This is a genomic window from Pseudomonas sp. PDM02, from assembly GCF_014852285.1.
GTDB classification, from domain to species: domain Bacteria; phylum Pseudomonadota; class Gammaproteobacteria; order Pseudomonadales; family Pseudomonadaceae; genus Aquipseudomonas; species Aquipseudomonas migulae.
In genome coordinates this window covers 1-114,835 of record NZ_JACVBL010000011.1, presented here as the reverse complement: position 1 = coordinate 114,835, position 114,835 = coordinate 1, and the positions used below count along the sequence as shown (strand labels likewise).

Below are 114,835 nucleotides of genomic sequence, written 5' to 3'. Positions count from 1 at the left end.
GCAATTGCAGTTCGGCCGAATCTTCGATGGTGACAATCCGCTCGTTTTGCGGAATGAAGCTGGACAGCACGTTGAGCATGGTGGTCTTGCCGCTGCCGGTACCGCCGGAAATCAGCACGTTCAAGCGCCCACGGACAATCGCCTTGAGCAGCAGGGCAATGGCCGGGGTCAACGTTCCCACCTGGATCAGACTGTCGGTATTGAGCAGGTCCACCGCAAAGCGCCGAATCGACATGCTCGGGCCATCGATGGCCAGCGGCGGGATAATCGCGTTGACCCGCGAACCGTCCTTGAGCCGGGCATCCACCAACGGCGAGGACTCGTCGATACGCCGCCCCAGGCTGGAGACGATGCGGTCGATGATGTTCAACAAATGCTGATCATCGCGAAAACGCACATCGGTCCGTTGCAGTTTGCCGAAGCGCTCGACATAGACCGAGGCAGAGCCGTTGACCAGAATGTCGGACACGCTGTGATCGGCCAGCAACGGTTCCAGAGGCCCCAGGCCGAGCACCTCGTCGGTGATCTGCTTGATGATCAACTGACGGCTGACGGTACTCACCGGTGCCGAATGCTCATCGAGCAGGCGCTGGCAAATATCGCGAATCTGCCGAGCAGCCTCGGCCTGTTCAAGGGAGTCCAGCAAGGACAGGTCCATGACCTTGAGCAACTGCTGGTAGATCTTTTCCCGCCACTCCGCCTCCACCGGGGTGACCTGGCTTTTGGTTTCGTAAAGAACGTCTGGTGCCACACGTTCCCACGCCATTATTTCCTCTGGCGGATCCAGCAGATCGTCACCCGGTTGGGCAGCGGCGGGTTTACCGGACTGTTTGCGCAAGCGGTTACGAAAGTCGCTGATCATGGTTCATCCCCCGAAAACACGGTTGAAGGCGCGTTTGAACAAGCCTTTGTTGCCAGCTACTTGTTGACCGACCAGGTCCTCGGTCATGTCGCGCAGTGCAGTAGTAATCGCTGCCCTCGGCGCATGCAGCCCCAACGGCACACCAGTGTTCTGACTCTGGCTGACCAGATTGAAGTCGTTGGGTAATTTCGACAGATTGGTGCAGCGCAGCGCCTCGCCGATATCTTTAAGGCTGATCGCTGCGGCCTTGTCATAACGGTTGACCACGATCTGCAATTGATCCCCGCGCACACCCAGGTCATCGCGAAGAATCCGCACCAGAGAGCTGGCATCGCGCAGATGGCTGACGCTCTGTTGCACCACCACGTACACCCGATCCACCTGCTCCAGCACAGAACCGGTGAGGTGATCGATTTGCCGCGGCAGGTCGACCACCACCCAGCCATAGCTGGCGCGGGCCAACTGCAACAGGGTGTCAAGTTGCTCGGGTTGGGCATCCTGCGGCAAACACAGCTCACCGGCCCGACCGCCCAGCACATGCAAGGTCGGGCTGAAGTGACTGCAAAAACCGCGTAACGCGACGCTGTCCATGCCGTTGACCTGATGCAACACCTCCAGATGGCTGTGCGTCTGCGCCACATCCAGATAATGCGTCACGCTGCCAAATTGCAGGTCCATATCCAGCAACAGGGTACTGCCGCCTTTCATGCTGAGCTGTTGTGCCAGGTTGCAGGCCACCAGGGTTCCGCCGGAACCGCCCTTTGCGCTCATCACGGCGATCAATTTCCCGTCAGCCCCACTGCCGCTCCGAACCTCCGTGACCAGCCGATTCATGGCGGCGACCAGTTCGGTCTCGGCGATTGGCTCCGGCAGCACGTCCCGGGCACCGGCCTGCATCGCCAGGCGCATGGCTTCCTGTTCGCTCAGCAGTCCGCACACCAACATCGGCGGACGCTCATGGGCCGGGTGTTGCAACAGCGCCGACAATTCCTCGCGCCACAGGTGGCTGACGCGCAACAGCAACAGATCGGGCATACGGTCCAGACTGTAGAGCGGGTCAACATGTCCATTGCTCACCAGGCGAGTGCTGACCTCCAGGCCAGGCATGCGCTGACAGACACTCTGCAGATCGCGTAAAGAGTTGGCATCACGGCTGCTGATCAGCAACCGCAACCCGGTTTTGCCAGTCGAACTGGCAATCGGCGTTTCCTTCATATTCAGCATGGTGTGATCTCCCCGGAATCAGAGTGACGCCCGAGACTTTCGCGTGGCAACGTTGCCCTGAATGCAGGCAAGGTAATGGGCACGCCGAACCCGGGAATAAACAGATTGAAAACGAAGTTTTGCAGACTCAACTGGACATAGCGGATGGCACGAAAGCCATTTGCGCTGACCAGGTCAGCTGGGTTGGCCACCAGGGCGCCATTTGCGTCCAGGTAGGTCAACGTCAGATTAGAGGTGGCCAGATTGCTGATCAGCTGGCTCGTACCTGCGTCGGTCGCGGCATTGAAGATTGCCCGCCGCAACACCACCGGATCGCTGATATTGCAGACGGCTGCCAGGCGCGCACCACGGCGCGCGGCCTCATCCAGTGCATTGACCGTGAAGTACAGGCGGCCCATTTCCAACACGCCGAACAACAGCGTGAACACCAGCAGACCAACGAACGCGAACTCCACCGTATAGATTCCGCGCATGTGTTTTCTATTCATCACAGTGCCCTCATCACGGTAGTGGCAACCAGGGGAATGTTCAGCGCAATCTGATTGCCAAAAAAACCCGGAATCGAGCCGGCACAATTGCCACTGCCAATCACCGGGCAGAACGTATAGGTGATGGTGACTCGCACATGGTCGGTGCCCACCGCAGCGACGACCACGTTGTCAGGCGTCAACCCGGACAACACAGCGGTGCCGGTGTTGGCAGGCACGCCATACACCGCAACGTTTTTCGTCTGGGTCTGCAGCGCATTGCTCAGAGAGACCGCCCCCAGCGTCGAGTCCCAGGCGTGGTTTGCGACAAAACGGTCGGCATCACGGCTGGCCTGCAGCAACACGTTGTACTGATAGAGCATGCGGCCGATCTCACCGAGGCTCAGTAACAGCAGCAACAACACCGGCAGGACGAGGGTGAATTCCACCATGGCCAGGCCTTGCTGGCGCTTCGGATGTTTAAACGCGTGAAGTCTCATGACGCCTCCTATGAGTCAGTGCTCGGAGTACCGCTGCCGTTGAGATAGGTTTTGTAGAGCTGGATGATCTGAGGGCCGGAATCGGTTGACGGCGTAGGGCCGGCCACGTTGTCGCCTTCGCACTCCTTCACGAACTGCCCGAAGATCTGAGCGTCCCCGCCACCGCCATCCATTGGTTGCACCACGTAATAGCAGCCAAAACCGAGGACAGGGATCGAGGTTGAACCGCCTTGTTTGCCAGTGCAGTTGCCCACCACAATTTTCATCATCCGGCGCTCGAACACGCCATGGCTCTCACAACCACTGCCAGACCCTGCCACACACCCGGCAACGCTCGTGCGCCAGTCGTTGTAGTCAAATATCGCGTCGCTGCCCGCCGTGAGATTGCCGTTGCTCGAGGTGACGGTTTTCCCTTTGTACTTCGCCTGTGCCGGTGTGACCGAGTCGTCGTAAGTGATCGCGGGGTTGCTGGACGCGGTCACCATGTCCGGCGGATAGTCCGAGGCACTGACCGGGCCGTTGTAGATGCCGAAGCGTGTGTTCAAGCCTTGGGAGGTAGGGCCGACCTTATTGCCAGGTGCGGTCTGGACGTTGTCCCCCACAGTGCGGCAGACCTTGCCACCTCCGGCCAGGTCCTCCCTGACCGTACTGCCGCCCGAACCAAAATCGAGCAACTGAAAATTGCCTGGACCAATGGGCGACGAATTGCCGGCAGCCGTCTTCAATACCTGCAAATCACCAAACTGGAAGCCCCAGAACATGCCAGCGCCAGGGTTGTATTGAGTCGGGTCGCCACAGACCATCAAAGGTGCGAGATCACAAGGACTGGTAGGGCTGGGTCCGGCAGTGGCGATTGCCGCCACCGCTTTGGCCCCCAGACCGCCAGAACCGAATACCTGGGCGAAGTTCCAGAAAAATCCGGTCAGGTTATAGCTCGGTACCGATACCCGAACGTATTTGGCATTCGCTGGCCCGGGATAGGAGAACGGCCCATAGACACTGCTTGCCAATTCCACCACCGCGAATGTGGCTGCGTTGCCACCAACCGCCGTTGCCAATTCTGTGTTGCCCGTGGCATTCGCATTTTGCGTCAGCGTATTGAGTGCGGCAGTGCGCGTCGTACTGGCAATATTGACTCCACCTTCCACCTGACTCAGGGTTTTGGCACCACTCAGGGCCGCGGCGTCCACCGCATTCTGCAAGCGCGTTTTGTTCAGCATCATGTGCCCGCCGTCCAAAGCCAGTGCGGCCACCATGCCAATCGCCGCCAACGCGATCACCATCAATACACTCACCGATCCTTTCTGGCGCCTTGGCGTCGCAGTGAACGGCTGCTGAATACGACGATTCATCATCAAGCCCTCATTTGCCAATACTGATGCGGATCGGCTCCGCCAAGACCTGGTGTCCAGGACCTGTTACGCCCTGTCAGCGAATGTTGACTACTTTGGTTTCGACCCCGCGGATGACGGTGACAGCCCCACCACTTTCGCCGCCGCTGCGTTGCACCACGCGTTTTGGCACCGTGGCGGTGGCCACCGTCATGACCGGTGGGACAGGCGCAACAGGTGCAACGGCCGCGATTTTTTTCTCGGAGTTCAGCGGATTGCGCAAGGTCAATTGCAGTTTCCCTTCCGTTTGCGCCGTGACCAGGGTTTCAGCCTCTGCGGTCGTCATTTCCAGCGTCACTGCACGCACCACCACCGGTTGGGTCTTGTCGGTACCTGCCGTCTGGTCCACCGCCAATACCCGCAAGTTCTCGAGGATGGTCCTGGACACGGCGCTGTTGCTGCCGGCACTGGTGGTTTTGGTCGCGAGTACATCGACCCGGTTACCCGGCAACAGGAACCCGCCCACACCGACCACATCGTCCACCCGTACCGAGATGGCACGCTTGTCTGTCGCAATCAGCGAAGCCAGAGTGCTGCCACCCAAGTGCTCGCTCAGACGCGCACCGCGCACAATGTCGCCCTTCAGAATGTCGAACGTTGCGATCTTGCCCACAGCCTTTTCGCTCAAGTCGAAGGCGTCTTCCGGGATCGTATCCATGGGCATGCGTACGGTCGTGACCTGCTGAGCCTCGACCATCTGCCCGAATGGAATCTCTACTGTGGCGACCACTACGCTTCGAAGGTGATCATCCGGGCTGGCATTGAGCCGGGCGCTCAGCCAGGAGTCGGCCATCCATGCAGCACCAAGGCCCATGACCAGGGAAACGCCTATCAGGGAAAGAGTACGAGAGCTCATGTCAGTATCTCCGTATCAAAGAAAGTCGAGCTGGACGAAGTAGTTGTGCCAGGCCCATTCCAACTCTTGCGGTGACAGTGGTCCGGAACCGCCCATGTAACGTTGACGATCGAGCGCCATGCTCAGGAGATCGCGGGGATGGCAAGGCACCAGGGGCATGCCTTCACTTGCATAAAGCCTTTGCAGCACATAACGCACCAGCAACTGGTCATAAGGCACGCCCAGACGCTCGCTTTCCTGACGCCAGATCTTTTCGTACTCCTCAGGCTTCAGATAACCGAATTGCAGCTTGTAGCCAATCCGGCGAAGAAAGGCCTCATCGGCCAACTCCAGGGGATTGAGGTTGGTGGAAAACACCAGAATCAGATCGAACGGCAGCTCGCAATGCCGACCGCCGCCCAGGTTGAGGAAATCGCACTTCTCTTCCATCGGGACGATCCAGCGATTCAACAGCTCGGCGGGTGCCATGCGCTGACGCCCCATGTCATCGATGATGAACAGGCCATTGCTGGCCTTGAGCTGCAAAGAAGCCTGGTATTGACGGGTGTTAGTGTCATAGCGAACGTCCAGTTGCTCCATGCTCAACTCACCGCCAGTGACGACGATCGGGCGTTTGCAGCGCAGCAGTCGACGGTCGATCCCTTCGTTGAGCATCAGATTGTTCTGTTGAACGTTATCTTCGAACCGCTGATGCACTTGCGGGTCATAGATCTCGATCACGGACTCGTTGATAACGATGGCATGAGGTACCCAGATGGCCTCGGTGAACAGACGGATCAACCGACGGCTGATGTAGGTCTTGCCAGTACCCGCGGGGCCATAAATCATAATGGCGCGCCCGGAGTTCATCGCCACACCTAACTGATCGAGCATGCTGTCGGTAAGCACTACGCCAGCAAAGGCATTGCGCATATCGTTGGCGTTGATGCGACCATGGTGAATGGTTTGCAGTTTGATCAGGGACCGGTAGGTGTCCACCGGGAAGGGTGCCGCACCGATATAGCCACTGCGCGACAAGGCATCGCGGGCGGCGCTGCGACCGCGTTCGGTCAGGCCATAACGCAGCATTTGCCCACTTGTCGATTGCGACCCCAACTGGCCAAGCACTTCGACACGACCGTCCTTGCGCAGAAACGCCAGGACTTCATCAAGTACGGCGCCGGTCAGCGCCAGGCGCTCCACCAGCCGCGGCATGTCCAGCACGCCAGCGTCATACAAGTGCTTGCATACCAACTCGCCGAGGAAACTGTCTGTCAGTCCAGTTTCGCGGATTGTGCACGGCTGGGGAGCCAGTCGTTGCACCGCGCCCCGAGCGCTGGGGTAGGCATCACTATCGACAATGATGTGCATGACTAGCCTCCGAATCCACCGGCAACCAGTTGCCAGTAGACGCTGATTAAAGTGCCTATCAATATTGCAATCGAATAAGGGAAAGGCTTGCTGGCTACTTCATCTGAAGTTGGCGCCAGATAGGCCTGCGCCTTCAGAATCAACCAATAACGTCCCAGGGTCTGAAGCAGCTGGCCGCGATACAGCACAATCAAAAAACCGCACACGCCACCGGCTATCAGGCTGAACAAGGCAGCCCACAATGCAAAATGGAAGGGTAAAAAGCTGCCGACCATGGCCATTAACTTGACGTCGCCGGCGGCCATGCCACCCAAGGCGTACATCGGCAGAAACAGTGCAAAACAGACCAGGATGCCCAACAGGCTGTCACCCAATCCGCTGACGCCACCTAAATACATTTGACCGCCCAGTCCCAGGGCAAGGCCCAACAGGACCAGCATGTTGGGAATGCGGTGGCGACGCAGATCGCTCACCACCGCCACGCCCAATAGTCCTAGCAGTAAAACAGTCATTACCAACAATTCCATGGACATGGCGCGTCCCCCCCTAACCGGGATTATCGTTAGCAGCCAGCACCTTTGACCGCTGCGCAAAGTGCTGTAATCCTGGTGTTCACCTCGGCCCCCAAAAGAATAAACATTGCGGCAACCGCTACCGTCACTAATCCACCGGCCACGGCGTATTCCACAATTGTCAGGCCATCTTCATCTTTGGCGAACTTGGTGATTGAAGTTCTGATTGTTAGCAGATTCATTTTTGTATACCTCGCTTCAGCCGTGATATGGATCAGAAAGTACGTTGGCGGGGACAGCGTGAAGTCTATTGAGTTGCCCGGTCTATCAGAGAAACTGTAAAACTGGTTGCTCTATGGATATCACCGCGCCCCCACCGCAACGGGTGGCTGTCATCAGCAGGCGGCACCTTTGACCGCAGCGCACAGTGCTGTGATCCTGGTGTTCACGGCGCCACCCAAAAGAATAAACATTGCGGCAACCGCTACCGTAATTAAGCCACCGGCTACCGCGTACTCCACAATGGTCAGGCCATCTTCATCTTTGGCGAACTTGGTAATTGAAGTTCTGATTGTTTGCAGATTCATTTTTTAGTACCTCGTTTCAGCGGTCATACGACTCAGAAAATACATTGGCGGGGTCTGCGCGAAGTTCATTGAGTTGCCGGTCGATCAGAGAAACTGTAAAACCGGCTGCTCCGTGGATATCACCGCGCCCCACCACAGTGGGTTACTGTCATCAGCAGGCAGCGCCTTTGACCGCAGCGCACAGCGCTGTGATTCTGGTGTTCACCGCGCCGCCCAAAAGAGTGAACATTGCGGCAACAGCTACCGTGATTAATCCGCCGGCCACCGCGTATTCCACAATGGTCAGACCGTCTTCGTCTTTGGCGAACTTCACTACCGAAGCCTTGATTGTTTGCATGATCATTTTGGCCACCTCACTCAAATGTTGTGTTTCTGAGGCAGAACTTTCTGTGCTGCCTGATGCAACCCTAGTCAGTAAGCAGGCATAGGCGTTAGGAGGATTTTGCACATCGTTAGGACTTTTTTGCGCAGCGGCCGGATACGGTTCATTGGCCTTTGCAGAAGTCGCGAGAGGGGTAAACAAGGCATTGAAACGCAACGGCAATTGCCATTGATTCAGAAGCGACAAGTGGTTAAACCCGGGTTCGTCGACAACACACCCGCAAACACTCGGCCCGGGCAGCCTTCCAGGAAACACATAGATCGAACAGATCTGAAATTCGTCGTTTTTATAAGGATTCAATCTGCAAAGTGATGGCGTATTGGCAATACTAGCGAGTAGAGAGTCAATCAGACCTGCCGAGTAGAGACATGACGTCCAATTTGACCAAAAGGCCATCGCTCCTATGGTTCGATCTGACTCATGATCGATCCACGAAAGAACTCATCGCACAGTTCGAGGGTACCTGCGACTGCAAACTGGCGAAAAACTCCGCGCTGCCCATCGGGGAACAGGCGGACATGATCTGCATGCATTTCGATCGCCCCGACACACCAGGCTTGAGGCTGTTGCTGGAGATCAAGCGCAGCACACCGGGCATCCCGATCACCATGTTCACCGTGCAGCACTCAGAGGAACTGGCCGTCTGGGCCATGCGTTCCAGCGTCTGGGAATACATGGTGCTCCCGCTCTCGCTCACAGAGAAGAGTCGTTACCTGACTGCTGTAGTTCAGCTCTGCGAGCTGCGCCGAAATGTGACCGACCTGCGCAAGACGATGCTGATCGACCACTCCCCAACCCTGCCGGACAGTATCCGGCTGACCTCAGGGCACCAAAAACACCAGGCGCTGAGCAATGTCATGCTGTACATCGAACAGCACTTTCGAGACAGCATCGATCAAAGGGATTTGGCGCAGCGCTGCGGCATGACGACATTTCGCTTCAGCCGCCTGTTCAAGGAAGCCAATGGACTTGGCTTCACGGATTACATCTTGAACAAGCGCATGAACTTCGCCAAAGAGCTGCTCGACAACAGCCAGATGCCTATTACCAGCATCGGCTATGAGGCCGGCTTCAAGGATCCGTCCTACTTCGCTCGTGCCTTCAAGCAGTTCGCAAACTGCACGCCCAGTGAATACCGCTTGGCACGTCAAGTCAGAGCGACTGCAGCAGCGCAACTGGCGCAGGATGAAAATATCACTGAAGCGCTCGAAAGCCTGATCGAAAGCCTCAGCGGTTGATCGGCACCCGCAAGATTGCGCCCATGCAGGGCGCACATGAAAAAGGGGCAGACTTCACAGTCCGCCCCTCGGTTTCTTACTCAAAACCGCGAAACACTGCGCATCGCATCCACCAGATACCGCATCGCAATCCGGTCGTTCTCCGACAACTCGCGATACCGCTCCACCAGTTTCAACTCCTCGGAATTAAGCCGGCGCCTTCGCCGCCCCATACCCAGGCACGGAAAGATCCCCAACATTTCAGTGATGCCTTGTACTTTCGACATGGACGATGTCCCTCTCTACGTCAAAAAGAAAACTGCAAAAACCGCATCGCCCTACCCTTTTTCAGCGGTCACCTCGTGCCAACTGAATCCCACCGGCCTGAGGGCAGAAACCGGTCATGCCCATAGAATAGGAAGTAAATTGGCGCTGAAAAGCGGTTTTTAGAGTAATTAGTCAAAAAAAGCAGAAATGCCGCATAAATCAGAAATCTCTGTGAGAAACGTTTACCGGAAATGTCTTGTTTCATAGCGGTGCCACTGCCACGCCATCAATCATTTTTGCTCTGCCACCGAACGGTTTAAGCTATTTGGCATCTGTTTAAAGTCCGTTGCGTTTGGCCGAAGGCATGTCCGAACCTCCATTTCTGATCCAGCACGTGCCAGGAACGGCGCGGGATTGTTCACGACAGGTTGTACTTATGCACCGCAGGAATTTGCTCAAAGCGTCCATGGCCATCGCTGCCTACACCGGTTTGTCTGCCTCCGGCCTGTTGGCTGCGCGGGCCTGGGCCGGTAATGGCACGGCTGACGGCGAGGCACAGGCGTTCGATTTCGAAGCCCTGAAAATCCAGGCCAAGCAGCTTGCCGGCAACCGCTATCAGGACACCAAGCAGGTGCTGCCGCCGACCCTGGCGACCATGACCCCACAAAATTTCAACGCGATCCGCTACGACGGTAATCATTCGCTGTGGAAGGATTTGAAAGGCCAGCTGGACGTGCAGTTTTTCCACGTCGGCATGGGTTTCAAGCAGCCGGTGCGCATGTACAGCGTCGACCCCAAGACGCGTCAGGCGCGGGAGGTGCATTTCCGCCCTTCGCTGTTCAACTATGAAAACACCACGGTCGATACCAAGCAGCTCACGGGCGATCTGGGCTTCTCCGGGTTCAAGCTGTTCAAGGCCCCGGAACTGGACCGGCACGACGTGCTGTCTTTCCTCGGCGCCAGTTATTTCCGTGCGGTAGACGCCACTGGCCAATACGGCCTGTCGGCGCGCGGTCTGGCGGTCGATACCTACGCCAAGAAGCGCGAAGAATTCCCCGACTTCACCAAGTTCTGGTTCGAAACCCCGGACAAGGACAGCACCCGTTTCGTGGTCTACGCCCTGCTGGACTCGCCAAGTGCCACCGGTGCCTACCGTTTCGATATCGATTGCCAGGCCAGTCAGGTCGTCATGGCCGTCGACGCCCATATCAATGCGCGTACCGCCATCGAACAACTGGGCATCGCACCGATGACCAGCATGTTCAGCTGCGGCACCCACGAGCGGCGCATGTGCGACACCATCCACCCGCAGATCCACGATTCGGATCGCCTGGCGATGTGGCGTGGCAACGGCGAGTGGATCTGCCGTCCGCTGAACAACCCGGCGACCCTGCAATTCAATGCCTTCGCCGACACCGACCCGAAAGGTTTCGGCCTGGTGCAGACCGACCACGAGTTCGCCAGTTATCAGGACACCGTCGACTGGTACAGCAAGCGGCCAAGCCTGTGGGTAGAACCTACAACCGCGTGGGGCGAAGGCTCTATCGATCTGTTGGAAATTCCTACAACCGGCGAAACCCTGGATAACATCGTCGCGTTCTGGACCCCGAAGAAACCGGTCGCGGCCGGTGATTCCCTGAACTACGGCTACAAGCTGTACTGGAGCGCTTTGCCGCCGGTCGGCACGCCGCTGGCGCGGGTCAACGCGACCCGTTCGGGCATGGGCGGCTTCACTGAAGGTTGGGCGCCGGGCGAGCATTACCCGCCAGTCTGGGCGCGCCGGTTTGCGGTGGACTTCACCGGCGGCGGGCTGGATCGCTTGCCGCAAGGTACGGGCATCGAACCGGTGGTGACGTGCTCCAACGGCCAGGTCAAGGATTTCAACGTGCTGGTGCTGGATGACATCAAGGGCTACCGGATTACCTTTGACTGGTTCCCGACCAATGACAGTGTGGCCCCGGTGGAGCTGCGGTTGTTTATTCGCACCAATGACCGGACGTTGAGCGAGACCTGGTTGTATCAGTATTTCCCGCCGGCGCCGGAGAAGCGTAAGTACACCTGAGGGCAATTTAGTGTCTGAGCAGGCCTCTTCGCGAGCAAGCTCGGCTCCTACAGGTTTGTGTCGAACGAGGATGATGAGCTCGACATAAATTTGTAGGAGCGAGGCTTGCCCGCGAAGATGGCCTGACAGCCAACAAACATCCCTGCACAAAAACACAAAAGCCCCGATCACATCGATCGGGGCTTTTTGTTTTCACAACGCTACTCAGTCACGCAAATCCGACTCATGAATCGGCTGATCCCGATGCGTCGCGCGTTGATACTGCGCTGGCCAGATGGCCTTGTGTCCACCCAAATCATCATCCGCATGCAATGGCCAGTACGGGTCGCGCAGTAGCTCACGGGCGAGGAAGATAATGTCCGCCTGACAGGTGCGCAGAATGTGCTCGGCCTGGGCCGGCTCGGTGATCATTCCTACGGTGCCGGTGGCGATGCCTGACTCCTTGCGCACTCGTTCGGCGAAGCGGGTTTGATAACCGGGGCCTGTAGGAATTTCCGCGTTGACCGCCGTGCCGCCCGACGACACATCGATCAGGTCCACACCCAAATCTTTGAGGCGACGCGCCAGTTCAACGGTTTCATCCGGATTCCAGCCGTCTTCCACCCAATCGGTGGCCGAGACCCGTACGAACACCGGCAACTCCTCAGGCCACACCGCACGCACCGCTTCGGTGACTTGCAGCACCAGCCTAATTCGATTCTCGAACGAACTACCGTATTGATCGCGCCGCTGATTGCTCAAGGGCGATAGGAATTGATGCAACAGGTAACCATGAGCCGCGTGAACTTCGACGACTTTGAAACCGGCGATCAGCGCCCGTTTCGCTGAATCAACGAACGCCTGGATGACCTCGGCAATTTCACTCTCATTCAGCTGCTTCGGTGGTGTGTGCTGTGGGTCGAACGCAATGGGCGAAGGACCGACCGGCGTCCAGCCGCCATCTTCAGGTTTGACGCTACCGTGCTTGCCGATCCACGGCCGATGGGTGCTGGCCTTGCGCCCGGCGTGGGCCAACTGAATACCGGCGACAGCGCCTTGGGCGGCGATGAAACGCGTGATGCGTTGCAGGGGTTCGATCTGTTCGTCATTCCACAGGCCGAGGTCTTCGGCGGTGATGCGTCCATCGGCCGTCACTGCCGTGGCTTCAGTAAAAACCAGACCGGCCCCACCGACAGCACGGCTGCCGAGATGAACCAGGTGCCAGTCATTGGCCAGGCCATCGACACTCGAATACTGGCACATCGGTGACACCGCGATGCGGTTGAGCAGGGTCAATTGGCGAAGGGTATAGGGTTCAAGCAGCAGACTCATGGGGCACCTCTCGAATCAGTGGGCAGGCTCCAGGGTTCTGTTTGAAAGTCGACGAGTGACAGGAAAAAGGTGCAGCACCCGCCCCCGCGGGCAAAAAATTCGACAAGACGTCACAAGGAAAATCAAGCAGTGCTTAGAGCCTAGTCGACATTGGGGGATGGTGGAGGGTTCCGAGAGATTCGTCGCGAGGGACATCGCCTTCGCGGGCAAGCCTCGCTCCTACAGCGATAGCGTCAACGCGGTTCTATGTGAGCAATCATCAGTTGAACCGTCTCATTCCCGCGAAACTCGTTGAGGTCGAGTTTGTAGGCCAGTTCCACCCATTTGATGGTCGGGTTCGGCCAGATATCGCGGTCGATTCCGAACGCGATGCCGTCCAGTTTCACCGAACCGCATTCACTTCTCAGCACCACTTTGAGGTGCCGTTCACCAACAACCCGCTGTTCGACCAACTGGAACACACCATGGAACAACGGCTCCGGGAAGTGTTGCCCCCAAGGACCGGCATGCCGCAGCGCACGCGCCAGTTCGAGGTGAAATTCTTCGACCGCTAAAGTCCCGTCCGACAGCAGTCGCCCGGTCAGGTCTTCTTCGCGCAATTGCCTACGCACTTCAGCGTCAAAGGCTTCGGCGAACAGCGGAAAATTCGCTTCCGGCAAGGTCAAGCCTGCCGCCATGGCGTGGCCACCGTACTTGCTGATCAAATTTGGGTGCTGAGCCGCCACTACGCTCAAGGCGTCGCGAATATGGAAGCCCTGCACCGAACGCCCCGAGCCCTTGAGCATGCCATCGCCTGCATCGGCAAAGGCGATGGTCGGACGGAAATAGCGCTCTTTCATACGCGAGGCGAGGATTCCGATGACGCCCTGGTGCCACTCGGGATCGAACAGGCACAGGCCGAACGGCATCGATTCCACCGGCAAATCCTTGAGCTGGGCCAGCGCCTCGCGCTGCATGCCCTGCTCGATGGATTTGCGGTCCTGGTTCATGCCGTCCAGCTGGATAGCCATTTCCCGAGCGAGCCCGGCGTCTTCGGTGAGCAGGCATTCGATGCCCAGGCTCATGTCATCCAGGCGCCCCGCCGCGTTCAGGCGCGGGCCAACAATGAACCCCAGATCCGTAGACGTGATGCGCGCATGATCACGCTTCGCCACTTCGAGGATCGCCTTGATCCCCGGCCGCGCACGTCCGGCACGGATTCGCTCGAGGCCTTGGTGGACGAGAATCCGGTTGTTGGCGTCCAGCGGCACCACGTCGGCGACGCTGCCGAGGGCCACCAGGTCCAGCAACTCGCCGATGTTCGGCTGCGGCCTGCTCTCGTACCAGCCGAGGCTGCGCAGGCGCGCGCGCAGGGCCATCAGCACGTAGAAGATCACCCCGACGCCGGCGAGTGCCTTGCTCGGAAAACCACAGCCTGGCTGGTTGGGATTGACGATGGCATCGGCCAGCGGCAATTCATCGCCCGGCAAGTGGTGGTCGGTGACCAGCACGTTGAGGCCAGCCTTTTTCGCCGCCGCCACGCCTTCAACGCTGGAGATGCCGTTGTCCACGGTGATCAGCAGCTGCGGCGTGCGGGTCAGCGCCACCTCAACGATTTCGGGCGTAAGGCCGTAGCCATACTCGAATCGGTTCGGCACCAGATAATCAACGTGAGCCGCGCCCAGCAGGCGCAAGCCCAACATGCCCACGGTACTGGCCGTCGCGCCGTCGGCGTCGAAGTCGCCGACGATCAGAATCCGCTGACGCTGCTCCAGCGCGGTCACCAGCAAATCCACCGCTGCATCGATGCCCTTGAGCTGCTGGAACGGAATCAGCCGCGCCAGGCTCTTGTCCAGTTCAGCCTCTGAAACCACGCCCCGCGCCGCGTACAGACGGGTCAGCAGCGGCGGCAGGTCACCGAGGAATGGCAGGGTGTCGGGCAACAGGCGAGGTTCGATGCGCATGGGGTGACAGGTACTTCTCTTGAATACGTAGGATAAAACCGGATGACGTGGCGAAAAATCAGCCGCGTTCGCCGCTCAGCCACTGCAACTGGACTTCGTGCTGACCACGGTCGTCGGTGACGAAAATCGTCCCTTCGCTGATCATCACGTCCCACTTGATAACACGCGGCATGTCTTTGGCCAGGGTTTCCAGGACTTCCTGCGGCACAGCAGCGATGTGCACGTTTTTCAGGTTCTTGATCGCCGGGATCACTTTGGTTTCCCAGACGCGCAAGCTGCCGTAGGCCAGCAGGCTGGTGCGCTCAGTGCGACGCGAGCACCACGTTAGGCGGTCAGCGTCTGGCTGACCGACTTCGATCCAGTGCAGTACGCGATCATCCAGGCTCTTTTCCCACAGGGCGGGTTCATCCACGTCTGACAGACCACGGCCAAACGACAGCTGCTCGTTGTACCAGAAGGCGTAGGCCAGCAGCCGCACGGTCATGCGCTCTTCGGTTTCCGAAGGGTGACGGGCGATGGTCTGCTTCACCGTCTCGTAAACGCTGCGGTCGAGGTCGGTAAGGTTCAGTTCAAACTTGTAGGTCGTGGACGGCTGGGCCATGAACGGGCTTCTTGATACGTGGAAAGGCGGCAAGTCTAACCGATGCGGCAGGCTTCGCGGCCATCAACCTTGAGCGACTGACGGCGGGCTGTGCTAAAACGCTCTATCAGCCAAGCCTTTGTCCTACAGGATCCAGCATGCCGTTCACCGCCAAACCCCTCTCAGGTCTGAAAGTCATCGAATTGGGCACGTTGATCGCCGGGCCGTTTGCCTCGCGCATTTGCGGCGAATTCGGTGCCGAGGTCATCAAGGTCGAATCCCCCGACGGTGGTGATCCGTTGCGCAAATGGCGCAAGTTGTATGAAGGCACGTCACTGTGGTGGTTCGTTCAGGCACGCAACAAGAAGTCCCTGACCTTGAACCTGAAACACCCGGACGGCCTGGCAATCCTGAAAAAGCTGCTCGGTGAAGCGGACATCCTCATCGAGAATTTTCGCCCCGGCGTGTTGGAAAAACTCGGTCTGGGCTGGGACGTCTTGCACGCACTGAACCCGAAACTGGTGATGGTGCGCCTTTCGGGTTTCGGCCAGACCGGGCCGATGAAGGATCAACCAGGTTTTGGTGCGGTCGGTGAATCCATGGGCGGCCTGCGCTACATCACCGGGTTTGAGGACCGACCGCCGGTACGCACCGGGATTTCCATCGGCGACTCGATTGCGGCGCTCTGGGGCGTGATCGGTGCGCTGATGGCTTTGCGTCATCGCGAGGTCAATGGCGGCCAGGGTCAAGTGGTGGATGTGGCGCTGTACGAAGCGATCTTTGCCATGATGGAAAGCATGGTCCCGGAGTTCGACGTGTTCGGTTTCATTCGCGAACGCACCGGCAACATCATGCCCGGCATCACGCCCTCCTCGATCCACACCAGCGCCGACGGCAAACATGTGCAGATCGGCGCCAATGGCGATGCGATTTTCAAACGATTCATGCTGATCATCGGCCGTGAAGACCTGGCCAACGACCCGGCGCTGGCCAGCAATGACGGGCGTGACAGCCGTCGCGACGAGATTTATGGGGTGATTGATCGCTGGGTCAATGCACTGCCGCTGGACACCGTCATCGAGCAGTTGAATCAGGCCGACGTCCCCGCCAGCCGGATATTCAGCGCCGAAGATATGTTCAGTGATCCGCAGTACCTGGCTCGGGAAATGTTCCTGAAGGCAAAGCTGCCGGACGGCAAAGATTTCAAGATGCCGGGAATTGTGCCGAAACTCTCAGAGACACCCGGCAGTTCGCAATGGGTCGGGCCGCAGTTGGGCGAACACAATGCGCAGGTACTCAACGATCTTGGCTACGACAAGGAACAGATCGCAAAGCTGCGTGAAGACGGGGCCATCTAAGCTGAAACGCCTGCTTTCGCTGCTCATCACAGACTGCCTGTCGCACGGCAGGAGGGTGATGTGTGCGCTCGCGGCGACAGCCTTGCTCATCGGTCCGACCTCGTCGGCGATGGCGCAGCCCAAGGAAACCATGATCTGGCTGTTGCGGGATCTGCCACCGCTGACGATTTTCGAAGGACCGAAAAAGGGCCTGGGCGTCATCGACCAACTGTTGCCGCTGTTGATCGCCGGCATGCCGCAATACGAACACACCTTGATGCGAGTCAACCGTGCTCGCGCCTTGCAAATGCTCCACGAGCCGTCCCTTACCTGCGATGCGGCGCTGAACCGGAGCAAGGAACGCGAACGCTGGATCGCGTTTTCCATTCCGGTGTTTCGGGCCATGAGTAACGGCGTGGCCGTGCGGCGCGTTGACCGTGAGACGCTTGCCCCCTTCATCCAGGACGGTGAACTGGACCTGGCGGCCTTCCTGGCGAGCGGCGGCGAGAAGCTGGGCATTATCGCCGAGCGTAACTACGGTGATTACCTCGACGCGCTGCTCAAACAGGCACCACCTGACTCGCTGACCCCGCACTACGGCAACGACGCCTTGGGCAGCCTGTTGCAGATGCAACGCCTGGGGCGCTTGCGGCTGCTGTTGGGATACCGCCCGGAAATCCGCTATCAGGCCCAACAGCAAGGGATCGCCGAGGATGAATTGCAGTTCTACCCGATTCGCGGCGCCGAGAAATTCTTGTCCGGTTACATCGGCTGCACCGACACGCCCAAAGGCCGGCAGGCGATTGTCGAGATCAATCAATTGCTGCGCAAAATGCCCCACGATCGCTTGAGCGAGGCGTACGCCGCGTGGCTCGACCCGGAAAGTCGCGACGCCTATCTGGAAGAATCCAGGAAGTATTTCGAGCAACAGGCGCTGGAATGACAAATCGCGGGCAAAAAGAAACCCCGAGAAGTGGGGAGACATCTCGGGGTTAAACGTGGTCTACAAAGAGACCAGTGGCAGCACGACTGCAAGCACCGGAGCACAATGCTTGATCCTGCTGTTACATGCTCTGACTGACCTTGGCCCGGGAAGGTTCCCACAAAAGACAATTCAATTACGGCTGGCCACGACCTTGTCCTGTGCAGCATTGCGCAATGCCGCGATAACGCAGGGTTCCAGGCGTCCTTCGGCAATCATCAGATCGCGATGCAAGCCGTCGACCACATCCGTGAGCAGACGTTTGTCGGTCAACTGGGCCTGATTGAACTCCCGCTCGACCACGATGGCGCCGGTCGTGCCCTTCAGTGTCACCAGGCATTCGCCGTGAGCGCCCGAGGGGGTCAACGTTACCTGGTACGGGCTCAGAGCCTCACCGAGCAATAGATTGATACTTTCCATCTCGATCACCACTCAATAGTCCGAAAACAAAGTGCCTGGGGCGTGTTCACATTAAGTGACCATTGGCCCGAGAAGAAAGTTCTGGATTCCAGGTGCAGGCGCGTCGGCGTCTCTGGTGGGTAGAGCATGCATGGGGTAGATGACAGGTTTGTGTATGGCTTGGGTTTTGGTGGTTGGTTGGGATTGGGATTGGGATTGGGATTGGGATTGGGATTGGGTGAATATCCGTTTCTTCGGTGAGGGCGGCTATTGGTTTCGCCCCTACGGCGAGTCACTTGGAAGAGCCCCAAGTAACCAAGGGCTCTTGCCCCTTTCGTTCGGTGCCTCGTCTAGGCTCGGCATGCCCTCGCTCCGGCCCTGCTCCGTGGGCCCGCCGCCATCGGCCATCCATGGCCGGGGGCGGCTAACCCGGCATCCATGCCGGGTTGCCCACTGCGCAGAACCTCCACTCGGCCTCTCGAGGGGGCGCTCAGATCAAAAGCGGAAGGCGAGCTAACGCTCGGCCTAATGAGTGGTGGAAATCAAAAGCAAACGCGATTCCCTGTAGGAGCGAGGCTTGCCCGCGAAAAACGACCGGACAACACGCTCATTCAGACAGCTCGCGTTATCGTTGACGCCCATCGCCAGCAAGCTGGCTCCTACAGGGGAAATGCATAGGTTTCTGAATGTACACGATCAACTGTAGGAGCCGGCTTGCTGGCGATAGCGGTGGATCCGTCACCTGTTGATTGACTGGATGGACGCTATCGCCAGCAAGCCGGCTCCTACAGGGGGGCGGTGTACAGATTCGGAGTGGTGAGCGCAGCCGGGAAGAACAACGCGTTCGAACAGAGAGCCAGGTCGGCTTTCAGGCCGCCTCGGCGGCTGTGGCGGTAGTCGCCCCCTCGAGAGGCCGAGTGGAGGTTCTGCGCAGTGGGCAACCCGGCATGGATGCCGGGTTAGCCGCCCCCGGCCATGGATGGCCGATGGCGGCGGGCCCACGGAGCAGGACCGGAGCGAGGGCATGCCGAGCCTAGGCGAGGCACCGAACGAAAGGGGCAAAAGCGCTTTGGTTACTTTCGCGCTTTTCGAAAGTGACTCGCTGTAAAAGCGAAACCAATAGCCGCCATTACCGCAGCAACGGATATGCCCCCAACCGATTACAACGGCTTGCCACGATTCCCATGCTGACTGACAAAAGCCTGTACAGCCTTAAGGTCATTCGGCAACACCGTGCAACGCTCATCCCGCTCAAACAAATCGGCAAGGTGAACAGGCAACTCCAGCGCTTTACCCACACCCGCCTTCTCAACCGCATCCGGGAATTTAACCGGATGGGCAGTCCCGAGAATAACCATCGGAATATCCAGACTACGACGGCATTCACGCGCAGCCTTCACACCGATAGCCGTGTGCGGATCCAGCAACTCACCCGTCTGCTCGTAAACCTCAGCAATCGTTTCGCAAGTTTGCGCATCATCCACAGCCAGCGAATCAAACAGCTTGCGCGCTTCGGTCCAACGCTCCTGTTCAACGCTGAAACCGCCGCCCTGCTTGAACGAATCCATCAACCCGGCAATCGCCGCGCCGTTGCGACCGTGCAGGTCGAACAGCAGACGCTCGAAGTTCGACGACACCATGATGTCCATCGACGGCGACAACGTGGCGTGCAGGGTTTCCTTGACGTACTGATTGCCACTCATGAAGCGGTGCAGGATGTCGTTGCGGTTGGTGGCGACGATCAACTGATTGATCGGCAGGCCCATGTTACGCGCCAGGTAACCGGCGAAGATGTCGCCGAAGTTGCCGGTCGGCACCGAGAACGACACCGAACGCGCCGGGCCACCCAACTGTAGGGCTGCGTGGAAGTAGTAGACGATCTGGGCCATGATCCGCGCCCAGTTGATCGAGTTCACCGCCACCAGACGCGTGCCCTTGAGGAAGCTTTGGTCGGCAAAGCTCGCCTTGACCATTTCCTGGCAGTCATCGAAGTTGCCTTCGATGGCAATGTTGTGGATGTTCTCGCCGAAGATCGTGGTCATCTGCCGACGCTGCACTTCAGATACACGGTTGTGCGGGTGCAGGATGAAGATGTCGACGTTTTCGCAGTGCTTGCAGCCTTCGATGGCGGCCGAACCGGTATCACCGGATGTGGCGCCGACGATCACCACGCGCTCACCGCGTTTTTCCAGCACGTAATCAAGCAGGCGACCGAGCAGTTGCAGGGCGAAGTCCTTGAACGCCAGGGTCGGGCCGTGGAACAGCTCCAGCACCCACTCATTGCCGTTCAGTTGACGCAACGGTGCCACGGCGTTGTGCGAGAACACGCCATAGGTTTCTTCAAGAATTTTTTTGAAATCGGCATCAGGAATACTGCCGGTGACGAACGGGCGCATCACCCGGAAGGCCAGCTCGTGATACGGCAGGCCGGCCCAGGAAGCGATTTCTTCCTGGGTGAAACGTGGCAGGTTTTCCGGGACGTACAGACCGCCGTCAGTGGCCAGACCGGCCAGCAGGACGTCTTCGAAATTCAGGGCCGGTGCCTGGCCGCGGGTGCTGATATAACGCATGACTGACTCCAATGGACAGTGTTCGCAAACCCGGGCCCGCACGCAGGCCCGGTGAACGATAACGGCTTAGTTCAGGTGCTCGACGCGGATCCGTACAACCGGACCGACCACACCCGTGAGGGCTTCGAGAGCGGCAATCGCGTCGTTCATGTGCTGTTCCAGCACACGGTGGGTCAGCAGGATCATCGGCACCAGGCCGTCATGCTCTTCGACTTCTTTCTGCATGATCGATTCGATGTTGATGCCGCGCTCCGACAGGATGCTCGCAACCTGAGCCAGCACGCCCGGATGGTCCTTGGCCTGAATGCGCAGGTAGTAGGCGCTTTCGCAGGCTTCGATCGGCAGGATCGGATGCGCCGACAGCGAATCCGGCTGGAAGGCCAGGTGCGGCACGCGGTTTTCCGGATCGGAAGTCATGGCGCGAACCACGTCCACCAGGTCGGCGATCACCGACGAAGCGGTCGGCTCCATGCCGGCACCGGCACCGTAGAACAGGGTCGAACCGGCTGCGTCACCGTTGACCATCACTGCGTTCATCACGCCGTTGACGTTGGCGATCAGGCGATCGGCCGGGATCAGCGTCGGGTGCACGCGCAACTCGATGCCAGCCGCCGTGCTGCGAGCGACGCCCAGGTGCTTGATGCGATAGCCCAGCGCTTCGGCGTAGTTCACGTCAGCCGTGGTCAGCTTGGTGATGCCTTCGGTGTAGGCCTTGTCGAATTGCAGCGGAATGCCGAACGCGATGGAGGCCAGGATCGTCAGCTTGTGGGCCGCGTCGATGCCTTCAACGTCGAAGGTCGGATCGGCTTCGGCGTAACCCAGGGCCTGCGCCTCGGCGAGAACGTCTTCGAAGGTGCGACCCTTCTCGCGCATCTCGGTGAGGATGAAGTTGCCGGTGCCGTTGATGATGCCGGCGACCCAGTTGATCCGGTTGGCGGACAGGCCTTCACGGATCGCCTTGATCACCGGAATGCCACCGGCCACGGCCGCTTCGAACGCAACGATCACGCCCTTCTCGCGAGCCTTGGCGAAAATTTCATTACCGTGAACGGCGATAAGCGCCTTGTTCGCGGTGACCACATGCTTGCCATTCTCGATGGCCTTGAGTACCAGCTCGCGGGCAACGGTGTAGCCGCCCATCAGCTCTATAACGATGTCGATCTCAGGGTTCGTGGCCACTTCGAAGACATCGTTGGTAATCGCAATACCGGTCGTTTGGAACTGAGGCTTTGGCGTGCGAATGGCAATTTGTGCCACTTCGATTCCACGCCCGGCACGACGAGCAATTTCCTCGGCGTTGCGCTGAAGTACGTTGAAGGTACCGCCACCGACGGTCCCTAACCCACAGATGCCTACTTTGACCGGTTTCACTGTGAACTCCCCATAAAACGGCCGACTCAAGGCCGGCCGTGAAAACAGCCGCATGCTCGCGGCTCTCTATTAATGGCCCGGCAAATGTTGCCGCCGGACCATGATCGTCAAAGGCTGGCCGTGACGATGCGAATTTACTTCGCGCCCAGCGCCAGTTTGGCGACTTGTGGCGCAGGCTGGTAGCCCGGAATGACCTGACCGTCGGCCAAAACGATGGCCGGTGTGCCGTTCACGCCAATCGACTGACCGAGGGCGAACTGTTTGGAAACCGGGTTATCGCACTTGGCGGCCTTGATTTCCTTGCCGTCGACCATTTTGTCCATGGCCGCTTTCTTGTCTTTCGAGCACCAGACCGCTTGCAGCTGTTCGTCACCCGGCGAGCCCAGGCCCTGGCGCGGGAAAGCGACGTAGCGCACTTCGATGCCGCGCTTGTTCAGCTCAGGCACTTCGGCATGCAGCTTGTGGCAGTACGGGCAGGTGGTGTCGGTAAACACGGTGATGTGCGATTTGGTTTCGCCGATGGCCGGGTAGACCACGGTTTCCGCAACAGGAATGGCGTTGACCAGCTTGGAAATGCCCAGGCGTTCGGCTTTTTCGGTCAGGTTGACCGGCTTGCCGTCCTTGAGCTGAAACATGTAGCCCTGAACCACGTATTGGCCGTCGGCACTGGCGTACAGCACGCGGCTGCCCTGCAGTTTGACTTCATACAGGCCCGGCAGCGGACTGGCGGAAATGCTTTCTACCGGCACTTCGAGCTGGAGGGTTTCCAGGCTTTTACGAATGGCTTTGTCGGCCGCGTCATCGGCGACGGCAAGGGTGCTGACCAACGCAATGGCTGCGGCGGCGAAAATCTGGGTCAGACGCATGAGAACTCCTGAAGGCGGACAAATGGGACGACCAGAACGCCCGTGCCGAAACACCGGGTCATAACCGCCCATCGTACAAACCGACAAAGCCTACCACATAAGGGCTGTGTGGCCGAATGTGGGGTGACAAGACAACACCGCGATCCCTGTAGGAGCGAAGCTTGCTCGCGAAGGAGGTCAACGATAACGCATGCTGTCTGGATGAACGTGTTGTCCGGACCTCTTTCGCGAGCAAGCTTCGCTCCTACAGGGATCGCGCAGCAGGGAATGTGATCATCCGCGCGGGTGGTGTTTGGCATGCAGGTCCTGCAGGCGTGCCCGGGCGACGTGGGTGTAGATCTGAGTGGTCGACAGATCGCTATGGCCGAGCAGCATCTGTACCACTCGCAAATCCGCGCCGTGGTTGAGCAGGTGCGTGGCGAAGGCATGGCGCAAGGTGTGCGGCGACAGCGACTTGCCGATCCCGGCGACCTTGGCCTGATGCTTGATCCGGTGCCAGAAGGTCTGGCGCGTCATCTGCTCGCCACGCTGACTGGGGAACAGCACATCACTGGGACGCCCGCCGAGCAGCTCGCCACGGGCGTCGCGCATGTAACGCTCGACCCAAACAATCGCCTCCTCGCCCATCGGCACCAGCCGCTCCTTGCTGCCCTTGCCCATCACCCGCAGCACGCCCTGGCGCAGGTTGACCTGCTCCAGCGTCAGGCTGATCAGTTCCGTCACCCGCAAACCGCAGGCGTACAGCACTTCGAGCATGGCGCGGTCACGCTGGCCTATCGCTTCACTCAGGTCCGGCGCTTTCAGCAGTGCTTCCACATCGGCTTCCGACAAGGACTTCGGCAACGGCCTACCGAGTTGAGGCATATCGACGCGTAACGTCGGATCGACCGCGATCAACTTTTCCCGCAACAGATAGCGATAAAAGCCACGCACACCCGAGAGAAATCGCGCAGTGGAACGGGGTTTGTAGTTCTGTTCCAGGCGCCAGGCCAGGTGATCGAGGATCAACTCGCGACCGGCGTTGATCAACTCCAGCCCCTTCTCCTGCAGCCAGCCATTGAACAAGGCCAGGTCACTGCGATAGGCATCGCGAGTGTTGTCGGAAAGGCCTTTCTCCAGCCATAACGCGTCGAGGAATTGGTCTATCAGTGGATGATCGATGGCAGGCATGGGCACTCGAAACATGCAGTCTTGAGACTGCGCGCGAAAAAAAGGTGAACAGTAAAAACCACCGCTAGTCTTTCATAGCCCGCTACTTCAAGGAACAGGAAGACTCAATGAACGAGCAACAGATTCTGTTGGCTTTTGGCGGTATTGGTGCGGCGGCACTGGGGTGTCAGTGGCTGGCGTGGCGACTGAAATTGCCGGCGATCCTGTTTCTGTTGCTGAGCGGCATTCTGGTCGGCCCGATCCTGGGCTGGCTCGACCCACAGGAAATGTTCGGCCCATTGCTAATGCCACTGGTGTCGCTGGCGGTGGCGCTGATTCTGTTTGAAGGCAGCCTGACGCTGCACCTGTCGGAATGGCGCGAAATCGGCAGCGTCGTACGCCGGCTGGTGACGATTGGCGCGATCTCGACCTGGGTCGTGATTGCTGTCGCCACGCATTGGCTGTTGGGTTTCGACTGGTTGCTCGCGATACTTTTCGGCAGCCTGACGCTGGTCACCGGGCCCACGGTCATCGTACCGATGCTGCGCGTGGTACGCCCCAAAGCCTCGATTGCCAACATCCTGCGCTGGGAAGGCATCGTCATCGACCCGATCGGCGCCCTCCTCGCCGTGGTGGTCTACAGCTTCATCATCGCCCGTACGTCAGATGACGGCTTGAGCCAAAGCCTGCTGACCTTCGGCGGAGTGATTCTGTGCGGCACCGCATTCGGGATTGCCGGCGGCTGGGTGCTTGGCACGATCATTCGGCGCCAATGGCTGCCGGAATACCTGCACAACCTGGCGGCGCTGGCAGCGGTCTTGGGGATTTTCATTACTGCCAATCAAGTCATGCACGAATCCGGTTTGCTGGCCGTGACCTTGATGGGGATCTGGCTGGCCAACATGAAGGACGTGGATGTGCGGGACATCTTGCACTTCAAGGAGAACCTCAGCGTGCTGCTGATCTCCGGGCTGTTCATTTTGCTGGCGGCGCGACTCGATTTGAACGCCTTGATCGGCCTCGGGCCGCTGGTGCTGATTCTGTTGCTGATCATTCAGTTCATTGCACGACCATTAAACGTGATGCTCTCCACGGCAGGCTCGAGTTTGAGCTGGCGCGAGCGGGCACTGCTGTCATGGATCGCACCTCGCGGAATCGTGGCGGCGGCGGTTTCGGCGATTTTCGCCGTTCGCCTGAATGAGGCCGGACTCGAAGGCGCGTTGCTGCTGGTGCCTCTGACGTTTGCGGTGATCATCGGCACGGTGGTGCTGCAAAGTGCCACGGCCCGGCCATTGGCGCGCTTGCTGAAAGTCGCCGAACCGGCGCCCAGCGGCTTTCTGATCGTCGGCGCCAACGCCCCGGCACGTACCTTGGGCAAAGCCCTGCAACAAGTGGGCTGTCGAGTGCTGCTGACGGATTCGAGCTGGGAGAATATTCGCGCGGCGCGCATGGACGGTTTGCCGACGTACTTTGGTAACCCGGCGTCGCAGCATGCCGATGCTCATCTGGATCTGGTCGGGCTTGGGCATTTGCTGACATTGTCGCCGTCCGGCGAATTGAATGCGTTGGCGTCGATGCGTTTTCGACACGATTTCGGCCATCAGCGACTTTTTGGTCTCGCCAGTGGCCAGGAAAGCCACCGCACTGACAAGCACCGCGCCAGCCATGAACATCGCGGGCGTTTGCTGGGCAATGAGGAACTGACCTACAACAAACTGGCTAATCTGCTGCACCAGGGTGCCGAGCTGTACAGCACAACTCTGACGGAGGGTTTTGGCTGGGAGGATTACCGGGCGCTGCATGGGGAACGTGCGACATTGCTGTTCGCTCGCGATGACAGCGGATGGGTGCATGTGGCGACGCCGGACAGTCCGTTGAAGCCTTCGGCGGGGTGGACGTTGTTGGCGTTGATTCAACCGCAGGCCAGCGGCGCTTGATAGATCGATTCGCGGGCAAGCCTCGCTCCTACAGGTATGTAAGGAACCCTTGTAGGAGCGAGGCTTGCCCGCGAAGGCCGCACCTCGGTCCCGCGTCAGGCGGCAAACCCAGGCAACACCGGCACCGGCCGCTTGTCTTCATCAATCGCCACAAAGCTGAACTGCCCATGAATCGCCTTCTCGCGACCATCACAGCTCATGCTTTCGACAAACACTTCAACCTCAACCTTGAGGCTGGTGTTGCCGACCTTGATCACCCGCCCGACCAGTTCAACGATGGAGCCGGCAGGGATTGCATGATTGAAGTCGATGCGGTCCGTGGAAACGGTCACCAGCGGTAGCCGGCAAAAGCGGGTGGCGGTGATGAATGACACTTCATCCATCCAGGCCAGCGCAGTGCCGCCGAACAGGGTGTTGTGGTGGTTGGTGGTCGACGGGAAAACCGCCTTGGTCACGCGGCTCACCGAGAGTTCGGTGCGGCGTTCGATTTCTTGCTCACGAGCGGTCATGGGTCTACAGCCTGAAACGAAATTCCGGGTTAAATGGCGGGCAACAAAAAAGCAGCCCGTAGGCTGCTTTTTTCTGCATCGGAAGCTGGACTTAAGCCAGTTTTTCCTTGATGCGAGCTGCTTTACCGGACAGGTCACGCAGGTAGTACAGCTTGGCTTTACGTACGTCACCGCGACGTTTAACGGCCATGCTGTCGATTTGCGGGCTGTAGGTCTGGAAAGTACGCTCTACGCCAACACCGTTGGAGATTTTACGAACGGTGAAAGCACTGTTTACGCCGCGGTTACGCTTGGCGATAACAACACCTTCGAACGCTTGCAGACGCGAACGGTCGCCTTCCTTCACTTTCACCTGAACGACAATGGTGTCGCCCGGGGCAAAGGTAGGGATCTCTTTGGTCATCTGCTCTGCTTCGAGTGCAAGGATGATTTTGTTAGTCATGCTGTGCTCCTAAGGTAAATCAACGGACTTACCATCGATACGTTGTTAACTATCGTCCCGCTCGCGGATGTATTCCTCGAGCAGCTTCTTCTCTTCTCCAGAAAGCGAGCGGCTTTCCAGAAGATCGGCGCGTCGTTCAAAGGTCCTACCAAGGGACTGCTGTAAACGCCAACGCCGGATGTGCGCGTGATTGCCACTTAGCAATACGTCGGGAACACGCTGATCCGCATACACCTCCGGTCGGGTGTAGTGCGGGCAATCCAGCAAACCATCCGTAAAGGAATCTTCCTCGGCGGAGTCCGCATGCCCTAAAGCTCCAGGCAGCAGTCGTGTAACCGCATCGATCAGGACCATCGCCGGCAGCTCGCCGCCAGACAGTACATAGTCGCCAATCGACCACTCTTCATCGACATGAGCATCAATAAAACGCTCGTCAATGCCTTCATAGCGGCCGGCAATCAGGATCAATGCATCCAGATTCGCCAACTCGCGTACCGCCGACTGAGTCAGTTGACGGCCTTGGGGGGACAGGTAAATCACCTTCGCCGCCTCCCCGGCTGCTGCCTTGGCCTGAACCAGAGCATCTTCCAGGGGCTTGATCTTCATCACCATGCCCGGGCCACCGCCAAATGGGCGATCGTCCACAGTGTGATGTCGATCCGTCGTGTAGTCTCGCGGATTCCAACAGGTGAGCTGCAAGAGCCCCTGTTTCACCGCCCGACTGGTGATGCCGTACTCGCTGATGGCGGAGAACATCTCGGGAAACAAACTGATCACTTCTACGCGCAAGTTAGCCACGCTTAGAAGTCCGCGTCCCAATCCACCTTCATCTCGCCTGCGGCAAGGTCGACAGCCAACACGCATTGCTCCGTATAGGGCAACAGGCGTTCGCGATCATCCAGGCTGCCAGCGCAAGGCTTGACCACCATTACATCATTGGCGCCGGTTTCCAGAAGATGATCGATTTTCCCGAGCAATTGCCCAAGGTGATCAATAACCTTCAGACCTTCCAGCTGGTACCAGTAGTACTCGCCGTCGGTCAATTCAGGGAACAGGTTGCGCGGCACGCAGATCTCATAACCGGCCAGAAGACGAGCTTCTTCACGATCATCAAGACCCTTGAGCTTTGCGACCAGGAACTTGTCGCTCCCGCGTCCGCTGACCAGCTCGACCTGTTTCACATTGCCTTCGCGCTTGAGCGTCCAGGTTTTGTACTGCAACAGGTTTTCAGTCGGATCAGTAAAGGAATACACCTTCACTTCGCCGCGAACGCCATGAACAGAATAAATCTTGCCGATAACGATCAAATCATCAGCAATGGCTGGCGTCGCGTTCATATTGCTCAGGCCGCAGCCTTAGCAGCGTCCTTCAACAACTGAGCAACACGCTCAGAAGGTTGTGCACCAACGCTCAGCCAGTAGGCTACGCGCTCTTGGTTCACGGACAGACGGACTTCTTGACCACGAGCAACAGGGTTGAAGAAACCAACCTGTTCCTTGTGCGAACCGTCGCGCGGGTTGCGGCTGTCGGTTACGGTCAAGTGGTAAAACGGGCGCTTTTTGGAGCCGCCAAGGGCAAGACGGATTGTTAGCATGTGAACATCGTTCCTGTAGTCGGTGCTGCAAATCTAAAGGCACAGCGGGCATAGGTGCCCGAAAGGCCGCATATTCTAAGGAATATCCGGACTTTTGCAAATGTCTTTTTCCGGCGGCCTATCGGACGCCATCCAGATTTGCTATAGAGCCGTCGTTGAAAACGGCCAGTCAGCTCCCGCCAAGTGCGGGTTTGCTGTGTATCCCACGTCCGTGTGGGTTAGCGCCGACATGAATGCCGGCGCGAATTCTTTACATTTTCGGCATGCCGCCGCCGGGCAACATACCGCCCATGCCGCGCATCATTTTGGCCATTCCGCCTTTCGCGGAGAATTTCTTCATCATCTTCTGCATCTGCTTGTGCTGCTTGATCAAGCGACCGATGTCCTGCACCTGGGTGCCGGAACCCATGGCGATCCGGCGTTTGCGCGAACCGCTGATCAGCTCAGGGTCGCGGCGCTCGGCCGGGGTCATGGAATTGATGATGGCTTCCATCTGCTTGAATTGCTTCTCAGCCGCGCCCTGGGCATTGCCCATTTGCGCCAGGTTCACACCGCCGATGTTCGGCAGTTTGTCCATGAGGCCACCGAGGCCGCCCATGTTCTTCATCTGTTGAAGCTGATCGCGGAAGTCTTCGAGGTCGAAGCCCTTGCCCTTCTTCAGCTTTTTGGCCAGCTTGTCGGCCTTGTCTTTGTCGAGCGTCGCTTCAGCCTGTTCGATCAGGCTGAGCACGTCGCCCATGCCGAGGATCCGCGAAGCGATACGCTCCGGGTGGAACGGCTCAAGGGCTTCGGTCTTCTCGCCCATACCGATGAACTTGATCGGCTTGCCGGTGATGGCACGAACGGACAGTGCGGCACCGCCACGGGCGTCGCCGTCGACCTTGGTCAGGATCACACCGGTCAGCGGCAGTGCATCGCCAAAGGCCTTGGCCGTGTTGGCGGCATCCTGGCCGGTCATGGCGTCGACCACGAACAGCGTTTCGACCGGGTTGATCGCGGCGTGCAACGCCTTGATCTCGCCCATCATCTCTTCGTCGATGTGCAGACGACCGGCGGTATCGACGATGACCACGTCGATGAATTTCAGTTTTGCTTCTTTAATAGCCGCTTGCGCGATGTCGACCGGCTTCTGGCTCAGGTCGGACGGGAAGAACGTCACGCCGATGTCGTTGGCCAGGGTTTCCAGCTGCTTGATCGCCGCAGGACGGTAAACGTCCGCGGACACGACCATTACCGACTTCTTCTTGCGCTCTTTAAGGAAGCGCGCAAGTTTACCGGCGGTGGTGGTTTTACCGGCACCCTGCAAACCGGCCATCAATACGACGGCGGGCGGAACGGCGCTCAGGTTCAGGTCTTCGTTGGCCGCACCCATCAGGCTTTCGAGTTCGGCCTGGACGATCTTCACGAAGGCCTGGCCCGGCGTCAGGCTACGCGACACCTCGGTGCCGACGGCGCGTTCCTTGACCGAATTGACGAAATCCTTCACCACCGGCAAGGCGACGTCGGCTTCGAGCAACGCCATGCGCACTTCGCGCAGGGTGTCTTTGATGTTGTCCTCGGTCAGTTTGGCCTTGCCGGTGACATGGCGCAGCGTCTGCGAGAGACGGTCGGTTAAGTTTTCAAACATTGCGCGATCCTTTCAGGCCCTGTGTAGACCGGGATAATGGCGGCCCAGACCGGAATCAACATGTGCTCGGCGAGCCTGCGGCGTGGGCAGGTCGCGGATTATAGCGAAGACTGCGACTGGCGGACACCTCGCACTTTCGTGGTGTGTGGGTTCTATGCCAAACTCAGCGCCTTTCGGGCTTGCCTAACAGGATTTATGCTCCCCTTGTCACCCAGTTTGCTTACCACCCTCGCCGCCGCCTGCTTATATGCCGCTGCGACCATTTATCAGGGCTCTCGCCTGGCCACCGGCGCCAAGGCGAACAAACGCCTGCTGGTCACGCTCGGCGTGCTCGCCGTGCTGGCTCACAGCGCCAGCCTGTTCACCCATCTGCTGACACCGATTGGCCTGGGCCTGGACTTTTTCAGCGCCGCCAGCCTGATCGCCGCGGCGGTCATTGCCCTGACGCTGCTGGCCTGCTCGCGGATCCCGGTGGAAAACCTGCTGATATTGTTGTTGCCGCTGGGCGCCGCCACCGTGCTGCTGGCACAGTTCGCCCCGGCCGGCACGGTGCAGATCATCGACGAAGAGCCGGGCATCCTCGCGCATATCCTGTTGTCGATCCTGGCCTACGGCATGTTCACCATCGCGGTGTTCCAGGCCTTGCTGCTGCTGGTTCAGGACCATCAGCTCAAGCACAAGCACCCGTCCGGACTGATCAAGAACTTCCCGCCGCTGCAAACCATGGAAAGCCTGCTGTTCAGTTTCCTGTGGGCCGGCTGGACCTTGCTGTCACTGTCGCTGATCTCTGGCTGGCTGTTCGTCGACAATCTGTTCGCCCAGCACCTGGTGCACAAAACCTTGCTGGCGTGCCTGGCCTGGATCGTCTTCAGCGTGCTGCTCTGGGGCCGCAACCGCCTCGGCTGGCGCGGACACAAGGCCATTCGCTGGACCCTAGCCGGTTTCTGCCTGTTGATGCTCGCGTATTTCGGCAGCAAGCTGGTCCGTGAATACATCCTGCACATCTGACGGGCGGCATAAATGGACGACTTGCCCATAGGGCCGATGCTCGCCGTAGTGGCCCTGCTGATTTTATGGTCGGGGCTGTTCACCGCCATTGAAGCGGCACACCAGCACTTGCTGGCCCAGCGCACCGCCTCGCGTGCAAGCGACAAACCGGTGGCAAAGCTGAGTTTTCCGCTCAACAGCCTGATTCTCTGCAACACCCTGTGCCGCGCGCTGGTAGTGGTCATCAGCACCTTGCTGGCGATTTTCACCTGGGCTGAAAACGGTCCATGGGCCGCGTGCCTGGGGGCCGGCGCGATTCTGCTGGTGTTTGCCGACTACCTGCCGCGCACCCTCGCCGCCCGCTATCCCGACGCGGTCCTGGCGCTGGGCAACACCCTGCTCCGCGCGCCGCTGAAAATCATCTACCCGGCCGCCTGGCTGCTCAATGGCATCAGCCAGTTGCTGATGCGGCCGTTTGCCCGCAAGGCCAAAGTGGTGCAGCAGAGCGAGGACGAGACGCCGAAGGATCGTCACGACGACCAACAACCGGTTTGCCGTCCGCACGCGGTGTCCGGCATCCACGCGCTGGACAACATCACGGTCAACGACATTCTGGTGCCGCGCAGCGATGTCGACGGGATCAACCTCGACGACTCCATCGAAGAAATCCTCGAACAGCTTCGGGCCAACCGGCGCACGCGCCTGCCGGTGTTCCACAGTGACATCAACCAGGTCGAGGCGGTGCTCAACACCCGGCAGATTCGCCATCTGCTGCCCGACGGAAACCTCACTCGCGAAGCGCTGCTGGCCGCGTGTCACGACCCGTATTTCGTACCGGAAAGCACACCGTTGCAGCTGCAACTGCTGAACTTCCACAAACAGCAGCGGCGCCTGGGCATGGTGGTCGACGAGTATGGCGAAGTGCTCGGCATCGTCACGCTGGAAGACATACTCGAAGAAATCGTCGGCGAATTCGAAAGTCAGCACAGCCTGGACAACCCGCACATCCATCCGCAGGCTGATGGACGCCTGGTGATCGACGGTGCGGCGTCGATTCGCGACCTGAACAAAAGCCTCGGCTGGCATTTGCCCAGCGATGGCCCGAAAACCCTTAACGGGCTGGTGACCGAAGCGCTGGAGACCATTCCGGACAGTGCGGTGTGCCTGAAGATCGGGCGTTATCGGCTGGAGATTCTGGAGACCGAAGACAACCGCGTGACCCGCGTGTTGATCTGGCACACGGCTGCGACACCCACAACTGTCTGACACAACTCATTCTTTGTAGGAGCCAGGCTTGCCGGCGAAGACGCTCTCAAGTACGCCTTCGCCGGCAAGCCTGGCTCCTACAGTACTGTGTCGTCAGACCGTGGCATAATCGAGCCCGCTTACCCAAGCCCCGCCCCACCCCCGTGCTACCCGCACCCCCGCATCAAACCCACATCCCTGGGTGTTCGACCATAATAATTCGCTCCACTGGGGCACATGACTGTCAGGGATTACCGCATGACTACCAGCACGACCTATACCGAAACCACGCCTGCGCAACCGACGAACTCCGCCACCCGCGTGGCGACCGCGAGTTTCATCGGCACCGCCATCGAGTTCTACGACTTCTACGTGTACGCCACTGCCGCCGCGCTGGTGATCGGTCCGGTGTTTTTTCCGCAGACCTCCGGCACGGCCCAGATGCTCTCGGCGTTTCTCACGTTCGGCATCGCGTTCCTCGCCAGGCCACTGGGCTCGGCACTGTTCGGCCACTTCGGTGACCGCATCGGGCGCAAATCGACCCTGGTCGCCTCCTTGCTGCTGATGGGCGTGTGCACCACGCTGATCGGCGTGCTGCCGGGTTACGACAGCATCGGGGCCTGGGCGCCGATCCTGCTCTGCGTGCTGCGCTTCGGCCAGGGTTTGGGCCTGGGTGGCGAATGGGGCGGCGCGGCATTGCTGGCGACGGAAAACGCGCCCAAGGGCAAGCGCGCCTGGTTCGGCATGTTCCCGCAGCTTGGCCCGTCGATTGGCTTTCTCGCGGCCAACGGGCTGTTTTTGACGCTGGCAATGACACTGAACGACGAACAGTTCCGTTCGTGGGGCTGGCGGATCCCGTTCCTGCTCAGCGCCGCACTGGTGATGGTCGGCCTGTACGTGCGCCTCAAGCTGCACGAAACCCCGGTGTTCGCCAATGCCATGGCCCGTCAGGAGCGAGTGAAGATCCCGCTGGTCGAGCTGTTCAGCCAGTATTGGGCGCCGATGCTGCTGGGCGCCGGCTCGATGGTGGTGTGCTACGCACTGTTCTACATCTCGACGGTGTTTTCACTGAGTTATGGCGTGTCGACGCTGGGCTACACCCGCGAAACCTTCCTCGCGCTGCTGTGTTTTGCGGTGCTGTTCATGGCCGCCGCGACACCATTGTCGGCCTGGGCCAGTGACCGTTACGGGCGCAAACCGGTGCTGATCATCGGCGGCGTGCTGGCGATTCTGTCCGGGTTCTTGATGGAGCCGCTGCTGACCCAGGGTTCGACCTGGGGCGTGGCGCTGTTCCTGTGCATCGAGCTGTTTTTGATGGGCGTGACGTTTGCACCAATGGGTGCGCTGCTGCCGGAGCTGTTTCCGACACACGTGCGTTATACCGGCGCGTCAGCGGCCTACAACCTGGGCGGCATTGTCGGAGCCTCGGCGGCGCCGTTCTTTGCGCAGAAGCTGGTGGCGATGGGTGGTTTGAGTTATGTCGGCGGGTATGTGTCGGGGGCGGCGGTGCTGAGTTTGATTGCAGTGCTGTGCCTGAAAGAGACGCGTCACAACGATTTGAATCGGGTGGCCTGATAGAAAAAGCTTCGCGGGCAAGCCTCGCTCCTACAGGTCCGCGTCGAACGACAATGGTTCGCTCGACAAATAACCTGTAGGAGCGAGGCTTGCCCGCGAAGGCCGCGCCTCGGTTACAGCTCGACTACGACCGCCTGAGAAGCGCGGGTCGCTTTAGCCCGGGCAGCCTCGATCGACTCATCCCGCGCCAGCGCCACACCCATCCGGCGCTGACCATTCACTTCAGGCTTGCCGAACAGACGCAACGCCGTGTCTGGCTCGCTCAATGCCGCGCCGAGATTGGCGAAAGCCGTCTGGGTCGACTGCCCTTCCACCAGAATTACCGCCGAAGCCGAAGGCGCGAACTGACGGATCAACGGAATCGGCAGCCCCAGAATGGCCCGTGCGTGCAGTGCGAACTGCGACAGGTCCTGAGAAATCAGGGTCACCAGGCCGGTGTCGTGCGGGCGCGGCGAGACTTCGCTGAACCACACCTGATCGCCTTTGATGAACAGTTCGACGCCAAACAGACCACGACCGCCCAAGGCTTCGGTGACTGCTTTGGCCACACGCTCGGATTCCGCCAGGGCAACCGGGCTCATGGCTTGTGGCTGCCAGGACTCCTGATAGTCGCCCTTCTCCTGACGGTGACCGACCGGCGCGCAGAACGTGGTGCCGCCGACGTGACGCACGGTCAGCAAGGTGATTTCGTAATCGAAGTCGATGAAGCCCTCGACGATCACCCGACCTTTACCGGCACGGCCGCCTTCTTGCGCGTAATCCCACGCGGTTTTCACGTCATCGACGCTGCGCAGCAGGCTCTGGCCCTTGCCCGACGAACTCATCACCGGCTTGACCACGCACGGGAAGCCCAGGTCCTGAACGGCTTTGCTGTAATCCTCGAAGGTGTCGGCAAAGTGGTACGGCGAGGTCGGCAGGTCCAGCTCTTCAGCGGCCAGGCGACGGATGCCTTCACGGTTCATGGTCAGTTGCGCAGCGCGTGCAGTCGGGATCACGGTGAAGCCTTCGGCTTCCAGTTCAACCAGGGTCGCGGTGGCGATGGCTTCGATTTCCGGCACGATGAAGTGCGGCTTCTCGGCTTCGATCACGGCACGCAGGGCAGCGCCGTCGAGCATGTTGATCACATGGCTGCGGTGAGCGACTTGCATGGCCGGCGCGTTGGCGTAACGGTCAACGGCAATCACTTCAACGCCCAGGCGTTGCAGCTCGATCACCACTTCCTTGCCCAACTCACCACAGCCACACATCAATACGCGGGTCGCGGTTGGCGACAATGGAGTTCCGATACGGGTCATCTCAGGTCCTCAAAGGAGCGGATCATCGAGGGTCGCTGTGCCTGGCACGCTTCCCATGGGGAGAAAGCGCGGCATTTTACATGAACCTGAGGGTTTGGCTTCAGCCGGCGATGGCCAGTTTGCGCAAGCGCCACGCCATGATCAGCCACACGGCGGTCACGCCGGCGAACTTCGAGCCCATGGCGGTGAGGATCACGGCCGGGGTGAACGCGTCGATCATGCCGAAGAAGATGAAGGTATCGAGGGGAATGCTCAGGGCCGAACTTATCCACAGGCGGTCATGCAGTGGGCGTTTGGTGATGCTGAACACCAGCCAGTCGATGCATTCGGAGACCGCGAACGCGGTGGCGCTGGCCAGGGCGATGGACGGATCGGAGGTGACATAGGACAGCACCAGCGCTGCCAGCATTGCCGCGATTGCACCGTGGCCGAAGCGGGTTTGCACCATGTCGCGCAGGACGAAGACCAAACCGCCCCAAGCGGACCAGATGATGTCCAGGTGCGGCGCGGTGGAAAAGGCGTAGTTGATCAGCACGACGCTGCTGATGTAGGCGATCAGGAAGAGCATGGGGCGCGAGAGTACCTGTCAATTTGGCGCACAGAGTACTGCAGAGAAGGTTGTGGTGTCAGCGCTGATGCCTTCGCGGGCAAGCCTCGCTCCTACGGATCTGCGTCGAACACGTAATTGTGGTTCAACCCTCACCCTGTAGGAGCGAGGCTTGCCCGCGAAGGGCGCACCTCAATTATCCGATTTAGCTCCGAACATCCAGATCAACCCGCTGGATTTCGCCCGCTCATGGCACAACCCCAACACCTTGCGCCGCTCTTCGTTGTCCATCCGGCTCCAGCCCGTGATTTCCGCCACGGTGCGCTGGCACCCGGTGCAGATGTCATCGTCGTCCAGCGCACAGATATTCACGCAGGGCGATAGCACCGGACGTTCGGGCGTGTTCATTCTTCCTGCTCTGCCAGATCGCGGGCATAACGCTGGGAGTTATGCACATAGTGCGCAGCGCTGGCCTCGAGCATTTTTTTCTGCGGCTCGGTCAGTTCGCGCACGACCTTGCCGGGCGAGCCCATGACCAGCGAACCGTCCGGAATCTCCTTGCCTTCGCCGATCAGCGAGTTGGCGCCGATGATGCAGTTCTTGCCGATTTTTGCGCCGTTGAGGATCACTGCATTAATACCGATCAGGCTGTAGTCACCGACGGTGCAGCCGTGGAGCATGGCGTTGTGGCCGATGGTCACGCCAGTGCCGATGGTCAGCGGGTAGCCCATGTCGGTGTGCATCACGGTGCCGTCCTGGACGTTGCTGTTCTTGCCGATCAGGATCAGTTCGTTATCGCCACGCAGCACGGCGTTGAACCAGACGTTGGCGCCCTCTTCCAGTTTGACCTTGCCCACCAGCACGGCGTTGGGGGCAACCCAGCTTTGCGGATGGGTGTCGACGCGGGCGTCGCCCAGGCGGTATTTCATCGTGTTGTCCTCAGGCTCAGGCAGCCGCGGCTTCACGCCATACGAGCGATGGCTTCAGGTGTTGATAAAACTCTTGGGCGGCTGGTGCAGGCTGATTTTGGCGTCATAGAGCAAGTTGATCAACTCGACGATCATGATCGCGGTCAAACCCCAGATCTTGTATTCGCCATAACGATAACTCGGCACGTACCAGCTGCGGCCCTGGTAATCGATGCGATGGGTATGTTCACGCGGGTCCTTGCGGAAGAATTCCAGGGGAACGCTGAACACCGCAGCGATCTCGGCGTCGTTGGCCAGGTACTCGACAAAATCCGGGATCACGCCGACATAAGGCGTGACCTTGATGCCGTGCAGGGAAATCAGCGGGCTCAACGGCCCGATCACTTCGACCAGCCCCGGCGGCAGGCCGATTTCTTCTTCGGCCTCGCGTAGCGCGGTGAAAATCAGGTCCGGGTCTTCCGGGTCGCGGCGTCCGCCGGGGAAGGCCACTTCGCCGCCATGGGTCGAGAGCCCGCTGGCGCGCAGGGTCAGAACCAGTTCCGGTTCATCACTGCGAGTGATGGGCACCAGAACCGCGGCCTCCGGGAAACGCTTGTCGGTTTCCAGTGTGCGTGGGGTGTGGTTGCTTACTCGATGCAGTAGCTCGTCCAGCATGAGTCTTCTCGATTTATTCGCTACTTCGCATCATGCACCAATCACACCGACCGCCCAACCCCCCGAACTGCGGAGTGTCGCTAAACGACAACTTGCCGACAGACACCGCCGCACGCCAAGATAGGCGCAGCATTCAGGAACCCAAGCATGAAATTTTGCAGTCAGTGCGGCAACCCGGTCACCCAGCGCATTCCCGAAGGCGATTCGCGTCTGCGTTTTGTCTGTGACAGCTGTCAGGCGATTCACTACCAGAACCCCAATATCGTCGCCGGCTGCGTGGCGACCTGGGGCTCGAAAGTGTTGCTGTGCCGGCGCGCCATCGAGCCACGGCTCGGTTACTGGACCCTGCCCGCCGGTTTCATGGAGAACGGTGAAACCATCGAGCAGGCGGCCATTCGCGAGACCGCCGAAGAAGCCTGCGCGCGGGTGCGCAACTTGAGCATCTATACATTGATCGATGTGCCGCACATCAGTCAGGTGCATGTGTTCTTTCGCGCAGAGCTGGTGGACCTGGATTTTTCCGCCGGTCCCGAGAGCCTGGAAGTGGCACTTTTCGACGAAGCCGACATCCCGTGGTCCGACCTGGCTTTCCGCACGGTGGGCCGTACCTTAGAATGCTTCTTCGCTGACCGGCGGACCGAGGTCTACCCCGTGCGATCCGAGTCGATCCCGCCGCTTGCTCAGCCTGCCATCACTTAAAAAACATCTATAAATAAAATAGCCGCGACACCTCTTAGGGATATCGTTTCAATGCGCTGGTTGCTTGCCCTGTTTTGCTTGTCGTTCGTCGCTATCTCCCAGGCTTCCGTAGCGGAAACGCTGGACGGCAAAGTCATCGACAAAGTCCTGGTTCTCAAGTCCGCCCACCAATTGCAATTGATCAACGACGGCAAGCCGCTGAAGACCTATCGCATCTCCCTGGGCAAACGCCCCAAGGGGCCGAAACTGATGGAAGGTGACAAACGCACGCCTGAAGGTTTCTATTGGCTGGATTGGCGCAAGGTCAGCGATAAATTCAACCTGGCGATGCACATCTCCTACCCGAACATCAGCGACTCCGCGCGCGCCCGGCGCGAAGGCGTCGAGCCCGGCGGCATGATCATGATCCACGGCACGCCGGACACCGAAGAAAACCCTGAAAACCTGTTCCACACCCTGGACTGGACCGACGGCTGCATCGCCATGCGCAACATGGACATGCGCGAGGTATGGGGCCTGGTGCCGGACGGCACGATGATCGAGATCCGCCCGTAACGCCCATGTTTCTCAAAAAGCCCGCTGACCATTACCGGTCCAGCGGGCTTTTTCATTGGCGCACCCTTTGCGGCGCCGAAGGATCCAGCACTTAGCGATGCGTAGCTGTCGGAAAACTGAACGCACATCACGAAACACCCCCGACCATTGAAACCACCCCCCACCTGCCCCATCTAAGACCCATACCCCATTGCGCAGGTGCCCCATGAGCGACCAGCAAGAATTCCCCGAAGACCCGAGCGACTACGCCGACCCCGAAAACGCCCCGCACCACTCCACCGGCAAAGGCCTCGCCCTGCCCGGCCAGAACCTGCCGGACAAGGTCTACATCATCCCGATCCACAACCGCCCGTTCTTCCCGGCCCAAGTGCTGCCGGTGATCGTCAATGAAGAACCGTGGGCTGAAACGCTGGATCTGGTGAGCAAATCCGATCATCACTCCCTGGCCCTGTTCTACATGGACACGCCCCAGGAAGACCCGCGCCATTTCGACACCTCGGCCCTGCCGCTCTACGGCACGCTGGTCAAGGTGCACCACGCCAGTCGTGAAAACGGCAAACTGCAATTCGTCGCCCAGGGCCTGACCCGCGTACGCCTCAAGACCTGGCTCAAGCACCATCGCCCGCCGTACCTGGTGGAAGTCGAGTACCCGCACCAGCCGACCGAGCCGACCGACGAGGTCAAGGCCTACGGCATGGCGCTGATCAACGCGATCAAGGAACTGCTGCCGCTCAACCCGCTGTACAGCGAAGAGCTGAAGAACTACCTCAACCGCTTCAGCCCCAACGATCCGTCGCCGCTGACCGACTTCGCCGCCGCCCTGACTTCGGCGACCGGCAGCGAGCTGCAAGAAGTGCTCGACTGCGTGCCGATGCTCAAGCGCATGGAAAAAGTCCTGCCGATGCTGCGCAAGGAAGTTGAGGTTGCGCGGCTGCAAAAAGAAATTTCCGCCGAAGTTAACCGCAAGATCGGCGAGCATCAGCGCGAGTTTTTCCTCAAAGAACAGTTAAAAGTCATCCAGCAAGAGCTGGGTCTGACCAAGGATGACCGCAGCGCCGACATCGAGCAGTTCGAACAGCGCCTGGTCGGCAAGGTGTTGTCGACGCAGGCGCAGAAACGCATCGAAGAGGAAATGAACAAGCTGTCGATCCTCGAGACCGGCTCGCCGGAGTACGCGGTCACCCGCAACTACCTCGACTGGGCGACCTCGGTGCCGTGGGGCGTGTATGGCGAGGACAAACTCGACCTCAAGCACGCCCGCAAGGTGCTGGACAAGCACCACGCCGGTCTTGACGACATCAAGGACCGCATCCTCGAATTCCTCGCCGTGGGTGCCTACAAAGGTGAGATCAGCGGCTCCATTGTGCTGCTGGTCGGCCCGCCAGGCGTGGGTAAAACCAGCGTCGGCAAATCCATCGCCGAATCCTTGGGCCGGCCGTTCTACCGCTTCAGCCTCGGCGGCATGCGCGACGAAGCCGAGATCAAGGGTCACCGTCGCACCTACATTGGTGCGATGCCGGGCAAACTCGTGCAAGCGTTGAAAGACGTCGAAGTGATGAACCCGGTGATCATGCTCGACGAAATCGACAAGATGGGCCAGAGCTACCAGGGCGATCCGGCCTCGGCGCTGCTGGAAACCCTCGACCCGGAACAGAACGTCGAATTCCTCGACCATTACCTGGACCTGCGTCTGGACCTGTCGAAAGTGCTGTTCGTCTGCACCGCCAACACCCTCGATTCAATCCCCGGCCCGTTGCTCGACCGGATGGAAGTGATTCGCCTGTCGGGTTACATCACCGAAGAAAAAATCGCCATCGCCAAACGTCATCTGTGGCCCAAGCAGCTTGAGAAGGCGGGCGTGTCGAAAGGCAGCCTGAGCATCAGCGACACCGCGTTGAAGGCGCTGATCGACGGTTACGCCCGTGAAGCCGGGGTGCGGCAGTTGGAAAAACAACTGGGCAAACTGGTGCGCAAGGCGGTGATGAAGTTGATCGATGAGCCGAAAGCGGTGATCAAGCTCGGCCCGAAAGACCTCGAAGCCTCACTCGGCCACCCGGTGTTCCGCAACGAGCAAGTGCTGTCCGGTACCGGCGTGATCACTGGGCTGGCCTGGACCAGCATGGGCGGCGCGACACTGCCGATTGAAGCGACGCGGATTCACACGCTCAACCGTGGCTTCAAACTCACCGGACAACTGGGCGACGTGATGAAGGAGTCAGCGGAAATTGCCTACAGCTACGTCAGTTCGAATCTGAAGTCGTTTGGCGGGGATCCGAAGTTCTTCGACGAGGCTTTCGTCCACCTGCACGTACCGGAAGGCGCCACCCCGAAAGACGGCCCGAGCGCCGGTGTGACCATGGCCAGCGCCCTGCTCTCGCTGGCACGCAATCAGCCGCCGAAAAAAGGCGTGGCCATGACCGGCGAACTGACGCTGACGGGGCATGTTCTGCCGATTGGCGGGGTGCGCGAGAAGGTGATTGCGGCGCGGCGGCAGAAGATTTTTGAATTGATTCTGCCGGAGCCTAACCGTGGGAGTTTTGATGAGTTGCCGGATTATCTGAAGGAAGGGATTACCGTGCATTTCGCCAAGCGCTTTGCGGATGTGGCGAAGGTGTTGTTTTAATTCATCGCCTCACTGCACAACGACCACCTGTCGGAGCTGACACTTCTGACAGGTGGATTCATTTCCCTGCCCTGATAAAACGGTTGCTCATATCCTCATTAAAGTGAGAGCAATCATGGAAGAAAAAACGCAATTAGCCCCCCCGACTATCTTGAGTCCAAAAGAGAGGGACGAGGTTGAAAACCTGTTAATGGAAGGAGTAGGCGAACCGGGCGCCTTCATTGAATTGAGCTTTCAGTATTGGGATGAAAAAAAATGGCAATACATAACTGAGGTAAAGCAGGACGGGACCTGGAGTTTTACACCAGAAGCAGAAGAGTTTAAAAGACCTGCGCAGGCTTGGGTTCGTGTAAGGCAAGGGCGGCATTGGCCAGAAGAAATATCCGAGTCAAGCGAAAAAGTGAATTACAAAAAACTGCTCGAACCACCAGAAATAACCAAACCCCTTGAGGGAGAGTCACTTCCTCTGATCGAGCAAACTATCCAAGGAAATGCATACCACTTCAGTACTCGGGTCGACATTGAACTGATCAAGGTAAGCCCATTACCGATTGGCACATACAAAACCAGCATAACCCCTGATGGCGGTGGTTTTTGGAACGCAACACCCAACTGGGCGCTGACCCCAGGGGACTATGTAATGAAGGCCATGCAAACACATACAGACATTCATGGAAAAACACATGAGTCGAACTGGACTCACGACTTGCCCATCATCATAAAGTGACTCTGCTGTTGCTCCGTAAAAAAGCAGAAAAGTGCATAGCGGGTATAGCTGAAAATCTGTGGCAGAAGATCTTTGAATTGATTCTGCCAAAACACAATTTCGGCAGTTTCGGCGAGTTGCCGGAAAGAAGGGGATTACCGTGCATTTCGCCAAGCGGTTTGCGGATGTGGCGAAGGTGTTGTTCTGATCGTCATGTAGTGGCTGCACGATTGCTATCGCGAGCAGGCTCGCTCCCACAGTGGTTGGTGGTGTTCGCAAATCTCGTGTCCACTGCGAATCCCCTGTGGGAGCGAGCCTGCTCGCGATGGCGTCAGCACTGACAGCGCCGACTTCCGCAGCTGTCACACTTTGTCTCATCTTCAGTTATGCTCGCCGTTCGTCGTGAATGCCGGAGCCACTGCCCCCATGTCCCCCACCCGCCTGTTTGTCCCCTTCGCCCTCGCCTTGCTGGCCGCGTGCGCCACGCAACCGAAACAGAACGTGACCGTGGAAAAACAAAGCGAATGCCCCGTGCAACTGCACAACGGGCAAAACCTGATCCTGTCCCTGCCGAGCAACCCGACCACGGGTTACCGCTGGGCGATCCAGGATTCGGCCGGTGGCGTATTGCGCGCTCTGGGGCCAGAAGTTTATCGAAACCCGGAAGATGCCGGTGTCGTGGGCGCAGCCGGTGTGTCGACCTGGCGCTTTCAGGCGTTCGCGGCCGGTTCGGGGCGCTTGCGCCTGACTTCGCAACAACCCTGGGCGCCGGAAGTGCCAGCGGTGGAAACCTTCGACTGCGCGATCTCGGTTAACTGATCATGGGCTGGCTGATTCTGGCGCTGATGGGCGCGGTGACCTTTCTTTACGGCCTGAGCGTGCACGCCGCGCTGCTCTGCCTGCTGGTCAAACCGTTGCCTGTGCTGGCCTTGCTCGGCTGGCTGCACGATGCACCGCCCAGCGAATATCGACGCTGGATCAGCCTGGGCTTGATCTTTTCCCTGCTCGGCGATGTCTTGCTCGCGTGGCCGGGGGATTTGTTTGTGTTCGGCCTCGGGGCGTTTTTGGTCGCGCACCTTGCCTATCTGAAAGCTTATTTGAGTGATTGCCGGCGGTTGGCGGTGCTGCCGTTGATCCTCGCGCTGGGCGTCGGCGCGGTGCTGTTGGGGATTTTGATTGCCAATGGTCTGGGCCCATTGCTGATCCCGGTGATCGTCTACGGTCTGGCCATCAGCGCCATGCTTTGGCGGGCACTGGCTCGCCTAGGCACCGATGTACCGAAGCGCTCGGCGCTGCTGGCAGCGGGCGGTGCGCTGGCGTTTGTGTTTTCGGACAGCGTGATTGGCATCAACCGGTTTGTTGCGCCATTCGATGCCGCGCCTTATGTGATCATCCTCAGCTATTGGTTGGGGCAGTGGGGTATCACTGCCTCGGCGTTCGGTCCGAAACCGCGCTGAATTCATCGCGAGCAGGCTCACTCCCACAGGTACAGCGCAATCCCTGTAGGAGCGAGCCTGCTCGCGAAGCAATGTCCCTGAACACGAATATCTAAAAGCCTGCCCACCGCTTTATCAGACAACCCGCGCATCCCCGCGCCAAGTTGGCTAAAATGCCGGCCTTTTCCACATACGCCGCTGGAACCGCCGTGAGCAAAGAACCCGATCGCCTTTTCGCCCAGCCTTTGGCCCAGGTGCCCGACTTCGCCTTTAACGAGGACGTGGTGCGGGTGTTCCCGGACATGATCAAGCGCTCGGTGCCAGGTTATCCGACCATTGTCGAAAACCTCGGCGTGCTCGCCGCGCAATTCGCCCAGCCCAACAGCGTGCTCTACGACCTCGGCTCGTCCCTCGGCGCCGTGACCCAGGCGTTGCGCCGTCACGTGCGCACCGATGGCTGCCGCGTCATCGCTGTGGATAACTCGGCGGCGATGGTCGAACGCTGCCGCGAATACCTCAACGGTCAGGATTCGATGTTCCAGGAGTTGCTGCCGGTGGAAGTGATCGAAGGCGACATCCTCGCCCTCGACTTTCAGCCAGCCTCAGTGGTGGCGCTGAACTTCACTTTGCAATTCATTGCTCCCGAGCAGCGCACCGCGTTGCTGAGTCGCATCCGCCAGTCGCTGCTTCCCGGTGGTGCGCTGATTCTGTCGGAGAAACTGCGCTTCAACGACCCAGAAGAACACGCGCTGCTCACCGACCTGCACGTCGCGTTCAAGCGCGCCAACGGCTACAGCGAACTGGAAATCGCCCAGAAGCGCAGCGCCATCGAAAACGTCATGAAGCCCGACAGCCTCGAAGAACACCGTGAGCGCCTGCTGGCCGCCGGGTTCTCGAAAGTCGTGCCGTGGTTCCAGTGTCTTAACTTTGCCTCGTTGATTGCCTTGCCATGATTGATCTGTCCCCTCTCGCCCGCCGTCTGGCCGGTACACCGCTGGCCGAATGGGCCAACACCCTGCAGGCGCAACTCGACAAGAAAATGGAAAAGGGTCATGGCGACCTCGAGCGCTGGCAGAGTGCGCTGGACGCCTTGCCAAAAATCCGGCCGAGTGAAGTCGACCTGCTGAATGACCTGACCCTGGACACCGATTGCGACGCTGAGACCCGCGCGCAAATGCGTACCGCATTGATGGGGTTGTCGCCGTGGCGCAAAGGCCCGTTTGATTTGTTTGGCGTGCACGTCGACACCGAATGGCGTTCGGACTGGAAATGGTCGCGCGTCGCGCCGCATCTGGACCTGAAGGGCAAACGCATCCTCGATGTCGGCTGCGGCAATGGTTACTACATGTGGCGCATGCTCGGAGCCGGCGCGGACAGCGTGATCGGCGTCGACCCGAACTGGCTGTTCTTCTGTCAGTTCCAGGCGGTTCAGCGCTATTTGTCCGAGCCCAATGCCTGGCACCTGCCGTTTCCTTTTGAAGACCTGCCACCGGAACTCGAAGGCTTCGACACGGTGTTTTCCATGGGCGTGTTCTACCACCGCCGCTCACCGATCGAGCATCTGCTGGCGTTGAAGGACTGCCTGGTCAAGGGCGGCGAACTGGTGCTGGAGACGCTGGTGATCGAAGGTGATCAGCAACAGGTGCTGGTGCCGGAAGACCGTTATGCGCAGATGCGTAACGTGTGGTTTTTGCCATCAGTGCCGGCGCTGATGCTCTGGTTGCGGCGTGCCGGCTTCACGGACGTGAAGTGCGTGGATGTCAGCGTGACGACCGTCGAGGAACAGCGCGGGACGGAGTGGATGAAGTATCAGTCGTTGAGTGATTTCCTCGATCCCGAGGATCACAGCAAGACGATTGAAGGGTTGCCGGCGCCGATGCGTGCGGTGATCGTCGCCCGTAAGTAAAAGCTTCGCGGGCAAGCCTCGCTCCTACAGGTTATGCGTCGGTCGCGGAATTGGCGTACGACACAACCCCGTAGGAGCGAGGCTTGCCCGCGAAGGCTGCTTCATTGTCGCCTCTAGTCTGCGGGCTTGGCGCGCCGGGCCTTGAAGAATTCACTGAGCACCGCCCCGCATTCCTCGGCCAACACCCCACCTTCATACAACACCCGGTGATTCAAAAAGCCCTGGGTAAAGAACTGCCCCTGACTCTGCACAATCCCCGCCTTGGGCTCCAGCGCGCCGTACACCACCCGCGCAATGCGCGAATGCACGATCAGCCCGGCGCACATGCTGCACGGCTCAAGCGTCACGTACAGCGTACTGCCGGGTAAACGGTAATTGCTGGCGGCCAGTGCCGCTGCGCGGATAGCGACCATCTCGGCATGCGCGCTCGGGTCGTTGCCGCTGATCGGGCAATTGAAGCCGCGACCGATGATTTCACCGTCCTGCACCAACACCGCGCCTACTGGCACTTCACCCAGCGCAGCGCCTTGTGCGGCCAGCGCCAGCGCTTCGCGCATGAAGTCACGATCACGACTGCGGTCGATGATCGCGGCGGGACGAATCTGACGCATCACGCCACCTCGATCGCGGCCATCAGGCCGGTTTCCATGTGGTCGATCACATGGCAATGGAACATCCACACCCCTGGGTTATCCGCCACCAGCGCCACTTGCGCCCGCTCGTTCTTGCCCAGCAAATAGGTGTCGGTGAAATACGGGATGACCTTGTGCCGGTTCGAGGCAATGACCTTGAAGCTCATGCCATGCAGGTGAATCGGGTGCTGGTACTGAGTCATGTTCTTCAATTCGAAAATGTAGCTTTTGCCCTTCTCGAGCTTGGCAATCGGGCGATCGGCGCAGGTCTTGTCGGTGATGTCCCAGGCCTTGCCGTTGATCTGCCACAGGCTCGGCGGCCGGCCGTTGTCGACGTTCACCGAAACCGAGCCGACCCATTCGAAATTGAAGTTGAGTTTCTCGGCATTGGCCAGGTCCGGCTCGGCCACCGGGTTGGCGGGCAGCGCGGGCGGCCACTCGGTTGGGGCATCGGTGTTCGCCACAGAGCGGAACGTGCCCAAACGTACCGGGCCGTTGCGCAGGGATAATTCTTCACCGGCCGCAGGTGCCTTGATTGCCAGGCAAATGCGCATGCCCGGCCCGAGCCAGTATTCCTTGCCCAACGGACGCGGTTCGACGGGATTGCCGTCCAACGCGTAGATCTGCGCCTCGACACCGGGAATGTTGAGGCGATAGGTCAAGGTGTTATCGAGATTGAGCAGGCGCACGCGGGTGATCTGCCCGGCCGGCAAATCGATGACCGCCTGCGGCACACCGTTGATCGTCGCCAGACGCCCCGCCGTGCCGCCCCGGGCCGCTTCCCGGGGAATGCTGAACTCGACGAAATTGCCCACCTCGTCGACATGCCAGCTCTTGAGGCTCAAGGTTTTCTCGTACTTGAAACCGGTCGGCTCGCGCTCTTCGACAATCAACGGCCCCACCAAGCCTCGGCCCAGTTCTTCGCTGCTGTTCACATGCGGGTGATACCAATAGCTGCCGGCATCGGGCACGCGGAATTTGTAGTCGAAGTATTCACCCGGCAGCACCGGCAACTGCGAAACGTAGGGCACGCCGTCCATCTCCAGCGGCAGGCGGATGCCGTGCCAGTGAATGGTGGTCGCCACCGGCAAGTGGTTGATGAACCGCACCCGCAGCCATTCGCCCTGACGCACGCGCAACTCGGTGCCCGGCGCCGATGGGCCGAACGCCCAGGCTTGGGTCTTGTGCCCGGCCACCAGTTCGACGTCCAGCGGCGCCGCAATCAGCTCATAGTCGTGGCCCGCATCGGCGTCGGCCATCTTGCCCAGCCAGTAACGCGACGCGCCCCCCGCACCGACGCCAACGACAACAAGACCGGCCAGGCCACCGAGGATTTGGCGACGGGTAAAGGACATGAACTCAACTACCTCACGTATCAGCGACAGGTCCGGGGACCTGGAAAAGGCGAATACGATACACCTGCGGTTGAGAAACGGTAAGGGCGACCGAGAGACGCACATCATCTGTGGCGAAGGATCGGTTATGGCTGAAGGCCGGTGATCAGGTGCACCACGCCGCCCTCCAGCATCATGACGCCTGGCACACCTGCCAGATTCAAAGCCTGTCGATTCATCCGCCCCACATCGCGCAATTCCACCCGAACCCGGGTCAGCGCCACAGGCTGCTGCGACTTGAGGTTATCCACACCACCCAACGCAGCCACCACATTCGCTGCCAGGCCAGGCGCCGATGGCGCAGCCACCTTCGGTTCATCCACGATCAGATCCGGCGTCAAGGCTTTCCAGAACGCTCGCTGCATTTTCTCGAACATGTTCAGTTCTCCATAACAAGTGAAGTTTCGACCGTCGCGTCGCGATACAGCCTCAAGACCTCGCGTACTTGCCCGGCACTTTCCAGGCCCAGGATCTGTTGGGCGATGGCCTGGCAATCCGCCAGGTCCACTGTGCGAACCGCCGCTTTGACCGCCGGAATCAACGGCACGCTCACCGACAACTCATCCACGCCCAGCCCCAGCAAAAGCGGCGTGGCCAGGGTTTCGGAGGCCAGGGCGCCGCACACGCCCACCCACTTGCCGTGGCTATGGGCGGCTTTCACGGTGCTGGCGATCAATCGCAGCACCGCAGGATGAAAACTGTCAGCCTGACTGGCCAGCCGCGGATGATCGCGGTCCATGGCCAAGGTGTATTGGGTCAGGTCATTGGTGCCGATGGAGAAAAAATCCACTTCGGGCGCAAACAGATCAGCCATCAGCGCCGCTGCTGGCACCTCGATCATGATCCCCAGCTTCGGCAGTTCCGTGAGGCCCAGGGCCAGCGCCTCCTCTTCGAGCAGTTGACGAGCCACACGCAACTCCGACAGCTGCGTCACCATCGGCAGCATGATGTGCAAACGCGTCAGTCCCGCACAGCTCAGGATTGCCTTGAATTGATCGCGCAACAGCTGCGGACGCTCCAGGCACAGACGAATCCCGCGCACGCCTAGAAAGGGGTTGGTTTCACTGTCCATTGGGACATAGGCCAAAGGCTTGTCACCACCAACATCCAGCGTGCGCACCACCAGATTACGCGCAGGCCCGAGAGCTCGGGCGATGGCGCTGTAGGTGGAGGCCTGCTCGTCCTGGCTCGGCGCATGATGGCGATCCAGATATAGAAACTCCGAACGCAGCAAACCCACACCCGCGCCTCCCAGCGCCATGGCCTGTTCGGCTTCAGCCAGCGAAGCGATGTTGGCTGTCACCTCGACATGATGTCCGTCGCGAGTACAGGCAGCCAGTGACGCCTGCGCCAATTCACGGTGCTGACGTTGCTGCGCAAGCGCACGCCTGGCTTGAAGTTCTTCAATGGCGGCCAGATCCGGGTCGAGCTGCAACTCCCCCTTATCGGCATCGAGCAACACCTGGGTACCGTTGACCAGCGCCAGCACTTGCACCGGTAACCCGCAGATCGCCGGCAAACCAAACGCCCGCGCCAGGATCGCGACATGGCTGGTGGCGCCACCGCCGACCGTGGCAAAACCCAGCACCTTACGGGTATCGAGCCCGGCGGTCTGGGACGGTGTCAGTTGTTCAGCAATCAGAATGGCGCCTTCAGGCAACTCCAGCTCGCGGTCCCGCACGCCGAGTAGCAACTTGAGCACTCTCTGACTGACATCGGCCAGGTCTGCCGCTCGTTCGGCCAGCAGCGCATTGCCCAGGCTTTTGAATAAGGTTGCCGTCGACCCGGTGGCCGCACGCCAGGCGAATCCGGCGCTTTTGCCTTCGTCGATCAGCACATGAGCCGCCTCCAACAAACCCGGGTCTTCGAGCAGTTCCTGATGCGCCCTGAAGATCTCTGCCTGAGCATCGCCCGTGGCGTTATCACGCATCTGCTGCAACGCTGAAAATGCCTCGGTCAACGCTGCGGACAGATGATCGCGCTCAACCCGCGAACTCTCACCCCATTCGCTGACATCAAGGACCTGCTCGGCGATCTGCACCACTTGGCCAAATGCCGAACCCGCCGAAGCACATACCCCACGCAGCACCTTGGGTGATGATGCCTCCAGGGGCTGCGGGGCAACATCCGCCGTCACGGGCACGGTCTCGCCGCATCCGGCGGTCAGCAGCTCGGCCAGTGCCTTGATCGCCTCCTCAGCATCCGGGCCGACCGCACTGATTTGCACAACATCATCGTGAACGGTCTGCAATGCCATGATCGCCACCAGGGATTTCGCATTCGCACTCTCCTGCTGTTTATGCAGGTGAATGCTTGCCGAGAAACCTTTCGCCGCTTGGGCGAACACCGCCGCAGGACGGGCGTGCAAGCCGTTCGGGTTGGGCAACGTCACCGGTTTGGAGAACAGCGCCTCGCCCTCTTTAGCCACAGACTCATCCGTTGTCAGCTCGACAGAATTCAAACCCAGCAATGGCTGACCACTGTCTACCCACCCGGCTTCCGCCGTCAGCCAAGTGAACGGCTCACCGCTGACCACCAGCATCAAGGTCAGCAGGCTGCGTGCATTCAACGCAACAAAATCAGCATCGAACTCGATCAGCGACTGCCCGACGGCAACCTGCTGCCCCTCCTCCACCAACCGCGTGAACCCCTTTCCTGCAAGGTTCACCGTGTCGAGCCCAATGTGCATCAACACCTGCACGCCATTTTCATCGGTGATGCTGACCGCATGCCCACTGGCCTGCACATTGCTGACAACCCCTGCCAACGGCGCGCACAACGTTGTTGAAGCCGGATCGATGCATAGCCCATCGCCGATGATCCGGCTGGAAAAAACTCGATCGGGCACAAGGTCCAAGGGCATCAATACGCCGGACAGGGGTGCGTGAAGCTGCAATTGTTGGGGTGTGGCCATGACTTCACCTGCTGTTCTGTTCTTTGAAGTGCCGATGGAGCGCGACGCTCCGACAGCATCGCTTATTTCCACCAGTACTCGACCTGCAATCCGACGTTCGCACCGTGTCGCGCCGTGCCGAAGGCTCCGGTGTCGGACAACGCTGAACCCGCTGCCAGTTCATTGGCCGCACGCTTGGCCGCCTCGTTCCAGCTGGCATAGGTGTAATACAAGCGCACTTCGGGCCGCGCCCAGAATTCAGGCCCCTTGGGCGACCAAGTCGGGGCAAAGGTGAACTTGCTCAGCTTGCGCGTGCCACCTGTGGCTTCGACCTGATCGTGACCCAGCTCGGTCACCAGTTTGAACTGCTCGGTAATCGCGTAGGCCGGCCGAACGCCCAGGGAAATCCAGTTCTGGTCTGATCCGTCGGGGCGAATATCCTTCTGGTAAACCGCCTCGACCTGCCCGCCAAACCGGGGCGTCACCTGCCAGTCGAAGAACTCCACCACCCGGTAGCTTTTATTGCTGTCATCCAGTTTCACGTTACCGGTATAGCCCAACCCGGTGCCCGGCCCTTCACCGTACTGAAACGCGAGTTTGTTCTTGCCACCCAGAAATCCTTTTTGCACATGCTGGGTGGTAATCGCCCAGCCACGATGAGCGTCGCGGCTGTCGGGTTTGTCGATGTAGCTCAGGCCAAACTCCAGCTCACCGCCGGGGTTAGTGTTGAAACCGGCAACGTTGAAATCGTGACGATTGATGTAATCCTTCTGGTACAGGTTGTCCTTGCGCGAAAAGGCGTAGCTGTATTTCAGATCTCCGATCAGCACGTCCTCGATGCCGCCGCCGGTGGCGCTCTGGTTCCAGTAGTAGAAGTCGGAAATGTGGATGTCGTTCCGTTTGTAATAGCGGCGACCGGCCCACAGCGAACCGCCGTTGAGGCCAGGCATGTTCGACCATTGCGCGTATAGCTGCGGCAGACGCACCGAGCCGTTGTCGCCATTGAACGTCAGGTCCTTGTCGTACTGGTTATACAGTGAGGCCATGCCATCGACACTTAGCACCGAACCGTCATCCAGCGTGTACAAGTCCTGACGAAGTTCCAGTTCCCCATATTGCTCGCACTCGTTACCGAGGCGGTATTTGGTCTGTGCTCCGGGCAGTTGGAAACACTGTTGTTTACCACTGTTGACCGACGTACCGACGCCGCTGCGCAGGTAACCGCCGAACTCCAGCGCATGGGCCGTCAGTGGCAACGCCAGGCAAATGCCAGCGGCTGCAAGGCCGCGATTTATTGTTGTTTTCAAGAAACACTCCATTATTTTTATTGTGTGCAGCAGCAAAATCGGCGCGCAAAACTCCCCCGCGCAGCGTTCTGCGTGTTTTTGAAACGGTGTTTTTTTGTGAGGGGTCAGTGGTCAGTCAAGTGCAAGACAAACGACTCATACGGTCGTAAAAACACCTGTCGATTTCGCTGCGGACAGTCCGCATAGTTGCTGATGACCAAGCGCTGAGTCATGAACTCAGCGATCACTGCATCCGGCAATTCAACTTCGCAAGGCGTCCCGTAAAAGTTGTTCAATACCAGCAACCGTTCGCCGCTTCCTTCCCGTACATAAGCCCAAACTTGCGCGTGCTCAGGCAACAGCTGACGGTAAACACCGTCGGATATCAGCACTTCGGTACGCCGCAAATTGATCAACTGGCGGTAGTGATGCAGCACTGAATCCGGGTCGTCGAGTTGAGTGGCGACGTTGATCTGCGCCGAGTTGGCCGGTACGCCGATCCAGGGTTGCGCCGTGCTGAAACCAGCGTTCGGTCCGGTATTCCAATGCATCGGCGTACGGCCGTTGTCGCGGGACTTCTGCATGATCGCCGCCATGTTGTCGGCATCGCTCGCACCCGCCTCGCGCTTGAGCCGGAAGATGTTCAGGGTCTCGACGTCTCGATATTGATCGATGTGATCGAAACCCGGATTGGTCATACCCAGCTCTTCGCCCTGATACACAAATGGCGTGCCCTGGAGAAAATGCAGCGCGGTGCCGAGCATCTTCGCCGACACCACACGGTGCTCGCCGTCATGACCAAACCGCGAGACCACCCGAGGTTGGTCGTGATTACACCAGAACAGCGCGTTCCAACCTCCGCCGGCCTGCATGCCGGTTTGCCAGTCGGAGAGGATGCGCTTGAGCTCGAGGAAGTCGAAATCGGCGCGAATCCACTTTTGCAGGTTCGGGTAATCGACTTTCAGGTGATGGAAGTTGAAGGTCATCGACAGCTCTTTGGAGCCCGGCCGCGAATAACGAATACAGTGTTCGAGACTGGTAGACGACATCTCGCCGACATTGATCAGGTCATGGCCTTCGAACACTTCGCGGTGCATTTGCTGCAAGTATTCGTGAACATTCGGCCCGTCGGTATAGAAGCGTCGGCCGTCGGTATTGTCCTCGGGAAAGTCCGCCGGTTTCGAGATCAGGTTGATCACATCCAGCCGGAACCCGCCCACACCTTTATCCCGCCAGAATCTCATCATCTTGAAAACTTCGGCGCGCACCTTCGGGTTGTCCCAGTTCAGGTCGGCTTGAGTGTGATCGAACAGGTGCAGGAAATACTGACCGGTCTGAGCCTCGTACTCCCATGCCGAACCACCAAACTTGGACTCCCAGTTATTGGGCTGATCACGCCAGATGTAGAAGTCGCGATACGGATTGTCGAGACTGCTGCGCGCCTGCTGGAACCAGGTGTGCTCGATCGAGGTGTGGTTGACCACGATATCGAGCATCAATTTGATCCCGCGCTTGCCGGCCTCGGCGATCAGCAATTCACAGTCGGCCATGGTGCCGTAGCTCGGATCGATGGCGTAGTAATCGCTGATGTCGTAACCGTTGTCACGCTGGGGCGAACGCAGGAACGGCGTGATCCACAGGCAATCGACGCCCAGCCAGTGCAGGTAGTCGAGCTTGGCCACGACGCCGAGCAAATCACCCGTGGGATTGCCTGCGTGGCTGTAAAAACTCTTCGGGTAGATCTGGTAGATCACCGAACGTTGCCAGTCTTGCATGGCTGTATTCCTTCTTGAACTGCGATAGCGATCTATCAGGCGACCCGATACCCAGGCCGAACAATCTTCATGCTCAACCCACAGGTCAAAACAAACGGCACGACCATGGCGATGATCATCCCGATCACAAACATCGGGATGAACTGCGGAATGATCGAGATAAATCCGGGTAAACCGCCGACACCGATGGCCGAGGCCTGGACCTTGTTCATCGACAGGAAGATGCCCCCCAGCGCCGAGCCAATCAGTGCGGCGTAAAACGGAAACTTGTAGCGCAGGTTGACTCCGAACATCGCCGGTTCGGTGATGCCGAAATAGGCCGATATCGCTGAGGTCGACGCCATGGACTTGTCCCGCGCATTACGGGTCATGTAGAACACCGCGAGCGCCGCGCTGCCTTGGGCGAGGTTGGACATGACGATCATCGGCCAGATGAAAGTACCGCCCTGGGTCGAGATCAGCTGCAAGTCGACCGCGAGAAACATGTGGTGCATGCCGGTGATCACCAAGGGGGCGTAAAGCAGGCCGAAGATCGCGCCGCCGACCATCGGCGCCAGATCAAACAGGGTGACCACACCTTCGGTGATGAGAATCCCCAGATGCCGGGTCACCGGGCCAATGACCGCCAGCGCCAGCACGCCGGTAACCACGATGGTGGTGATCGGCACCACCAGCAATTGCACCGCATTAGGCACTCTCGCCCGCAGCCATTTTTCGATGACGCTCATCACGTATGCCGCCAGCAGGATGGGCAGGATCTGCCCCTGATAACCGACCTTTTCGATCTGGAACAGACCGAGGATGTCGAAATACGGCAGGCTCTGGCCGTCGAGACCTGCGACTGCCTTGCCATAGTTCCAGGCATTGAGCAGATCGGGATGAACCAGCATCAGGCCGAGCACAATGCCGAGGATTTCGCTGCCGCCAAATCGCTTGGCTGCTGACCAGCCCACTAGCGCAGGCAGGAACACGAACGAAGTGTTGGCCATCAGGTTGATCAGGCTCCAGAGCCCGTCAAGCTTGGGGTAAGCGTCCAGCAGGGTCTGGCCCTCGATGAACATGCCCTTGGCGCCGATCAGGTTGTTGATGCCCATCAGCAGGCCCGCGATGATCAACGCCGGCAGGATCGGCATGAACACGTCGGAAAACACCCGCACCAGACGCTGCATGGCGTTTATCTTGTCGGCGCTTTTCTGTTTAACGTCGGCGATTGTTGACGCGGCAAGACCGGTTTGATGGCGAAGCTCTGCGTAAACCTTCTCCACCTCGCCAGGACCGATGACCACCTGGAACAGGCCGCCGGTAAAGAATGAGCCTTTGACCAGGTCAATCTGGTTCAGCGTGGCGCTGTTGACCCGGCTCGGGTCCTTGAGGGCAAGGCGCAGGCGTGTGACGCAATGCGCGGCTTGCTCGAGGTTGTCGCTGCCACCGAGGCTTTGCAGCAGCTCGCTGACGATGTTCGGATAGTCGTGGCTCATGCTTGTTTTTCCGCTGTGGTTTTTTGTTATTGGCAGCACGCCGAAGCGAAAAGTACTCGTCTGTACGAGTTAAATCAACAACTCGTACAGACGAGTTTGAATTTGTTGGCTTGTCACCCGACCGGCGGCGATTTTTCCCACCCTCTCAGACGATGAAAACCCAAACCCGCATGGACAAACCCCTACCCTGCCCTTAAGGTTCGAAACCTTGAGCACATTGCGGCACAGAGCCATCCCCATGAGTAAATACAACCAGATCTACAGCGATCTGCTTGCCAGCATCACGACCGAACGTCTGGAGCGCGGCGCCCGGTTGCCCTCCGAAACCGAACTGATGGACAGCTACCAGGCCAGTCGCGGCACCGTGCGCAAGGCCATCGAGCAATTACAGGAGCGCGGGTTCGCCCAGAAAGTCCACGGGAAAGGCACCTTTGTGTTGTCGACCGACCCGATCGAATTTCAGTTGGGCGGCATCGTCAGCTTTCAGGAAACCTATCCGCGACTGGGCAACAACGTCAGCACCGAAGTGGTCGAGTTCAGCCAGATCCCTCTCGAAGGTGCGCTGCTGGAACATATCAAGGCTGAAGAAGGCAGCCTGATCACGAGGATCAAACGCGTACGGCGGATCGATGGAAAACGAGTGATCCTCGACATCAACCATTTCGTCAGCGACGTGATCCCCGGACTATCGCGGGACATCGCCGAACACTCGATCTACGCCTTCATCGAACAGACCCTGCAACTGCAAATCGCCTACGCCCAGCGAACCATCGAAGCCATGCCCCGCAGCAAGGACGACCAGCAACACCTCGACCTCGACGGCCAGAGCCATGTGATCGTGGTCAGCAACCATACGTTTCTGCAGGACGGCCGGCAGTTCGAGTACACGGAATCACGGCACACCCTCGACAAGTTCTACTTTTCGGATGTGGCACGGCGCTGACCCTACAGGTTCTTGAATCGCGTTTGGGCATAACTATGTAGTGCACCTCCTGCATGGAAACGGGCAATCATCGCTGCCCATTTCTCAAGGAGCGAGAGCATGTCCACCGAACAAAACACCCCCGCATCAAGCAATGCCGCCGATCAGGAAACACTCAGACTCATTGCGCCGGTCGTTGTGACAGCCTGCCCCGGTTTGCAGGAGGAAGCCCATGCGGTCGCCAGTGAAATCCTGCAAAAACACGGCATCACCCACCTGGACCCGGATCAGGTCTGGTGGCATCGCTTCAACAATGTCTCGGCCAGCAGCACCAAGGCTTTTCTGGGTTGGGAGCACGCGCCCAAACCCAGTGAATCTTTAACCCTGACGCAACTGGTGATCCATCGGTACCGCGTGACCGACCAGGACGACGCCCTCGAACTGGACAGCAATGGCGGTTTTTACACGGCGGATGCGAACGCCAGTATTTACAACGAAACCAATGAAGTGCGGATGTACCCCAGGCAGGTGCTCGCGGACCTGTGGGAGAAAAACCTCAGTCAACGCTACCTGGATAAGCTGAATGCATTCTGGGCCAGCCATTTTGATGACTACCGCACACTGGCCAAATGTAACTACCTCAGCAAAGCCGTGGAGGCGCGGCAAAGCGGGCAACTCGAAGAGGAGGATTTCCAGACCGTCATCAGGGCCGTCATCGGTGGCGCGTCCTGGCCGATCACCTTGGCTACCCTGAAAGCGCAAACCGCTGCGCCTGCGGATCTTCGTGTTTGCGCGCTGGATGTCGCAGGGCATGTCGCCACCGATATTCTGCGCATTGTTGAGCCCAACGGCCGGCAGATCACCTACGTTCCCGGCGCTGCAGAACCCTTCCATGTGCATCCGACAGTGACGGACATGCACTGGTGGATGCTGCTGCAAATGAACGAAGAGCAGCCCCGTACCGAATTCATGACTCATTTCCCGATGCCGGTTCGCAAGGAGGTCCACGACAACATCACCCCGCTGATGAACCAACTGGTCGGCACCTGGGGCAAGTACGACCACCATTTGATCAATCAAAAAGACATCACCATTAGTGGTGATGTGTTCACTTGGCAGAGCCGGGCCGTCCAGCACACCATGCTGGAAGAGGCTGACCTGACGCTGGTGACCAATGGGCAGATGCGCAAACAGCTTTGGCTCGGTTATCTCACCGCCGCACTCCATGTTTTCGGCCCATTGGCGGTGCTTGGCTGGCCGATCGCATTGCCGGTGATCGGGGCCAGCATTGCGGCGATGGGGTTGAACATCGACAAAGCGGTGAATGGCAAAACAGCGGCAGAACGCAAGGCCGGCATCATCGGCGCGGTGCTCGATGGCATCAATGTGCTGTTCAATATTCCGCTGCTCAAGGAAGCCAGTGTGTTGGACGAAGCTGCGGCTGAGGCGGCAGAAGCGGTCGAGATGGCGGACTTGAACAAGACGCTTGATCCGGAAGAAACCGTCGACACTCAAGAGCCGCAGTCACCTGATGAATTAGAGGACGTCACCTTCCAACCTGGAGAATTTCCAGGCCAACCTGATGAAACCGCGCAAGCGTTTGAAGTGCCGGAGCATTGGCAAAGCAACGAAATCCTCGAAAGCTACCCGATGGCCACCAACGGAAAATTCCAGAGTGTCTACACACTCGATTCACAACCCTCCAACGCCATCCTGATCAACGAGCAGGCTTACTTCGTACGTTTCGAAGCAGACGCCAATGGTGGTGGAACATGGGCCATCATTGATCCGCAGAACCCGAATGCCTTTACGGGTTCGATTCCCGTACGCCTGAATGCCGAAGGTGAATGGGAGCTGGCGCCGAAAAGCGGGTTGAAGGGTGGCGGCAAAGGCCCCAGCAAGCTCGTTCCCGGCCCCTCCCGACCCACTGCCCCAGTGCCGCCCAAAGTGAATGATCACGCGCACTTGACCCGATACGATGCCCCCAACGGTCGCTCGTTGAACTTCCTGGCGCTGGGAAAACAGGAAACCCATATAAAAGTCGTCAACATGTCTGGTGGGCAAATCAGAGGGGTCTCCCCCTACGAAGAGTTTGTTGCCGGACGTCGCACGGTACTGGTCAGGGATGCAACCGGATTCCAGATGCCCAAGGACTTTTTCGCCTCGCTGCCTCCCCGCCCGGTCCAGCCCGTTATCACGCCATCCACGACGGTTACCGAACTCATCGAGAAGGTATTCGACATAGCGCCGGGGCTGGTGGTCGGTGAAAGTCAGGATCGCATCGCCAGTATGCGGTTCCTGATCGAGAACATGCCGACGCTGGCCAGGCGAGGCGTCAAGACGATCTACATGCATCGTTTGCTCAACGACTTCAATCAAGTCGATCTGAACAACTTCGCCGAGACCGGAAAGATGCATGGCATGCTGGAGAAATACCTGAAACAGCTGCCAGGCGATCCTGCGGGACAGTTCACGCCGCTGGAGGTTGTCAAAACAGCCCAACAGAACGGCATTCGCATCCAGGCCACTGACTGCCTCGCAAGTTACCGCTATGAAGACTCGACCATGACCGCCCTATCACGGCAGTCCATCAAGACTTACCTCACCCACACCATCATGCAGGCCACCCAAGCCCGTAGCGGCGGTGGAAAATGGCTGGTGCTCACGGACCAGGAAAGTACCAACACATTCAGGGGATTGGCCGGCATCAGCGAAACCGAGGGAGGCATCGGTTTGCGCATCGAAGAAGTGCGACCCGATCAGACTCTACACCTGGACATCGACGATGGCATCGAAATCGGCCATGGCATAGCGGGGACAACTGGCCCGATGCGCGGCAATTTCAACACCCTGTATGCCGACATCAGCCTGCAGATGCCGACGCCGTTCATTCAACGAACGCCCGAGCAGATCAATAAACTGCTGTTCCGCCAAGGCATGTTCACCATCGACAAGTCGGAAGAAACCCTCACGCTGATCCATCGCAGCCGCACTGGCCAGATTGTGCGAACACCAATTGAGCGAACGATGGATAACGGCTATCGGCTCAACCGCCCTGCCTGGGTCGGCATACATCAGGTCACCTACGCGAATCTGCCCAGCCTCGCTCACGCACTCAACCGCATGGGCCTGACACTGGAAGGACGCCTGCCCGCTGTAGCGGCCTGATGCAAAAAGGCCCCGTGAACTCACATTCACGGGGCCTTTCAGGTGTTACAGGCGATCAGTCAGACCGGGATCATTCCCACTCGATGGTCGCTGGCGGCTTGCTCGACACGTCGTAAGTGACGCGGGAGATGCCTTCGATTTCATTGATGATGCGGCCGCTGACGGTTTCCAGCAGTTCGTAAGGCAGGTGAGCCCAACGCGCTGTCATGAAGTCGATGGTTTCCACGGCACGCAGGGCCACGACCCAGGCGTAACGACGGCCATCGCCTACAACGCCAACCGATTTCACCGGCTGGAACACCACGAACGCCTGGCTGACTTTGTGGTACCAGTCGGCCTTGCGCAGTTCTTCGATGAAGATGTGGTCGGCGCGACGCAGCAGGTCAGCGTATTCCTTCTTCACTTCACCAAGGATCCGCACACCCAGGCCCGGGCCCGGGAACGGGTGACGGTAGACCATGTCGTACGGCAGGCCGAGTTCCAGGCCCAGACGACGGACTTCGTCCTTGAACAGCTCGCGCAGCGGTTCAACCAGCTTGAGGTTCATTTCTTCCGGCAGGCCGCCCACGTTGTGGTGCGACTTGATCACGTGCGCCTTGCCGCTTTTCGCGCCAGCCGACTCGATCACGTCCGGGTAGATGGTGCCTTGGGCGAGGTACTTGATGTTGTCCAGTTTGTTGGACTGGGCATCAAAGACGTCGATGAAGGTACGACCGATGATCTTGCGCTTCTTCTCTGGATCGCTTTCGCCAGCCAGGTTGTTCAGGAACTGGTCTTCAGCGTTGGCGCGGATCACCTTGACGCCCATGTTCTCGGCGAACATGGCCATCACTTGCTCGCCTTCGTGCAGACGCAGCAGGCCGTTGTCGACGAAGACGCAGGTCAGCTGGTCGCCAATGGCTTTGTGCAGCAGCGCGGCAACCACCGAGGAGTCAACGCCGCCGGACAGGCCGAGCAAGACGTTGTCGGTGCCGACCTGGGCGCGAACCTGGGCGATGGCGTCTTCAGCGATCTTCGACGGCGTCCACAGCGCTTCGCAGCCGCAGATCTCGAGGATGAAGCGCGACAGGATGCGACCGCCCTGCTTGGTGTGGGTCACTTCCGGGTGGAACTGCACGCCGTAGTAGCGCAGGTCATCGTTGAACATGCCGGCAATCGGGCAGCTCGGGGTGCTGGCCAGGATGTGGAAGTCCTGCGGCATTTTGGTGACCTTGTCACCGTGGCTCATCCACACGTCGAGGCCGAACAGGCCGTCGGCGTCGATGTGGTCTTCGATGCCGTCCAGCAGCTGGCTCTTGCCGACTACGTCGACACGGGCATAACCGAATTCACGCAGTTCGGAACCTTCGACCTTGCCACCCAGCTGTTCAGCCATGGTCTGCATGCCGTAGCAGATGCCGAAGACCGGAACGCCCAGGTCAAACACCGCTTGCGGGCAGCGAGGGCTGTTGGCTTCGTGCACGGACTCGGGACCGCCAGCGAGAATGACGCCTTTTGGAGCGAATTCGCGAATCGCTTCGTCGTCCATGTCGAACGGATGCAGTTCGCAGTACACACCGATTTCACGCACGCGGCGGGCGATCAGCTGGGTGTACTGGGAACCGAAGTCGAGGATCAGGATGCGGTGGGCGTGAATGTCGAGGGCCATGATTCAGTCTCGTCTAAGTAATTCAGAAACAGTCGTGATTCAGAAACAACTCGGGGCTGAATCGAACAGCCCCGGGTTACTTAACGTTTTGCTTGAAGGCTCAACCTACGCGGTAGTTTGGCGCTTCTTTGGTGATCTGTACGTCGTGAACGTGGGACTCGGCCATGCCAGCGCCGGTGATCCGCACGAACTCAGGCTTGGTGCGCATTTCTTCGATGTCGGCACTGCCGGTGTAGCCCATCGAGGAACGCAGGCCGCCCATCAGTTGATGGATGATCGCGCTCAGGGTGCCCTTGTACGGAACACGCCCTTCGATGCCTTCCGGAACCAGTTTCTCGGCGCCTGCCGAGGAGTCCTGGAAGTAACGGTCGGAGGAACCTTGAGCCTGGGACATGGCGCCCAGCGAACCCATGCCACGGTAAGCCTTGTACGAACGCCCCTGGAACAGTTCGATCTCGCCTGGCGCTTCTTCAGTACCGGCGAACATCGAGCCCATCATCACGCAGGAAGCACCGGCTACGATGGCCTTGGACAGGTCACCGGAGAAACGGATGCCGCCGTCGGCGATCAACGGAACACCAGTGCCTTCAAGGGCAGCGGCGACGTTGGCGATGGCACTGATTTGCGGGACGCCGACACCGGCGACAATACGGGTGGTGCAGATCGAGCCAGGGCCGATACCGACCTTGACTGCATCAGCGCCAGCTTCGGCCAGGGCCTTGGCGGCAGCGCCGGTGGCGATGTTGCCGCCGATGACCTGCACTTCAGGGAAATTCTGTTTGACCCAGCGAACGCGGTCGATCACACCTTTGGAGTGACCGTGAGCGGTGTCGACCACCACCACGTCAACGCCGGCATTGACCAGCGCGGCAACGCGGTCACCGGTGTCTTTACCGGTGCCGACCGCAGCGCCTACGCGCAGACGACCTTGATCGTCCTTGCTGGCCAGCGGGTAAGCCTTGGCTTTTTCGATGTCTTTGACGGTCATCATGCCTTTGAGGGCAAACTTGTCGTCGACGATCAGGACTTTTTCCAGGCGGTGCTTGTGCAGCAACTCGCGGACTTCGTTCTTGTTGGCGCCTTCACGGACGGTGACCAGACGCTCTTTAGGCGTCATCACTTCACGTACGGTGGCTTCCAGACGGGTTTCGAAGCGCACGTCACGGGAAGTGACGATGCCGACCAGGTCGCCATCGTGCAGTACCGGAACGCCGGAGATATTGTGCATGCGGGTCAGTTCGAACAGATCACGAACCGTGGCGTCAGCCTCGATGGTGATCGGATCCTTGACGACGCCGGCTTCGAACTTCTTGACCTTGCGAACTTCGGCAGCTTGCTGCTCGATGGTCATGTTCTTGTGGATAATGCCGATGCCACCTTCCTGAGCCATGGCGATTGCCAGACGGGCTTCAGTAACGGTGTCCATGGCGGCAGAAACCAGAGGAATGTTCAGCTCGATGCCACGGGTAAGGCGGGTCTTGAGACTGACTTCGTTAGGAAGCACCTCGGAATAACCGGGCACTAGGAGAATGTCGTCGAATGTCAGAGCTTCTTGGCTGATACGCAGCATCGCGGGGGCTCCCGAGCGGGAAAATGGAAGCGCGCCATTATAGTCAGACACCCCCTCGGGTTCAATGTAAAACTCTGTCTATTATCGATGCGGTGATCGACGGGGGGTTGGAACGCAAATCCTGTAGGAGCGAGGCTTGCCCGCGAAGGTGTCATCACTGGCGCCAAAAGCTTCGCGGGCAAGCCTCGCTCCTACGGTTACGGCTTCACTTACAGTTCGACTTTCACCCAACTAACCGGCTGATCCAGCCAATCGGCAAACTCATCGATAAAGCTCTGCTTGAACCCGGCCTCGGCCCAGTTGTTGAAAATGAACCCCAGGTTGGAAAACCCGCATTCCTGCAGGAACAGAAAACCATTGATGTCATCTTCATGCCCGCATTCGGGACAGGTGAAGTTATCGGTACGCCCCGGCATCCAGTCTTCGAGGCTTTCGAACAGCGCTTCGCCGATTTCCTTGCGGCACTCGGCGCAACCCGCCTCCCCCAGAAAACCTTTGGCCGGCGTATAAATGCAGCGTTTGGTAATGATCTCCAGGCCATTGACCGGCTCGCCGAACGGCAGCGCATCCGGGTGCAGCACCACGGCGCGGGCACCGTCGGCGATCGCGTGGCCCATGCGGTTGCCGGTTCGGCCGCAAGTGGTCAGCTCTTCCTTGATGATGTCCTTGCGCACCAGCCACCGCACGACCGCCCGGGCCCGGGGTTCGTGTACCGGCAGCGTGGAGATTTTCGGGACGATGATGCTTTGGGAATTCATGGGTGCAAGCCTGCTGCGTCAAATGGATATTCTGCGGTGTGCCGTCCTACGCCTTCGCGGGCAAGCCTCGCTCCTACAGGTTCTGCGCCTGCCTTTGTAGGAGCGAGGCTTGCCCGCGAAGGCGTCCGAGCGGGCGGCAGCTTAATCCCTGACACTCTGAGGTCAAGTACTCAAATACCGCCCGATCAACGCAATCCCGCTGGCCAGCACCAACCAGGTCACCAGCCGCACAAACGCCTCGCGGGACAATCGCATGGTCAACCGCCGGCCGACCCACAACCCCAGCGCCATGGCCGGCAACAAACACAGCGCCAGTACCAACAAGGGTAGCTCGGCATACACACCCGCGACAGCAAACAGGCTCAGGCGCACCACGGTGCTGCAACTGATCAGCGCACTCTGGGTGGCCCGCGCCGCGTCTTTCGGCAACCGACTGTTCAAATAGATCGCATATAAAAAGCCGCCACTGCCAAACAACGCCCCGAACATCCCGCCCACCGTGCCCATCGGCACTGCCCAGGCGGCAGACAACTGCGTCGGCCGGGTTTTGACCCACAGGCTGTAAACCGCATAGACGCTGATAAACAGCCCCATCAACAGCAGCAACACGTCGGATTTCAGGTTCAGCAAAAAGATGACCCCCAGCGTGCAACCCACCGCCATGCACGGCAACAGCCGCAGCAACTCAGGCCTGGCCACATCCCGCCGCGAGGGCAGCAGATTGCCGAACGCCGCGACGAAATCCAGCAGCACCAGCAACGGCACGATCTTCGACAGCGGCATGAACACAATCAGAATCGGCCCCGCCACCAACGCAGTGCCGAACCCGGCGATACCAAACACGATGTACGCCAGGGCGATGGCCAGGCCGATCACCAACCAATCCGTCGCGCCGAATGGCCATTGGTGTAACAACTCCAGCACGTTCATCTGCACGCCTTTATCAAATACCTGTGATGACTTTAGCCAGCGCCGAGCCTTGCGACTAATATCTTCAAAGCCGACCTCTCATCTCAAAAAGGCATGACTCGTGCTTTCAACCCGTCAATTGCGTTACTTCGTGGAAATCGCCGAGTGCGGCAGCTTCAGTGCAGCCGCTGAGCGTTTGTTTGTTGCGCAGTCAGCCTTGAGCCGGCAGATCAAGGACATGGAAACCCGCCTGCAAACCCCGCTGTTCGAACGCACGGCGCGCCAGCCGCGACTGACCGCCGCTGGCGAGGCGTTCTTGCCGCGCGCCAGAAACCTGCTGAACGAACTGACCAAGGCCAGTGAAATGGCCACCCAAGTGGGCAACGGGCAACTGGGCACCTTGCGCCTGAGTCACTCCAGCACCGTGCCCATGAGTGGTCGCCTGCTACGGGGTATCAGTGCTTATCTGGACCAGCAGGCCGGCGTGTCCATGGAGATCGTCAAGCTGTCTTCCGAAGCGCAGCTTGAAGCGTTGGTCGACAATCGACTTGATGTCGGACTGCTGCGCCTGCCGGTGTTGCGCCAGCGTGAAGGCGTGCAGATTGTTCCTTTGTATAGCGAACGATTGCTGCTGGCCGTTCCACCCAATCATCGGCTGGTTGTGGATAAGTCCGCTCAGGGCATCGATCTGGCGCAGTTGAAGGATGAAGCCTTTATCTCCATCCCTCACCCGCAGCGCGGCGGTTTGAGTTATCTGTCCGCCGAGCTGTGCATGCGCCAGGGATTTTTCCCGAAGGCGGCGCGGGTGGTCTCGCGCAAAACCACGCAACTGCAATTGATCCAGGCCGGATTCGGCATCGCGCTGCTGCCGGAGTCGATGCAGGACATCGCGCCACCCGACATTCATTTCCTGCCCTTGGCCGACCCGGATTGCCACAGCACCGTCGCCCTCGCCTGCCGGCAGAATCCCACGGCGCTGATTCAACACTTCATAAATGTCTGCATAGACCATTGTGGGAGCGAGCCTGCTCGCGATAGCGGTTTAACATTCAATAGCACTGTCGACTGACACACTGCCATCGCGAGCAGGCTCGCTCCTACAGGGGATCGTGCATTCGGTTGGAGAATGCCTTTATCATGCGCCCCATGATTAAAGATCCCTTTGCAAGACTCGGCCTGGACCGTGAAGTCCTGACTGTCAGCCAGCTCAACGGCCGCGCGCGGGTGTTGCTCGAAGACGTGTTCAGCAATATCTGGGTCGAAGGCGAAATCTCCAACCTCGCCCGCCCGGCGTCCGGCCACGTGTACTTCACCCTCAAGGACAGCGGCGCCCAAGTGCGTTGCGCATTGTTCCGGCAGAACGCGGCGCGGGTTCGTCAGGCGCTGAAGGATGGCCTGGCGGTCAAGGTGCGCGGCAAGGTTTCGCTATTCGAAGGCCGTGGCGACTATCAGCTGATTCTCGACACCGTCGAGCCGGCCGGTGACGGTGCGCTGCGCCTCGCCTTCGATGCCTTGAAGGAAAAACTCAGCGCCGAAGGCCTGTTCAGCGCCGAGCGCAAAGTGCCGCTGCCGGCGCATCCGCAGCGCATCGGCATCATCAGTTCGCCGACCGGCGCGGTGATCCGCGACATCATCAGCGTGTTCCGCCGTCGCGCACTGCAGATCCAGCTGACGCTGATCCCCACCGCCGTGCAGGGCCGTGAAGCGACGGCGCAGATTGTCCGCGCGTTGAAACTGGCGGACGCCCGTGGTTTCGATGCATTGATCCTGGCCCGTGGCGGCGGCTCGCTGGAAGACCTCTGGTGTTTCAACGAAGAAGCCGTGGCCCGTGCCGTGGATGCTTGCGTGACGCCGATTGTCAGCGCCGTCGGCCATGAAACCGATGTATCGATCAGTGATTTCGTGGCCGACGTTCGCGCCCCGACGCCGTCCGCCGCCGCTGAACTGCTGGCGCCGGATTCCAGCGACCTGGTGCGTCGGGTCGAAAGCCTGCACCGTCGGCTGGTGATGCGCATGCTCGACCGTTTGATGCGTGATCGCCTGCGTCTGGAAGGCATCTCTCGTCGCTTGCGCCATCCCGGTGAACGTCTGCGCCAACAGGCGCAACGTCTGGATGATCTGGACATGCGCATGCGCCGCGCCTTCGAACGCAGCCTCAACACCCGTCGCGAACGGCTGATCCGCCTGGAAACCCGCCTCGCCGGGCAACATCCGGGGCGGCAACTGGCGATGTTGCGTCAGCGCCTCGACAGCCTCGCCGAACGCCTGCCTCGGGCCATGCGCGAAGGGCTCAAATCCCGTCGTCTGCAACTGCAAAGCCAGGTGCAGACCCTGCACGTGGTCAGCCCTTTGGCGACCCTCGGCCGTGGCTACAGCATTTTGCTGGACGAGCGCGGCAACGCGATCCGCAACGCCGCGCAAACCCACAACGGCCAGCGCCTCAAAGCCAAACTGGGTGAAGGCGAACTGCAAGTGCGGGTCGAAGACAATCACCTGACGCCTGTCACCCTTTCTTTACTGGATTGATCCATGCCGCGTTTTTTAGCTTCGCTGCTGTTGCTGTGCCTGACCTTCAACGCCCACGCTGACAGCTACATCACCCGCCTGTTGAACAAACCGGTTCCGGGGGGCGTGGCGGTGGTGGATCTGGGCAGCTCTGCCCAGGCGCCAAAAGCCAGCTATCAGGGCAAACCGGTGCTGGTGGTCAAGGAACAGGACAATTGGCTGGCGATTGTCGGTGTGCCGTTGACCGTCAAACCGGGTGCCCAGTCCATCAGCAGTGGCGGACGCAACCTGAGTTTCACCGTTGGCAACAAGAAGTATCCGGAACAGCGCATCACGTTGAAAAACACTCAACAGGTCAACCCGGACCCGGACAATCTCAAGCGCATCGAGCGCGAACTGGCCGAGCAGATTGCCGCGTACCGCACGTTCAGCCCGAATACGCCGAGCAACCTGCTGCTGGACAAACCGGTCAACGGCCCGCTGTCGAGCAAGTTCGGCGTGCGCCGTTTCTTCAATGGTGAAGAGCGCAATCCCCACTCAGGCCTGGATTTCGCCGTGGGCGCTGGCACGCCGATCAAGACCCCGGCGGCGGGCAAGGTGATTTTGATCGGTAACTACTTCTTTAACGGCAACACGGTGTTTGTCGACCATGGGCAGGGCTTTATCAGCATGTTCTGCCACATGTCGAAGATCGATGTGAAGGTCGGGCAGCAACTGGCTCGTGGTGGTGTGGTTGGCAAGGTCGGTTCGACTGGACGGGCGACCGGTCCGCACATGCACTGGAATGTCAGCCTGAATGATGCGCGGGTGGATCCGGCGATTTTCATAGGCGCGTTTCAACCTTGAATCTTCGCTGAAGCGAATGGCCATTTCGCGGGCAAGCCTCGCTCCTACAGGAGTTCACGCAATTACTGTAGGAGCGAGCGGTGCGGCGACCCGACTTGCCCGCGAAGGCGGTATCACTGACGCCAATTATTCCGCGTCCAGGTCCTCTATCCCATGGACCTCTCGATCCGCCAGGCAGTGTTTGACCCACTCCTGCGTCTCCACTGAAAACCAGCTCAACTCCTCTGCCGTGATCAATTCCCGCGCACACAACCCAAGCAAGTGCGAGCGGGCTTCATGACGCGAAAACCTGAAAACACCAAACGCCCAATACAGTTCCTTTTGCCCGGCTTTCAGCAGCTCCTCGCTGGCATCTATTCGTTCGTAGGGCGCGTTGCTCTTATCCAGCAGCGCTTTTTCGACATCCGACAAAATCCGCTCGCACATCCGCTCATGTGCCACCGGCCGTAACACGCAATACTGCTTCCAGTCAGACTCGTTCATCGCCGACTCCTGAATGCCAGTCGAGGCTTTAAGAATAGCCCGACTGTCAGCGCCCGGTGCTCAAACCATCAATTGCGCATCGCTTGAGGCTCGCGCAAAAAACCAAACAATCACGGGGACTCACAGCAATAAAATCTCGATAAATACGCGCTAGCGAGTATTCCTCTCAATTTTTTTCGACTGCTTGCCATCCTTCACCCTCGCGGTTAGGGTTGAAGACATGAAAACCTCTCACACCCTCATTCAGCTTCGCCAGCACCGCAGCCTGTGCCTCGTCAGCGCACGACTGCCGGGCTGAATCGCGACGCCTCGTTTTACGCTTTTCCCCAAGAACTTTTGATCCACCGGCAGGCCGCCTTTTTTCGGCCCACACAATAAGGATTTCCCGATGAGCATGCTCAAAGACCCGTCTTCGAAATACCGCGCGTTCCCGACCATCGACATTCCGGACCGCACCTGGCCGTCGAAGACCATCACCGCCGCGCCGATCTGGTGCAGCTCCGACTTGCGCGACGGCAACCAGTCGCTGATCGAGCCGATGGACGCGGTCAAGAAGCTGCGTTTCTGGAAAACCCTCGTACAGGTTGGCGTGAAAGAAATCGAAGCGTCCTTCCCGGCTGCGTCGCAAACCGACTTCGACTTCGTGCGTACCCTGATCGAAGGCAACCACATCCCGGACGACACCACCATTCAGGTGCTGACCCAGGGCCGTGAAGACCTGATCGAGCGCACCTTCGAATCCCTGCGCGGGGCGAAGAAAGCCATCGTTCACCTGTACAACGCGACCTCCCCTTCCTTCCGCCGCATTGTCTTCAACCAGGACAAGGACGGGATCAAGGCCATCGCCGTGAACGCCGCCAAGCTGTTCGTCAAATACGCGGCCCAGCAGCCGGACACGCAGTGGACCTTCGAATACTCGCCGGAAACCTTCAGCGCCACCGAGCTGGAATTTGCCAAGGAAGTCTGCGACGCAGTCATCGAAGTCTGGAACCCGACGCCTGAGCACAAGGTGATCCTCAACCTGCCGGCCACCGTCGAATGCGCGACCCCGAACATCTATGCCGACCAGATCGAATGGTTCGGCCGCCACATCAATCGTCGTGACAGCGTGATCATCAGCCTGCACACCCACAACGACCGTGGCACTGGCGTGGCCGCTACCGAGCTGGGCCTGATGGCGGGTGCGGACCGTGTCGAAGGCTGCCTGTTCGGCAACGGCGAGCGTACCGGCAACGTCGACCTGGTCACCGTGGCACTGAACCTCTACACCCAGGGCATCCACCCTGAGCTCGATTTCTCGGACATCGACGGCGTGCGCAAAGTCGTCGAAGAATGCAACCAGATCCAGGTGCACCCGCGTCACCCGTACGTCGGCGACCTGGTTCACACCGCGTTCTCCGGCTCCCACCAGGATGCCATCCGCAAGGGCTTCGCCCAGCAGAAACCGGACGCCCTGTGGGAAGTGCCGTACTTGCCGATCGACCCGGCCGACATCGGCCGCAGCTACGAGGCGGTGATCCGCGTCAACAGCCAGTCGGGCAAGGGCGGCATCGCTTACCTGCTGGAACAGGAATACGGCATCAGCTTGCCGCGCCGCATGCAGATCGAGTTCAGCCAGGTCGTGCAGCGTGAAACCGATCGTCTGGGCCTCGAAATGACCGCCCAGCAGATCCACGCGTTGCTGCACAGCGAGTACTTGCAGGCCAACACCCCGTACGCGCTGGTCAGCCATCGCCTGCAGGAAGAAAACGGTCACAGCGCCGTGGAAGTGGAAGTCTCCGGCAAGGGCCAGGGCGAAACCAACCTGCACTGGCGCGGCAAAGGCAACGGCGCGCTGGAAGCGCTGGTGGCCGGTCTGCCGATTCCGGTGGAGATCATGGACTACAACGAGCACGCGATCGGTGCGGGCACCAACGCCAAGGCCGCGGCCTACATCGAACTGCGTGTGGAAGGCCAACGTGCGGTGCACGGTGTGGGCATCGATGAAAACATCACCACCGCCAGCTTCAAGGCCCTGTTCAGCGCGCTGAACCGCTCGCTGAGCCAGCCGGAAGCGAAAGCGGCGTAAGCCTTCGCTGCAATGCAAAAGGCCCCTTGGTGAAAACCTTGGGGCCTTTTTGTTTGCCTGCGTTTTGTGGTGGCTGCTATGACCCCTTCGCGAGCAAGCCCGCTCCCACAGTAGACCGCGTAGGTCAGAACAACTCGGTCAACTGTGGGAGCGGGCTTGCTCGCGAAGGGGCCAGATCAGGCAGCGAAAATTTCAGGTGAATTCAAACGTGTCAGCATCCAGATTCGCCGGAAACCGCGTGCGATAAGCCGCCAGTTCCGCCGCATCCAGAACAACCTGAAACACCCCGTCCGCCTCACCGGCGCTGAGCAATGTCTCGCCCTGAAAATCCAGGACCTGACTGTCGCCGGTATAGGCAAAGCCTTTCCCGTCAGTGCCGATGCGATTCACCGCCGCCACATAGCACAGGTTTTCGATCGCCCGCGCCGGCAACAAACGGTTCCAGTGCTGGCGCCGCGCACCCGGCCAGTTGGCGGTGTACAGCAAAAGGTCTGTGTCCTGGGCATCGCGGCTCCACACCGGGAAACGCAGGTCGTAGCAAATCAGCGGTCGGACGCGCCAGCCTTTGAGCTCGAACTGCACCTGGCGCTCGCCCGGCGTGTAGTGATTGTGCTCGCCGGCCATACGGAACAAGTGGCGCTTGTCGTAATGCCAGACTTCACCGTCCGGCCGCGCCCACAACAGGCGATTGCGATGGCTGCCATCAGCGGCCTGAACGATGATGCTGCCGGTGATCACCGCATCGAGTTTTGCCGCCTGGACGCGCAGCCATTTGCTGGTGGGACCGTTTTCCGCCTCGGCAAGCGTCTCGGACTCCATGGAAAAACCGGTGGTGAACATCTCCGGCAGGATGATCAGGTCCGCGCCGCGAGCCTGCTCCAGCAGTTGCTCGAAATGCTCCAGATTGGCCTGGCGGTCGTGCCAGGCCAGGGTTGTCTGGATCAGCGCGATGGTCAGATTCGGCAATGCACTCAGATCACGCATAGTTTTGCCGCTGCTTCACACAGGGTCTCCTCGCGTTTGGCGAAGCACAGGCGCACCAGGCGCTGGCCTTCGGGTGGCGTCTGGTAGAACACCGAGATCGGGATGCTCGCCACGCCGTGTTCGCGGGTCATCCACAGCGCCATCTCGACATCGTTGAGGTCGGGACGGATCTGCGAGTAATCGACCAACTGGAAATAGGTGCCGGTGACGCGGGTGAAACTGAAACGCGATGGCGTCAGCAAGTCGCAGAACAGATCGCGCTTGGCCTGGTAGAAGCCCGGCAATTCTTCGACGTGTTCAGGATGCTCCGCCATGTAATCAGCCAAGGCGTATTGCAAGGGGGTTACGCCGCAAAAATTGACGTACTGGTGCACCTTGCGCAGCTCTGCCGACAAGGCCGGTGGCGCGACCACGTAGCCGGTTTTCCAGCCGGTGACGTGGTACGTCTTGCCGAAGGAGCTGACCACGAAGGCGCGCTGATACAGCTCTTCATGGGCCAGCACACTGACATGGGGCACACCGTCGTAGACCAGGTGCTCGTAGACCTCATCGCTGATCACATAGATGTCGCGGTCACGGATCAACGCCGCCAGTTGGTCCAGCTCGGCACGGTTGATCAGTGCGCCGCTGGGATTGTGCGGGGTATTGAGGATGATCATCCGCGTGCGCGGACTCAGCGCCTGGGCGAGCTTTTCGAAATCGATGCTGAAGTCGTCCAGCCCCAGTTGCACGTGAACGCAACGGCCACCGGCCAGCTGGACCGAGGGCTCGTAACTGTCATAGGCCGGATCAAACACGATGACTTCGTCACCGTTGTGGATAACGGCCTGAATGGCGCAAAAAATCGCCTCAGTCGCACCGGGAGTCACGGTCACTTCGCTGTCCGCATCGACGGTGACGCCATAGCTGCGGGCAATTTTCGCCACGATCTGCTGACGCAGTACCGGCAGGCCGGTCATCGGCGAGTACTGGTTATGGCCATTGGCAATGTGCCGACCCACCGCATCGCACAAGGCTTGCGGGGCATCGAAATCGGGGAAACCCTGTGACAGGTTGATCGCCCCGGTTTGCGCCGCGAGCTGAGACATCTGCGTGAAGATAGTGATGCCGACATTCGGCAGCTTACTGGTGATCATCGGTGATTCCCTGCTCTACACCCGGCTCTAACGGCGGCGCGGGAGAGCCCGAGGATAGCCAAACGGCGCCCATAAAAAAAGGGCACTCTGGTGAGTACCCTTTTTACTGCCGAACCCTGTAGGAGCCGGCTTGCTGGCGATAGTGTCACCACGGTGTTTCAGATGAACCGCGTTGATGCCATCGCCAGCAAGCCGGCTCCTACAGAGGCATCAGCGCTTGTCGCGGCGCTTCTTGTCGGCTTTCTTGTGGTGCGACATCAAGCGACGCTTCTTGTTGACCTGACGGTCAGTGAGCGAGTTCTTGTTGCCTTCGTACGGGTTCTCGCCGCCCTTGAACTCGATGCGGATCGGCGTACCGACCAGTTTCAAGACACGACGGTAAGTGTTTTCCAGGTAACGCACGTAAGACTTCGGCACCTTCTCGATCTGGTTACCGTGAATCACGATGATCGGCGGGTTGGCACCACCCAAGTGCGCATAACGCAGCTTGATCCGGCGGTTGTTGACCATCGGTGGCGCGTGCTCGCCAACCGCATCTTCCAGAATCTGGGTCAGGCGGTTGGTCGGCCAGCGGGTGACCGCGGACTTGAACGAGTTCTGTACGGAAGCGTAGAGGTTGCCCACGCCCGTGCCGTGCAGTGCCGAGATGAAGTGGATGTCGGCGTAGTCAACGAAGAACAGTCGACGTTGCAGCTCGACCTTCACGAAGTCACGCTCGCTCGGCGTCATGCCGTCCCACTTGTTGATCGCGATGACCAGCGCACGACCCGACTCAATGGCGAAGCCCAGCAGGTTGAGGTCGTGGTCCACCACGCCTTCGCGGGCGTCCATCACGAAGATCACCACGTTGGCGTCTTTGATCGCTTGCAGGGTTTTGACCACGGAGAATTTTTCGACTTCTTCGTGGATCTTGCCGCGCTTGCGCACACCGGCGGTGTCGATCAGCGTGTACTTCTCGTCGTTACGCTCGAACGGGATGTAGATACTGTCGCGGGTAGTGCCGGGTTGGTCGTACACGATGACCCGGTCTTCACCGAGCATGCGGTTGACCAGGGTCGACTTGCCGACGTTCGGGCGGCCGATGATGGCGATCTTGATCCCGTCTTTTTCGCTTGGGCCAGGAATGCGCTTGGCTTCCTCGCCTTCGGCAACGTCCTCTTCCTCGCCTTCTTCCAGCTCTTCTTCGTCTTTCGGGAAGTCGCTCAGGGCGATTTCCAGCATCTGGGTGATGCCACGACCATGAGCACCGGCGATCGGGATCGCGTGGCCCATGCCCAACGGGGCGAATTCGGCGCGGGCCATTTCAGGGTCGATGTTGTCGACCTTGTTGGCAACCACGTACGAACGCTTGTTACGTTTGCGCAAATGCTCGGCGATCATCTGGTCGGCGGCGGTGAAACCGGCCTTGGCATCTACCAGGAACAGAACGACATCGGCTTCTTCAATGGCCAGCAGCGACTGCTCGGCCATTTTTTCGTCCATACCATGCTCGTCACCGGAGATACCGCCGGTGTCGACCAGAATGTAGGAACGCCCTTGCCACTTGGCCTCACCGTATTGGCGATCACGGGTCAGACCGGACAAGTCGCCGACGATGGCGTCGCGAGTCCTGGTCAGGCGGTTGAACAAGGTGGACTTGCCGACGTTCGGTCGGCCCACCAGGGCGATTACGGGAACCATGCGGCTCTCCACTTCGTTATTTCAGAAAATACAAAAGCCGCTGCGAGGCAGCGGCTGGTGCTCGGGGCAGCGTTTAAAAACGCTGCGAGCCCCGCAGAACGGGGCCGCTTGGGGGTTAACCCCAAGCATAGTCAAAACATTACTTGATGGTCAGGGCTTCCAGTTTGCCGCTGTTGCCATAAAGATAAATCGTGTCACCCACCACCAGCGGACGGGCACGCAGGCCGTCGCTGTCGATGCGTTCGCGGCCGACAAAGCGACCGTCCACCTGGCTCAGCAGGTGCACATAGCCTTCCATGTCACCGACTGCAACATAGCTGGAGAACACTTCCGGAGCCGACAGTTGACGGCGAGCCAGCGAGTCGTTGCTCCACAAGGCTGTGGTGGAACGCTCGTCAACGCCTTCAACGGTGCCCGAAGCCAGGCTCACGTACACAGTGCCGAAGCCCTGCGCAACGCCGGCATAGCTGGAAGCATCACGCTGCCAGAGCTGACGACCGCTTTCCAGGTCCAGTGCCGCAACGCGACCCTGATAGCTGGCGACGTACAAGGTACCGCCGGACAGCAGCAGGCCACCGTCGATATCGACAACGCGCTCCAGCTCCGAACGACCTTGTGGGATCGCAACTCGCTGTTCCCACACCGGCACGCCGTTGGAAATATCGAGCGCAACCACTTTACCGGTCGACAGGCCAGCCACCGCAAGGCGGTTGGTCACGATCGGCGCACTGGTGCCACGCAGGGTCAGGACCGCAGGCGTGCTGTCATACAACCAGCGCTGGTTGCCGGTGGAGGCATCCAGACCGATCAGACGGTCATCCTGAGTCTGAACGACCACCACGTCACCGTTGTTGGCCGGCGGCGCGAGAACTTCACTGGACACGCGAGCGCGCCATTTCTCTTCACCGTTGGTGGCGTCCATCGCAACGATTTCGCCCTTGGTCGTACCGATCACGAGCAGGCCATAACCTACGCCAACGGCGCCGGAAACAGGCAGTTCGAGGTCTTTCTTCCATTTGACGTCGCCATTGCTGCGATCCATCGCCATCACCACGCCAGTGACGTCGGCGGCATAGATGGTATCGCCATCGATCGCCGGAACCAGCATGTTGTAGGTTTCGCCCTGACCGTCACCGATCGAACGACTCCACTGCTTTTGCAGGACCACTTCTTCTTTGAAGTCGACCAGCTCGGCAGGCGGCAATTCTTTTTTGCTGTTGCTGCTGCAACCCGCGGCCAAAACGGCCAGAGCCAGCAATGCTGCATGTTTCCAACGGATCACGTCACGCATCCCCTTTGGCCAGATCGTCCAACTTGATTTGTAGGCCACCGACTGCCGCTTCATCCGACAGTGCCGCCTTGGCTTTTTGATACGCAGCGTGCGCTTCGTCAGTACGACCCAACTGCACCAGCAGGTCGCCCTTGAGTTCTTCGCGGGTGGCGAGGAATGCTTTATCGGCATCACCTTCGAGCAGTTTCAGGGCTTCATCGACCTTGTTCTGCGCGGCCAGTACCTGCGCCAGGCGCTGACGGGCGATTTCGCCCAGTGCCGGGTTGGCCGGTTTGGCAACGATGGCTTTCAGCTCGGTGGCAGCGTCGTCCAGCTTGCCGCTGTCGACCGCGACTTTCGCCACGAACAGGCTGCCGTACTGCGCGTAGGCGCTGCCGCCAAATTCGCTGTTGAGCTTGCCGGCCAGGTCCGAAACACGGGCAGCATCAGGCTTGCCGTTGGGCGTCAGCGTGGTTTCGAGCAATTGCTGATAGAGCATCGAGGCGCCTTGCGACTGATTGCTCTGATACTTTTGAAAGGCCTGCCAGCCGAACACGATGACCAGCGCCAACAGGCCGCCAGTGACCAGGGGCTTGCCGTTGCGTGTCCACCAGTCCTTCAAATCCGCCAGCTGTTCGTCTTCGGTACTCGACACCCCAATACTCCTTAATCGCTAAATCGGCTGTTTATGACAGCTTCAACCCTGCACGACGCAGGTGGCCAGGTGTGCAGCAAGCGCATCCCAGGCAATGCTTTGTTGTTCGCCCTGGCCACGCAGGGGTTTGAAACCTACCACTTGCTGGGCCATTTCGTCGTCACCGAGGATCAGCGCATACAGCGCACCGCTCTTGTCGGCCTTCTTGAATTGACTTTTGAAGCTGCCGGCGCCGGCATTGATCTGCAGACGCAGGTTGGGCAACTGATCGCGCACCTTCTCGCTCAACGTCAGGGCCGCCAGCTCGGCAGCCTCGCCGAATGCGCAGAGATAGACGTCGACCTGACGGGAGATCTCTTCCGGGATCTGCTCCAGGGTTTCAAGCAGCAGCACCAGACGCTCGATGCCCATGGCGAAACCAACGCCCGGGGTCGGCTTGCCGCCCATCTGTTCCACCAGACCGTCGTAGCGGCCGCCGGCACACACGGTGCCTTGAGCGCCCAACTTGTCGGTGACCCACTCGAAAACCGTCTTGCTGTAGTAATCCAGCCCGCGTACCAGCTTCGGGTTGATCACGTAAGGAATACCGGCGGCGTCCAGGCGAGCCTTGAGGCCCTCGAAGTGCACGCGGGATTCGTCGTCGAGGTAGTCGGCCATTTTCGGCGCATCGACCAGGATCGCTTGAGTGTCGGCGTTCTTGGTGTCCAGAACGCGCAGCGGGTTGGTCTTCAGACGGCGCTGGCTGTCTTCGTCGAGCTTGTCCAGGTGAGCGGACAGGAACTCGACCAGCGCTTCGCGATAACGACCACGGGATTCGCTGGTGCCCAGGCTGTTGAGCTCGAGCTTGACCGCATCACGGATGCCCAGCTCGCCCCACAGGCGCCAGGTCAGCACGATCAGCTCGGCGTCGATGTCCGGACCGTCGAGGTTGAACACTTCGACACCGATCTGGTGGAACTGGCGATAACGGCCTTTCTGCGGACGTTCGTGGCGGAACATCGGGCCGATGTACCAGAGTTTCTGCACCTGGCCGCCGCCAGTGATGCCGTGCTCGAGCACCGCACGCACGCAAGCCGCCGTGCCTTCAGGGCGCAGGGTCAGCGAATCACCGTTACGGTCTTCGAAGGTGTACATCTCTTTTTCGACGATGTCGGTCACTTCACCGATCGAGCGCTTGAACAGCTCGGTGAACTCGACGATCGGCATGCGGATCTGCTTGTAACCGTAGTTATCCAGCAGACGCGAAACGGTGCCCTCGAAATGACGCCACAGGGGAGTCTGTTCGGGCAGGATGTCGTTCATGCCACGAATGGCTTGCAGAGACTTGCTCACTTTAAATCCTTAAATTCGTTCGATCAGCCGCGAGCGATTACAGCTGCGTCAGCTTCGACCTTCTCGGCCGCTTTCTGGCGGATCAAGCGTTCAAGCTCATCCACCAGATTGTCATTCGTCAGTTTCTGCGACGGCTTGCCGTCGATGTAAATCAGGTTTGGCGTGCCGCCGGTCAAGCCGATATGGGCTTCCTTGGCTTCGCCCGGCCCGTTGACCACGCAACCGATGACCGCGACATCCAGCGGCACCAGCAGATCTTCGAGGCGCCCTTCCAGCTCGTTCATGGTCTTGACCACATCGAAGTTCTGCCGTGAGCAGCTCGGGCAGGCGATGAAGTTGATGCCACGGGAACGCAGGTGCAGGGATTTGAGAATGTCGTAGCCGACTTTCACTTCCTCGACCGGGTCGGCCGCCAACGAGATGCGGATAGTATCGCCAATCCCTTCGGCGAGCAGCATACCGAGGCCCACGGCGGATTTCACTGTGCCTGAGCGCAAACCACCGGCTTCGGTGATGCCCAAGTGCAGCGGCTGGACGATTTCCTTGGCCAGCAAGCGGTAAGCGGCGACGGCCATGAACACGTCGGAGGCTTTCACGCTGACCTTGAAGTCCTGGAAGTTCAGGCGTTCAAGGTGCTCGACGTGACGCAGGGCAGATTCGACCAGCGCGGCCGGAGTCGGCTCGCCGTATTTCTTTTGCAGGTCTTTTTCCAGGGAACCGGCGTTGACGCCGATGCGGATCGGAATCCCGCGATCACGGGCGGCATCGACCACCGCACGCACGCGGTCTTCACGACCGATGTTGCCCGGGTTGATCCGCAGGCAATCAACGCCCAGTTCGGCTACGCGCAAAGCGATCTTGTAGTCGAAGTGGATGTCGGCCACCAACGGTACTTTGACCAGTTGCTTGATCTTGCCGAAGGCTTCGGCGGCGTCCATGTCCGGTACGGAAACCCGCACGATATCGACGCCAGCGGCTTCCAGACGATTGATCTGGGCAACGGTGGCGGCGACGTCATTGGTGTCGCTGTTGGTCATGCTCTGCACAGCGATGGGCGCATCGCCGCCAACAGGCACGTTACCGACCCAGATTTTCCGGGATTCGCGACGCTTGATTGGAGATTCGCCGTGCATGACTTATTGACCCAACTTCAGGCGAGCAGTCTCGCCACTGGTGAATGGAGCGACATCAACCACCTGACCGTTGTAGCTGACCTGCGCGCCACGGGCGAAGCCCAGACGCACGGCAAATGGCGGCTTACCACTGAGGGAAACGGTTTCGCCTTTGCGCTTGAGACCACTGAGCAGCACTTTGCCAGTGCCGTCGGTGACTTGTGTCCAGCAATCAGCGGTGAACTGCAGTTGAACCTGGCCTTGGCCGGCAACCGGAGCAGCCGGAGCAGCCGCTGCCGGAGCAGGAATGGTCGGCGTTACCGAGGCAGTTGCAGGCGGGGTCGACACAACCGGAGCCGTCGGGGCCGCAGGCGCGACAACTGGCGCGGTGCTGTGCGCCGGGGCAACGGGTGCCGGAGCAGCCGGCGCGGTGCTATGCGTCGGTGCAACTGGCGCCGGGGTAGCCGGTGCGGCCGGAGCGACCACAGGCGTAGCCGGCTCAGCTTCAGCCGGCGCTTCAGTCGAAGTCTCGGCTTGCGGCAATGCGAGAACGGTCGAACCTTCAGCCTGACCTTCCGCGACAGCCTGGTCTTCCGGCTCGTCCAACGGATGGATCTGGGTGGTGCCGTCGGCGCCCTCGACTTCAACGTGCTCCGGGCTCAGGCTGATCAGGTCCTTGGTGCGCAGTGAGGTTTGATCCTGCCACCAGATGAAACCGCCGCCGATCACCGCGATCAGCAACAGCAGGCTGACGATTCGCAAAATAGTGTGGGAAACCCGAACCGGCTCTTCGATGCGACCCAGGCTGTGGACGTTGGCGCCCTGGGAGTCGGTACCGGTGGACTGGTCGAATTGCTGAACCAGAACGGTCTGGTCCATGCCGAGCAATTTAGCGTAGGCGCGAATATAACCGCGGGCAAAGGTATGCCCCGGCAGCTTGTCGAATGCGCCGGCTTCCAGATTACTCAGGGAATTAACGGTGAGGTTGAGCTTGAGGGCCACTTCGGCCAGCGACCAGCCATTGCTTTCGCGGGCCTGGCGCAAAGTCTCACCGGGGTTAACGCGATTCGCTGCTACAACTTCGGGATGCGCCGCTTTCATCATTGCTCCGACAGGTATTGCTGATATTCCGGCGTACCGGGATAGAGTCGTTTTAGTTGCAGGCCATAACTGGCTGCCTTGTCGCGATCTTCGAACACTTTTGCCAGCCGAACGCCGAGCAATAGACTACGTGCATTTTGCTCGGTGAGCAGGCTAAAACGGTCGTAATAGTCACGCGCGGGCACATAATGCCTGTCTTCGTAAGACAACTCAGCCATTTCCAGCAATGCACGGGGTTGCTGACGGTTCAAACGCAAAGCTTTTTCCAACTGCTGCTGGGCCAGATCACGCTGGCCAAGCCTGGAAGCGGTCATGCCCAGGTTCTCGAACACTCGCGAACGCTCAGGATACAGGGTATCGGCAGCGGCTTGCTCGAAGCGCTCGTAAGCCTCTTTGTAACGTTTCTGTTCGAAAAGAAAACTGCCGTAATTATTCAGGATACGGGCATCGTTGGGTCGGGAAGAAAGCGCCTTGCGAAAGTGCTCATCCGCCAGCTCCGGCTCCATCTCGGCCTGAAACACCAGACCCAATGCGGCATTGGCATCAGGATCCGAACCGTCCAGCTCCAAAGCCTTTTTCAGCGGGACCTTGGCGCGTTCGGTCATGCCCTGCTGCAAATAGCCCAAGCCCAGTTGCACGTAGGCAACTCGCGCTTCATCGCGGCCCTTGCTGGTCTTCATCGGATTGAAATCGCCCGACAGGACGCAGCCAGTACAAAGACTGGCCAACAGCAAAAGCAGCGCAAAGCGCAGGGACATAGAGATCCTCTCTTGAATTATTTCGCAGCGTTCGAAGCCATATCGTTGTCGGCGCTCAACTCGCGCACGGCGATATAACGTTCACTGCGACGGGTGCGATCCAGCACCTGCCCTACCAATTGGCCACACGCGGCATCGATGTCTTCACCGCGGGTGGTGCGTACGGTGACATTGAAACCTGCATGGTGAAGCTGATCCTGGAAGCGACGAATCGCATTGTTGCTCGGACGCTCGTAACCGGAATGCGGGAACGGGTTGAACGGAATCAGGTTGATCTTGCACGGGATGTTCTTGAGCAACTCGATCATCTCAACGGCATGTTCAACCTTGTCGTTGATGTCCTTGAGCAAGGTGTACTCGATAGTCAGCACGCGTTTTTCGCCCAGGGACGACATGTAGCGCTGGCATGACTCGAGCAGCATCTTAAGCGGATATTTCTTGTTGATCGGCACCAATTGGTTACGCAATGCGTCATTCGGTGCGTGCAGGGACAACGCCAGGGAGACGTCGATGTGCTTGGACAGCTCATCGATCATCGGCACCACGCCGGAGGTCGACAGGGTCACACGGCGCTTGGAAATGCCGTAACCCAGGTCGTCCATCATCAGATGCATGGCCGCAACGACGTTGTCGAAGTTCAGCAGCGGCTCGCCCATGCCCATCATCACCACGTTGGTGATGGCACGGTCGGCGGTCGCCGGGATGCTGCCGAACGATTTATTGGCAATCCACACCTGGCCGATGACTTCGGCGGCGGTGAGGTTGCTGTTGAAACCTTGCTTGCCGGTGGAGCAGAAACTGCAATCCAGGGCACAGCCTGCCTGGGACGAAACGCACAGAGTGCCGCGTTTGCCCTGGGGAATGTAAACGGTCTCGACGCAGCTGCCGGACGCCACGCGCACCACCCACTTACGGGTGCCGTCGGTGGAAATATCCTCGCTGACGACTTCGGGACCGCGAACTTCGGCAATGGCCTTGAGCTTGTCGCGCAGGGCCTTGCTGACGTTCGTCATGGCGTCGAAATCATCGACGCCAAGGTGGTGAATCCATTTCATTACCTGACCGGCACGGAAACGCTTCTCCCCGATTGAGTCGAAGAATTTTTCCATTTCCTGTTGAGTCAGACCCAGCAGGTTGGTTTTTACAGTCGATGTAGTCATGGATTCACCTTCACTCTTAAGCCAATGCTTAGCGAGTGGTTACTTCAGTAGCTGCGAAGAAGTACGAGATTTCGCGAGCAGCAGCGGCTTCGGAGTCCGAACCGTGTACAGCGTTGGCGTCGATGGAATCAGCGAAGTCAGCACGGATGGTGCCGGCAGCAGCTTCTTTAGGGTTGGTAGCGCCCATCAGCTCACGGTTCAGAGCGATAGCGTTTTCGCCTTCCAGAACCTGAACAACAACAGGACCGGAGATCATGAAAGCAACCAGGTCGCCGAAGAAACCACGGGCGCTGTGCTCAGCGTAGAAGCCTTCAGCTTCGGCTTTGGACAGTTGCTTCAGTTTCGAAGCTACAACGCGCAGGCCTGCTTTTTCGAAACGAGTGGTGATCTCGCCGATGACGTTTTTTGCAACAGCGTCAGGCTTGATGATGGAGAAAGTACGTTGAACAGCCATGGTGTAACTCCAGAAACGGTAATTTGTGAAAAATTAAACCCGCGAATTATACGCGGGTTCTTGGGTATTGCCTAACCTGCAGCGTGGCTCAGTCGCGTTCTTCGATCCAGTGGGCCTGAATGGCCTCGAGGATCTTTTCGCCACAATGCTCAGGCAGGTCGTCGAACTCGGGCAATTCCATCACCCACTTGCGCAGATCGACGAAGTTGACCGACAAAGGGTCAACATCGGGCTTGCTTTCAGCCAGCTGGATTGCGATTTCCAGCACATCAGTCCACTTGAGACTCATGACAGTTCCTTGAATCAGTGCGGCGCTTCGGCGGCGTGGTTGAGCGAATACTTCGGAATCTCGATGGTCAGGTCTTCAGTCCCGACGATCGCCTGGCAGGCCAGACGCGATTGAGCTTCCAGACCCCAGGCACGATCGAGGAAATCTTCTTCCAGTTCATCCGCTTCTTCCAGCGAATCAAACCCTTCTCGAACGATGCAGTGACAAGTGGTACAGGCGCAAACGCCGCCACAGGCACTTTCCATCTCGATGTGGTGCTCATGGGCCAGCTCGAGAATCGATGTACCGGGCTCAGCCTCGACCACCATGCCTTCCGGGCAAAACTTCTCGTGTGGCAGAAAAATGACCTGCGGCATCAGTTATCCTCGATTTCATTCAGATTGCGCCCCGCCAGCGCGGCTTTCACCGTCGAGTCCAGGCGGCGGGCAGCAAAGGCGTCGGTGACTTGCGACAGACGCTTGGTCTGCTGCTCGATGGCGTAACCATCGGCTCCTTTCATCAGTTCGGTCAGTTCCTGCATCTGCAATTCGATGACCATGCGCTCCTCGGCGTCGAGCAAACGCTCGCCGTCGGCTTCGAGAGCGGCTTGCACCGCTTCGATCAGACGCTGGGCATCGACCTGCTGCTCACGCAGCACACGGGCGACCTTGTCGTCGTTGGCGTGCTGGAACGAATCCTTGAGCATCTTGGCGATTTCGCCGTCGGTCAGGCCGTAGGACGGCTTGACCTGAATGCTTGCTTCAACACCCGAACCCAACTCACGGGCCGAGACGCTGAGCAGACCGTCGGCGTCAACCTGGAAGGTCACGCGGATCTTCGCTGCACCGGCGACCATCGCCGGAATGCCGCGCAACTCGAAGCGTGCCAGGGAGCGGCAGTCACTGATCAGCTCGCGCTCACCCTGCAACACGTGGATCGCCATGGCCGACTGGCCATCTTTGTACGTGGTGAAATCCTGGGCACGAGCGACGGGAATGGTGGTGTTGCGCGGAATCACCTTCTCCATCAGGCCGCCCATGGTTTCCAGCCCCAGGGACAACGGAATCACGTCGAGCAACAGCAGTTCGCCGCCATCGCGCTTGTTGCCGGCCAGCGTATCGGCCTGGATCGCGGCACCGATGGCCACCACTTGATCCGGGTCAATTTCAGTCAACGGTTGGCGACCGAAGGCTTCAGCGACGGCTTCACGAACGCGAGGCACACGCGTCGAACCGCCAACCATGACCACCGCGTGCACGTCTTCCAGCTCGACGCCGGAATCACGCACCGCGCGACGGCAGGCTTTCAGGCTGCGAGCAACCATCGGCTCGATCAGCGCATTGAAAGCTTCGCGAGTCAGCTCGGCTTTCCAGTCGCCATAAGCGACTTCAACGGCCGCAACATTGGTCAGCGCTTCCTTGGCCGCGCAGGCAGTTTGCAGCAGGTTACGTTGCGCACCCGGATCGAGATCAGCGGACAAACCGGCGCTCTCGATGATCCAGCCGGCAATCGCATGGTCGAAGTCATCGCCGCCCAGGGCGCTGTCGCCGCCGGTGGCCAGCACTTCGAACACACCGCCGGTCAGGCGCAGAATCGAAATATCGAAGGTGCCGCCGCCCAGGTCATAAATCGCGACCAGGCCTTCAGCATGTTGATCCAGACCGTAAGCCACGGCAGCGGCGGTCGGCTCATTGAGCAAACGCAGCACGTTCAGGCCGGCCAGTTTGGCCGCGTCCTTGGTGGCTTGACGCTGAGCATCGTCGAAATAGGCCGGAACGGTGATCACCGCACCCACCAGCTCGCCACCCAATGTCGCTTCAGCGCGCTGACGCAATACCTTGAGGATATCGGCGGAGACTTCGACCGGGCTTTTCGGCCCCTGAATGGTTTCGATGAACGGCATGTGCGACTCGCCACCGACAAAGCGGTACGGCAGTTGCTCGCCCAATTGCTTGACGTCGGAAAGACCACGACCCATCAAGCGCTTGACCGACAGCACGGTGTTCAACGGATCGGTAGCGGCAGCCAGCTTGGCCGACTCGCCCACTTCGACGCGATCGGCGTGGTAACGCACGGCGGACGGCAGGATGACCTGCCCGTCAGCGTCAGCCAGAGGCTCGGAAAGACCACTGCGCAATGCAGCGACCAGCGAATTGGTAGTGCCCAAGTCGATCCCCACAGCCAGACGACGCTGGTGCGGTTGAGGACTTTGGCCGGGTTCGGCGATCTGCAGTAGGGCCATCGTGATCAGGACTTATCTGTATATCAGGCGTGCGACCGGAGCGGCACTGGGTTAATCGTCGAGGCGCTCTTCTAACTGGCGCACTTCGTAGGTGAGCTTGTCGAGGAACTGCATGCGCCGCATCAGGCGTTCGGCCTGTTCACGTTGCGCTGCATCATTCCAACAGGCTGCGAAACTGTCGTTCAGTTTTTCCTGAGCAACTTTCAAACGACGCTTGAAGACGGCAACGCCATTCAGGTCGGCGCTGTCCTGCAGGTCTTCGAGCTCTTCGCGCAACTCCATCTGTTGCAGAAGAAACTCCGGATCATGCACCGTGACCTCCAGCGGCAGCTCGCCACCATTCAGGGCGAGCAGGTATCGCGCGCGCTTCGGGGGACTTTTGAGCGTCTGGTAGGCCTCGTTGAGGCTCGCGGATTGCTCTAGCGCCAGCCGTTGCTCGCGCTCGGAAGCGTCCGCAAAACGGTCCGGATGAACACTGCGCGCCAACTCACGGTAGCGCGTAGCCAGCTGGTCGAGGTCCAGATTGAAACTCGGTTGCAGCTCAAATAAAGCGAAATGACAAGGAGTACCCACAAGAAGCCTCAGATGTTGAAGCTTTCGCCGCAGCCACATTCACCGCGTACATTGGGGTTGTTGAACTTGAAGCCTTCGTTCAACCCTTCCTTGACGAAATCGAGCTCGGTGCCGTCCAGGTAGGCCAGGCTTTTCGGGTCGATGATCACTTTCTCGCCGTGACTTTCGAACACCTGATCCTCGGCAACCACCTCGTCGACAAACTCCAGCACGTAGGCAAGGCCGGAACAGCCCGTGGTGCGAACACCCAGACGAATCCCTTCACCTTTGCCGCGCCCGTCGAGGGAGCGTCGCACGTGTCGAGCAGCCGCTTCTGTCATGCTGATAGCCATCGGTGACTCCTTACTCGTCGCAAAATCTTGAAAATCAGATCAAGCCTTTCTTCTGCTTGTAGTCGCGAACGGCCGCTTTGATAGCGTCTTCAGCGAGTACGGAGCAGTGAATTTTCACCGGCGGCAGAGCCAGTTCTTCGGCCAGTTGAGTGTTTTTGATGGTCTCTGCTTCATCCAGAGTCTTGCCTTTCATCCACTCGGTCGCCAGGGAGCTGGAGGCGATAGCCGAACCGCAACCGTAGGTCTTGAACTTGGCGTCTTCGATGATGCCTTGCTCGTTGACCTTGATTTGCAGGCGCATCACGTCGCCGCACGCCGGAGCGCCGACCATGCCGGTGCCGACATCCGGGTCTTCCGCGTCCATCTTGCCGACGTTACGCGGGTTTTCGTAGTGGTCGATGACCTTTTCGCTGTAAGCCATGATTCTTAATCCTCACTCATCAGAGAGTCGCTCTTGAAGCCCTGCCTACCTTAAGTTTACAGGGCCTGGTTTGCGGCGACTTGAAATCAGTGTGCCGCCCACTCGATTTTCGAAATGTCGACACCGTCTTTGTACATGTCCCACAGCGGCGACAGAGCGCGCAGCTTGGTAACGGCCTCGCAGACTTTCTGCGCGGCGTAGTCGATTTCTTCTTCGGTGGTGAAACGACCGAAGGTGAAGCGGATCGAGCTGTGTGCCAGTTCGTCGTTGCGGCCCAGGGCGCGCAGTACGTACGAAGGCTCCAGCGAAGCCGAGGTGCAAGCCGAACCGGACGAAACAGCCAGATCCTTGAGCGCCATGATCAGCGACTCGCCTTCAACGTAGTTGAAGCTCAGGTTCAGGTTGTGCGGAACGCGGGCGGTCATGCTGCCGTTGACGTACAGCTCTTCCAGGTCTTCGACCTGCTTGAAGAAACGGTCGCTCAAGGCTTTGATGCGCACGTTCTCGGCAGCCATGTCTTCCTTGGCTACGCGGAAGGCTTCACCCATGCCGACGATCTGGTGGGTCGCCAGGGTGCCGGAACGCATGCCGCGCTCGTGACCGCCGCCGTGCATGGTCGCTTCGATGCGCACACGCGGCTTGCGGCTGACGTACAGCGCGCCGATGCCTTTAGGGCCATAGGTTTTGTGGGCGGAGAACGACATCATGTCGACTTTCAGCTTCTGCAGGTCGATCTCGACCTTGCCGGTGGACTGAGCGGCGTCGACGTGGAACAGGATCCCTTTGGAGCGGGTCAGTTCGCCGATGGCTGCGATGTCGTTGATGGTGCCAATTTCGTTGTTCACGTGCATGACCGAAACCAGGATGGTGTCGTCACGCAGTTCAGCTTCGATCATTTCCGGCGTAACCAGACCGTCAGTACGAGGCTCGATGTAGGTCACTTCGAAGCCTTCACGCTCCAGTTGGCGCATGGTGTCGAGGACAGCCTTGTGCTCAATCTTGGTGGTGATCAGGTGTTTGCCCTTGGTCGCATAGAAATGCGCCGCACCCTTGATTGCCAGGTTGTCGGACTCGGTGGCACCGGAGGTCCAGACGATTTCACGCGGATCGGCGTTGACCAGGTCTGCGACCTGACGACGGGCGTTTTCGACGGACTCTTCAGCTTTCCAGCCGAATACGTGGGAACGGGACGCCGGGTTACCGAAGTTTCCGTCGACCAGCAGGCATTCACTCATCTTTTGCGCAACACGCGGATCAACCGGGGTGGTCGCAGAGTAATCAAGGTAAATCGGCAATTTCATGGACTATCTCCTAAATCAGGCTGGCTGGCGTGCCGCTAGCTCTTTGGCTGTCATTCGACGGCGGACGCTTCAATCTTGTCCAGGCGTGGCGTCTTGCTGTTGCAACGACGCTGGTCCTGACGCTGGGCTACTTCTTGTACCTCACGGCGAGTAACAAGATCAGCCAAGCTGATACCGCTCAGAAATTCGTGGATCTGCAGGCTCAGGTCGCACCACAGGTGGTGGGTCAGGCAGGTGTCGCCTTGATGGCAATCGCCCTGCCCCTGGCACTTGGTGGCATCAACCGATTCGTTTACCGCATCGATCACCTGGGCGACCTGGATGCCCTGCATGTCGCGGGACAGCTGGTAACCGCCGCCCGGACCACGGACGCTGGACACCAGATTGCTGCGGCGCAATTTGGCGAAAAGCTGTTCGAGGTAGGACAGGGAGATGCCTTGGCGCTCGGAGATATCGGCCAGGGACACGGGCCCGTGCTGCGCATGCAACGCCAGATCAAGCATGGCGGTCACGGCGTATCGGCCTTTTGTAGTCAGTCGCATGGACAATTACCACGGAGTTCGGAATGGGGCGAGTATGCAATTCCCGAGTATTTAAGTCAACTATAAGACCTAGTACTTTAGTCAGGTTTACCCGCAAAAGAGCGGCCGCATCATAACAAAGGCTGGGCGGTTACAGCCAGCGAATGCGAGTTATCGTTCTTCGCGAGCAAGCCGGATCGCCGCCCGCTCGCTCCTACAGGATTAACGAAACCCTTGTAGGAGCGAGGCTTGCCCGCGAAGGGGTCGACTCGGTCTAGCTGGCCTGGCTCTGATCCTTGTCCTTCACACACGCAAAGTCCTCTTCGCGCAGCTCAGGCAGATCTTTCGCACAGTAATTACTGCCCAGATCCTTCAGCGCCCCGCACATCCCCTCCAGACGACCATCAACAGCCTGCAGGTGATCGAGCAGTTGGTTAATGGCGCGCGCCACCGGGTCCGGCATGTCTTCGCCAACACCGTAGGCGTCGAAACCGATCTTCTCGGCCATGGCCTTGCGCTTGGCTTCCTGCTCTTCATCGGATTTGACGATGATTCGCCCTGGAATGCCGACCACTGTCGCACCGGGCGGCACGGCCTTGGTCACCACGGCATTGGAACCGACCTTGGCCCCCGCCCCCACGGTGAACGGGCCGAGCACCTTGGCACCAGCCCCCACCACCACACCGTCTTCCAGTGTCGGGTGACGTTTGCCTTTATTCCAGCTGGTGCCGCCCAGCGTCACGCCCTGATAAAGGGTGACGTCGTTGCCGATCTCGGCGGTTTCACCGATGACAATGCCCATGCCATGGTCAATGAAGAACCGACGACCGACCTTGGCACCCGGATGGATCTCGATCCCGGTCAACCAGCGGCCGAAGTTCGACACCAGCCGCGCCAGCCACTTCAGCTCGGCGCGCCACAAGGCTGCCGACAACCGGTGGATCCAGATGGCGTGCATGCCCGGGTAGCAAGTCAGGACTTCAAAAGCGTTACGCGCCGCCGGGTCACGATGGAAAACACTCTGAATATCTTCACGCAAACGCTCGAACATCATTAATCCTTCCGCTTTAGAAGCTCACCACGGGCCGCTTTCTGGGTTTCCGTGAGGATGCCACGCAATATATTCATTTCCGCCCGGCTGACCGAGCTTCGTCCGTACAACCGACGCAGGCGCGCCATCAAGTGCCGTGGCTTTTCAGGATCGAGGAACTCGATGGCCACCAGGGTTTGCTCCAAGTGTTCATAGAACCGCTCCAGCTCATCCATGGTCGCCAGCTCAGCGCTTTTGACCGATGCCACTTCTTCCTTCTCGACCTTGCTCGGCTGGCCTTGGGCCGCCAGCCAGGACATGCGCACTTCATAGCTCAACACCTGCACCGCCGCCCCAAGGTTCAGCGAACTGAACTCAGGGTCTGATGGGATGTGCACGTGATAATGACATCGCTGCAGCTCTTCATTGGTCAGGCCGGAATCTTCACGACCAAACACCAAGGCAATTTCGGCGCCCTGCCCGGCTTCCTCGACCACTTTCGTCCCGCATTCGCGGGGATCGAGCAGCGGCCAGGGAATGCGCCGGTCACGGGCGCTGGTGCCGAGCACCAGATTGCAGCCGACCAAGGCATCTTCCAAAGTGGCGACGACTTGCGCGTTTTCAAGGATGTCCCCGGCGCCGGATGCACGGGCATCGGCCTCGTGGTGCGGGAACAACCGTGGTTCGACCAGCACCAGCCGCGACAGGCCCATGTTCTTCATGGCACGCGCAGCCCCGCCGATATTGCCGGGGTGGCTGGTATTGACCAGGACGACACGAATGTTTTGCAGCAAGGGAGGCGCTCTCGAACACTTTAATGGGGAGCAGAATCTTACAGCTCAACAGGGTGCCCCGCCTCAAAAATAACGATTCACTTTTGACGGCGCTCAATGTTGGCATGCTGCGTTGCCGCTTCTCCCCATAGCGCGCTATGAGTCGGCGCGGCGCCTTGCCTGCCAACATTGATCACTCGTCAAAAGTGACCGTATTTCTGAGGCGGGGCACACCGTTCAGCTATGAAAGCGAACACTGACCTTCACCTGTAGAAAAGTTCTGATAGAATGCCCGGCTTTCTTTAACAACCTTAGGTGACACATCCATGCAGCCCATGCTGAATATCGCGCTGCGCGCCGCCCGCAGCGCCAGTGAATTGATCTTCCGCTCCATCGAGCGCCTGGATACCATCAAGGTCGACGAAAAAGACGCCAAGGATTACGTATCCGAGGTGGATCGCGCCGCTGAACAGAAAATCATCGACGCGCTGCGCAAGGCTTACCCGAACCACTCGATCATGGGTGAAGAAACCGGCATGCACGCCGGCACCGGGATCGAAGGTGAAGAATACCTGTGGATCATCGATCCGCTGGACGGCACCACCAACTTCCTGCGCGGCATTCCTCACTTCGCTGTCAGCATCGCCTGCAAATACCGCGGTCGCCTGGAACACGCTGTTGTTCTGGACCCGGTTCGCCAGGAAGAATTCACCGCCAGCCGTGGTCGCGGCGCTCAACTGAACGGTCGTCGCCTGCGCGTCAGCGGCCGCACCAGCCTGGACGGCGCCCTGCTGGGTACCGGCTTCCCGTTCCGTGACGACCAGATGGACAACCTCGACAACTACCTGGGCATGTTCCGCGCCCTGGTTGGCCAGACCGCCGGCATCCGCCGCGCCGGCTCGGCGAGCCTGGACCTGGCCTACGTGGCTGCCGGTCGTTTCGACGCGTTCTGGGAGTCGGGCCTGTCCGAGTGGGACATGGCTGCAGGCGCCCTGCTGATCCAGGAAGCTGGCGGCTTGGTGAGCGACTTCACCGGCGGTCACGATTTCCTTGAGAAAGGCCACATCGTTGCCGGTAACACCAAGTGCTTCAAGGCAGTGCTGACGGCGATCCAGCCGCACCTGCCGGCCTCGCTGAAGCGCTAAGCTTCCAGCGACAGAAAAAAGCACCCTGCGGGGTGCTTTTTTTTATGCCTGGAATTTGTCCCTGACAACACCACCCCCTGTAGGAGCCGGCTTGCTGGCGATAGCGGTGCAACAGTCGACATCAATGTTGAATGACCGACCGCAATCGCCAGCAAGCCGGCTCCTACAGGGGGATGCGTGAATTTTGGGTACAAAAAAAGCACCCCGAAGGGTGCTTCTTTTTCAGCGGCTGACAATCAGCTCATCAATGCGCCTGTTCATTCTGCGTCAGGATCAACTTACCTTCCTTATCCACCGGAATCTGGTTGCCCGGATCACGATCCATCCGCACCTTGCCTTCCTTGCCGTCCAGCGAATAACGAACGTCGTAACCCACAACCTTGTCGCTGATGTCATTCACCGTGTTGCAGCGAGTTTGCGTCGTGGTGTAGGTGTCACGCTCCTGCATGCCCTCCTGAACCTTGTTACCGGCGTAACCACCACCGACCGCGCCCGCAACCGTGGCAATTTTCTTGCCGGTGCCGCCGCCGATCTGGTTACCCAGCAGACCGCCTGCCAGCGCACCCACCACCGTACCGGCAATCTGGTGTTGATCTTTCACCGGCGCTTGCCGGGTGACCGCTACATCCTTGCACACTTCACGTGGAGTCTTGATTTGCGTCTTGACCGGCTCAACGGCGAGTACTTGCGCATACTCGGGGCCGTTATTTTTTACCAGGCTGTAGGTGGCCACAGCACCCCCGGCAGTCACACCGACAGCACCCAGTACAGCACCAACCAGCATCGACTTGTTCACATGAACCTCCTGACCATCACATGCGGGATAAACCCGTGCTTCTCCCAGCCTTGGAGCATAAAAAAAGGCGCGAGTTCAACTCGCGCCTTTTTGGACTACATCCCTGGGGAACTGCTCTGGACTAGAGAGTCCTCAAGGACGGTCGTCGACTTCCTTCTCGGTATTCACCGTCGGGATCAGGTCTTCGGAGTTCAGATTCAGCCAGATCAACACCACGTTGGCGATGTAGATCGACGAATAAGTACCGGCCAGAACACCCACCAGCAGCGCCAGGGAGAAGCCGTAGAGGTTGTCACCACCGAAGAACAGCAGTGCCGCAATCGCCAACAAGGTGGAAACCGACGTCGCGATGGTCCGCAGCAGGGTTTGCGTGGTCGAGATATTGATGTTCTCGATCAGGCTGGCCTTGCGCAGTACACGAAAGTTCTCACGAACCCGGTCGAATACCACGATGGTGTCGTTGAGCGAGTAACCGATGATCGCCAGTACCGCCGCCAGAACCGTCAGATCGAAGGTGATCTGGAAGAACGACAGGATACCGATGGTCACGATCACGTCGTGAATCAAGGAAACGATCGCACCGACGGCGAATTTCCACTGAAAGCGGAACGCCAGGTAGATCAGGATGCCGCCCAGCGCCATCAGCATGCCGAGGCCGCCCTGGTCGCGCAGCTCTTCACCCACCTGCGGGCCGACGAACTCGACGCGCTTGACCGTCGCCGGGTTATCGCCGCCGACCTTCTGCAACGCCGCTGCCACCTGGTGACCCAACTGCGGGTCTTCGCCAGGCATGCGCACCAGCAGATCGGTAGTCGCACCGAAGTTCTGCACGATGGCTTCGTGATAACCGGACGAAACCAGCTGCTCACGCACCTTGGTGACGTCGGCCGGACGCTCGTAGGTCAGCTCGATGAGCGTACCGCCGGTGAAGTCCAGCCCCCAGTTCATGCCTTTGTGGAAGACACTGAAAATGGCCAGCGCAGTAAGGAACAATGTGACGCCGAACGCGAAGTTGCGAACGCCCATGAAGTTGATTGTACGTAACATGGCAGCCCCTTAAATCCACAACTTCTTGAAGTCACGACCGCCGAAGATCAAGTTGACCATCGCGCGGGTGACCATGATGGCCGTGAACATCGAAGTCAAAACCCCGAGGGACATGGTCACTGCGAAGCCTTTGACCGGACCTGTACCCATGGCAAACAGGATCCCGCCCACCAGCAAGGTGGTCAGGTTGGCGTCGAGAATCGCCGTGAATGCGCGACCGAAACCTTCGTTGATTGCCCGCTGTACGGTCATGCCCGCCGCGATCTCTTCACGAATCCGCGAGAAGATCAGTACGTTGGCGTCGACCGCCATACCCATGGTCAATACGATACCGGCGATACCCGGCAGGGTCAGCGTTGCACCCAGCAGCGACATCAGGGCCAGCAGCAGCACCATGTTCACACCCAGCGCAACGGTGGCAATGATGCCGAAGAAGCGATAGATGGCGATGATGAACAGCGAGACGAACAGCATGCCCCACAGCGATGCATCGATACCTTTGGTGATGTTGTCCGCACCCAGGCTCGGGCCAATGGTGCGTTCTTCAGCGAAGTACATCGGCGCCGCCAGACCACCGGCACGCAGCAGCAGCGCCAGTTCGGACGATTCGCCCTGGCCGTTCAGGCCGGTGATGCGGAACTGAGCACCCAGCGGCGACTGAATGGTCGCCAGGCTGATGATCTTTTTCTCTTCCTTGAACGACTGCACCGCCACGTCTTTTTCGACGCCATCAACCACTTGCTTGGTGTAAGTGGTGACCGGACGCTGCTCGATGAAGATCACCGCCATGCTGCGACCGACGTTCGAACGGGTTGCGCGGCTCATCAGCTCGCCACCGTGGCCATCCAGACGGATGTTCACTTCTGGCGTGCCGTGCTCGCCGAAGCCAGCCTTGGCGTCAGTTACCTGGTCGCCGGTGATGATCAGGCCACGCTCGATCAGCGCAGGAGGACGATTGCCTTCACGGAACTCGAAGGATTCGGAAGTGGCTTTCGAAGCGCCTGGCTCAGCAGCCAAACGGAACTCAAGGTTGGCCGTCTTGCCGAGGATACGCTTGGCTTCTGCGGTGTCTTGTACGCCCGGCAGCTCAACCACGATGCGGTTGGCGCCCTGACGCTGAACGATCGGTTCGGCAACACCCAGCTCGTTGACGCGGTTACGTACCGTGGTCAAGTTCTGCTTGATGGAGTATTCGCGGATTTCCGCCAGCTTGGCCGGGGTCATCGCCAGACGCAGCACCGCCTGACCATTGAGGTCGGCCGGAACAATGTCGAAATCGTTGAAGTTCTTGCGGATCAGTGCACGGGCCTGTTCGCGGGAAGCTTCATCAGAGAAGCCCAGCTGAATGGCACCGCCCAGTTGCGGCAGGCTGCGATAGCGCAGTTTCTCTTTACGCAACAGGCTCTTTACATCGCCTTCGTACACTTTCAAGCGTGCGTCGAGGGCTTTGTCCATGTCCACTTCAAGCAGGAAGTGCACACCACCGGACAAGTCCAGACCCAGCTTCATCGGGTGCGCGGCCAGGCTGCGCAGCCATTGCGGGGTGGTTTGTGCCAGGTTCAGAGCAACGACGTAGTCATCACCCAACGCCTTGCGCACGACGTCCTTGGCAGGCAACTGGTCTTCAGCCTTGACCAGACGAATCAGACCGCCCTTGCCGTTGGTCGCCAGCGTGGCCGCCTTGACGTTGATCCCGGATTCCTTGAGCGCAGCGCTCACTCGATCCAGATCAGCCTGATTGACCTGCAGCGCAGTGCTTGCACCGCTGACCTGAATGGCCGGGTCATCAGGATATAGATTGGGAGCGGAATAAATCAGACCGATCGCCAGCACCGCCAGGATCAGAATGTATTTCCACAGAGGGTATTTGTTCAGCATCACGCCGCCCGCTTATGACGCGGGGCGCCTTGCGCGCCCCGTCGATTGAGTAGAAGTTGAAACTTAGATCGCTTTCAGCGTGCCTTTTGGCAGCGTGGCGGCAATGGCGCCTTTCTGGAACTTCATTTCGACGGTGTCGGAAACTTCCAGAACCACGAAATCATCAGCCACTTTAGTGATCTTGCCGGCGATGCCGCCGGTGGTCACAACTTCGTCGCCTTTTTGCAGGCTGCTCAGCAGGTTCTTCTGCTCTTTGGCGCGCTTGGCCTGTGGACGCCAGATCATCAGGTAGAAGATGACCAGGAAACCGACCAGGAAAATCCACTCAAAACCGCCACCCATTGGGCCGGCAGCGGCCGGTGCAGCGGCGTCAGCCATGGCATTCGAGATAAAAAAGCTCATTTAGCACTCCAGTTGCAAATGTTGAATCTTGGGGTCAGAAAACTCAGTCCAAAGGCGGAACAGGTAACCCGCGTTTGGCGTAGAAGGCATCGACAAAGGCGGCCAATGTACCCTGTTGAATAGCCTCGCGCAAACCAGCCATAAGCACTTGATAATGACGCAAGTTATGGATGGTATTGAGCATGCTTCCCAGCATTTCGCCGCACTTGTCCAGGTGATGCAGATAAGCGCGGGAGAAGTTCTGGCAGGTATAGCAATCGCAGGTCGGATCGAGCGGCGAATCATCATGGCGATGGAACGCGTTACGGATCTTCAGCACGCCAGTATCAATGAACAGATGCCCATTGCGGGCATTACGGGTTGGCATCACGCAATCGAACATGTCCACACCGCGGCGCACACCCTCAACCAGATCTTCCGGTTTGCCAACGCCCATAAGGTAACGAGGTTTGTCAGCCGGCATCTGACCCGGCAGGTAATCCAGCACCTTGATCATCTCGTGCTTCGGCTCGCCCACCGACAGACCGCCAATGGCCAGGCCATCAAAGCCGATCTTGTCGAGGCCTTCCAGCGAACGCATACGCAAATCCTGGTGCATGCCGCCCTGAACGATGCCGAACAGCGCCGCCGTGTTGTCGCCATGGGCTTCTTTCGAACGCTTGGCCCAACGCAACGACAGCTCCATGGAAATGCGCGCGACGTCTTCGTCAGCCGGGTACGGTGTGCATTCGTCGAAAATCATCACGATGTCGGAACCCAGGTCACGCTGGACCTGCATCGACTCTTCCGGGCCCATGAACACTTTGGCGCCGTCGACCGGAGAGGCGAAGGTCACGCCCTCCTCCTTGATCTTGCGCATCGCACCCAGGCTGAACACCTGAAAACCGCCTGAGTCTGTAAGAATCGGGCCTTTCCACTGCATGAAATCGTGCAGGTCGCCGTGCTTCTTGATCACTTCGGTGCCAGGACGCAGCCACAAGTGGAAGGTGTTACCCAGAATGATTTCCGCGCCGGTCGCGGTAATGTCCCGCGGCAGCATGCCCTTCACGGTGCCGTAAGTACCGACCGGCATGAAAGCCGGGGTCTCGACGGTACCGCGCGGGAAGGTCAAGCGACCGCGACGAGCCTTGCCGTCAGTAGCAAGCAACTCAAACGACATACGACTTTGGCGACTCATTCTTTGTCCTCAGGGCCACGTGGTGCGGGATTACGGGTGATAAACATCGCATCACCGTAGCTGAAAAAGCGGTATTCATGCTCAACGGCGGCTTTATAAGCGGCCATGGCTTCGGGATAACCGGCGAACGCCGAAACCAGCATCAACAGCGTGGATTCGGGCAAATGGAAGTTGGTGACCAGGGCATCGACCACATGAAACGGCCGGCCCGGGTAGATAAAGATGTCGGTGTCGCCACTGAACGGCTTGAGCACGCCATCGCGCGCGGCACTTTCCAGCGAACGCACGCTGGTAGTCCCCACCGCCACCACGCGACCACCGCGAGCGCGGCACGCCGCAACGGCATCGACCACGTCCTGGCCGACTTCCAGCCACTCGCTGTGCATGTGATGGTCTTCGATCTTCTCGACCCGCACCGGCTGGAACGTGCCCGCGCCAACGTGCAAGGTCACGAACGCCGTCTCGACGCCCTTGGCCGCAATCGCCTCCATCAGCGGCTGATCGAAATGCAGCCCCGCCGTCGGCGCCGCCACCGCGCCCAGGCGCTCGGCGTACACCGTCTGATAACGCTCGCGGTCCGAGCCTTCATCCGGGCGGTCTATATAAGGAGGCAACGGCATGTGCCCGACGCGGTCGAGCAGCGGCAACACCTCTTCGGCAAAGCCCAGCTCGAACAACGCATCATGACGCGCCAGCATCTCGGCTTCGCCACCGCCATCGATAAGAATCTTCGAACCCGGCTTCGGCGACTTGCTGGACCGCACATGGGCCAGCACGCGATGACTGTCGAGCACCCGCTCCACCAGGATTTCCAGCTTGCCGCCGGAAGCCTTCTGGCCAAACAGCCGCGCCGGAATCACCCGGGTATTGTTGAACACCATCAAATCGCCCGGGCGCAAATGCTCAAGCAAATCAGTGAATTGACGGTGTGCCAGGGCGCCGCTGACCCCATCAAGGGTCAACAGGCGACTGTTGCGACGCTCGGCCAAAGGGTGGCGAGCAATCAGCGAATCAGGGAGTTCGAAAGTAAAGTCAGCAACGCGCATGATGGGGTTCGTCTAGCAGGGCCCGGAAGTCTAGCCGAAATAGTGAAAATTCTCTATGTACCTGATTGACCGACGGTAATCTCATCTCTATACTTCGCCGCCATTGAGCCCTGATGGCGGAATTGGTAGACGCGGCGGATTCAAAATCCGTTTTCGAAAGGAGTGGGAGTTCGAGTCTCCCTCGGGGCACCATATAGCAGTATCTGAAAGTCTCTACCAGACTCTCAGACCCAGAGAAACCGGCCAGTTGAGCCGGTTTTTTTGTGTCTGACTATCTACCTCTGTATCCCCTTATCCGTTGTATCCCTGTATCCCTGCTTGTATCCTGAGAAAAATACCGAACTTTGGGATACAAGGATGAAGCGCGCAGACATCAAGCGCCGCCCTCTCGCAGATACAACACTTGCGGGACTGGAGCCGGAATCAAAGGAATATCGGGAGCTGGACGGAAACGGCCTCTACTTCAGGGTCAAACCTGATGGTGGTAAATCCTGGCAGCTTCGCTACAAACGTCCGGCGGGCAATTGGGGTTGGATGGGGCTCGGGGGTTACCCGGAAGTAAGTGGTGCGTTGGCACGAGACAAAGCTGCCGATCTACGCAAAGTAGTGAGTAGCGGTGCCGATCCCCTTGAACAAAAGCGATCCGCGAGAGCTGCTATCGATGCCGCCAAAACCCGAACCTTTCGAGCTGCTGCTGATGCCTGGCTGAGGGCGAAAGAGGAAAAGGGTCTCGCATCCTCCACCCTGAACAAAATCCGCACCTACCTCGACAAGGACATACTTCCGGCACTGGGAGACAAGCCTCTAGACGAAATCACCCGAACCGATTGCGCAGAACTCCAGGCATCCATCGAAGCCCGAGACGCACACAACGTGGCGGAAAAGTGTCGCACCTGGATAAATCAGATCTTCGGGCGAGCCATCGGCTTAGGCCTGACTGAAAACGATCCCGGAAGCCGCCTTCGCGATATTGCGGCCCAAGCCCCTAAGACTCAACAGCATCCACATTTGCTGGAGCCTGAACTGGCTGATTTCCTCCAGGCACTCAAAAACACCCCGAGCAGGCTGACGGCCCGCACTGCGGCATGGCTTTGTGTATGGACGGCATCACGGCCTGGGATGGTCCGCTTGGCCGAATGGAAGGAATTCGACCTTGAGAAAGCCATTTGGACCACTCCTGCCACCAAGATGAAGATGCGTCGGGATTTTGTATGCCCCCTTCCCCACCAAGCTGTTGCAGCGCTGAAAGAGCTGCACTGTTTAACCGGTCGCAGTCGTTGGCTCTTCCCCGGGGTGGGAGCCAAAAATCCGACCATTAGCGAAAATACGATCAATAAGGTCTTTGCCACAATTGGCTACAAAGGCCGCCTAGTTGGACACGGCACTCGACACACAGCGAGCACGCTGCTCCGAGAACATGGCTGGCCGAAGGAACACGTTGAGGCACAGCTTGCCCACAAAGAGGAAGGCATCTCAGGGGTGTACAACAAAGCTCAATACCTTGAAAAACGAGTAACGATGATGCAGTGGTATGCCGACCATCTTGATGAGCTGGCAGCTGGCAATGTAGTGCAGGGCCAGTTTGGAAAGGCGATATGAGATTTCTTTCCCACCCCCCCTCAAAAAACCGTGTTACGCGTGTTACTGGTGTAACTAAACTCGATAACTTATTGAATATAAACAACTTAGTTCACGTTACACGAAAAAATGGTCAGCGCTACACGACGTGTTACGTGGTCGAGTCGTGTAACAACATTTGCCCAGCCACCTCACTGTTGGTCGAGGAGGACCGTGTCGTGAACCGCTGCATCCATGACACCAAGCGGGGCCAAGGGGCGGTGTATGGACGATGAGAATATGCCGATTGGCCGACTGGAGATTGCTGGCTTAGATGTCAGTAATTTGCTGTGGGAGCAAGACGACATTGAACTGGCTGTGCGTGAGTTAGCGCTGTATTCGCCGTTTCGCGAGCATTTCAAAGAGGCGCTGGAACTAGCCAATTACGCCACCTCATTCTGGCTTGAGGATGGCCGTTATCCTGATCGAGCAGGATCGGTGGTCGCTACGGTGTTTAGACTCCGCGACGAGATCGAGGACGATGCCAGCTGCGCTGATGCAGGTTCATTACCGAGCGTCATTCGACAGACTCTTAGCATCGATCACGATGATGCGGACTCGCAACTCGTGGCGACTTATGCGCTGGTACAGAGTATTCAAGCTGTTCAGGTTCTTGCCAATTGGCTCTTTGAAACCGAACTCTACGTCTTCGACCTGGACGCAGACCTCATAGCCCAAATGCAAGCGACGGATCCCAAGAAATATTCCGAACTTGCCGAAAAGGAGCGTCTTAAGGATCCAGCCGGGGAAATTGACGCTCGTGAATCCTTCCGCGCATTTATGGGCGATGCCGACAAGGCGCTCATGCTAGCGAGTCTCTACAGACAAGTTGAGGACACCGACGTATCGAAGGGTAATTTCAAAGTGGCTAATTTTCTAAGTGAGGCGCTGAGTAAAGCATTTTCCGCCAAGGCCTCACAAAGAGGCGCAGCTGCGGGCAAGGCCAACAGAAAGCCCGAGTCGGTAAAGCAGCAGGATGCCGCGAAGCTTTTCGAGCGCATTCGCAGTGCGGCTGACCGTCACATTTCGGCCAATCCTACTATTTCAGAGCTAGACCTGAAAAAAGCTTTGGTGAAAAAAGAACGCATTGCCTCTGAGCCTACCGTCAAAAAATACCTGATCTTGGGTGGATACCTACCTCGATAATTTCAATCAAAAGCAAACCGTGTTTGCTTTTTTTTCCCTCTCTAGTCTGTGCCTGTCTCTCACCATATAGGCACGACTATGACAGCTTCCTTCCAAGCAATTGATACCAAATCCCCAGCTCGCGACCCCGCAACCACCCTCATTCGTATCAACGAAGTCATTGCGATGGTAGGCCTTGCTCGCCCCACCATTTACAAGCTCATGCAGCGCCCTGACTGCAACTTTCCCCTGCCCGTCAAATTGAGCAACAGCAACGCACGCGGCGCCCCTGTCGCCTGGGTTCTTTCCGAAGTGCAGGCATGGACACGCAGCCGAATCGAGGCGCGTGACCAGGTGGCCGCATGAAGCGCAACTACAGTCCATTCAAAGGGCCGTTTCTCGACTCCTACAGCATCGGATTTCGCCTCTATCAAACCGGCGCAATCAACTGGCGGCACCGCACGATTGCGGGTGTGAGCTGGAACGGGGAAGAACAAGAAGCCTTCTTTTTCAACCCTGATGGCCTGGTCCTTCCCCTTAAACCCAATCCGTGGGAATTGCCTGAACTGATCCGCCAAAACGCGGTACGCAGGGAGTTTTCCAGCATCCACGGCACCGGCCATTTCGCGATGAAAGAAGGTCGCCGCGCCGTGCTGAAATCGCTGGGTTTGACCAACTGGGTCACGTACTGGCTGGTCAATCAATCGACCGGATTCGCGAACGATCCGGCGGTTTGGCGACACATCACTGAACAGGATCTTGCCGAGGAAAAAACCGCAAGCGAACGGCTTCACCGTGAAATGAAGTTGACCTCGGACCTGTCCGGCTATGTGGATGAATGTCTGGCACAGCGGCGGGATCTGCTCGCGGTAGAACACCGCCGACGGTGCGCCGAGGACAGCAAGATCCTGGCTTGGCTCAAAGGCGAAACACCCCTGCCGCTGTTTGCCAACGTGCAGGAGGCAGCATGACCCCGACCTTTCTTCCCCACCAAGCATTGGATCTTGTCGGTGTACTTGAAGCCTCTCTGCCTTCTACCGCAGAGATCAAAGGTCGCCAGCGCTTGCTTGCCCTCCGCGATCAAGCGATCTCGGCCGGCGCTCAGGTGCTGATCGTGCTGTGGCATGACCTGGAGTGGACGCTGCTAGCGGTTCAGCCTCCCGCAGACGTGGTGATTCACGACGGTCGCCAGTTGATTCCCAACCTGCTGCGCAATCCCGAAGCGCTACAGCAGATGCGGCAAAGAGCTCGCCAAGGGAACCACTTGCAATGGCTCACCCTCGCTCGCCCCGCCACCACCCAGCACTAACGAAAACGCCCCCGGGAGCGATCCGGAGGCGTTGAGGTAAATCTACATGCCCGCACAATTTATTCCGTACCCGAATAATTCGCAAGATATACGCACGGTTGCACTTTCGAAAAGCGGACGTTACTCTCTGGCCGTCGCTGCAAATTCAGCGAACGGGTTTGACGGCCCGAGTACATACAGGCGCACAGGCGCCCCCATATCGATTGCAGGCGCTTTTTTTGTGCCCGCATTCCCGCTTTATGGTGGCTGTGCGTGGGAGACCTTCGGGTCTGCCGGGGTCCTGTATGCCCGGTCCGTCAACCTGCGCACAGCTGCCACCCCAATTCGTTTGACGGCGAACCGTGGCAGCTCCTCACATACAGGAGCTTCACCCCATGCACACCCTCAATCCGTCCAAAATTCGTGCCGCTGCGCATCGTGCAATGGCTCTCGCCGCTTTACACGCCAATTCCAGCCTCGCAACACGCCTCTCCCGTTACAACGCTCACATGGCCAAAGCCCGCGCGCTCGAAACCGCAGGCGGTGCCCAATGAACAAAGCCTTGAGTTTTGCCCTGCCTGAAGATCTGCTCTGTGTGAATCCGACCGCAGAAGCCGGTGTGCCCATTGACGCCATCACCTGCGCCATTGCTCGCGCCGACTCGGTGCTGACGCTACTTGAAGAACACTTCGAAAACGACTCTTCGCGGCTCGCTAATCACGTCATTGCTGCCGTTCTTTGGGACGTGCGCGGCACCCTTGGTTTGATTAAAACATTGACCTTGCACGGCGACTCCACCTCGACACCTGCAGTGCAGAAAGGTGGTGCGCTATGACCGTTTCCACCACTCCTGGCCACGCCACTTTTTCCCGCGTAAACGCCACCGACCTGAAGTTGTTCCGAGTCAATGCCGGTGTTCCGGTCAAAGATGCATTGGAAATGGTTTCGCAGCTTCAGCATCACGCCAACCAGCTCAACCTTGACGCTGCCATGAGCGACAACGGCGCGAGATTCAGTTGGCCAGCTTTGTACTTGGGCGAGATGGCCAAAGCGCTGATCGACGACATCAACGACGCACCGTTTCTGCCGAGGGCTGACACATGAGCCAACGCCAGAGCAACACAACAAAACGTCCGAGCTTCGCCGACGTTAAAATCGCCGCGCTGAAAGACATTGATCGTGTCCTGTCGCACTGGCTGCCCTACGGTAAGCGCGTCGACGGCGGCAAGGAATACACCGCTCCGAATCCAACCCGCAGCGATAAGCGCGCCGGCTCTCTCAAGATCAATTTGAGCAAGGGTACGTGGGCCGACTTCGCCACCGGCGACAAGGGCGGCGACTTGATTGATCTGGTGCGCTATTTGGACGGCGGCACCGACATCGAGGCCTGCAACAAACTGGCAGACTTGCTCAACGTATCGCCCGGCGGCGCCCAGGCGAAGACAGCGCCTGCAAAGACAAAAGCACCTGAGTGGATTGCCATTCAACCGATCCCGGCTGAGGCCATGAACAAGTGCCCGGCCAAGCATCGGCAGCACGGCGCACCATCCAAGGTGTGGGTTTACCGTGATGCGCAAGGCCAGCCGCTTATGGCGCTCTACCGCTTCGACCTCACTCCCGATGAGGACGGCAAGCCGAAGAAAGTCTTTGCACCACTCACATGGTGCCAGCGCGCCGATGGCCAAACTAGGCAATGGCGCTGGCAGGGGCTGCCCGATCCACGTCCGCTATTTCGACTGGATGAACTGGCTCAGCGCAGTGACGCACCGGTAGTTTTGTGCGAAGGCGAGAAAGCTGCCGACGCTGCCGCCGAACTGCTGCTGAACCACGTGGCCACCTGCTGGCCGAACGGTTCCAACTCTTGGCACAAAGCCGACCTGACACCGCTCAAAGGGCGCGACGTGCTGTTGTGGCCTGACAACGACGACAGCGGCAAAGGCTGCATGGAAACCGTCGCCGAGAAGCTGCGCGAAATCGGCGCTGCCTCGGTTCGGGTCATCGCGTTGGAGGTGCTCAAACGTAAGCCCACGATGAAGAATGACCGCGCCGCTTTCGCCAAAGGTGGTCAATGGGATGACGGTGATGACGCTGCTGATGCTCTCATCAAAAAATGGACAGCCGCCCATTTCGCCGAGCTGCAAAGCAGCGGCGAGCTGTATGGCTTGGTCGAGGAAAAACCAGCAACGGAGCAGCCTGAAGCCAAGCTGGAAGCGAAGACGAAACCAGCAGCCAAGCGCCCGACAAAATCGAAAAACGATCTAATGCCCGGCGGCTTCCGGCTCACGTCCGAAGGTGTGTTTTATGCCGGTGACGACGGTGAGGCACGTCCGGTGTGTTCGCCACTGGAGATCCTCGCCCGTACTCGCGACGACAAAGGTCAGAACTGGGGATTGTTGGTTGAATTCGACGATCCCGACGGTGCCAAGAAACGCTGGAACATTCCGGCGCGCACCATGACCGGTGACTTCGGCAAAGACGTGCTCGGTCCGCTGGTGGACATGGGTCTGCGCCTCGCAGGAAGTCGTTCAGGACGCAATGCACGTAATGACCTGCAGAGTTATCTCGGCGGCTTCGACAGCGCCCAACGGGCACGACTGGTCACGCGCTTGGGTTGGCACGACAGCGCCTTTCTGCTGCCCGAGCAGCAGGTCGGCGCGCACAGCGAACACCTGCACTTCTACGAGGCCGGCTCGCAACTTCCGCCGATCAGCGAAGCGGGCACGCTTGAGCAGTGGCAGGAGCAGATTGGCGCGCTGTGCATCGGTAATCATCGTTTGGCATTTGTCGTCGGCGTGGCCTTCGCAGGGCCGCTGCTGCACATGCTTGGCCATGAGTCGGGCGGCTTTCACCTGTATGGCGACAGCTCCGGCGGCAAGACCACACATTTGCAGGTCGCCGCTTCGATTTACGGCGGGCCGCGTCTGGTGCGTTCGTGGCGTTCCACGGACAACGCGCTGGAGTCCATCGCCGCCGCGCATTCCGACGGCCTTCTGGTTTTGGATGAAATCGGCATGTGCGACCCGCGCATTATCGGCGAGACGGTTTACATGCTCGGCAACGGCACCGGCAAGGCACGCGCCAACGATCGAGGCCAAGCTGGCCGACAGGTACAGGAGTGGCGCCTGCTTTTTCTCTCCACCGGGGAGAAAACATTGGCCCAGCACATGGCCGAAGCGAACAAGGAACTGAAAGCGGGCATGGAAGTGCGCATGCTTGCCGTTCCTGCCGATGCCAGCAAAGGCCTCGGCATGTTTGATGCGCTCAATGGTTTTGAAGATGCGGCGGCACTGTCCAACGCGCTTAAGGCACGTGTCGCAAAGTACTACGGCACACCGCTCACGGCCTTCCTGACGGCGCTATGTGAGCCCGGCCAGCGTCATGGTTGGTCCGCCATCCTGCGCCGCACGCTGGAAGGTTTTATCGCCCAGTCGTTACCGGCGTCGGCCAGTGGACAAGCGCACCGTGCCGCCGCTCGCTTCGGTCTCGCCGCCGCAGCGGGCGAGCTGGCCACAGCGATGGGGATCACCGGCTGGCCCGACGGAACCGCCACCACCGCTGCTCGCGTGTGCCTCAACGCATGGATGAACGAGCGTGGCGGCGCCGGTAACTTCGAGGGGGACGCGATCTTGGCGCGGCTGCGCCAGGTCATCGAGCGCTTCGGTGAAAGCCGCTTCACTCGCTGGGAATCAGCAGCGGCAAAAATTGATGAACACGGTCCGCGCACCATCGACCGCCTCGGCTTTCGTAAAACGTTGGAGCACGGCATGGGCGACACCATGCACACCACCAACACCTATTACGTGCTTCCCGAGGCGTGGCGCTCCGAGATCTTCCGGGGCATGAACATCAACGCGGTGAACAAGGAGCTGCTGCAGCGTGGCGTGCTGGAACCGGCCAGCGACGGTAAGGCATCGAGTCTGGTCCGGTTACCCGGCCTCGGCCCGCAACGCTGCTACATCGTAAAGACGATTCCGGGAACGGATGAGAGCGAGGCTCGGGCTGCCTGAGGGCATCTCTGCTGATCGAGGTAGCGCCGGCTAATTCCCGGCCTCGCCAGCCGCTCATTCAACCCAAACCCAATTTGAAGGAACAAGAAAGATGAACGAATTCCAAGCCTCTACCGAACAACGCGAACTGCTGGCCAGCGAACTGGGCTGCAGCGAGACCACCGTGCTCGCACCGCCGAATTCGGGTAGCACTCACGCGACCGCTAGCTGCGAGAAGAAGCAACGGTTGATCGATGAGATCGACCAACTGACCACCCGCCGAGATAAATACCTGAGGGCGGCTGAAGAGCACTACGCCGAGATGGCACCGTTGGAAGCCTTACTGGAGGGCGACGAAGAATTAGACGCGAATCGTCTGCGTGTAATCCGCAGTGAGTACAACACGCTGAAACTTCCGTACGACTCCAGTAAACACCATGCCTGGCTCTTAGATGCACAGATCACTCGACGCGAGCAACTGCTCAATCACGAAACCTTGATGGCCGGTTACACCGAATCGATGTCGAACTGGAAAGCCGACGAGCAGGAGCTCAACGAAAAACGCGAGAGCCTCAGCACCCGTTTGGAGCAGATCCAGCAGCAAGCGGTAGAAGACCTGGCCAAGGCCCGGCAAGCCGAAACCGATGCAGCCACCGCGTACGCCCAGGCAGTGGCTTGGGGCGACACCGAGGGCGAAAAGAACGCCAATACAGACGCGCAAAAGGCTGCGAAAAACCTTGCGACTGCCATCGAGCACAATCGTCGCCAGCACCTCATCATTGCCGCGCTGGAGCAGGAGCTGGCCATCGTCGACCAGCACATTGCCGAGGCGCAAAGGGAACACCTTGCCATCCAGAGAACAGCCTTGTTGCTGGCCGAAAAGGTATTGGAAGAGCAGTGGAACGAAAAAGCTCAGGCACTGATGGATATGGGCGCCAAGCTGTGGGCTGCCCAACGTTTGCTGGGTGGCGATCAACTCAGCCTGAGAAGGTTGGTGCTGCCTAAAGAAGGTGAAGGCTTCGACACATGGGGCAGTCGAGAGCTTTCGGAGCGATCCGGCCTGTACAGCGTACAAGACATTCTCTCGCTGTGACGCACTGAGCCACCTGAAACAGCCTGCGCACGCGGGCTGTTTATAACTCCAATAGGACGAATACCATGATCAATCAAATCCAAAGCAGCTCGAGCTGGAGCGACACCTTGAAAGCGCGCAAAGAGCATTTGACCGCTTTGCTGAAAATTGTCGACATCAAAACCGTAAAGACCACAACGGTCCAGGCACTCACCATCAATCTGATCAAGGAAGAAATGAGCTACGTGGAAAGCAAGTTGAAGGGCCGGTCATAACGTTAAACTTGTCAGCTGTAATACTATTCACATAAATATCTTCAAAACACCCATCGGGATGACCCATGTCCAAACTTGCCGAATATCGCCAGCTTGAAAAACACCTTGCCGAACAGCTCCAAGCTCTGGAAGCGCTGAAGGGCGACAGTGCTTTGAAGAAAGAAATTGAGTTTGAGAAAAAACTTCGCGAGCTGCTAAAGCAATATGGTTTCAGCCTGAAGCACATCATAAATCTGATAGATCCGCAGAGCACCAAGCGCGGTACAGCTTCGACCGCTACGCCAGGCACTCGTAAACCGCGTGCGCTAAAGACATACAAGAATCCGCACACTGGCGAAGTCGTAGAGACCAAGGGCGCCAATCACAAAACGTTGAAAGAGTGGAAATCAGAGTACACTTCTGATGTAGTCGAGAGTTGGCTGACCAAATAAAGACCAATCGTAAAAAGGCCTCCAAGAGGCCTTTTTTCAATTTTATTTTACCACTCTAGTATCTTGAAAAAACCATGCGTTAACTTCGAGAGACAAACCAATTCCCCTCTCAGCTTAATTTTTCCTAAGACGCTTTTTTATGCCTGCTTTGGCGAGAAAAAAACTTTTATGGCCTTCAAAACAAATTTCGCAGAGACAAAGGAACCATAATTGTGAATTGAATCATTTTTTCTATCATCGCACAAATCCACGACTGTTTTAGCACATATACACACGGGCTTACTCACAGAAAGTTCTGCAGCTCGCTGCACCGCAAAAACCTCCATATCTAGCCCGTTGACTTTTCTATGAAATCGCTCAATCTGCATCAGATAATCTTTGTCAGCGATTACAGCTGATCCACTAGTGAATACAGCTAGAGCCGGCTCCGACGCATCGGTAGGCCGCGTACCTCGATGCCCATGTTCCAACTCTACAATCAAATTTTCATCGTCAAGAATTTCTTGTAGCTGAGTAATAAAATTGGCGTCAGTTGATACCTGATATGGCTCATTCTGAAAACCATCCGTGGACCATTTACCGCTTTGATACTCATAAACCATCCTTGAGATCAATAGCTGCCCTAGTTCCGCCCTCTTACTAAAACCGCCACATATACCGCTCATACCGATGATTTTTGGCCTATACCGGTCAATGCAAGTAGCGGCAACTATCGCTGCGTTAACCAAGCCCATCTGAGGCAAAAGAACAACAGATCCTTTTCTGCCTTCTAACTCGAAGTCCCAGCAACTTACACCACCTCTATTAACCTGCTTTCCATCAGCCAACACCACATATGGTTTCCTCTCCTCATGCAGTGCGCAGAAAATCAGGAAATCCATCCGCACATTCTTTTTCAACTGAGTTAGCAAATGATTCAGAGTCGACTTCCAGCCTGGAACATTTCTATAGTCAGCCAAAATGCAACCTTGGGCTTCAAAATCAGCGCGCACCTCTGGAAAGTCGTCCGGGTAAGAGCTGATAGCCAGTAACAGCGCATCATTTTTACCTGCTTTAACTATAGCTTCAAGGATTGCCTTACCATTTGCTATCGCACTGCCATTGTCAAAACTTGGAAGCTTAAAGTCTATTATAAACAACCCAAACTCCTGAGAGTTCAAGTGCGCAGCAAAATCCGTCATATTTTTTGCGCGCACTACATCACTTACAGAAACGCCCCTTTCTAATAAGTGATCATTAATCGCCCGCGACTTAGCGTCATCATCTTCAATAAGCAATATTTTCATGCGCACAACCTCAAAAGCGATGTAATTTTTTGTAATGTCGGCTTCGACTTGTAGGTGTAAAGCACCGCACCTATTACATTCTGACTATACTTTACCCTAATGACATCTATTGAGTTTTTCAGCTTAACCTTTACACCACCGATAAAAAAATCTGGATACTGAGTAACAATCAAAATATTAGCTTTTTTTCGATACGCCTTTAATGCTCGCAGCACTTCTACGCCACCTTGCGCTTGGTCGTGGCCCTTTTTCTTATCGTCAGAATTCTCCCCAAATGTAGAAAGCGCAATATCCAATATAATGAGATCATAATCTACAGCTTTAACTTTCAACACAGCACTGCTTACGCTATCAACTATATCTGGTAAAAATCCAAAAACTTCATTGACGCAACCGTTGATCTCGTCACGCTTATGAACCTCATCCTCAACTAATAAGATATTCATTAAACACTCCCAGCGACCGCATCATCACTCACAGTTTCAGAATGCAATGTAAAGCCTAACTTTAACTCTCTACACTCATCATTCTCCACACACCTTACAGTATGTTTTGTTTCACTTTTCTGAGTAATGAATTTTACTTTCTTTATTCCCGTATATCCTTCAGTCACCATATCGTTTCCATTCTCGACCGAGCGTATTGCTTTTTTAATCCGCTCCTTGGAATTCTGATATTCGCCCGGAGACACCGTTGAAGCAATATCGACTGAAACGATATCTAGAATATCGTTGCTATCGGCCTTAATTGCGGAAACATTCACAATCACGGGAGCACCGTCTTCACCGTGTATAACCGCATTTTGCAAAAGCACTGCGATGCAGTCATATAGTCTATGGACGCTGATGCCTGTGTACTTATTCTCTAAACCATCACCTGTGTACTCCACCGACTTCGGCCGATTTAAGTCATAGAGAATAATTTCACAAAGCTCACGTACCGAGGCAGAAATAAACCCCGTCTGAGGAACCCGAAACCAGTCAGCTACTTTTTTGAAAACACCACTAACCGCTTCATGAAGTTCGATTTTTATTTGTTCTTCTATACTGCCAAAAGCGCCAGAAAAATGCTTACCAATACTACTGGTAGCTTCCTGCAGCAGCTCTGTTTTAATAAATCTGGCCGCATTTTCGAGCTGCGGAGATATTTGCTTCCAACAAAAAGAAATAACAAGATCGTTTAAAAGCTGGCTACCTGCAACGCGCAAGCTACTAGATAATATTCTAATATTTTCCCGCGTTGCAGAATCTTCTACGTTCATATTTGAATTAAATAACGACGTAGGTGATTTAAATTGAAGATGTTCCCGCCTTAACTTCTCTACGATCGCTTTATATTGCCCCATCCAAGCACTGACTGTTCGTTTCATCCCTGGACTAGTCATTAACATTCTGTATTCAGGCTTGTTGAAAACTGCATCTACCGTCTCAGTAGTGACGCCATCTAAGGTATTATGCCTAATGCGCCTACCAAGATAAGATTCAATTCCAAACTCTGTATTCAGACAAAATTGTTCAAATGCATCTTTAGCAATTTGGGAGATGAGATGTTCGCTTTGATCACTCAGCGTTATGAAATATACATCTTTACTTTCACCTTTTTCGTATTCAACGGTACGCACCGTAGCTTGAATACTTGGATACAGCGTCCGAAACTGCTCAGTAGATACCGATGGATTACCATCGAGCCATTTACTCATAGCCAAGCTATCAACATACATTCGGCTGTTATCAAAATATTTTTGCAACGTTGCTAACTTAGACCGCGTTTCAATAGCATTGGCTTCGATGAGATATTCAATTCGATTGAGTTTTTTGCCAATAAGTGAAAGGATGTCACGTCTAATCTCTGCTGCCTGGGACGCATTTTTTACAATCTCATACATTTTCTCAAGCGTAACTTCATCTAATGACTCAACAATATAGCAGGCTATTTGTGGAGAATCGCTAAGAAGTTCATCGATGAAGCTTACTATCGATCCATCATACAGCGACTGAACATAAGCAATAAAATCTGTACGAAACTCAAAATCCACATCTGGATCAATTGATTTTTTTCGAAATAGTGCCAGAGACAGAACAGCAATTATATTCTGACTTCCCTCAGGTACGATCCCATAGACCGACCTCATCTCTGGCTCGGTTAGGAGGATTTCTAAACCTGACGTATTTTCAAAAATGAATTTTATATCGCCTTCTTCCAGCGCTAGTAAATTTATTCGCTCAGTTATAAACCTCATGAATAAAAAAGTCCGATAAAAGGCATCCAGCTTTATATTAGGCGTAGTCGATAGGTTTGTACCGTCCACCTTAAGCAAAAGATCTTTATCTATAAACGAGTCATCACCAATAACGAAGGTTTGATCAAGAATTTCATTTAAAAGCCTAGCTCCGATCACCCGATCTAGTTCATTCCTAAATTTCGTTAGATGGGTGCGCTCTAGAAAAGCAGCTGAAATTCGATATAAATCCAACGTACTTACTGCCCCATCTTCATCATCACGCATATAATGCTGCGTCACTAGCAGGTCATCGCTGCCTTCACATGCGTGCCTTATTACAACTCTGATCCCTTCTAGCACTTCAGGTTCTAATCGACTCTTGAGCTCAGATACCTGGGCTAAGAAAATCTCTTCAAGATTTAAAAGAATCATAATCGAGTGAAGCGTATCAATTAGAGACGACTCCGTAGCTCGCAAAAGGAAACCGGATAAATCTTTGCCGTCTAGCGGGGTTGGTATGAAATTGCTTAACGAATACGACTTCCTAATATCCCCATCCACTTTCCCGACAAGACCGCTTACACGTCTTTGAGCAATCAAAAACAAAGAGATTCTAGGACTTAAGTTTTCAAGCGCGCTAAAGTGAAACCCCGGCTTATCACGATGCGCAAACTCTACCTCAATATCATTTATTCTCGCTAATTGAGGGGGAGAAAACTTTCTAGTACTTCTCAAATAAGCTAGCTTATAAGACAAAAAGTTTGATGCACCATAGACCTTGCTTATCTCATAGATAACTTCCAAAGCAGCATCAGTTTCTAGAACTTCCACCTGGGCCAACGGAAGCATCAACTTTAACGCTTGCAGAGCATCCAACCCTATGGAGTTAACGTAGCCACACGTATATCTTATTTCGTCTCGCCAGTGCAGCGCTGTAAACCTCGTAAACATAAAAAGATTCGAGCTAGTCTTTTTCTTATCATCTTCTAACAGCCCACCAGTGCCTTTGAGAAGAGCACCAATGACCATCATATCGCTAACGTTATTTTCTTTTCGAACGGAATCAATTTCAGACCTACTTCTCAATTCCTGAGAAATATAACCGCGCACTAAATTTCTTTTTTGCAACGACTTAACGCTGGAGATTAATCGATGAACTTGAGCCGAGCGCCCCATATTCGAAGAAAAAAGCTTACGAGACATATATTCCGCTCCTGCGTTTATAATTATAAAGCCTCAACGGCCTGTTACAATTCAGGCTCTCCCCATCAAAACAATTTGATGCACGCCTTACACGATCAACTGTTCGTGCAACCCATGTAACCTGCACAGCATCATGGCTTTATGCGCAATACCATTCTCGTGACAATAACCTGACCCGAGCTCTTTCCACAACCCTACTCAGGATAAGTTTAGAAGGAGCGATACCATTCGCTCATGGAGCTGCGAGATAGATCGGTTTTGTTTCAGTAGGATTGGTTTGCATCCATCAGTCTTACGCGATAGTCGCTTTGAGACTAAGGTCGAATATGCGCAAGGCAAACCATGCGATTGATACCCGACAGTCTCTCATGTAATTGAACAAATTCATTTCGGATGAAAACGCCTCTAATCACATCGTTCCGTTACACCTACCGGTTCAGTAACACCGACATAACGGAGGCGCCAGAGCCAATGTAACTGTAAATTTATCCTTTAAATACATATAGTTACAACGAACCGTAACACGCGTAACACACGTAACGTCACTTTTTAGGTGGGTGCGGTTCCCCGCCCCCCTTGAAGTGCAATTCCTCCAGCGTAGGGACCCAGAACGTGCGGGGGCCCCTGAAACAATCTCGAATATACGGGGTCGGAAACCCGCGGGATCTTGTCAGCGGGAGAACTCCCAGCTTAGTGAACAGGTGAACCCGGTGAACTGCCTGTTCACCTGTGCATTTGCCCTACGAAATGACCGATCAGAGGTCACCGTTACCGTTCCGGTAAATATGCCCTCTTCTCTTCAAGAACCTTTCAATTTCAACGTTTGAATTTCAGTAAGCTGGAGTACCTTCCGCTACCAAAGCCCCGCGGGTTTCCGACCCCGTACCTACCGGTTCTCCGTAGGGGCCCCCGGCATTTTCTGCTCGTCCAGCACGGTGGTACGCTAAAGCTCAACCTAAGGAGAGGCTATGGAATCGGCGCGCGACAGAAAAACCATGGAAATCGTTGAAGCTGAGGATCTCTGGCTTTTGCCGGAGGTGGACACCTACGGCTACATCTGTAGAGGCTGCGAACTCGATGTATTCCCCGCCTCTTATCAAAAAACTAATCTGCAGCGGCCTCATTTTCGAAGTGCTCGCGGAAAAGACCACTTTGAAGGGTGTGATATCGAGGGGGAAAAGAAAACAGTATCCAAAGGGAAGACAGGAAGCGTCCGCAAAGAACTGGAGACAAGTGCGGCATTGTCCCCTGCACGTTTAAAACTCCGAAACGAACGGACTGTCGTCGACATCGACCTCCCTCCCTCTGCTGCCCAGACGACTAGCGTCAGCAAAAGTCGATCAGGGGATGTAGGTGAAGAAAGGCCGAAGGGACGACGATCAGCCAACAGCATCCGCCCGATCTGCAGAGCGTTTATCGACTTTCCTTATGATCGGGATTTGTCACTTGAAGTGCCTGGTATCGATGACACGACGTACCAATACGCTTTCAAAAAGCTCCGTGGCGAGGGGATAGAAACCTTCACTCGATCTAAAATTTTCTACGCAGAGCTTCACTGGAGCAAACCCGAAGAAGAGGGGGATTTTCTTTACATCAACCTGTCCGCAGGTGAGTGGGTCAAAGATCCTCCCAAACTAGTCCGGCCTTACAGAATCCGGGTCTGCCGGGAAGGTTGGTCGAAGGCAAAACGCACAGTTGTGCGCAATGAAATCGACGTGCTCCGTGAAGAGGGTATTGAGGCGAAAAAGAAAAATAGCAAAGAACGGCCATGGGTTTTCTTCATCGGCGAACAGGATGAGAAAGACCTCGCAATCTTCAACGTGTCCGATCACCGGTTGGTCTGTGGCCTGCTCGGAACAATTACTTATCCCAAGCGCTAGTAGTAGACTTACCGTAGCTTGATGACTTCCAAGGGAAGCCAGTAGGAAGCAGCGTGTATCCCTACTTGTATCCCTGAATGAATAATCACTCTGCAGGGCACGGATTATATAGGTTGCGCGAGTCTCCCTCGGGCACCAAAATTAAGAAAGGTCTTGCATTGCAAGGCCTTTTTTTTCGCCTGCGATAAAGTGATTGGCCCCCGCCGACCTGTAGGAGCTGGCTTGCTGGCGATGCTTTTGATCTTCTCGCTTGTTTCGGCGGGCACGACAATTCTCAAGGATTCATCCCATGGAACTGCTGCTGGAAACTGTTGCTTTGTTCTGTCTCAAGCTGGCTTATGAGACGGAGGGGTCGAGTCCGATTCTGCGGGATGATCCGATCATGAGTGATTATGAGCGGGAGGTGTTTGGGTTGTTGGTGCGGCGGGGGGATGTTGAGGCGATTCATCTGAAGGTAGATGAGTGCATGGGGTTGGCACTGGAAGCGATCGGTGGTGTGGATAAGCCGTTGGGGCGGGAATTGCAGAGGCTGGCGACTAAATTTGCCAATATTGAGACGATGGAACAGCTTGATGCCCCGCTCATTGCGCTCAAGGATTATCTGAAAGATATCCAATGAATGAAGGTGGGCGACCTAAAAAGCGGGGATGCCCATTGGCCGGACCGAAATTGGTCGCCATGTTTTATACAAAAATAAATCCGCCCCAATTTTTCACGTCCTCCCCCCCCCCTGTTTTCTACCGTCTACCAGCGTTAGCCAAGTTCGCTTCCGACCCTGGCTGTGTAAAAACACATGCATTGTTTTAAAGTCTGCGCTGCTACATAAAATCTGCCAGCGTTTGGTTAATCTGCAGACGCAAAAATTGCGTATGAGCGCGATTTTCGTTCCGATTCCGACCGTCAATCTTGTCCTGAAACGTTTTTACAGAGCCTCGACCAATAGCGAATGCTCCAACCTTTGCTGAGCGCCCTTGTGCAATCCCACGACAGCCACACCGTCTTGCGTGACTAAGCTTTTAAAACTCACTAATGACCGGATCGACGAACAGATGGGCCATGCCAACGGCAACATGATCCGCCAGCACTATGGGACATGGATCCATGAGGACCGACCGGATGCTGTGAGGATGTTGCAGTTAGCTCTGAAGCTTTAAAGCTCAGCAGCAATCGGCCAAAAGCGACCCTCTACAACCTTCAGCGACACCAATCACGGGTGAGATTTTTTGTCGAGCATATGCATTGAAAATGCAGCTGGGTGATTTGAGGCGCTCGTTTTCTCCCATCAAATATGCCACTATTTTGCCATCTAGCGTCTTTTACGAGGTAGGTGGAGCAGCACAATCAGATCAGCCGTCGGATCTGTAGAATCCACAAGGAACGTTAGAACATAGCTGAAGAAAGCAAGATAGCGACATAGAGAGCTAAAGCACTCCTCTGATTAAATGGACGTTCAAGTGAACTTAAAAAGCTTTCAAGCGAATCTGGACTTGGCAATAGAGCGAAATGAGCTACTCGATTTTTGCAGAAAGCATGTCCTTCACGGCATACCGTTCGTTTTCAAGGACAGACCAGATGAATATTACGACTTCAAGAAGATCATAACAAATGAGTTTGAGATCTCTTTTCACGAGGTCTACATAACCGGCTCGGGAAAATTAGGTTTCAGCCCGCACAAAGGCACAACATTTGATTATGACTCTGATATCGATGTAGCAATTATATCCTCAAAGCTCTTCGATAGCATAATGGGAATGATTTCCACATATCAAATGCAAATCCGAAAAAATAGGCGCGTCATCCGGGATGCTGAACTCTCAATGTATCACGAGTTTCTAGAGTATTCTGCAATGGGCTGGATAAGACCAGATAAGCTACCGATATCGTTCCAAATGGACGTATTGAAACAGGCTTGGTTTCGTTTCTTTGAGTCTATCTCCTATAACAAATTGTAGTGGTCTAATGAAACCGGACACCCATTTAGGCGAGAATGCTCGCCAGATCGAGGTGTCAGATGACCAAACAACGCCGCTCCTTTACTCCTGAATTCAAGCGCGAGGCTGCCGACCTTGTG

At 58.0% G+C, this 114,835-nt stretch carries 111 protein-coding genes, 1 tRNA gene and 1 pseudogene (1 of these 113 cut by a window edge); 40 read left to right on the top strand and 73 right to left on the bottom strand.

The window, feature by feature from the left end:
• The 11 genes from IB245_RS20175 to IB245_RS20125 form a co-directional block, all read right to left on the bottom strand.
• Positions 1 to 862 carry the 5' portion of a CpaF family protein gene (locus tag IB245_RS20175; protein WP_008029707.1) on the bottom strand. 572 nt of this gene lie to the left of the window's left edge, so only the first 862 of its 1,434 coding nucleotides appear in the window; its start codon is at positions 860 to 862; its stop codon lies off the left edge, out of view.
• 3 nt (positions 863 to 865) lie between these two features.
• Positions 866 to 2,086 (bottom strand): AAA family ATPase, encoded by a 1,221-nt coding sequence (locus tag IB245_RS20170; protein ID WP_008042352.1) that lies wholly within the window; start codon positions 2,084 to 2,086, stop codon positions 866 to 868.
• Positions 2,080 to 2,574, bottom strand: a complete 495-nt coding sequence (locus tag IB245_RS20165) for a TadE/TadG family type IV pilus assembly protein (RefSeq protein WP_192228464.1) — start codon at positions 2,572 to 2,574, stop codon at positions 2,080 to 2,082. Before IB245_RS20165 ends, IB245_RS20170 begins: the two co-directional genes overlap by 7 nt.
• Entirely contained in the window at positions 2,574 to 3,053 is a 480-nt protein-coding gene (locus IB245_RS20160; protein ID WP_008042353.1) for a TadE/TadG family type IV pilus assembly protein, read from the bottom strand. Before IB245_RS20160 ends, IB245_RS20165 begins: the two co-directional genes overlap by 1 nt.
• Positions 3,054 to 3,061: 8 nt before the next feature.
• The gene (locus IB245_RS20155; RefSeq protein WP_192228463.1) at positions 3,062 to 4,408 is read right to left on the bottom strand and encodes a TadE/TadG family type IV pilus assembly protein; all 1,347 of its coding nucleotides are present in this window, start codon (positions 4,406 to 4,408) and stop codon (positions 3,062 to 3,064) included.
• Between the two features lie 73 nt (positions 4,409 to 4,481).
• Positions 4,482 to 5,300, bottom strand: a complete 819-nt coding sequence (cpaB, locus tag IB245_RS20150; protein WP_192228462.1) for a Flp pilus assembly protein CpaB — start codon at positions 5,298 to 5,300, stop codon at positions 4,482 to 4,484.
• A gap of 15 nt (positions 5,301 to 5,315) precedes the next feature.
• Positions 5,316 to 6,650 (bottom strand): hypothetical protein, encoded by a 1,335-nt coding sequence (locus tag IB245_RS20145; RefSeq protein WP_008029696.1) that lies wholly within the window; start codon positions 6,648 to 6,650, stop codon positions 5,316 to 5,318.
• Between the two features lie 2 nt (positions 6,651 to 6,652).
• A complete protein-coding gene (locus tag IB245_RS20140; protein WP_008029694.1) occupies positions 6,653 to 7,183 on the bottom strand; it encodes a prepilin peptidase in 531 nt (176 codons plus the stop codon).
• 29 nt (positions 7,184 to 7,212) lie between these two features.
• Positions 7,213 to 7,404: a Flp family type IVb pilin gene (locus tag IB245_RS20135; RefSeq protein ID WP_008042356.1), complete on the bottom strand. Its 192-nt coding sequence runs from the start codon at positions 7,402 to 7,404 to the stop codon at positions 7,213 to 7,215.
• 153 nt (positions 7,405 to 7,557) lie between these two features.
• A complete protein-coding gene (locus IB245_RS20130) occupies positions 7,558 to 7,749 on the bottom strand; it encodes a Flp family type IVb pilin (protein ID WP_008042357.1) in 192 nt (63 codons plus the stop codon).
• Positions 7,750 to 7,900: 151 nt separating this feature from the next.
• Positions 7,901 to 8,092 carry a Flp family type IVb pilin gene (locus tag IB245_RS20125; protein WP_008042358.1) on the bottom strand — a complete coding sequence of 64 codons (192 nt, stop codon included), beginning with the start codon at positions 8,090 to 8,092 and terminating at the stop codon, positions 7,901 to 7,903.
• Between the two features lie 407 nt (positions 8,093 to 8,499).
• Here IB245_RS20125 and IB245_RS20120 point away from each other — a divergent pair, with 407 nt between their 5' ends.
• Complete coding sequence (locus tag IB245_RS20120; RefSeq protein WP_008042359.1) at positions 8,500 to 9,369, top strand: response regulator transcription factor; 870 nt, start codon at positions 8,500 to 8,502, stop codon at positions 9,367 to 9,369.
• A gap of 80 nt (positions 9,370 to 9,449) precedes the next feature.
• On the opposite strand, the gene IB245_RS20115 is transcribed toward IB245_RS20120, so the two are convergent.
• Positions 9,450 to 9,635 carry a hypothetical protein gene (locus tag IB245_RS20115; RefSeq protein ID WP_008029684.1) on the bottom strand — a complete coding sequence of 62 codons (186 nt, stop codon included), beginning with the start codon at positions 9,633 to 9,635 and terminating at the stop codon, positions 9,450 to 9,452.
• Positions 9,636 to 10,051: 416 nt separating this feature from the next.
• Between IB245_RS20115 and IB245_RS20110 the strand changes: the two genes are divergently transcribed.
• Positions 10,052 to 11,677, top strand: a complete 1,626-nt coding sequence (locus IB245_RS20110; RefSeq protein WP_008029682.1) for a glucan biosynthesis protein D — start codon at positions 10,052 to 10,054, stop codon at positions 11,675 to 11,677.
• A gap of 204 nt (positions 11,678 to 11,881) precedes the next feature.
• Here the strand turns inward: IB245_RS20110 and IB245_RS20105 are convergent, their stop codons facing one another.
• From IB245_RS20105 to IB245_RS20095, 3 genes are all read right to left on the bottom strand, one after another.
• Positions 11,882 to 12,988 carry an NADH:flavin oxidoreductase/NADH oxidase gene (locus IB245_RS20105; protein ID WP_008029680.1) on the bottom strand — a complete coding sequence of 369 codons (1,107 nt, stop codon included), beginning with the start codon at positions 12,986 to 12,988 and terminating at the stop codon, positions 11,882 to 11,884.
• Between the two features lie 233 nt (positions 12,989 to 13,221).
• Positions 13,222 to 14,931: a single-stranded-DNA-specific exonuclease RecJ gene (gene recJ / locus IB245_RS20100; protein WP_192228461.1), complete on the bottom strand. Its 1,710-nt coding sequence runs from the start codon at positions 14,929 to 14,931 to the stop codon at positions 13,222 to 13,224.
• Positions 14,932 to 14,989: 58 nt separating this feature from the next.
• On the bottom strand, positions 14,990 to 15,532 hold the full coding sequence (locus IB245_RS20095) for a YaeQ family protein (protein WP_007944886.1): 543 nt from the start codon (positions 15,530 to 15,532) through the stop codon (positions 14,990 to 14,992).
• A gap of 137 nt (positions 15,533 to 15,669) precedes the next feature.
• On the opposite strand from IB245_RS20095, the gene IB245_RS20090 reads away from it, so the two are divergent.
• The gene (locus tag IB245_RS20090) at positions 15,670 to 16,869 is read left to right on the top strand and encodes a CaiB/BaiF CoA transferase family protein (RefSeq protein ID WP_192228460.1); all 1,200 of its coding nucleotides are present in this window, start codon (positions 15,670 to 15,672) and stop codon (positions 16,867 to 16,869) included.
• A gap of 58 nt (positions 16,870 to 16,927) precedes the next feature.
• Complete coding sequence (locus IB245_RS20085; protein WP_008042362.1) at positions 16,928 to 17,791, top strand: TIGR02285 family protein; 864 nt, start codon at positions 16,928 to 16,930, stop codon at positions 17,789 to 17,791.
• A gap of 171 nt (positions 17,792 to 17,962) precedes the next feature.
• On the opposite strand, the gene IB245_RS20080 is transcribed toward IB245_RS20085, so the two are convergent.
• From IB245_RS20080 to xerD, 5 genes are all read right to left on the bottom strand, one after another.
• The gene (locus IB245_RS20080; RefSeq protein WP_192228459.1) at positions 17,963 to 18,250 is read right to left on the bottom strand and encodes a DUF3509 domain-containing protein; all 288 of its coding nucleotides are present in this window, start codon (positions 18,248 to 18,250) and stop codon (positions 17,963 to 17,965) included.
• Positions 18,251 to 19,389: 1,139 nt separating this feature from the next.
• Entirely contained in the window at positions 19,390 to 20,799 is a 1,410-nt protein-coding gene (thrC, locus tag IB245_RS20075) for a threonine synthase (RefSeq protein ID WP_008025609.1), read from the bottom strand.
• Positions 20,800 to 20,865: 66 nt separating this feature from the next.
• Positions 20,866 to 22,170, bottom strand: a complete 1,305-nt coding sequence (locus tag IB245_RS20070; RefSeq protein ID WP_032828598.1) for a homoserine dehydrogenase — start codon at positions 22,168 to 22,170, stop codon at positions 20,866 to 20,868.
• 134 nt (positions 22,171 to 22,304) lie between these two features.
• Positions 22,305 to 23,036 (bottom strand): bifunctional protein-disulfide isomerase/oxidoreductase DsbC, encoded by a 732-nt coding sequence (gene dsbC / locus IB245_RS20065; protein ID WP_192228458.1) that lies wholly within the window; start codon positions 23,034 to 23,036, stop codon positions 22,305 to 22,307.
• A gap of 273 nt (positions 23,037 to 23,309) precedes the next feature.
• A complete protein-coding gene (gene xerD / locus IB245_RS20060; RefSeq protein ID WP_008025604.1) occupies positions 23,310 to 24,206 on the bottom strand; it encodes a site-specific tyrosine recombinase XerD in 897 nt (298 codons plus the stop codon).
• A 107-nt stretch (positions 24,207 to 24,313) separates the two neighbouring features.
• Here xerD and IB245_RS20055 point away from each other — a divergent pair, with 107 nt between their 5' ends.
• Positions 24,314 to 26,122, top strand: a complete 1,809-nt coding sequence (locus IB245_RS20055; protein WP_192228457.1) for a cation:proton antiporter — start codon at positions 24,314 to 24,316, stop codon at positions 26,120 to 26,122.
• A gap of 95 nt (positions 26,123 to 26,217) precedes the next feature.
• Here IB245_RS20055 and IB245_RS20050 read toward each other — a convergent pair whose 3' ends face one another.
• The 6 genes from IB245_RS20050 to ffh form a co-directional block, all read right to left on the bottom strand.
• Complete coding sequence (locus IB245_RS20050; protein ID WP_008025600.1) at positions 26,218 to 26,631, bottom strand: acyl-CoA thioesterase; 414 nt, start codon at positions 26,629 to 26,631, stop codon at positions 26,218 to 26,220.
• A gap of 91 nt (positions 26,632 to 26,722) precedes the next feature.
• The gene (gene rplS, locus IB245_RS20045) at positions 26,723 to 27,073 is read right to left on the bottom strand and encodes a 50S ribosomal protein L19 (RefSeq protein WP_003175895.1); all 351 of its coding nucleotides are present in this window, start codon (positions 27,071 to 27,073) and stop codon (positions 26,723 to 26,725) included.
• A 45-nt stretch (positions 27,074 to 27,118) separates the two neighbouring features.
• Complete coding sequence (gene trmD / locus IB245_RS20040) at positions 27,119 to 27,871, bottom strand: tRNA (guanosine(37)-N1)-methyltransferase TrmD (protein ID WP_007897583.1); 753 nt, start codon at positions 27,869 to 27,871, stop codon at positions 27,119 to 27,121.
• A gap of 2 nt (positions 27,872 to 27,873) precedes the next feature.
• Positions 27,874 to 28,410, bottom strand: a complete 537-nt coding sequence (gene rimM, locus IB245_RS20035) for a ribosome maturation factor RimM (RefSeq protein WP_008025598.1) — start codon at positions 28,408 to 28,410, stop codon at positions 27,874 to 27,876.
• A gap of 5 nt (positions 28,411 to 28,415) precedes the next feature.
• Positions 28,416 to 28,667, bottom strand: a complete 252-nt coding sequence (rpsP, locus tag IB245_RS20030) for a 30S ribosomal protein S16 (RefSeq protein ID WP_007944872.1) — start codon at positions 28,665 to 28,667, stop codon at positions 28,416 to 28,418.
• Between the two features lie 250 nt (positions 28,668 to 28,917).
• Positions 28,918 to 30,294: a signal recognition particle protein gene (gene ffh, locus IB245_RS20025; protein WP_008042378.1), complete on the bottom strand. Its 1,377-nt coding sequence runs from the start codon at positions 30,292 to 30,294 to the stop codon at positions 28,918 to 28,920.
• A 195-nt stretch (positions 30,295 to 30,489) separates the two neighbouring features.
• Here ffh and IB245_RS20020 point away from each other — a divergent pair, with 195 nt between their 5' ends.
• From IB245_RS20020 to IB245_RS20010, 3 genes are all read left to right on the top strand, one after another.
• Complete coding sequence (locus IB245_RS20020; RefSeq protein WP_032828592.1) at positions 30,490 to 31,302, top strand: inner membrane protein YpjD; 813 nt, start codon at positions 30,490 to 30,492, stop codon at positions 31,300 to 31,302.
• A gap of 12 nt (positions 31,303 to 31,314) precedes the next feature.
• Entirely contained in the window at positions 31,315 to 32,547 is a 1,233-nt protein-coding gene (locus IB245_RS20015) for an HlyC/CorC family transporter (protein ID WP_192228456.1), read from the top strand.
• 237 nt (positions 32,548 to 32,784) lie between these two features.
• A complete protein-coding gene (locus tag IB245_RS20010; RefSeq protein WP_192228455.1) occupies positions 32,785 to 34,101 on the top strand; it encodes an MFS transporter in 1,317 nt (438 codons plus the stop codon).
• Positions 34,102 to 34,214: 113 nt separating this feature from the next.
• Here IB245_RS20010 and purT read toward each other — a convergent pair whose 3' ends face one another.
• From purT to IB245_RS19985, 5 genes are all read right to left on the bottom strand, one after another.
• On the bottom strand, positions 34,215 to 35,396 hold the full coding sequence (gene purT, locus IB245_RS20005; protein ID WP_008042382.1) for a formate-dependent phosphoribosylglycinamide formyltransferase: 1,182 nt from the start codon (positions 35,394 to 35,396) through the stop codon (positions 34,215 to 34,217).
• A gap of 100 nt (positions 35,397 to 35,496) precedes the next feature.
• Positions 35,497 to 35,964: a VUT family protein gene (locus IB245_RS20000; RefSeq protein WP_192228454.1), complete on the bottom strand. Its 468-nt coding sequence runs from the start codon at positions 35,962 to 35,964 to the stop codon at positions 35,497 to 35,499.
• Positions 35,965 to 36,135: 171 nt separating this feature from the next.
• The gene (locus IB245_RS19995; protein WP_192228453.1) at positions 36,136 to 36,351 is read right to left on the bottom strand and encodes a DUF1289 domain-containing protein; all 216 of its coding nucleotides are present in this window, start codon (positions 36,349 to 36,351) and stop codon (positions 36,136 to 36,138) included.
• Positions 36,348 to 36,872 (bottom strand): gamma carbonic anhydrase family protein, encoded by a 525-nt coding sequence (locus tag IB245_RS19990; protein ID WP_008025583.1) that lies wholly within the window; start codon positions 36,870 to 36,872, stop codon positions 36,348 to 36,350. The genes IB245_RS19995 and IB245_RS19990 overlap by 4 nt, the downstream gene beginning before the upstream one ends.
• 54 nt (positions 36,873 to 36,926) lie before the next feature.
• Positions 36,927 to 37,526 carry a CoA pyrophosphatase gene (locus tag IB245_RS19985; RefSeq protein WP_008042385.1) on the bottom strand — a complete coding sequence of 200 codons (600 nt, stop codon included), beginning with the start codon at positions 37,524 to 37,526 and terminating at the stop codon, positions 36,927 to 36,929.
• 147 nt (positions 37,527 to 37,673) lie between these two features.
• Here IB245_RS19985 and IB245_RS19980 point away from each other — a divergent pair, with 147 nt between their 5' ends.
• From IB245_RS19980 to cmoB, 9 genes and pseudogenes are all read left to right on the top strand, one after another.
• Positions 37,674 to 38,225, top strand: coding sequence for an NUDIX hydrolase (locus IB245_RS19980; RefSeq protein WP_008042386.1), 552 nt, complete (start codon positions 37,674 to 37,676; stop codon positions 38,223 to 38,225).
• Positions 38,226 to 38,276: 51 nt separating this feature from the next.
• Complete coding sequence (locus tag IB245_RS19975) at positions 38,277 to 38,780, top strand: L,D-transpeptidase family protein (protein ID WP_008025576.1); 504 nt, start codon at positions 38,277 to 38,279, stop codon at positions 38,778 to 38,780.
• Between the two features lie 205 nt (positions 38,781 to 38,985).
• Positions 38,986 to 41,403 (top strand): endopeptidase La, encoded by a 2,418-nt coding sequence (lon, locus tag IB245_RS19970; protein ID WP_008042395.1) that lies wholly within the window; start codon positions 38,986 to 38,988, stop codon positions 41,401 to 41,403.
• Positions 41,404 to 41,518: 115 nt separating this feature from the next.
• Positions 41,519 to 42,130, top strand: coding sequence for a hypothetical protein (locus IB245_RS19965; RefSeq protein WP_192228452.1), 612 nt, complete (start codon positions 41,519 to 41,521; stop codon positions 42,128 to 42,130).
• A 62-nt stretch (positions 42,131 to 42,192) separates the two neighbouring features.
• A pseudogene (locus IB245_RS29420) lies at positions 42,193 to 42,317 on the top strand (hypothetical protein); the annotation flags it as partial.
• A gap of 218 nt (positions 42,318 to 42,535) precedes the next feature.
• Complete coding sequence (locus IB245_RS19960; protein ID WP_008042397.1) at positions 42,536 to 42,928, top strand: protease inhibitor I42 family protein; 393 nt, start codon at positions 42,536 to 42,538, stop codon at positions 42,926 to 42,928.
• A gap of 2 nt (positions 42,929 to 42,930) precedes the next feature.
• The gene (locus tag IB245_RS19955) at positions 42,931 to 43,566 is read left to right on the top strand and encodes a lysoplasmalogenase (RefSeq protein ID WP_192228451.1); all 636 of its coding nucleotides are present in this window, start codon (positions 42,931 to 42,933) and stop codon (positions 43,564 to 43,566) included.
• A gap of 152 nt (positions 43,567 to 43,718) precedes the next feature.
• A complete protein-coding gene (gene cmoA / locus IB245_RS19950; protein ID WP_177318187.1) occupies positions 43,719 to 44,498 on the top strand; it encodes a carboxy-S-adenosyl-L-methionine synthase CmoA in 780 nt (259 codons plus the stop codon).
• A complete protein-coding gene (gene cmoB / locus IB245_RS19945; RefSeq protein WP_192228450.1) occupies positions 44,495 to 45,451 on the top strand; it encodes a tRNA 5-methoxyuridine(34)/uridine 5-oxyacetic acid(34) synthase CmoB in 957 nt (318 codons plus the stop codon). The genes cmoA and cmoB overlap by 4 nt, the downstream gene beginning before the upstream one ends.
• A gap of 113 nt (positions 45,452 to 45,564) precedes the next feature.
• Here the strand turns inward: cmoB and tadA are convergent, their stop codons facing one another.
• The 7 genes from tadA to treP all read right to left on the bottom strand — a co-directional run bounded on the left by tadA (position 45,565) and on the right by treP (position 54,909).
• Positions 45,565 to 46,062: a tRNA adenosine(34) deaminase TadA gene (gene tadA, locus IB245_RS19940; protein WP_008042399.1), complete on the bottom strand. Its 498-nt coding sequence runs from the start codon at positions 46,060 to 46,062 to the stop codon at positions 45,565 to 45,567.
• On the bottom strand, positions 46,062 to 47,438 hold the full coding sequence (locus IB245_RS19935; protein WP_192228449.1) for a multicopper oxidase family protein: 1,377 nt from the start codon (positions 47,436 to 47,438) through the stop codon (positions 46,062 to 46,064). The genes tadA and IB245_RS19935 overlap by 1 nt, the downstream gene beginning before the upstream one ends.
• Before the next feature lie 125 nt (positions 47,439 to 47,563).
• Positions 47,564 to 47,854 (bottom strand): PTS transporter subunit EIIB, encoded by a 291-nt coding sequence (locus IB245_RS19930; RefSeq protein ID WP_008042402.1) that lies wholly within the window; start codon positions 47,852 to 47,854, stop codon positions 47,564 to 47,566.
• 2 nt (positions 47,855 to 47,856) lie between these two features.
• Complete coding sequence (gene ptsP, locus IB245_RS19925; RefSeq protein WP_192228448.1) at positions 47,857 to 50,391, bottom strand: phosphoenolpyruvate--protein phosphotransferase; 2,535 nt, start codon at positions 50,389 to 50,391, stop codon at positions 47,857 to 47,859.
• 62 nt (positions 50,392 to 50,453) lie between these two features.
• Positions 50,454 to 51,677 carry a maltoporin gene (locus IB245_RS19920; protein ID WP_008025558.1) on the bottom strand — a complete coding sequence of 408 codons (1,224 nt, stop codon included), beginning with the start codon at positions 51,675 to 51,677 and terminating at the stop codon, positions 50,454 to 50,456.
• A 104-nt stretch (positions 51,678 to 51,781) separates the two neighbouring features.
• The gene (gene treC / locus IB245_RS19915) at positions 51,782 to 53,431 is read right to left on the bottom strand and encodes an alpha,alpha-phosphotrehalase (RefSeq protein ID WP_192228447.1); all 1,650 of its coding nucleotides are present in this window, start codon (positions 53,429 to 53,431) and stop codon (positions 51,782 to 51,784) included.
• Positions 53,432 to 53,466: 35 nt separating this feature from the next.
• Positions 53,467 to 54,909, bottom strand: a complete 1,443-nt coding sequence (gene treP, locus IB245_RS19910) for a PTS system trehalose-specific EIIBC component (RefSeq protein WP_008025554.1) — start codon at positions 54,907 to 54,909, stop codon at positions 53,467 to 53,469.
• A gap of 238 nt (positions 54,910 to 55,147) precedes the next feature.
• On the opposite strand from treP, the gene treR reads away from it, so the two are divergent.
• A complete protein-coding gene (treR, locus tag IB245_RS19905; RefSeq protein WP_192228446.1) occupies positions 55,148 to 55,852 on the top strand; it encodes a trehalose operon repressor in 705 nt (234 codons plus the stop codon).
• 99 nt (positions 55,853 to 55,951) lie between these two features.
• A complete protein-coding gene (locus tag IB245_RS19900; protein WP_192228445.1) occupies positions 55,952 to 58,999 on the top strand; it encodes a membrane-targeted effector domain-containing toxin in 3,048 nt (1,015 codons plus the stop codon).
• Positions 59,000 to 59,069: 70 nt separating this feature from the next.
• On the opposite strand, the gene guaA is transcribed toward IB245_RS19900, so the two are convergent.
• The 4 genes from guaA to IB245_RS19880 all read right to left on the bottom strand — a co-directional run bounded on the left by guaA (position 59,070) and on the right by IB245_RS19880 (position 63,905).
• Complete coding sequence (gene guaA / locus IB245_RS19895; RefSeq protein WP_008025547.1) at positions 59,070 to 60,647, bottom strand: glutamine-hydrolyzing GMP synthase; 1,578 nt, start codon at positions 60,645 to 60,647, stop codon at positions 59,070 to 59,072.
• Between the two features lie 100 nt (positions 60,648 to 60,747).
• Positions 60,748 to 62,217 carry an IMP dehydrogenase gene (gene guaB, locus IB245_RS19890; RefSeq protein ID WP_008042411.1) on the bottom strand — a complete coding sequence of 490 codons (1,470 nt, stop codon included), beginning with the start codon at positions 62,215 to 62,217 and terminating at the stop codon, positions 60,748 to 60,750.
• 209 nt (positions 62,218 to 62,426) lie between these two features.
• On the bottom strand, positions 62,427 to 62,975 hold the full coding sequence (locus tag IB245_RS19885; protein ID WP_008042413.1) for a hypothetical protein: 549 nt from the start codon (positions 62,973 to 62,975) through the stop codon (positions 62,427 to 62,429).
• Positions 62,976 to 63,137: 162 nt separating this feature from the next.
• On the bottom strand, positions 63,138 to 63,905 hold the full coding sequence (locus IB245_RS19880; protein WP_008042415.1) for a sulfite exporter TauE/SafE family protein: 768 nt from the start codon (positions 63,903 to 63,905) through the stop codon (positions 63,138 to 63,140).
• 100 nt (positions 63,906 to 64,005) lie between these two features.
• Here IB245_RS19880 and IB245_RS19875 point away from each other — a divergent pair, with 100 nt between their 5' ends.
• The 3 genes from IB245_RS19875 (at position 64,006) to IB245_RS19865 (ending at position 67,235) form a co-directional block, all read left to right on the top strand.
• Entirely contained in the window at positions 64,006 to 64,953 is a 948-nt protein-coding gene (locus tag IB245_RS19875) for a LysR family transcriptional regulator (RefSeq protein WP_192228444.1), read from the top strand.
• Positions 64,954 to 65,030: 77 nt separating this feature from the next.
• Positions 65,031 to 66,410 carry an exodeoxyribonuclease VII large subunit gene (gene xseA / locus IB245_RS19870; RefSeq protein ID WP_192228535.1) on the top strand — a complete coding sequence of 460 codons (1,380 nt, stop codon included), beginning with the start codon at positions 65,031 to 65,033 and terminating at the stop codon, positions 66,408 to 66,410.
• Between the two features lie 3 nt (positions 66,411 to 66,413).
• Positions 66,414 to 67,235, top strand: a complete 822-nt coding sequence (locus tag IB245_RS19865; protein ID WP_192228443.1) for a M23 family metallopeptidase — start codon at positions 66,414 to 66,416, stop codon at positions 67,233 to 67,235.
• A 126-nt stretch (positions 67,236 to 67,361) separates the two neighbouring features.
• Here the strand turns inward: IB245_RS19865 and IB245_RS19860 are convergent, their stop codons facing one another.
• The gene (locus IB245_RS19860; RefSeq protein ID WP_192228442.1) at positions 67,362 to 67,718 is read right to left on the bottom strand and encodes a hypothetical protein; all 357 of its coding nucleotides are present in this window, start codon (positions 67,716 to 67,718) and stop codon (positions 67,362 to 67,364) included.
• A 388-nt stretch (positions 67,719 to 68,106) separates the two neighbouring features.
• Here IB245_RS19860 and leuA point away from each other — a divergent pair, with 388 nt between their 5' ends.
• On the top strand, positions 68,107 to 69,786 hold the full coding sequence (gene leuA, locus IB245_RS19855; RefSeq protein WP_008025530.1) for a 2-isopropylmalate synthase: 1,680 nt from the start codon (positions 68,107 to 68,109) through the stop codon (positions 69,784 to 69,786).
• Between the two features lie 192 nt (positions 69,787 to 69,978).
• Here leuA and IB245_RS19850 read toward each other — a convergent pair whose 3' ends face one another.
• The 21 genes from IB245_RS19850 to trmJ all read right to left on the bottom strand — a co-directional run bounded on the left by IB245_RS19850 (position 69,979) and on the right by trmJ (position 88,910).
• A complete protein-coding gene (locus IB245_RS19850) occupies positions 69,979 to 70,770 on the bottom strand; it encodes an amidohydrolase (protein WP_192228441.1) in 792 nt (263 codons plus the stop codon).
• Complete coding sequence (locus IB245_RS19845; RefSeq protein WP_192228440.1) at positions 70,758 to 71,906, bottom strand: pyridoxal phosphate-dependent aminotransferase; 1,149 nt, start codon at positions 71,904 to 71,906, stop codon at positions 70,758 to 70,760. Before IB245_RS19845 ends, IB245_RS19850 begins: the two co-directional genes overlap by 13 nt.
• A gap of 210 nt (positions 71,907 to 72,116) precedes the next feature.
• Positions 72,117 to 73,586 carry a ribosome biogenesis GTPase Der gene (gene der, locus IB245_RS19840; RefSeq protein ID WP_008025521.1) on the bottom strand — a complete coding sequence of 490 codons (1,470 nt, stop codon included), beginning with the start codon at positions 73,584 to 73,586 and terminating at the stop codon, positions 72,117 to 72,119.
• A 139-nt stretch (positions 73,587 to 73,725) separates the two neighbouring features.
• Complete coding sequence (bamB, locus tag IB245_RS19835; protein ID WP_032828591.1) at positions 73,726 to 74,877, bottom strand: outer membrane protein assembly factor BamB; 1,152 nt, start codon at positions 74,875 to 74,877, stop codon at positions 73,726 to 73,728.
• A complete protein-coding gene (locus tag IB245_RS19830; protein ID WP_192228439.1) occupies positions 74,870 to 75,511 on the bottom strand; it encodes a tetratricopeptide repeat protein in 642 nt (213 codons plus the stop codon). The genes bamB and IB245_RS19830 overlap by 8 nt, the downstream gene beginning before the upstream one ends.
• Positions 75,512 to 75,553: 42 nt before the next feature.
• Positions 75,554 to 76,843 carry a histidine--tRNA ligase gene (gene hisS / locus IB245_RS19825; protein WP_008042422.1) on the bottom strand — a complete coding sequence of 430 codons (1,290 nt, stop codon included), beginning with the start codon at positions 76,841 to 76,843 and terminating at the stop codon, positions 75,554 to 75,556.
• 23 nt (positions 76,844 to 76,866) lie between these two features.
• A complete protein-coding gene (ispG, locus tag IB245_RS19820; RefSeq protein WP_007903603.1) occupies positions 76,867 to 77,976 on the bottom strand; it encodes a flavodoxin-dependent (E)-4-hydroxy-3-methylbut-2-enyl-diphosphate synthase in 1,110 nt (369 codons plus the stop codon).
• Positions 77,977 to 77,979: 3 nt separating this feature from the next.
• A complete protein-coding gene (locus IB245_RS19815; protein WP_192228438.1) occupies positions 77,980 to 79,056 on the bottom strand; it encodes a helix-turn-helix domain-containing protein in 1,077 nt (358 codons plus the stop codon).
• Positions 79,056 to 79,814 carry a type IV pilus biogenesis/stability protein PilW gene (gene pilW / locus IB245_RS19810; RefSeq protein WP_008025510.1) on the bottom strand — a complete coding sequence of 253 codons (759 nt, stop codon included), beginning with the start codon at positions 79,812 to 79,814 and terminating at the stop codon, positions 79,056 to 79,058. Before pilW ends, IB245_RS19815 begins: the two co-directional genes overlap by 1 nt.
• Before the next feature lie 17 nt (positions 79,815 to 79,831).
• Positions 79,832 to 80,974 (bottom strand): 23S rRNA (adenine(2503)-C(2))-methyltransferase RlmN, encoded by a 1,143-nt coding sequence (gene rlmN / locus IB245_RS19805; protein WP_008025507.1) that lies wholly within the window; start codon positions 80,972 to 80,974, stop codon positions 79,832 to 79,834.
• Positions 80,975 to 81,002: 28 nt separating this feature from the next.
• Positions 81,003 to 81,428 carry a nucleoside-diphosphate kinase gene (gene ndk, locus IB245_RS19800; RefSeq protein WP_007916882.1) on the bottom strand — a complete coding sequence of 142 codons (426 nt, stop codon included), beginning with the start codon at positions 81,426 to 81,428 and terminating at the stop codon, positions 81,003 to 81,005.
• An 88-nt stretch (positions 81,429 to 81,516) separates the two neighbouring features.
• On the bottom strand, positions 81,517 to 81,717 hold the full coding sequence (gene iscX, locus IB245_RS19795; RefSeq protein ID WP_008025505.1) for a Fe-S cluster assembly protein IscX: 201 nt from the start codon (positions 81,715 to 81,717) through the stop codon (positions 81,517 to 81,519).
• A gap of 14 nt (positions 81,718 to 81,731) precedes the next feature.
• Complete coding sequence (gene fdx / locus IB245_RS19790; protein ID WP_008025503.1) at positions 81,732 to 82,073, bottom strand: ISC system 2Fe-2S type ferredoxin; 342 nt, start codon at positions 82,071 to 82,073, stop codon at positions 81,732 to 81,734.
• Positions 82,073 to 83,938, bottom strand: a complete 1,866-nt coding sequence (gene hscA, locus IB245_RS19785; RefSeq protein ID WP_008025501.1) for a Fe-S protein assembly chaperone HscA — start codon at positions 83,936 to 83,938, stop codon at positions 82,073 to 82,075. The genes fdx and hscA overlap by 1 nt, the downstream gene beginning before the upstream one ends.
• A 51-nt stretch (positions 83,939 to 83,989) precedes the next feature.
• Positions 83,990 to 84,511, bottom strand: a complete 522-nt coding sequence (gene hscB, locus IB245_RS19780; protein WP_008025499.1) for a co-chaperone HscB — start codon at positions 84,509 to 84,511, stop codon at positions 83,990 to 83,992.
• Positions 84,512 to 84,519: 8 nt separating this feature from the next.
• Positions 84,520 to 84,843 (bottom strand): iron-sulfur cluster assembly protein IscA, encoded by a 324-nt coding sequence (iscA, locus tag IB245_RS19775; RefSeq protein ID WP_003227904.1) that lies wholly within the window; start codon positions 84,841 to 84,843, stop codon positions 84,520 to 84,522.
• 34 nt (positions 84,844 to 84,877) lie between these two features.
• Positions 84,878 to 85,264, bottom strand: coding sequence for a Fe-S cluster assembly scaffold IscU (gene iscU / locus IB245_RS19770; RefSeq protein WP_003443374.1), 387 nt, complete (start codon positions 85,262 to 85,264; stop codon positions 84,878 to 84,880).
• Positions 85,265 to 85,350: 86 nt separating this feature from the next.
• Positions 85,351 to 86,565, bottom strand: coding sequence for an IscS subfamily cysteine desulfurase (locus tag IB245_RS19765; RefSeq protein ID WP_008025496.1), 1,215 nt, complete (start codon positions 86,563 to 86,565; stop codon positions 85,351 to 85,353).
• Between the two features lie 50 nt (positions 86,566 to 86,615).
• Positions 86,616 to 87,107: a Fe-S cluster assembly transcriptional regulator IscR gene (gene iscR, locus IB245_RS19760; protein WP_008042436.1), complete on the bottom strand. Its 492-nt coding sequence runs from the start codon at positions 87,105 to 87,107 to the stop codon at positions 86,616 to 86,618.
• Between the two features lie 253 nt (positions 87,108 to 87,360).
• Positions 87,361 to 88,137: a serine O-acetyltransferase gene (cysE, locus tag IB245_RS19755; protein ID WP_192228437.1), complete on the bottom strand. Its 777-nt coding sequence runs from the start codon at positions 88,135 to 88,137 to the stop codon at positions 87,361 to 87,363.
• A 2-nt stretch (positions 88,138 to 88,139) separates the two neighbouring features.
• Positions 88,140 to 88,910, bottom strand: a complete 771-nt coding sequence (gene trmJ / locus IB245_RS19750) for a tRNA (cytosine(32)/uridine(32)-2'-O)-methyltransferase TrmJ (RefSeq protein ID WP_008025492.1) — start codon at positions 88,908 to 88,910, stop codon at positions 88,140 to 88,142.
• A gap of 305 nt (positions 88,911 to 89,215) precedes the next feature.
• Here trmJ and suhB point away from each other — a divergent pair, with 305 nt between their 5' ends.
• Positions 89,216 to 90,034, top strand: a complete 819-nt coding sequence (gene suhB, locus IB245_RS19745) for an inositol-phosphate phosphatase (protein WP_008014726.1) — start codon at positions 89,216 to 89,218, stop codon at positions 90,032 to 90,034.
• A 244-nt stretch (positions 90,035 to 90,278) separates the two neighbouring features.
• Here the strand turns inward: suhB and IB245_RS19740 are convergent, their stop codons facing one another.
• From IB245_RS19740 to queA, 6 genes are all read right to left on the bottom strand, one after another.
• Positions 90,279 to 90,830, bottom strand: a complete 552-nt coding sequence (locus tag IB245_RS19740) for a glycine zipper 2TM domain-containing protein (protein WP_008025488.1) — start codon at positions 90,828 to 90,830, stop codon at positions 90,279 to 90,281.
• A 132-nt stretch (positions 90,831 to 90,962) separates the two neighbouring features.
• Entirely contained in the window at positions 90,963 to 91,877 is a 915-nt protein-coding gene (gene secF, locus IB245_RS19735; protein WP_192228436.1) for a protein translocase subunit SecF, read from the bottom strand.
• Positions 91,878 to 91,886: 9 nt separating this feature from the next.
• Positions 91,887 to 93,755, bottom strand: coding sequence for a protein translocase subunit SecD (gene secD, locus IB245_RS19730; protein ID WP_008025484.1), 1,869 nt, complete (start codon positions 93,753 to 93,755; stop codon positions 91,887 to 91,889).
• Positions 93,756 to 93,818: 63 nt separating this feature from the next.
• Entirely contained in the window at positions 93,819 to 94,157 is a 339-nt protein-coding gene (yajC, locus tag IB245_RS19725) for a preprotein translocase subunit YajC (protein ID WP_007916913.1), read from the bottom strand.
• A 43-nt stretch (positions 94,158 to 94,200) separates the two neighbouring features.
• Complete coding sequence (tgt, locus tag IB245_RS19720; RefSeq protein ID WP_162130724.1) at positions 94,201 to 95,316, bottom strand: tRNA guanosine(34) transglycosylase Tgt; 1,116 nt, start codon at positions 95,314 to 95,316, stop codon at positions 94,201 to 94,203.
• A gap of 14 nt (positions 95,317 to 95,330) precedes the next feature.
• A complete protein-coding gene (queA, locus tag IB245_RS19715) occupies positions 95,331 to 96,380 on the bottom strand; it encodes a tRNA preQ1(34) S-adenosylmethionine ribosyltransferase-isomerase QueA (RefSeq protein ID WP_008025479.1) in 1,050 nt (349 codons plus the stop codon).
• Positions 96,381 to 96,487: 107 nt separating this feature from the next.
• Between queA and IB245_RS19710 the strand changes: the two genes are divergently transcribed.
• The 13 genes from IB245_RS19710 to IB245_RS19650 all read left to right on the top strand — a co-directional run bounded on the left by IB245_RS19710 (position 96,488) and on the right by IB245_RS19650 (position 106,174).
• Positions 96,488 to 96,572: transfer RNA gene (locus IB245_RS19710), tRNA-Leu, on the top strand.
• A 165-nt stretch (positions 96,573 to 96,737) separates the two neighbouring features.
• The gene (locus IB245_RS19705) at positions 96,738 to 97,979 is read left to right on the top strand and encodes a tyrosine-type recombinase/integrase (RefSeq protein ID WP_192228435.1); all 1,242 of its coding nucleotides are present in this window, start codon (positions 96,738 to 96,740) and stop codon (positions 97,977 to 97,979) included.
• A gap of 243 nt (positions 97,980 to 98,222) precedes the next feature.
• Positions 98,223 to 99,143: a hypothetical protein gene (locus tag IB245_RS19700; protein WP_192228434.1), complete on the top strand. Its 921-nt coding sequence runs from the start codon at positions 98,223 to 98,225 to the stop codon at positions 99,141 to 99,143.
• A 78-nt stretch (positions 99,144 to 99,221) separates the two neighbouring features.
• Positions 99,222 to 99,488, top strand: a complete 267-nt coding sequence (locus IB245_RS19695) for a helix-turn-helix transcriptional regulator (RefSeq protein WP_192228433.1) — start codon at positions 99,222 to 99,224, stop codon at positions 99,486 to 99,488.
• Complete coding sequence (locus IB245_RS19690) at positions 99,485 to 100,093, top strand: hypothetical protein (RefSeq protein ID WP_192228432.1); 609 nt, start codon at positions 99,485 to 99,487, stop codon at positions 100,091 to 100,093. The genes IB245_RS19695 and IB245_RS19690 overlap by 4 nt, the downstream gene beginning before the upstream one ends.
• On the top strand, positions 100,090 to 100,431 hold the full coding sequence (locus tag IB245_RS19685) for a hypothetical protein (RefSeq protein WP_192228431.1): 342 nt from the start codon (positions 100,090 to 100,092) through the stop codon (positions 100,429 to 100,431). The genes IB245_RS19690 and IB245_RS19685 overlap by 4 nt, the downstream gene beginning before the upstream one ends.
• 374 nt (positions 100,432 to 100,805) lie before the next feature.
• The gene (locus IB245_RS19680) at positions 100,806 to 100,964 is read left to right on the top strand and encodes a hypothetical protein (protein ID WP_192228430.1); all 159 of its coding nucleotides are present in this window, start codon (positions 100,806 to 100,808) and stop codon (positions 100,962 to 100,964) included.
• Positions 100,961 to 101,245, top strand: a complete 285-nt coding sequence (locus IB245_RS19675) for a hypothetical protein (protein WP_192228429.1) — start codon at positions 100,961 to 100,963, stop codon at positions 101,243 to 101,245. The genes IB245_RS19680 and IB245_RS19675 overlap by 4 nt, the downstream gene beginning before the upstream one ends.
• On the top strand, positions 101,242 to 101,514 hold the full coding sequence (locus IB245_RS19670; RefSeq protein WP_192228428.1) for a DUF3077 domain-containing protein: 273 nt from the start codon (positions 101,242 to 101,244) through the stop codon (positions 101,512 to 101,514). Before IB245_RS19675 ends, IB245_RS19670 begins: the two co-directional genes overlap by 4 nt.
• The gene (locus tag IB245_RS19665; RefSeq protein WP_192228427.1) at positions 101,511 to 104,417 is read left to right on the top strand and encodes a DUF927 domain-containing protein; all 2,907 of its coding nucleotides are present in this window, start codon (positions 101,511 to 101,513) and stop codon (positions 104,415 to 104,417) included. Before IB245_RS19670 ends, IB245_RS19665 begins: the two co-directional genes overlap by 4 nt.
• Before the next feature lie 229 nt (positions 104,418 to 104,646).
• Complete coding sequence (locus tag IB245_RS19660) at positions 104,647 to 105,489, top strand: chromosome segregation protein SMC (protein ID WP_192228534.1); 843 nt, start codon at positions 104,647 to 104,649, stop codon at positions 105,487 to 105,489.
• A 65-nt stretch (positions 105,490 to 105,554) separates the two neighbouring features.
• Positions 105,555 to 105,743, top strand: coding sequence for a hypothetical protein (locus IB245_RS19655; protein ID WP_192228426.1), 189 nt, complete (start codon positions 105,555 to 105,557; stop codon positions 105,741 to 105,743).
• 65 nt (positions 105,744 to 105,808) lie between these two features.
• The gene (locus IB245_RS19650) at positions 105,809 to 106,174 is read left to right on the top strand and encodes a histone-like nucleoid-structuring protein, MvaT/MvaU family (RefSeq protein WP_192228425.1); all 366 of its coding nucleotides are present in this window, start codon (positions 105,809 to 105,811) and stop codon (positions 106,172 to 106,174) included.
• A gap of 137 nt (positions 106,175 to 106,311) precedes the next feature.
• Here IB245_RS19650 and IB245_RS19645 read toward each other — a convergent pair whose 3' ends face one another.
• The 3 genes from IB245_RS19645 to IB245_RS19635 are packed head-to-tail and all read right to left on the bottom strand — an operon-like array spanning position 106,312 to position 110,884.
• On the bottom strand, positions 106,312 to 107,460 hold the full coding sequence (locus tag IB245_RS19645) for a nucleoside phosphorylase (RefSeq protein WP_192228424.1): 1,149 nt from the start codon (positions 107,458 to 107,460) through the stop codon (positions 106,312 to 106,314).
• Positions 107,457 to 107,906 (bottom strand): response regulator, encoded by a 450-nt coding sequence (locus IB245_RS19640; RefSeq protein WP_192228423.1) that lies wholly within the window; start codon positions 107,904 to 107,906, stop codon positions 107,457 to 107,459. The genes IB245_RS19645 and IB245_RS19640 overlap by 4 nt, the downstream gene beginning before the upstream one ends.
• Positions 107,906 to 110,884: a hypothetical protein gene (locus IB245_RS19635; RefSeq protein ID WP_192228422.1), complete on the bottom strand. Its 2,979-nt coding sequence runs from the start codon at positions 110,882 to 110,884 to the stop codon at positions 107,906 to 107,908. Before IB245_RS19635 ends, IB245_RS19640 begins: the two co-directional genes overlap by 1 nt.
• 968 nt (positions 110,885 to 111,852) lie before the next feature.
• On the opposite strand from IB245_RS19635, the gene IB245_RS29095 reads away from it, so the two are divergent.
• From IB245_RS29095 to IB245_RS19620, 3 genes are all read left to right on the top strand, one after another.
• Positions 111,853 to 112,764 (top strand): hypothetical protein, encoded by a 912-nt coding sequence (locus IB245_RS29095; RefSeq protein WP_225609937.1) that lies wholly within the window; start codon positions 111,853 to 111,855, stop codon positions 112,762 to 112,764.
• 289 nt (positions 112,765 to 113,053) lie between these two features.
• Positions 113,054 to 113,383, top strand: a complete 330-nt coding sequence (locus IB245_RS19625; RefSeq protein WP_192228421.1) for a hypothetical protein — start codon at positions 113,054 to 113,056, stop codon at positions 113,381 to 113,383.
• Positions 113,384 to 114,218: 835 nt separating this feature from the next.
• Positions 114,219 to 114,716, top strand: coding sequence for a hypothetical protein (locus IB245_RS19620; protein WP_192228420.1), 498 nt, complete (start codon positions 114,219 to 114,221; stop codon positions 114,714 to 114,716).
• The last annotated feature ends 119 nt before the right edge of the window (positions 114,717 to 114,835 follow it).

Coding starts and splice junctions, on each gene's coding strand:
- IB245_RS20085 (WP_008042362.1), top strand. CDS start 16,928: ATGTGTGCGCTCGCGGCGACAGCCTTGCTCATCGGTCCGACCTCGTCG.
- cysE (WP_192228437.1), bottom strand. CDS start 88,137: ATGTTCGAGCGTTTGCGTGAAGATATTCAGAGTGTTTTCCATCGTGAC.
- IB245_RS20160 (WP_008042353.1), bottom strand. CDS start 3,053: ATGAGACTTCACGCGTTTAAACATCCGAAGCGCCAGCAAGGCCTGGCC.
- treR (WP_192228446.1), top strand. CDS start 55,148: ATGAGTAAATACAACCAGATCTACAGCGATCTGCTTGCCAGCATCACG.
- IB245_RS19865 (WP_192228443.1), top strand. CDS start 66,414: ATGCCGCGTTTTTTAGCTTCGCTGCTGTTGCTGTGCCTGACCTTCAAC.
- dsbC (WP_192228458.1), bottom strand. CDS start 23,036: ATGCGTCTGACCCAGATTTTCGCCGCCGCAGCCATTGCGTTGGTCAGC.
- IB245_RS20000 (WP_192228454.1), bottom strand. CDS start 35,964: ATGCTCTTCCTGATCGCCTACATCAGCAGCGTCGTGCTGATCAACTAC.
- der (WP_008025521.1), bottom strand. CDS start 73,586: ATGGTTCCCGTAATCGCCCTGGTGGGCCGACCGAACGTCGGCAAGTCC.
- rimM (WP_008025598.1), bottom strand. CDS start 28,410: ATGAACGCGACGCCAGCCATTGCTGATGATTTGATCGTTATCGGCAAG.
- IB245_RS19650 (WP_192228425.1), top strand. CDS start 105,809: ATGTCCAAACTTGCCGAATATCGCCAGCTTGAAAAACACCTTGCCGAA.
- rlmN (WP_008025507.1), bottom strand. CDS start 80,974: ATGACTACATCGACTGTAAAAACCAACCTGCTGGGTCTGACTCAACAG.
- secF (WP_192228436.1), bottom strand. CDS start 91,877: ATGTTACGTACAATCAACTTCATGGGCGTTCGCAACTTCGCGTTCGGC.
- IB245_RS19705 (WP_192228435.1), top strand. CDS start 96,738: ATGAAGCGCGCAGACATCAAGCGCCGCCCTCTCGCAGATACAACACTT.
- IB245_RS20125 (WP_008042358.1), bottom strand. CDS start 8,092: ATGATCATGCAAACAATCAAGGCTTCGGTAGTGAAGTTCGCCAAAGAC.
- IB245_RS20055 (WP_192228457.1), top strand. CDS start 24,314: ATGAACGAGCAACAGATTCTGTTGGCTTTTGGCGGTATTGGTGCGGCG.
- xerD (WP_008025604.1), bottom strand. CDS start 24,206: ATGCCTGCCATCGATCATCCACTGATAGACCAATTCCTCGACGCGTTA.
- IB245_RS20170 (WP_008042352.1), bottom strand. CDS start 2,086: ATGCTGAATATGAAGGAAACGCCGATTGCCAGTTCGACTGGCAAAACC.
- secD (WP_008025484.1), bottom strand. CDS start 93,755: ATGCTGAACAAATACCCTCTGTGGAAATACATTCTGATCCTGGCGGTG.
- IB245_RS20050 (WP_008025600.1), bottom strand. CDS start 26,631: ATGACCGCTCGTGAGCAAGAAATCGAACGCCGCACCGAACTCTCGGTG.
- IB245_RS19635 (WP_192228422.1), bottom strand. CDS start 110,884: ATGTCTCGTAAGCTTTTTTCTTCGAATATGGGGCGCTCGGCTCAAGTT.
- IB245_RS20145 (WP_008029696.1), bottom strand. CDS start 6,650: ATGCACATCATTGTCGATAGTGATGCCTACCCCAGCGCTCGGGGCGCG.
- xseA (WP_192228535.1), top strand. CDS start 65,031: ATGATTAAAGATCCCTTTGCAAGACTCGGCCTGGACCGTGAAGTCCTG.
- iscA (WP_003227904.1), bottom strand. CDS start 84,843: ATGGCTATCAGCATGACAGAAGCGGCTGCTCGACACGTGCGACGCTCC.
- ndk (WP_007916882.1), bottom strand. CDS start 81,428: ATGGCTGTTCAACGTACTTTCTCCATCATCAAGCCTGACGCTGTTGCA.
- IB245_RS19670 (WP_192228428.1), top strand. CDS start 101,242: ATGACCGTTTCCACCACTCCTGGCCACGCCACTTTTTCCCGCGTAAAC.
- guaA (WP_008025547.1), bottom strand. CDS start 60,647: ATGGCCCTCGACATTCACGCCCACCGCATCCTGATCCTCGACTTCGGT.
- tgt (WP_162130724.1), bottom strand. CDS start 95,316: ATGTCGTTTGAGTTGCTTGCTACTGACGGCAAGGCTCGTCGCGGTCGC.
- ffh (WP_008042378.1), bottom strand. CDS start 30,294: ATGTTTGAAAACTTAACCGACCGTCTCTCGCAGACGCTGCGCCATGTC.
- iscR (WP_008042436.1), bottom strand. CDS start 87,107: ATGCGACTGACTACAAAAGGCCGATACGCCGTGACCGCCATGCTTGAT.
- iscX (WP_008025505.1), bottom strand. CDS start 81,717: ATGAGTCTCAAGTGGACTGATGTGCTGGAAATCGCAATCCAGCTGGCT.
- IB245_RS19975 (WP_008025576.1), top strand. CDS start 38,277: ATGCGCTGGTTGCTTGCCCTGTTTTGCTTGTCGTTCGTCGCTATCTCC.
- treP (WP_008025554.1), bottom strand. CDS start 54,909: ATGAGCCACGACTATCCGAACATCGTCAGCGAGCTGCTGCAAAGCCTC.
- yajC (WP_007916913.1), bottom strand. CDS start 94,157: ATGAGCTTTTTTATCTCGAATGCCATGGCTGACGCCGCTGCACCGGCC.
- IB245_RS20015 (WP_192228456.1), top strand. CDS start 31,315: ATGGACGACTTGCCCATAGGGCCGATGCTCGCCGTAGTGGCCCTGCTG.
- IB245_RS20105 (WP_008029680.1), bottom strand. CDS start 12,988: ATGAGTCTGCTGCTTGAACCCTATACCCTTCGCCAATTGACCCTGCTC.
- recJ (WP_192228461.1), bottom strand. CDS start 14,931: ATGCGCATCGAACCTCGCCTGTTGCCCGACACCCTGCCATTCCTCGGT.
- IB245_RS19960 (WP_008042397.1), top strand. CDS start 42,536: ATGTCCCCCACCCGCCTGTTTGTCCCCTTCGCCCTCGCCTTGCTGGCC.
- purT (WP_008042382.1), bottom strand. CDS start 35,396: ATGACCCGTATCGGAACTCCATTGTCGCCAACCGCGACCCGCGTATTG.
- IB245_RS19645 (WP_192228424.1), bottom strand. CDS start 107,460: ATGAAAATATTGCTTATTGAAGATGATGACGCTAAGTCGCGGGCGATT.
- IB245_RS19700 (WP_192228434.1), top strand. CDS start 98,223: ATGGACGATGAGAATATGCCGATTGGCCGACTGGAGATTGCTGGCTTA.
- IB245_RS19935 (WP_192228449.1), bottom strand. CDS start 47,438: ATGTCCTTTACCCGTCGCCAAATCCTCGGTGGCCTGGCCGGTCTTGTT.
- IB245_RS19665 (WP_192228427.1), top strand. CDS start 101,511: ATGAGCCAACGCCAGAGCAACACAACAAAACGTCCGAGCTTCGCCGAC.
- IB245_RS19985 (WP_008042385.1), bottom strand. CDS start 37,526: ATGCTGGACGAGCTACTGCATCGAGTAAGCAACCACACCCCACGCACA.
- IB245_RS19695 (WP_192228433.1), top strand. CDS start 99,222: ATGACAGCTTCCTTCCAAGCAATTGATACCAAATCCCCAGCTCGCGAC.
- IB245_RS19885 (WP_008042413.1), bottom strand. CDS start 62,975: ATGAATTCCCAAAGCATCATCGTCCCGAAAATCTCCACGCTGCCGGTA.
- IB245_RS20090 (WP_192228460.1), top strand. CDS start 15,670: ATGCCGTTCACCGCCAAACCCCTCTCAGGTCTGAAAGTCATCGAATTG.
- IB245_RS19640 (WP_192228423.1), bottom strand. CDS start 107,906: ATGAATATCTTATTAGTTGAGGATGAGGTTCATAAGCGTGACGAGATC.
- pilW (WP_008025510.1), bottom strand. CDS start 79,814: ATGTCCCTGCGCTTTGCGCTGCTTTTGCTGTTGGCCAGTCTTTGTACT.
- rplS (WP_003175895.1), bottom strand. CDS start 27,073: ATGACTAACAAAATCATCCTTGCACTCGAAGCAGAGCAGATGACCAAA.
- suhB (WP_008014726.1), top strand. CDS start 89,216: ATGCAGCCCATGCTGAATATCGCGCTGCGCGCCGCCCGCAGCGCCAGT.
- IB245_RS19680 (WP_192228430.1), top strand. CDS start 100,806: ATGCACACCCTCAATCCGTCCAAAATTCGTGCCGCTGCGCATCGTGCA.
- guaB (WP_008042411.1), bottom strand. CDS start 62,217: ATGCTGCGTATCAGCCAAGAAGCTCTGACATTCGACGACATTCTCCTA.
- IB245_RS19685 (WP_192228431.1), top strand. CDS start 100,090: ATGACCCCGACCTTTCTTCCCCACCAAGCATTGGATCTTGTCGGTGTA.
- iscU (WP_003443374.1), bottom strand. CDS start 85,264: ATGGCTTACAGCGAAAAGGTCATCGACCACTACGAAAACCCGCGTAAC.
- treC (WP_192228447.1), bottom strand. CDS start 53,431: ATGCAAGACTGGCAACGTTCGGTGATCTACCAGATCTACCCGAAGAGT.
- cpaB (WP_192228462.1), bottom strand. CDS start 5,300: ATGAGCTCTCGTACTCTTTCCCTGATAGGCGTTTCCCTGGTCATGGGC.
- rpsP (WP_007944872.1), bottom strand. CDS start 28,667: ATGCTAACAATCCGTCTTGCCCTTGGCGGCTCCAAAAAGCGCCCGTTT.
- IB245_RS20120 (WP_008042359.1), top strand. CDS start 8,500: ATGACGTCCAATTTGACCAAAAGGCCATCGCTCCTATGGTTCGATCTG.
- thrC (WP_008025609.1), bottom strand. CDS start 20,799: ATGCGTTATATCAGCACCCGCGGCCAGGCACCGGCCCTGAATTTCGAA.
- IB245_RS20080 (WP_192228459.1), bottom strand. CDS start 18,250: ATGGAAAGTATCAATCTATTGCTCGGTGAGGCTCTGAGCCCGTACCAG.
- IB245_RS19625 (WP_192228421.1), top strand. CDS start 113,054: ATGGAACTGCTGCTGGAAACTGTTGCTTTGTTCTGTCTCAAGCTGGCT.
- IB245_RS29095 (WP_225609937.1), top strand. CDS start 111,853: ATGGAATCGGCGCGCGACAGAAAAACCATGGAAATCGTTGAAGCTGAG.
- IB245_RS19765 (WP_008025496.1), bottom strand. CDS start 86,565: ATGAAATTGCCGATTTACCTTGATTACTCTGCGACCACCCCGGTTGAT.
- cmoB (WP_192228450.1), top strand. CDS start 44,495: ATGATTGATCTGTCCCCTCTCGCCCGCCGTCTGGCCGGTACACCGCTG.
- cmoA (WP_177318187.1), top strand. CDS start 43,719: ATGCCGGCCTTTTCCACATACGCCGCTGGAACCGCCGTGAGCAAAGAA.
- IB245_RS20010 (WP_192228455.1), top strand. CDS start 32,785: ATGACTACCAGCACGACCTATACCGAAACCACGCCTGCGCAACCGACG.
- IB245_RS20020 (WP_032828592.1), top strand. CDS start 30,490: ATGCTCCCCTTGTCACCCAGTTTGCTTACCACCCTCGCCGCCGCCTGC.
- IB245_RS19955 (WP_192228451.1), top strand. CDS start 42,931: ATGGGCTGGCTGATTCTGGCGCTGATGGGCGCGGTGACCTTTCTTTAC.
- fdx (WP_008025503.1), bottom strand. CDS start 82,073: ATGCCGCAGGTCATTTTTCTGCCACACGAGAAGTTTTGCCCGGAAGGC.
- hscA (WP_008025501.1), bottom strand. CDS start 83,938: ATGGCCCTACTGCAGATCGCCGAACCCGGCCAAAGTCCTCAACCGCAC.
- IB245_RS19995 (WP_192228453.1), bottom strand. CDS start 36,351: ATGAACACGCCCGAACGTCCGGTGCTATCGCCCTGCGTGAATATCTGT.
- IB245_RS19655 (WP_192228426.1), top strand. CDS start 105,555: ATGATCAATCAAATCCAAAGCAGCTCGAGCTGGAGCGACACCTTGAAA.
- IB245_RS19880 (WP_008042415.1), bottom strand. CDS start 63,905: ATGAACGTGCTGGAGTTGTTACACCAATGGCCATTCGGCGCGACGGAT.
- IB245_RS19990 (WP_008025583.1), bottom strand. CDS start 36,872: ATGAAATACCGCCTGGGCGACGCCCGCGTCGACACCCATCCGCAAAGC.
- ispG (WP_007903603.1), bottom strand. CDS start 77,976: ATGCACGGCGAATCTCCAATCAAGCGTCGCGAATCCCGGAAAATCTGG.
- IB245_RS20115 (WP_008029684.1), bottom strand. CDS start 9,635: ATGTCGAAAGTACAAGGCATCACTGAAATGTTGGGGATCTTTCCGTGC.
- IB245_RS19900 (WP_192228445.1), top strand. CDS start 55,952: ATGTCCACCGAACAAAACACCCCCGCATCAAGCAATGCCGCCGATCAG.
- tadA (WP_008042399.1), bottom strand. CDS start 46,062: ATGCGTCAGATTCGTCCCGCCGCGATCATCGACCGCAGTCGTGATCGT.
- lon (WP_008042395.1), top strand. CDS start 38,986: ATGAGCGACCAGCAAGAATTCCCCGAAGACCCGAGCGACTACGCCGAC.
- IB245_RS20165 (WP_192228464.1), bottom strand. CDS start 2,574: ATGAATAGAAAACACATGCGCGGAATCTATACGGTGGAGTTCGCGTTC.
- IB245_RS20140 (WP_008029694.1), bottom strand. CDS start 7,183: ATGTCCATGGAATTGTTGGTAATGACTGTTTTACTGCTAGGACTATTG.
- IB245_RS19690 (WP_192228432.1), top strand. CDS start 99,485: ATGAAGCGCAACTACAGTCCATTCAAAGGGCCGTTTCTCGACTCCTAC.
- IB245_RS19815 (WP_192228438.1), bottom strand. CDS start 79,056: ATGAAAGCGGCGCATCCCGAAGTTGTAGCAGCGAATCGCGTTAACCCC.
- IB245_RS20110 (WP_008029682.1), top strand. CDS start 10,052: ATGCACCGCAGGAATTTGCTCAAAGCGTCCATGGCCATCGCTGCCTAC.
- IB245_RS19980 (WP_008042386.1), top strand. CDS start 37,674: ATGAAATTTTGCAGTCAGTGCGGCAACCCGGTCACCCAGCGCATTCCC.
- IB245_RS19930 (WP_008042402.1), bottom strand. CDS start 47,854: ATGTTCGAGAAAATGCAGCGAGCGTTCTGGAAAGCCTTGACGCCGGAT.
- IB245_RS20135 (WP_008042356.1), bottom strand. CDS start 7,404: ATGAATCTGCTAACAATCAGAACTTCAATCACCAAGTTCGCCAAAGAT.
- IB245_RS20155 (WP_192228463.1), bottom strand. CDS start 4,408: ATGATGAATCGTCGTATTCAGCAGCCGTTCACTGCGACGCCAAGGCGC.
- queA (WP_008025479.1), bottom strand. CDS start 96,380: ATGCGCGTTGCTGACTTTACTTTCGAACTCCCTGATTCGCTGATTGCT.
- IB245_RS19675 (WP_192228429.1), top strand. CDS start 100,961: ATGAACAAAGCCTTGAGTTTTGCCCTGCCTGAAGATCTGCTCTGTGTG.
- IB245_RS20130 (WP_008042357.1), bottom strand. CDS start 7,749: ATGAATCTGCAAACAATCAGAACTTCAATTACCAAGTTCGCCAAAGAT.
- IB245_RS19965 (WP_192228452.1), top strand. CDS start 41,519: ATGGAAGAAAAAACGCAATTAGCCCCCCCGACTATCTTGAGTCCAAAA.
- ptsP (WP_192228448.1), bottom strand. CDS start 50,391: ATGGCCACACCCCAACAATTGCAGCTTCACGCACCCCTGTCCGGCGTA.
- IB245_RS19845 (WP_192228440.1), bottom strand. CDS start 71,906: ATGATCACCAGTAAGCTGCCGAATGTCGGCATCACTATCTTCACGCAG.
- leuA (WP_008025530.1), top strand. CDS start 68,107: ATGAGCATGCTCAAAGACCCGTCTTCGAAATACCGCGCGTTCCCGACC.
- IB245_RS19850 (WP_192228441.1), bottom strand. CDS start 70,770: ATGCGTGATCTGAGTGCATTGCCGAATCTGACCATCGCGCTGATCCAG.
- IB245_RS20095 (WP_007944886.1), bottom strand. CDS start 15,532: ATGGCCCAGCCGTCCACGACCTACAAGTTTGAACTGAACCTTACCGAC.
- bamB (WP_032828591.1), bottom strand. CDS start 74,877: ATGCGTGACGTGATCCGTTGGAAACATGCAGCATTGCTGGCTCTGGCC.
- IB245_RS19860 (WP_192228442.1), bottom strand. CDS start 67,718: ATGAACGAGTCTGACTGGAAGCAGTATTGCGTGTTACGGCCGGTGGCA.